Source organism: Streptosporangium sp. G11 (assembly GCF_051192615.1).
GTDB lineage: Bacteria > Actinomycetota > Actinomycetes > Streptosporangiales > Streptosporangiaceae > Streptosporangium.
On record NZ_JBPJUQ010000001.1, the window covers coordinates 167,394 to 279,987 of the forward strand.

At 70.6% G+C, this 112,594-nt stretch carries 102 protein-coding genes, 1 tRNA gene, 1 pseudogene and 1 riboswitch (2 of these 105 only partly in view); of the genes and pseudogenes, 54 read left to right on the forward strand and 50 right to left on the reverse strand.

Annotation, left to right across the window (positions count from 1 at the left end; all coding sequences use genetic code 11):
* Window positions 1-202 carry the end of a hypothetical protein gene (locus ACSDR0_RS00850; protein WP_435286734.1) on the forward strand. 1,061 nt of this gene lie to the left of the window's left edge, so 202 of the gene's 1,263 nt are visible here — the last part of the coding sequence; its start codon lies off the left edge, out of view; it ends in the stop codon at window positions 200-202.
* Window positions 203-712: 510 nt separating this feature from the next.
* Here ACSDR0_RS00850 and ACSDR0_RS00855 read toward each other — a convergent pair.
* Complete coding sequence (locus ACSDR0_RS00855) at window positions 713-2,053, reverse strand: APC family permease (RefSeq protein ID WP_435286735.1); 1,341 nt, start codon at window positions 2,051-2,053, stop codon at window positions 713-715.
* Between the two features lie 132 nt (window positions 2,054-2,185).
* Here ACSDR0_RS00855 and ACSDR0_RS00860 point away from each other — a divergent pair, with 132 nt between their 5' ends.
* Window positions 2,186-2,578, forward strand: coding sequence for a hypothetical protein (locus ACSDR0_RS00860; RefSeq protein WP_435286736.1), 393 nt, complete (start codon window positions 2,186-2,188; stop codon window positions 2,576-2,578).
* Window positions 2,579-2,754: 176 nt separating this feature from the next.
* Here the strand turns inward: ACSDR0_RS00860 and ACSDR0_RS00865 are convergent, their stop codons facing one another.
* Window positions 2,755-3,936, reverse strand: a complete 1,182-nt coding sequence (locus ACSDR0_RS00865; RefSeq protein WP_435286737.1) for a glycosyltransferase family 4 protein — start codon at window positions 3,934-3,936, stop codon at window positions 2,755-2,757.
* A 73-nt stretch (window positions 3,937-4,009) separates the two neighbouring features.
* On the opposite strand from ACSDR0_RS00865, the gene ACSDR0_RS00870 reads away from it, so the two are divergent.
* The 3 genes from ACSDR0_RS00870 to ACSDR0_RS00880 are packed head-to-tail and all read left to right on the forward strand — an operon-like array spanning window position 4,010 to window position 9,372.
* Window positions 4,010-4,831 carry a PIG-L deacetylase family protein gene (locus ACSDR0_RS00870; protein ID WP_435286738.1) on the forward strand — a complete coding sequence of 274 codons (822 nt, stop codon included), beginning with the start codon at window positions 4,010-4,012 and terminating at the stop codon, window positions 4,829-4,831.
* 54 nt (window positions 4,832-4,885) lie between these two features.
* Window positions 4,886-5,947: a lysylphosphatidylglycerol synthase transmembrane domain-containing protein gene (locus tag ACSDR0_RS00875; protein ID WP_435286739.1), complete on the forward strand. Its 1,062-nt coding sequence runs from the start codon at window positions 4,886-4,888 to the stop codon at window positions 5,945-5,947.
* Window positions 5,948-6,000: 53 nt separating this feature from the next.
* Complete coding sequence (locus ACSDR0_RS00880) at window positions 6,001-9,372, forward strand: BTAD domain-containing putative transcriptional regulator (protein ID WP_435286740.1); 3,372 nt, start codon at window positions 6,001-6,003, stop codon at window positions 9,370-9,372.
* Between the two features lie 209 nt (window positions 9,373-9,581).
* On the opposite strand, the gene ACSDR0_RS00885 is transcribed toward ACSDR0_RS00880, so the two are convergent.
* Window positions 9,582-10,163: a hypothetical protein gene (locus ACSDR0_RS00885; protein ID WP_435286741.1), complete on the reverse strand. Its 582-nt coding sequence runs from the start codon at window positions 10,161-10,163 to the stop codon at window positions 9,582-9,584.
* A gap of 162 nt (window positions 10,164-10,325) precedes the next feature.
* Here ACSDR0_RS00885 and ACSDR0_RS00890 point away from each other — a divergent pair, with 162 nt between their 5' ends.
* From ACSDR0_RS00890 to ACSDR0_RS00920, 7 genes are all read left to right on the forward strand, one after another.
* The gene (locus ACSDR0_RS00890; protein WP_435286742.1) at window positions 10,326-10,880 is read left to right on the forward strand and encodes a DedA family protein; all 555 of its coding nucleotides are present in this window, start codon (window positions 10,326-10,328) and stop codon (window positions 10,878-10,880) included.
* Between the two features lie 52 nt (window positions 10,881-10,932).
* Complete coding sequence (locus ACSDR0_RS00895) at window positions 10,933-11,949, forward strand: serine hydrolase (RefSeq protein ID WP_435286743.1); 1,017 nt, start codon at window positions 10,933-10,935, stop codon at window positions 11,947-11,949.
* A 128-nt stretch (window positions 11,950-12,077) separates the two neighbouring features.
* Complete coding sequence (locus ACSDR0_RS00900) at window positions 12,078-12,725, forward strand: GntR family transcriptional regulator (RefSeq protein ID WP_435286744.1); 648 nt, start codon at window positions 12,078-12,080, stop codon at window positions 12,723-12,725.
* A 132-nt stretch (window positions 12,726-12,857) separates the two neighbouring features.
* The gene (locus ACSDR0_RS00905; protein ID WP_435286745.1) at window positions 12,858-13,538 is read left to right on the forward strand and encodes a cysteine hydrolase family protein; all 681 of its coding nucleotides are present in this window, start codon (window positions 12,858-12,860) and stop codon (window positions 13,536-13,538) included.
* Between the two features lie 3 nt (window positions 13,539-13,541).
* Entirely contained in the window at window positions 13,542-15,149 is a 1,608-nt protein-coding gene (locus ACSDR0_RS00910) for a hypothetical protein (RefSeq protein ID WP_435286746.1), read from the forward strand.
* A gap of 165 nt (window positions 15,150-15,314) precedes the next feature.
* Complete coding sequence (atzF, locus tag ACSDR0_RS00915; protein ID WP_435286747.1) at window positions 15,315-17,180, forward strand: allophanate hydrolase; 1,866 nt, start codon at window positions 15,315-15,317, stop codon at window positions 17,178-17,180.
* 120 nt (window positions 17,181-17,300) lie between these two features.
* Window positions 17,301-17,693: a RidA family protein gene (locus ACSDR0_RS00920; RefSeq protein WP_435286748.1), complete on the forward strand. Its 393-nt coding sequence runs from the start codon at window positions 17,301-17,303 to the stop codon at window positions 17,691-17,693.
* A gap of 89 nt (window positions 17,694-17,782) precedes the next feature.
* Here ACSDR0_RS00920 and ACSDR0_RS00925 read toward each other — a convergent pair whose 3' ends face one another.
* Window positions 17,783-18,628: a TrmH family RNA methyltransferase gene (locus ACSDR0_RS00925; RefSeq protein WP_435286749.1), complete on the reverse strand. Its 846-nt coding sequence runs from the start codon at window positions 18,626-18,628 to the stop codon at window positions 17,783-17,785.
* Window positions 18,621-19,394, reverse strand: coding sequence for a DUF4184 family protein (locus ACSDR0_RS00930; protein ID WP_435286750.1), 774 nt, complete (start codon window positions 19,392-19,394; stop codon window positions 18,621-18,623). The genes ACSDR0_RS00925 and ACSDR0_RS00930 overlap by 8 nt, the downstream gene beginning before the upstream one ends.
* Window positions 19,395-19,768: 374 nt before the next feature.
* Here ACSDR0_RS00930 and ACSDR0_RS00935 point away from each other — a divergent pair, with 374 nt between their 5' ends.
* The 9 genes from ACSDR0_RS00935 to ACSDR0_RS00975 all read left to right on the forward strand — a co-directional run bounded on the left by ACSDR0_RS00935 (window position 19,769) and on the right by ACSDR0_RS00975 (window position 34,738).
* Window positions 19,769-20,398 (forward strand): hypothetical protein, encoded by a 630-nt coding sequence (locus ACSDR0_RS00935; RefSeq protein WP_435286751.1) that lies wholly within the window; start codon window positions 19,769-19,771, stop codon window positions 20,396-20,398.
* Between the two features lie 349 nt (window positions 20,399-20,747).
* Entirely contained in the window at window positions 20,748-22,532 is a 1,785-nt protein-coding gene (locus tag ACSDR0_RS00940; protein ID WP_435286752.1) for a substrate-binding and VWA domain-containing protein, read from the forward strand.
* Window positions 22,533-22,733: 201 nt separating this feature from the next.
* Window positions 22,734-25,613, forward strand: a complete 2,880-nt coding sequence (locus ACSDR0_RS00945) for a sigma factor-like helix-turn-helix DNA-binding protein (protein ID WP_435286753.1) — start codon at window positions 22,734-22,736, stop codon at window positions 25,611-25,613.
* A 521-nt stretch (window positions 25,614-26,134) separates the two neighbouring features.
* On the forward strand, window positions 26,135-27,262 hold the full coding sequence (locus tag ACSDR0_RS00950; protein ID WP_435286754.1) for a GNAT family N-acetyltransferase: 1,128 nt from the start codon (window positions 26,135-26,137) through the stop codon (window positions 27,260-27,262).
* A 155-nt stretch (window positions 27,263-27,417) separates the two neighbouring features.
* Window positions 27,418-28,248 carry a glycosyltransferase family 2 protein gene (locus ACSDR0_RS00955; protein WP_435286755.1) on the forward strand — a complete coding sequence of 277 codons (831 nt, stop codon included), beginning with the start codon at window positions 27,418-27,420 and terminating at the stop codon, window positions 28,246-28,248.
* Between the two features lie 2 nt (window positions 28,249-28,250).
* Entirely contained in the window at window positions 28,251-29,201 is a 951-nt protein-coding gene (locus tag ACSDR0_RS00960; RefSeq protein ID WP_435286756.1) for a glycosyltransferase family 2 protein, read from the forward strand.
* Window positions 29,198-30,001, forward strand: a complete 804-nt coding sequence (locus ACSDR0_RS00965; RefSeq protein WP_435286757.1) for a polysaccharide deacetylase family protein — start codon at window positions 29,198-29,200, stop codon at window positions 29,999-30,001. The genes ACSDR0_RS00960 and ACSDR0_RS00965 overlap by 4 nt, the downstream gene beginning before the upstream one ends.
* 278 nt (window positions 30,002-30,279) lie before the next feature.
* On the forward strand, window positions 30,280-33,420 hold the full coding sequence (locus ACSDR0_RS00970) for a hypothetical protein (RefSeq protein WP_435286758.1): 3,141 nt from the start codon (window positions 30,280-30,282) through the stop codon (window positions 33,418-33,420).
* A 94-nt stretch (window positions 33,421-33,514) separates the two neighbouring features.
* Window positions 33,515-34,738 (forward strand): DUF418 domain-containing protein, encoded by a 1,224-nt coding sequence (locus tag ACSDR0_RS00975; RefSeq protein ID WP_435286759.1) that lies wholly within the window; start codon window positions 33,515-33,517, stop codon window positions 34,736-34,738.
* Here the strand turns inward: ACSDR0_RS00975 and ACSDR0_RS00980 are convergent.
* Window positions 34,735-35,979 carry a GH39 family glycosyl hydrolase gene (locus ACSDR0_RS00980; RefSeq protein WP_435286760.1) on the reverse strand — a complete coding sequence of 415 codons (1,245 nt, stop codon included), beginning with the start codon at window positions 35,977-35,979 and terminating at the stop codon, window positions 34,735-34,737. The genes ACSDR0_RS00975 and ACSDR0_RS00980 overlap by 4 nt on opposite strands.
* 377 nt (window positions 35,980-36,356) lie before the next feature.
* Window positions 36,357-37,382, reverse strand: a complete 1,026-nt coding sequence (locus tag ACSDR0_RS00985; protein WP_435286761.1) for a phosphotransferase family protein — start codon at window positions 37,380-37,382, stop codon at window positions 36,357-36,359.
* 197 nt (window positions 37,383-37,579) lie between these two features.
* Between ACSDR0_RS00985 and ACSDR0_RS00990 the strand changes: the two genes are divergently transcribed.
* Window positions 37,580-38,662, forward strand: a complete 1,083-nt coding sequence (locus tag ACSDR0_RS00990) for a GNAT family N-acetyltransferase (RefSeq protein ID WP_435286762.1) — start codon at window positions 37,580-37,582, stop codon at window positions 38,660-38,662.
* Window positions 38,663-38,872: 210 nt separating this feature from the next.
* Here ACSDR0_RS00990 and ACSDR0_RS00995 read toward each other — a convergent pair whose 3' ends face one another.
* On the reverse strand, window positions 38,873-40,300 hold the full coding sequence (locus tag ACSDR0_RS00995) for a PLP-dependent aminotransferase family protein (RefSeq protein ID WP_435286763.1): 1,428 nt from the start codon (window positions 40,298-40,300) through the stop codon (window positions 38,873-38,875).
* 67 nt (window positions 40,301-40,367) lie between these two features.
* Here ACSDR0_RS00995 and ACSDR0_RS01000 point away from each other — a divergent pair, with 67 nt between their 5' ends.
* From ACSDR0_RS01000 to ACSDR0_RS01035, 8 genes are all read left to right on the forward strand, one after another.
* On the forward strand, window positions 40,368-41,012 hold the full coding sequence (locus tag ACSDR0_RS01000) for a pyridoxamine 5'-phosphate oxidase family protein (RefSeq protein ID WP_435286764.1): 645 nt from the start codon (window positions 40,368-40,370) through the stop codon (window positions 41,010-41,012).
* An 83-nt stretch (window positions 41,013-41,095) separates the two neighbouring features.
* A complete protein-coding gene (locus tag ACSDR0_RS01005; protein WP_435286765.1) occupies window positions 41,096-43,039 on the forward strand; it encodes a protein kinase domain-containing protein in 1,944 nt (647 codons plus the stop codon).
* Between the two features lie 126 nt (window positions 43,040-43,165).
* On the forward strand, window positions 43,166-44,860 hold the full coding sequence (locus ACSDR0_RS01010) for a protein kinase domain-containing protein (RefSeq protein WP_435286766.1): 1,695 nt from the start codon (window positions 43,166-43,168) through the stop codon (window positions 44,858-44,860).
* Between the two features lie 30 nt (window positions 44,861-44,890).
* Complete coding sequence (locus tag ACSDR0_RS01015) at window positions 44,891-46,336, forward strand: hypothetical protein (protein ID WP_435286767.1); 1,446 nt, start codon at window positions 44,891-44,893, stop codon at window positions 46,334-46,336.
* A gap of 55 nt (window positions 46,337-46,391) precedes the next feature.
* Window positions 46,392-47,570 carry a DUF2510 domain-containing protein gene (locus ACSDR0_RS01020; protein WP_435286768.1) on the forward strand — a complete coding sequence of 393 codons (1,179 nt, stop codon included), beginning with the start codon at window positions 46,392-46,394 and terminating at the stop codon, window positions 47,568-47,570.
* A 22-nt stretch (window positions 47,571-47,592) separates the two neighbouring features.
* Window positions 47,593-48,195 (forward strand): oligoribonuclease, encoded by a 603-nt coding sequence (gene orn, locus ACSDR0_RS01025; RefSeq protein ID WP_435286769.1) that lies wholly within the window; start codon window positions 47,593-47,595, stop codon window positions 48,193-48,195.
* Between the two features lie 76 nt (window positions 48,196-48,271).
* Window positions 48,272-48,347: transfer RNA gene (locus ACSDR0_RS01030), tRNA-His, on the forward strand.
* 153 nt (window positions 48,348-48,500) lie between these two features.
* On the forward strand, window positions 48,501-48,755 hold the full coding sequence (locus ACSDR0_RS01035) for a helix-turn-helix domain-containing protein (protein ID WP_435286770.1): 255 nt from the start codon (window positions 48,501-48,503) through the stop codon (window positions 48,753-48,755).
* 206 nt (window positions 48,756-48,961) lie between these two features.
* On the opposite strand, the gene lat is transcribed toward ACSDR0_RS01035, so the two are convergent.
* Window positions 48,962-50,263: an L-lysine 6-transaminase gene (lat, locus tag ACSDR0_RS01040; RefSeq protein ID WP_435286771.1), complete on the reverse strand. Its 1,302-nt coding sequence runs from the start codon at window positions 50,261-50,263 to the stop codon at window positions 48,962-48,964.
* 262 nt (window positions 50,264-50,525) lie between these two features.
* On the opposite strand from lat, the gene ACSDR0_RS01045 reads away from it, so the two are divergent.
* Window positions 50,526-51,725: a M20 metallopeptidase family protein gene (locus tag ACSDR0_RS01045; protein WP_435286772.1), complete on the forward strand. Its 1,200-nt coding sequence runs from the start codon at window positions 50,526-50,528 to the stop codon at window positions 51,723-51,725.
* A gap of 153 nt (window positions 51,726-51,878) precedes the next feature.
* Here ACSDR0_RS01045 and trhA read toward each other — a convergent pair whose 3' ends face one another.
* Window positions 51,879-52,547, reverse strand: a complete 669-nt coding sequence (gene trhA, locus ACSDR0_RS01050; protein WP_435286773.1) for a PAQR family membrane homeostasis protein TrhA — start codon at window positions 52,545-52,547, stop codon at window positions 51,879-51,881.
* 124 nt (window positions 52,548-52,671) lie between these two features.
* Between trhA and ACSDR0_RS01055 the strand changes: the two genes are divergently transcribed.
* Window positions 52,672-53,520, forward strand: a complete 849-nt coding sequence (locus tag ACSDR0_RS01055; protein ID WP_435286774.1) for a spermidine synthase — start codon at window positions 52,672-52,674, stop codon at window positions 53,518-53,520.
* 117 nt (window positions 53,521-53,637) lie between these two features.
* Here the strand turns inward: ACSDR0_RS01055 and ACSDR0_RS01060 are convergent, their stop codons facing one another.
* Window positions 53,638-55,467, reverse strand: coding sequence for a sensor histidine kinase (locus tag ACSDR0_RS01060; protein WP_435286775.1), 1,830 nt, complete (start codon window positions 55,465-55,467; stop codon window positions 53,638-53,640).
* Between the two features lie 184 nt (window positions 55,468-55,651).
* On the opposite strand from ACSDR0_RS01060, the gene ACSDR0_RS01065 reads away from it, so the two are divergent.
* Window positions 55,652-57,118, forward strand: coding sequence for a serine hydrolase (locus ACSDR0_RS01065; RefSeq protein ID WP_435286776.1), 1,467 nt, complete (start codon window positions 55,652-55,654; stop codon window positions 57,116-57,118).
* Window positions 57,119-57,248: 130 nt separating this feature from the next.
* Window positions 57,249-58,235, forward strand: a complete 987-nt coding sequence (locus ACSDR0_RS01070) for a pirin family protein (RefSeq protein WP_435286777.1) — start codon at window positions 57,249-57,251, stop codon at window positions 58,233-58,235.
* A 167-nt stretch (window positions 58,236-58,402) separates the two neighbouring features.
* Here ACSDR0_RS01070 and ACSDR0_RS01075 read toward each other — a convergent pair whose 3' ends face one another.
* The 7 genes from ACSDR0_RS01075 to ngcE all read right to left on the reverse strand — a co-directional run bounded on the left by ACSDR0_RS01075 (window position 58,403) and on the right by ngcE (window position 64,671).
* Window positions 58,403-58,987: a superoxide dismutase family protein gene (locus tag ACSDR0_RS01075; RefSeq protein ID WP_435286778.1), complete on the reverse strand. Its 585-nt coding sequence runs from the start codon at window positions 58,985-58,987 to the stop codon at window positions 58,403-58,405.
* Window positions 58,988-59,347: 360 nt separating this feature from the next.
* Complete coding sequence (locus ACSDR0_RS01080) at window positions 59,348-60,385, reverse strand: 1-aminocyclopropane-1-carboxylate deaminase/D-cysteine desulfhydrase (protein ID WP_435286779.1); 1,038 nt, start codon at window positions 60,383-60,385, stop codon at window positions 59,348-59,350.
* A gap of 18 nt (window positions 60,386-60,403) precedes the next feature.
* Window positions 60,404-60,694 (reverse strand): 4a-hydroxytetrahydrobiopterin dehydratase, encoded by a 291-nt coding sequence (locus ACSDR0_RS01085; protein WP_435286780.1) that lies wholly within the window; start codon window positions 60,692-60,694, stop codon window positions 60,404-60,406.
* Entirely contained in the window at window positions 60,681-61,283 is a 603-nt protein-coding gene (locus tag ACSDR0_RS01090) for a hypothetical protein (RefSeq protein WP_435286781.1), read from the reverse strand. Before ACSDR0_RS01090 ends, ACSDR0_RS01085 begins: the two co-directional genes overlap by 14 nt.
* A 107-nt stretch (window positions 61,284-61,390) precedes the next feature.
* Window positions 61,391-62,296 carry a carbohydrate ABC transporter permease gene (locus ACSDR0_RS01095; RefSeq protein ID WP_435286782.1) on the reverse strand — a complete coding sequence of 302 codons (906 nt, stop codon included), beginning with the start codon at window positions 62,294-62,296 and terminating at the stop codon, window positions 61,391-61,393.
* Window positions 62,296-63,207, reverse strand: a complete 912-nt coding sequence (locus ACSDR0_RS01100; protein WP_435286783.1) for a carbohydrate ABC transporter permease — start codon at window positions 63,205-63,207, stop codon at window positions 62,296-62,298. The genes ACSDR0_RS01095 and ACSDR0_RS01100 overlap by 1 nt, the downstream gene beginning before the upstream one ends.
* 6 nt (window positions 63,208-63,213) lie before the next feature.
* Window positions 63,214-64,671: an N-acetylglucosamine/diacetylchitobiose ABC transporter substrate-binding protein gene (gene ngcE, locus ACSDR0_RS01105; protein ID WP_435286784.1), complete on the reverse strand. Its 1,458-nt coding sequence runs from the start codon at window positions 64,669-64,671 to the stop codon at window positions 63,214-63,216.
* Between the two features lie 331 nt (window positions 64,672-65,002).
* Between ngcE and ACSDR0_RS01110 the strand changes: the two genes are divergently transcribed.
* The 6 genes from ACSDR0_RS01110 to ACSDR0_RS01135 all read left to right on the forward strand — a co-directional run bounded on the left by ACSDR0_RS01110 (window position 65,003) and on the right by ACSDR0_RS01135 (window position 69,221).
* Window positions 65,003-65,650 carry a class II aldolase/adducin family protein gene (locus ACSDR0_RS01110; protein WP_435286785.1) on the forward strand — a complete coding sequence of 216 codons (648 nt, stop codon included), beginning with the start codon at window positions 65,003-65,005 and terminating at the stop codon, window positions 65,648-65,650.
* A 131-nt stretch (window positions 65,651-65,781) separates the two neighbouring features.
* Window positions 65,782-67,002 carry a DUF4032 domain-containing protein gene (locus ACSDR0_RS01115; RefSeq protein WP_435286786.1) on the forward strand — a complete coding sequence of 407 codons (1,221 nt, stop codon included), beginning with the start codon at window positions 65,782-65,784 and terminating at the stop codon, window positions 67,000-67,002.
* A gap of 144 nt (window positions 67,003-67,146) precedes the next feature.
* Entirely contained in the window at window positions 67,147-67,527 is a 381-nt protein-coding gene (locus ACSDR0_RS01120) for a roadblock/LC7 domain-containing protein (RefSeq protein ID WP_435286787.1), read from the forward strand.
* A gap of 4 nt (window positions 67,528-67,531) precedes the next feature.
* Entirely contained in the window at window positions 67,532-68,398 is an 867-nt protein-coding gene (locus ACSDR0_RS01125; protein WP_435286788.1) for a hypothetical protein, read from the forward strand.
* Window positions 68,399-68,450: 52 nt separating this feature from the next.
* Entirely contained in the window at window positions 68,451-68,837 is a 387-nt protein-coding gene (locus ACSDR0_RS01130; RefSeq protein ID WP_435286789.1) for a roadblock/LC7 domain-containing protein, read from the forward strand.
* Between the two features lie 12 nt (window positions 68,838-68,849).
* On the forward strand, window positions 68,850-69,221 hold the full coding sequence (locus ACSDR0_RS01135) for a hypothetical protein (RefSeq protein ID WP_435286790.1): 372 nt from the start codon (window positions 68,850-68,852) through the stop codon (window positions 69,219-69,221).
* A 199-nt stretch (window positions 69,222-69,420) separates the two neighbouring features.
* Here the strand turns inward: ACSDR0_RS01135 and ACSDR0_RS01140 are convergent, their stop codons facing one another.
* The 6 genes from ACSDR0_RS01140 to ACSDR0_RS01165 form a co-directional block, all read right to left on the reverse strand.
* On the reverse strand, window positions 69,421-70,281 hold the full coding sequence (locus ACSDR0_RS01140) for an alpha/beta fold hydrolase (RefSeq protein WP_435286791.1): 861 nt from the start codon (window positions 70,279-70,281) through the stop codon (window positions 69,421-69,423).
* Between the two features lie 264 nt (window positions 70,282-70,545).
* Complete coding sequence (locus tag ACSDR0_RS01145; protein ID WP_435286792.1) at window positions 70,546-71,382, reverse strand: hypothetical protein; 837 nt, start codon at window positions 71,380-71,382, stop codon at window positions 70,546-70,548.
* 258 nt (window positions 71,383-71,640) lie between these two features.
* Window positions 71,641-71,790, reverse strand: a riboswitch (cyclic di-AMP (ydaO/yuaA leader).
* A gap of 318 nt (window positions 71,791-72,108) precedes the next feature.
* Window positions 72,109-72,996, reverse strand: coding sequence for a DUF4253 domain-containing protein (locus ACSDR0_RS01150; protein ID WP_435286793.1), 888 nt, complete (start codon window positions 72,994-72,996; stop codon window positions 72,109-72,111).
* Window positions 72,997-73,091: 95 nt separating this feature from the next.
* On the reverse strand, window positions 73,092-73,931 hold the full coding sequence (locus ACSDR0_RS01155; RefSeq protein WP_435286794.1) for a carbohydrate ABC transporter permease: 840 nt from the start codon (window positions 73,929-73,931) through the stop codon (window positions 73,092-73,094).
* Entirely contained in the window at window positions 73,928-74,866 is a 939-nt protein-coding gene (locus ACSDR0_RS01160; RefSeq protein WP_435286795.1) for a carbohydrate ABC transporter permease, read from the reverse strand. The genes ACSDR0_RS01155 and ACSDR0_RS01160 overlap by 4 nt, the downstream gene beginning before the upstream one ends.
* Window positions 74,867-74,944: 78 nt before the next feature.
* The gene (locus ACSDR0_RS01165; protein WP_435286796.1) at window positions 74,945-76,207 is read right to left on the reverse strand and encodes an extracellular solute-binding protein; all 1,263 of its coding nucleotides are present in this window, start codon (window positions 76,205-76,207) and stop codon (window positions 74,945-74,947) included.
* A gap of 170 nt (window positions 76,208-76,377) precedes the next feature.
* Between ACSDR0_RS01165 and ACSDR0_RS01170 the strand changes: the two genes are divergently transcribed.
* Window positions 76,378-77,163: an IclR family transcriptional regulator gene (locus ACSDR0_RS01170; RefSeq protein WP_435286797.1), complete on the forward strand. Its 786-nt coding sequence runs from the start codon at window positions 76,378-76,380 to the stop codon at window positions 77,161-77,163.
* Between the two features lie 100 nt (window positions 77,164-77,263).
* The gene (locus ACSDR0_RS01175; RefSeq protein WP_435286798.1) at window positions 77,264-78,226 is read left to right on the forward strand and encodes a sugar kinase; all 963 of its coding nucleotides are present in this window, start codon (window positions 77,264-77,266) and stop codon (window positions 78,224-78,226) included.
* 66 nt (window positions 78,227-78,292) lie between these two features.
* On the opposite strand, the gene ACSDR0_RS01180 is transcribed toward ACSDR0_RS01175, so the two are convergent.
* Window positions 78,293-78,940, reverse strand: a complete 648-nt coding sequence (locus ACSDR0_RS01180; protein ID WP_435286799.1) for a hypothetical protein — start codon at window positions 78,938-78,940, stop codon at window positions 78,293-78,295.
* Between the two features lie 110 nt (window positions 78,941-79,050).
* On the opposite strand from ACSDR0_RS01180, the gene ACSDR0_RS01185 reads away from it, so the two are divergent.
* Window positions 79,051-79,767: a DUF998 domain-containing protein gene (locus ACSDR0_RS01185; RefSeq protein ID WP_435286800.1), complete on the forward strand. Its 717-nt coding sequence runs from the start codon at window positions 79,051-79,053 to the stop codon at window positions 79,765-79,767.
* A gap of 80 nt (window positions 79,768-79,847) precedes the next feature.
* Entirely contained in the window at window positions 79,848-80,231 is a 384-nt protein-coding gene (locus tag ACSDR0_RS01190; protein ID WP_435286801.1) for a DUF427 domain-containing protein, read from the forward strand.
* A gap of 231 nt (window positions 80,232-80,462) precedes the next feature.
* Here ACSDR0_RS01190 and ACSDR0_RS01195 read toward each other — a convergent pair whose 3' ends face one another.
* The 6 genes from ACSDR0_RS01195 to ACSDR0_RS01220 all read right to left on the reverse strand — a co-directional run bounded on the left by ACSDR0_RS01195 (window position 80,463) and on the right by ACSDR0_RS01220 (window position 84,258).
* A complete protein-coding gene (locus tag ACSDR0_RS01195) occupies window positions 80,463-81,146 on the reverse strand; it encodes a hypothetical protein (protein ID WP_435286802.1) in 684 nt (227 codons plus the stop codon).
* 585 nt (window positions 81,147-81,731) lie between these two features.
* Entirely contained in the window at window positions 81,732-82,184 is a 453-nt protein-coding gene (locus ACSDR0_RS01200; protein WP_435286803.1) for an NUDIX domain-containing protein, read from the reverse strand.
* Window positions 82,185-82,260: 76 nt separating this feature from the next.
* Window positions 82,261-83,025 carry a class I SAM-dependent methyltransferase gene (locus ACSDR0_RS01205; RefSeq protein WP_435286804.1) on the reverse strand — a complete coding sequence of 255 codons (765 nt, stop codon included), beginning with the start codon at window positions 83,023-83,025 and terminating at the stop codon, window positions 82,261-82,263.
* Window positions 83,025-83,231 (reverse strand): DUF397 domain-containing protein, encoded by a 207-nt coding sequence (locus tag ACSDR0_RS01210; protein WP_435286805.1) that lies wholly within the window; start codon window positions 83,229-83,231, stop codon window positions 83,025-83,027. Before ACSDR0_RS01210 ends, ACSDR0_RS01205 begins: the two co-directional genes overlap by 1 nt.
* Window positions 83,232-83,242: 11 nt before the next feature.
* On the reverse strand, window positions 83,243-83,440 hold the full coding sequence (locus ACSDR0_RS01215; RefSeq protein ID WP_435286806.1) for a DUF397 domain-containing protein: 198 nt from the start codon (window positions 83,438-83,440) through the stop codon (window positions 83,243-83,245).
* Entirely contained in the window at window positions 83,431-84,258 is an 828-nt protein-coding gene (locus tag ACSDR0_RS01220; protein WP_435286807.1) for a helix-turn-helix domain-containing protein, read from the reverse strand. Before ACSDR0_RS01220 ends, ACSDR0_RS01215 begins: the two co-directional genes overlap by 10 nt.
* A gap of 290 nt (window positions 84,259-84,548) precedes the next feature.
* Between ACSDR0_RS01220 and ACSDR0_RS01225 the strand changes: the two genes are divergently transcribed.
* Both ACSDR0_RS01225 and ACSDR0_RS01230 read left to right on the forward strand, forming a co-directional pair.
* A complete protein-coding gene (locus ACSDR0_RS01225; protein WP_435286808.1) occupies window positions 84,549-84,839 on the forward strand; it encodes a hypothetical protein in 291 nt (96 codons plus the stop codon).
* 68 nt (window positions 84,840-84,907) lie between these two features.
* Window positions 84,908-85,321 carry an ATP-binding protein gene (locus ACSDR0_RS01230; RefSeq protein WP_435286809.1) on the forward strand — a complete coding sequence of 138 codons (414 nt, stop codon included), beginning with the start codon at window positions 84,908-84,910 and terminating at the stop codon, window positions 85,319-85,321.
* A 64-nt stretch (window positions 85,322-85,385) separates the two neighbouring features.
* Here the strand turns inward: ACSDR0_RS01230 and ACSDR0_RS01235 are convergent, their stop codons facing one another.
* The gene (locus ACSDR0_RS01235) at window positions 85,386-85,967 is read right to left on the reverse strand and encodes a hypothetical protein (RefSeq protein ID WP_435286810.1); all 582 of its coding nucleotides are present in this window, start codon (window positions 85,965-85,967) and stop codon (window positions 85,386-85,388) included.
* A gap of 206 nt (window positions 85,968-86,173) precedes the next feature.
* On the opposite strand from ACSDR0_RS01235, the gene ACSDR0_RS01240 reads away from it, so the two are divergent.
* Window positions 86,174-87,460, forward strand: a complete 1,287-nt coding sequence (locus ACSDR0_RS01240) for a hydroxyacid-oxoacid transhydrogenase (protein WP_435286811.1) — start codon at window positions 86,174-86,176, stop codon at window positions 87,458-87,460.
* Between the two features lie 50 nt (window positions 87,461-87,510).
* Here ACSDR0_RS01240 and ACSDR0_RS01245 read toward each other — a convergent pair whose 3' ends face one another.
* The 4 genes from ACSDR0_RS01245 to ACSDR0_RS01260 form a co-directional block, all read right to left on the reverse strand.
* Window positions 87,511-88,314 (reverse strand): ABC transporter permease, encoded by an 804-nt coding sequence (locus tag ACSDR0_RS01245; RefSeq protein WP_435286812.1) that lies wholly within the window; start codon window positions 88,312-88,314, stop codon window positions 87,511-87,513.
* A 9-nt stretch (window positions 88,315-88,323) separates the two neighbouring features.
* Window positions 88,324-89,085, reverse strand: coding sequence for an ABC transporter permease (locus ACSDR0_RS01250; protein WP_435286813.1), 762 nt, complete (start codon window positions 89,083-89,085; stop codon window positions 88,324-88,326).
* Between the two features lie 9 nt (window positions 89,086-89,094).
* A complete protein-coding gene (locus ACSDR0_RS01255) occupies window positions 89,095-90,072 on the reverse strand; it encodes an ABC transporter ATP-binding protein (protein ID WP_435286814.1) in 978 nt (325 codons plus the stop codon).
* Window positions 90,073-90,253: 181 nt separating this feature from the next.
* Window positions 90,254-90,559: a hypothetical protein gene (locus ACSDR0_RS01260; RefSeq protein ID WP_435286815.1), complete on the reverse strand. Its 306-nt coding sequence runs from the start codon at window positions 90,557-90,559 to the stop codon at window positions 90,254-90,256.
* Between ACSDR0_RS01260 and ACSDR0_RS01265 the strand changes: the two are divergent.
* The 5 genes and pseudogenes from ACSDR0_RS01265 to chrA form a co-directional block, all read left to right on the forward strand.
* A pseudogene (locus tag ACSDR0_RS01265) lies at window positions 90,495-90,677 on the forward strand (low molecular weight phosphatase family protein); the annotation flags it as partial. The gene ACSDR0_RS01260 and the pseudogene ACSDR0_RS01265 sit on opposite strands and share 65 nt — an antisense overlap.
* A gap of 226 nt (window positions 90,678-90,903) precedes the next feature.
* A complete protein-coding gene (locus ACSDR0_RS01270; RefSeq protein WP_435286816.1) occupies window positions 90,904-91,374 on the forward strand; it encodes a hypothetical protein in 471 nt (156 codons plus the stop codon).
* 255 nt (window positions 91,375-91,629) lie between these two features.
* Window positions 91,630-92,124, forward strand: coding sequence for a Chromate resistance protein ChrB (locus ACSDR0_RS01275; protein ID WP_435286817.1), 495 nt, complete (start codon window positions 91,630-91,632; stop codon window positions 92,122-92,124).
* Complete coding sequence (locus ACSDR0_RS01280) at window positions 92,121-92,552, forward strand: chromate resistance protein ChrB domain-containing protein (protein WP_435286818.1); 432 nt, start codon at window positions 92,121-92,123, stop codon at window positions 92,550-92,552. The genes ACSDR0_RS01275 and ACSDR0_RS01280 overlap by 4 nt, the downstream gene beginning before the upstream one ends.
* Window positions 92,506-94,149 (forward strand): chromate efflux transporter, encoded by a 1,644-nt coding sequence (gene chrA / locus ACSDR0_RS01285; protein WP_435286819.1) that lies wholly within the window; start codon window positions 92,506-92,508, stop codon window positions 94,147-94,149. Before ACSDR0_RS01280 ends, chrA begins: the two co-directional genes overlap by 47 nt.
* On the opposite strand, the gene ACSDR0_RS01290 is transcribed toward chrA, so the two are convergent.
* Together ACSDR0_RS01290 and ACSDR0_RS01295 are read right to left on the reverse strand one after the other, a co-directional pair.
* Entirely contained in the window at window positions 94,046-95,023 is a 978-nt protein-coding gene (locus tag ACSDR0_RS01290; RefSeq protein WP_435286820.1) for an NACHT domain-containing protein, read from the reverse strand. The genes chrA and ACSDR0_RS01290 overlap by 104 nt on opposite strands.
* A 44-nt stretch (window positions 95,024-95,067) precedes the next feature.
* Window positions 95,068-95,628, reverse strand: a complete 561-nt coding sequence (locus ACSDR0_RS01295) for a hypothetical protein (RefSeq protein ID WP_435286821.1) — start codon at window positions 95,626-95,628, stop codon at window positions 95,068-95,070.
* A gap of 958 nt (window positions 95,629-96,586) precedes the next feature.
* Here ACSDR0_RS01295 and ACSDR0_RS01300 point away from each other — a divergent pair.
* Entirely contained in the window at window positions 96,587-98,026 is a 1,440-nt protein-coding gene (locus ACSDR0_RS01300; RefSeq protein WP_435286822.1) for a condensation domain-containing protein, read from the forward strand.
* A gap of 200 nt (window positions 98,027-98,226) precedes the next feature.
* On the opposite strand, the gene ACSDR0_RS01305 is transcribed toward ACSDR0_RS01300, so the two are convergent.
* Together ACSDR0_RS01305 and ACSDR0_RS01310 are read right to left on the reverse strand one after the other, a co-directional pair.
* Window positions 98,227-99,117 (reverse strand): NAD(P)-dependent oxidoreductase, encoded by an 891-nt coding sequence (locus ACSDR0_RS01305; RefSeq protein ID WP_435286823.1) that lies wholly within the window; start codon window positions 99,115-99,117, stop codon window positions 98,227-98,229.
* Between the two features lie 3 nt (window positions 99,118-99,120).
* The gene (locus tag ACSDR0_RS01310; RefSeq protein ID WP_435286824.1) at window positions 99,121-100,161 is read right to left on the reverse strand and encodes an NAD(P)-binding domain-containing protein; all 1,041 of its coding nucleotides are present in this window, start codon (window positions 100,159-100,161) and stop codon (window positions 99,121-99,123) included.
* 184 nt (window positions 100,162-100,345) lie between these two features.
* On the opposite strand from ACSDR0_RS01310, the gene ACSDR0_RS01315 reads away from it, so the two are divergent.
* Window positions 100,346-100,681, forward strand: coding sequence for a winged helix-turn-helix transcriptional regulator (locus ACSDR0_RS01315; protein WP_435286825.1), 336 nt, complete (start codon window positions 100,346-100,348; stop codon window positions 100,679-100,681).
* A 183-nt stretch (window positions 100,682-100,864) separates the two neighbouring features.
* Here the strand turns inward: ACSDR0_RS01315 and ACSDR0_RS01320 are convergent, their stop codons facing one another.
* The 10 genes from ACSDR0_RS01320 to ACSDR0_RS01365 form a co-directional block, all read right to left on the reverse strand.
* Complete coding sequence (locus ACSDR0_RS01320; protein ID WP_435286826.1) at window positions 100,865-102,913, reverse strand: anthranilate synthase family protein; 2,049 nt, start codon at window positions 102,911-102,913, stop codon at window positions 100,865-100,867.
* Window positions 102,910-103,602 carry an isochorismatase family protein gene (locus ACSDR0_RS01325; RefSeq protein WP_435286827.1) on the reverse strand — a complete coding sequence of 231 codons (693 nt, stop codon included), beginning with the start codon at window positions 103,600-103,602 and terminating at the stop codon, window positions 102,910-102,912. Before ACSDR0_RS01325 ends, ACSDR0_RS01320 begins: the two co-directional genes overlap by 4 nt.
* Before the next feature lie 55 nt (window positions 103,603-103,657).
* Window positions 103,658-104,428 carry a 2,3-dihydro-2,3-dihydroxybenzoate dehydrogenase gene (locus tag ACSDR0_RS01330; RefSeq protein WP_435286828.1) on the reverse strand — a complete coding sequence of 257 codons (771 nt, stop codon included), beginning with the start codon at window positions 104,426-104,428 and terminating at the stop codon, window positions 103,658-103,660.
* Window positions 104,429-104,441: 13 nt separating this feature from the next.
* On the reverse strand, window positions 104,442-105,917 hold the full coding sequence (locus ACSDR0_RS01335; protein WP_435286829.1) for an amidohydrolase family protein: 1,476 nt from the start codon (window positions 105,915-105,917) through the stop codon (window positions 104,442-104,444).
* On the reverse strand, window positions 105,914-106,195 hold the full coding sequence (locus ACSDR0_RS01340) for a phosphopantetheine-binding protein (protein ID WP_435286830.1): 282 nt from the start codon (window positions 106,193-106,195) through the stop codon (window positions 105,914-105,916). The genes ACSDR0_RS01335 and ACSDR0_RS01340 overlap by 4 nt, the downstream gene beginning before the upstream one ends.
* Before the next feature lie 7 nt (window positions 106,196-106,202).
* A complete protein-coding gene (locus ACSDR0_RS01345) occupies window positions 106,203-107,948 on the reverse strand; it encodes a (2,3-dihydroxybenzoyl)adenylate synthase (RefSeq protein ID WP_435286831.1) in 1,746 nt (581 codons plus the stop codon).
* On the reverse strand, window positions 107,949-109,172 hold the full coding sequence (locus ACSDR0_RS01350) for a ketoacyl-ACP synthase III family protein (RefSeq protein ID WP_435286832.1): 1,224 nt from the start codon (window positions 109,170-109,172) through the stop codon (window positions 107,949-107,951). It abuts the gene before it with no gap.
* Window positions 109,169-110,515, reverse strand: coding sequence for a salicylate synthase (locus ACSDR0_RS01355; RefSeq protein ID WP_435286833.1), 1,347 nt, complete (start codon window positions 110,513-110,515; stop codon window positions 109,169-109,171). Before ACSDR0_RS01355 ends, ACSDR0_RS01350 begins: the two co-directional genes overlap by 4 nt.
* Window positions 110,516-111,127: 612 nt before the next feature.
* Window positions 111,128-111,733, reverse strand: coding sequence for a response regulator transcription factor (locus ACSDR0_RS01360; protein WP_435286834.1), 606 nt, complete (start codon window positions 111,731-111,733; stop codon window positions 111,128-111,130).
* Between the two features lie 296 nt (window positions 111,734-112,029).
* On the reverse strand, window positions 112,030-112,594 hold the 3' end of the coding sequence (locus ACSDR0_RS01365) for a sensor histidine kinase (RefSeq protein ID WP_435286835.1). The gene runs 2,075 nt beyond the window's last position; only the last 565 of its 2,640 coding nucleotides appear in the window; its start codon lies off the right edge, out of view; its stop codon occupies window positions 112,030-112,032.

A 112,594-nucleotide genomic window follows, 5' to 3' on the forward strand; every position in this document is an offset into this window, starting at 1 on the left:
GCTCATCCTCCACTTCGACGGCACCACCTGGTCACGCGAGTACGGTCCGCTGTTTCGCGCCTACACCACCACCCAGCAGTACGACGAGACCGACGACGTCGGCGGCACCGTCCTGACCCGGGTGCCGGGCAGCGGCACACTGTGGGCGGTGGGCTCGGTCGGTGTGGGCGACGACGAGAAGGCCTTCGTGCTCCGCCGCTGAGGCCGCCGGAACCGCTGAGACCGCTAAAACCCCTGAAGCCGCTGGGACCGCCGGGATCACCGACTCCACCGGGGTCACAGAGGTCGCCGATCATCGCCGGCTTCCCGTCCGAGATCGCGGCCGATGCCCTTCCGTACGGCGCCGAGGTCGCGGACTTGGAACAAACGATGTCCCTGCCGGAAACATAGGCCTTTTACTCTGCGGACATGGCGGACTATTGCCCCCAAACGCCACGACAGAGCCCTCGATGCCACAGCCGGGACACCGGAGGCCAGACCTCCGCTCCGGGCACCGCCCGCATCCTCGCGATCACATGGCCCCGGCACGCCCGCACACCGCCCGGCCAGCACGGATCGGCACACGCTTGGTAAAAAATCAGTGAAAAAGTCGGTCAGTTGACGTAGTCTCTCTCAAACTCCAACAAAGAGGGAGTATCACATGAAAAAGGTTCTTATCCTCCAAAAGCCCCGACCGCCACGGAAACCCATCGCTCTGGACCTCCGCACCCCCTCAGGACGGGCTCTGCCCTTCTGACAGGAACAGCCGGTTGACGAACCAGAGGACCACCCCGATCGCGAGCAGGACCCCCGCGCGAAGATAGACGTCTCCGCTTCTTCCGGTGACCGGAAGCGCCAGGACGAAACAGACCACCGCTCCCAGGACCGGCATCCAGCTCGGCGCCCGGAAGTGCTCGTGGTCCACGCGGTCCTTGCGAAGGACCAGCACGGCCACGTTGACCATCGTGAAGACGCACAACAGCAGCAGCACCGTGGTGTCGGCGAGATCGCCCACGTCGCCGGTGGCGACCAGCACCGCCGCGACGCCCACGGTGAAGACGATGGCCACCCACGGGGTGGACCTCGTCGGATGGACCGCCGCGAAGGCCCGCGGCACGATCCCCTCACGCGCCATGCCGTAGACCAGGCGCGAGGCCATGAGCATGTTGATCAGCGCGGTGTTGCCCACCGCGAGCAGCGCGATCAGGGCGAACAGCTTGGGCGGGAACGTCAGCCCGGCGACCTTGACGACCTCCAGCAACGGGCCGGACGAGCTCGTCAGCGTCTTGGTGTCGACCAGCATGGTCGCCGTGAACGCGACCCCCATGTAGATGATCGCCGCGACGGTCAGGCCGCCGAAGAGCGCGCGGGGGAAGTCGCGCTGCGGGTCCTTGGCCTCCTCCGCAAGGTTGACCGAGTCCTCGAAGCCGAGCAGCGCGTAGAAGGCGAGAGCCGTACCTCCCAGAATGCCGAGGAAGGCGCCGTTGGCCGGGTGGAACTCCAGGGCCCGCCCCGGATCGCCGTCACCGGACGCCAGGGCGAAGATCCCGATCGCGATGATGACCAGCAGGCCGAACGCCTCGATGATCGTCAGCACCACGTTGACCTTGATGGACTCGGAGATGCCGGCGAAGTTCACCAGCGTGATCAGGCCGAGGAAGATGAACGCGCCGACGACGACCGGCAGTGTGACGAACTCCGCGAGATAGTCGCCGCCGAAGGCCCGCGCGGCGGCGCTCGCCGAGGTGATCCCGCTCATCAGCACCGCGAACGCCACAATAAACGTGACAAAGGGGATATTGAACGCTTTATTGGCATAAAGCGCGGCACCGGCAGCTTTGGGATATTTGCCGACAAGTTCGGCGTAAGCGGTCGCCGTCAGCGCCGCCAGCACGAAGGCCACGAGGAAGGGCGCCCACAGCGCCCCGCCGACGTGTCCGGCGACCTTCCCGACCAGGGCGTAGATCCCCGCCCCGAGGATGTCGCCCACCACGAACACGAGCAGGACCTTGCGCCCGATGACCCGCTTGAGCGAGTGCTGACCGGAGCCAGGATCGACGATCGCCTCAGCCATACCCCGCTCTTACCCACCGCAGGGGCGGAATCACATCGGGTCACACAGGCCCCTGCTGTAAGCATTATGAAAGCGGCCCGCAAGGGAACTGCCTAGAGTTCTAACTGTCACGAAATGCAATGAAAGGCAAAAATGTTCCGCGCTCTCTCCTCCCGCCGCCTCGCCGTCACCGCAGCGGGATTCGCTCTCATATCGATGACCGCCGCCTGTGGCGCGTCCGCCAACAGCGCGGTCTGCACCGAGGCCGCCTGGTCGAAGCCGTTCGCGGACTTCACCACCGCCGCCACGGCGAGCGCCGGTGATCTCACCAAGTACAACGACGCCACCGCCAAGCTCGCCGCCGACCTCAAGGCGCTGGCGGGCACGGCCGACGGCGAGGTGGCCACCGCCCTCAACGACCTCGCCACGTCGTTCGAGTCGGTCAAGATCGACGCCAACGACCCGGCCGCGGCCGCCACGGCCGTGAGCTCGCTGGCGACGAAGGCCCAGGAGGCGAGCACCAAGCTCGCCGCGGCCTGCTCCTAGACGAATCCGGACCCGTGCCTCCTGGTGACAGCAGGCACCCCGGGTACGGCCGCCGCTCCGCCTGCGGGGGGCAGTGCGGCGCGGCGGCCGTACCGACGATCTCCACCGAGGCCCCTGCCACCGCGCGGCAGGGGCCTCACCCGTTGGCCCCCACCCGGCCTCGCGCGTCAGGTCCGTCAGGTCCGGGGGGCGCGGGCCTGCTCGTAGCAGCGTTCGAAGCCTTCGAGCACCGCGGGCCAGGAACTGCGGACGGGCTCGGTCTCCCGGTTGTTCGCCGCGATCGACTCGCGCAGCTCGCGGTCGCGGACCAGCCTGGCCACCGACGCGACCAGGTCGTCGAAACTCCTCCCGAGCAGCCCCTCCTTGCCGGGACGCACGAAGTCGGCCACCCCGCTCTGCGCACGCGCCACCACCGGCACCCCCGCCGCCCTGGCCTCCAGCGCCGCCAGCCCGAAGGACTCGCGGGGCGCGGGGGCGACGAACACGTCCGTCGAGGCGAGCAGCTCGCGGATCTGGTCGCGGCTGTATCGGCCGGGGAGCGAGACCCAGCCGGTCATGCCGTTGGCCCTCAGATACCGCTCCATCTGCGACCGGGCCGGACCGTCCCCGACGACGGTCGCCCGCATCGGCGTCTCCCCGGGCACCTGGGCGCGGGCCTCCCGCAGGAGCTTCAGCAACCGGACCGGCTGCTTGCGGGGCGCGAGCCGCCCCACCGCGACGACGTGCACCGGCTCGGGCCGTACGGGACCTTCCCGCGCGGACCGGACGGGATCATCGCCCGGCTCGGGCCGTACGGGATCGGAGGGGGGCGAAGAAGGAGCCGGAGGGAGGGGCGCGGAGCGCCAGCCGGAGATGTCCAGGCCGTTGGAGACCACGTGCACCGGCACGCCGGGCCCGGCCACCGCGCGGATCGGCAGGGCCGCGGCCTCGCTCACCGCGGTGCCCACCAGCCCCCAGCGGTGCCACCCGAACAGCAGCCGCAACCCCCGGTAGACCGCCCTCGTGACCGGGTCCCACATGCTGTGCACGGTGACGACCACGGGCAGGCCGACGCGGGTCGCCGCCCGCACGCCCATCCAGGCGAACGGCGAGACCGCGCCCGTGTGCACGTGCACCACGTCGGGGCGCCGCGCCCTCATCAGGCGGAGCAGGTGTCCCGTCCCGAACGGGTGGACCGGCAGGTCGAAGGGCAATCTCGCGACGATCCTGTGCACCCCGGGAAGGCTCTCCCCCGGGGTGGCGGTCGCCACCTCGACGTGGTGGCCCGCCTCTCGCTGTGTCCGGATCAGATCGGCGACCTGCACCTCGATCCCGCCGAGGCGCGGCAGGTAACAGTCACTGATGTGGAGGATCCTCACCGTGCCAGCGTAGACCCGCGTGAGATCATGCCTGTGCGTGCCCGCGAGGGCGCGTCCGAGTCGCGCGAACGGAGTGAGCCTGATCAGCAGCGTCAAGACAGCAGTGTTCTTTCATGCCCATCCCGACGACGAGGCCCTGCTGACCGCGGGCACCATGGCGATGCTCGCCGCCGAGGGCCATCGGGTGGTGCTCGTCGTGGCGACCTCGGGAGAGCGTGGCCAGGCCGACCTGGAGCCCGGTGAGGCGCTGGGCGCCGCCCGGATGGCCGAGCTGTACAAATCGGCCGCGGCACTCGGCTGCGCCCGCGTGGTGAACCTCGGCTACGGCGACTCCGGGCTCGCGCCCGGCGGCGGGGTCGCCGACGACAGGCCCGACGACGCCTTCATCGACGCCGACGCCGAGGAGGCCGCCCGGCGGCTGGCCGCCATCCTCACCGAGGAGAAGGCCGACCTGCTGACGACCTACGATCCGGCGGGCGGCTACGGTCACCCCGACCACGTCCAGGTGCACCGGGTCGGCGGCCGGGCGGCCGAGATCGCGAAGACCCCGATCGTGCTGGAGGCCACCGTCAACCGCGACCCCCTGCTGCGGGGGCTGCGGCTCGCCAGGAGGTTCTACCCGCAGCTCGACATCCGGGCCTTCGAGCGGGCGTACTCCCCCGGCGAGGTGATCACCCACCGGATCGCCGTACGGCGCTTCGCCCGCCAGAAACGGGCGAGCATGGCCGCCCACGCCTCCCAGGCCACCGGCGCCGACACCCGCACGCTCGGGGTCATGCTCAAGATCCCCCAGCCTCTCTACCGCCTCGTCTTCGGCACCGAGTGGTACGTCCGCAGGGACGCCCCTCTAGGCTCCCGGCTGAGGCACCCCTTCGAAGTTCCTCCCAAAGGATGAGGAGGGGACCGGCAGACTTGGTCGGGGGTGCCGGATGAAGAGCGGGCGTGTCGCATGAAGAGCAGGTGGCTCCAGGTCGGGCTGTCGGTCGTGTCGCTGGCACTGGCCGCCACGCTCGTGTTCTTCATGCCCCAGGTCGTGGCGGCTCTGACGGGCAAGCACGTCTCCTGGGAACAGATCGGGGCGCAGTTCGCCGCGCTGGGTCCCCGCGAGGTCGCGCTGATGGCCACCGTCTGGCTGCTCAGCCTCCTCGCCTACACGTTCGTGCTGACCGCCTCCCTCCCCGGGCTGACCCACCTGCAGGCCCTGATGCTGAACGCGAGCGGCAGCGCGGTGAGCAACCTGCTGCCCTTCGGAGGCGCGGCCGGGGTCGCGGTGACGTTCGCGATGACCAGGGGCTGGGGTTTCCCCGCGCGGGGTGTCGTGGTCTCCATGCTGACCACCGGCGTCTGGAACACCCTGTTCCGCTTCCTGCTGCCCGCGGCGGGCATCGTGGCCCTGCTGTTCAGCGGGCAGCCGCTCAGCCCCTCGGTGACCAGGGCGGGCTGGGTGGGGGTGCTGTCCATCCTGGTGCTGGTCGCCCTGGTGACCGTCGCCCTCTACTGGGACCGCGCCGCGAACGTCCTGGGCCGCGGCCTCGACGCCCTGACCCGGCTGCTCCCCCGCCGGATCCGTCCCGGCGAGCGCGCCGCCTCCGAGGCGCTGGTCAAGCTGCGGACCGACACCTCCGAGATCGTGCGAAGCCGCTGGGCCGGGCTGACGCTGGGCATGGTCTTCTTCCTCGGCTTCCAGTGGCTGATCCTCGTCGTCTGCCTGCACGCCACCGGCGCCTACCCCGGCCTGGCGCAGTCGATCGCCGCCTTCGCCCTGTCCAGGGTCCTGACCACGGCTTTGGTGACCCCCAGCGGTACGGGGATAATGGAGGCCGGAACCATCGGCGCACTGGTCTTCTTCGGCGCGCCCCTGGACTCCGCCACCGCCGCCGCCCTGCTTTTCGGGTTCTGGACCTACACTGTCGAAATCCCCTTCGGCGGGCTGGCGCTGGGCGCGTGGACGTTCATGCGCAGGCGCGAGAACGCCGCACCGGCCCCTGAAAAGGAGCCGATCAGCCGCTAGATTGGGAAATACCTTGTATGCGATTGGAAGGCCCGCATAGCGTGGCGGCTGACATGGTGGCTTTCCGAGTTCTCGGCCCGGTCGAGGCGCATTCCGGTGAAAACGAGCTCGACCTGGGCGGGCTTCGTCAACGTGCGGTTCTGGCACGCCTGCTCGTCGCGCGCGGGCAGGTCGTTCCCGTCGACTCCCTGCTGTACGACCTGTGGGCCGACGACGCGGCCAAGGGTGCCCAGTCGGGCCTTCAGGTCTACATCTCCCGGCTGCGCAGGGTGCTGGAGCCGGGGCGCCCACGCGGGGGCCCCAACCGGCTGCTGGTGACCGTGGCCTCCGGCTACGCGCTGCGCGCCGCCCCCGACCAGGTCGACGCGCTCCGCTTCGAGACACTGGTCCGCACCGCGGGAGAGCACCTGGAGGGCGACGACCCCGCCTCCGCGCGGGCCCGCCTGGAGAAGGCCCTGGGCCTGTGGCGCGGCACCCCGTACTCCGACTTCGCCGACCAGCCGTGGGCGGAGGCCGAGGTCAACCGGCTGACCGAGCTGCGCCTGGTGGCCCGCGAGCGGCACGCCGACAGCGGCCTGCGGATGGGCCTGCCCGCCGAGTCCGTGCCCGACCTGGAGGCGCTGACCACCGAGCACCCGCTCCGCGAGGAGGGCTGGCGGCTGCTCGCCCTGGGCCTGTACCGCTGCGGGCGGCAGGGCGACGCGCTGGCGGCGCTGCGCCGGGCGCGCACGATCCTCTCCGACGAGCTGGGCATCGACCCGGGCCCCGCGCTGCGCAAGCTGGAGTCCGACATCCTGTCCCAGGATCCCGGCCTGCAGCTCGCCGCCCCACCGCCGTCCAGGCAGCGCCAGCAGGTGGCCACGGAGACCTGGCCGCCCAGGCCCACGGTGGCCCAGGTGGAGCTTCCCCCGCTTGAGCCCGAGCCGTTCGTCGGCCGCGACGCCGAGCTGGGCAGGCTGACCACCGCCGCGGCCAGGACCGGCCGCTTCACCGTCGCGATCATCAGCGGCGACGCGGGCGCGGGCAAGACCACCCTGGTCCGCCAGCTCATCAAACGGCTGTCCGACGACGGGTGGGGCATCTCCTCCGGCGCCTGCCCCGACAGCAGCGCCACGCCTCCCGGCTGGGCCTGGGTGGAGATCCTGCGCACCCTGGTGAACGCGGCCGGGCCCGGCGAGTACGCCTCGCTGCTGGCACCACTCCTCGACGACGCGGCCCCCGAGCCCGACGACGACCAGGCCTCCGGCGGGTTCCGGCTGCACCGGGCGGTGGGCGGCTATCTCGCCGCCGTCGCCAAGGAGACGCCGATCCTGCTGACCCTGGAGGACCTGCACTGGGCCGACGACCAGACGCTGGCGCTGCTTCGCGCGCTGCCGAGCCTGCTGGCCACCAGCCGGGTGCTGCTGGTGGTGACCTGCCGCGACAGCGAGCTGAGCGACCAGCAGGCCGACGTGCTGGCCGCGCTGGCCAGGCTCGGTCCCGTCCGGGTCGGCCTCACGGGACTCGACACCAAGGCGGTGGCCGAGCTGGTCAGGGCGACCTGCGTGCGCGAGGTCGACGAGGACGCGGTCAACAGCATCGTCGAGCGCACCGGCGGCAACCCCTTCTTCGTCCGCGAGACGGTGCGCCTGCTCGACGCCGAGGCGGTGAGCGACCGCGCGACGGCCGCCGAGGTGATCTCCGGCGTGCCCTCCGGCGTCCGCGACGTGCTGCGCAGGCGGATCTCCCGGCTGCCCACCACCGCCCAGCAGATCCTGCTGCAGGCCGCGGTGATCGGCCGAGACGTCGACGTGGACGTGCTGGTCGACGTCTCGGGCGACGAGGAGGCCGTGGTCGACGCGGTGGAGGCGGCGCTGCTCGCCGGCCTGGTCACCGAGCCTGGCCCCGGCATGCTCCGCTTCGACCACGACCTGGTCCGCGACACCCTGTACTCCGACGCCTCCCGCCTGCGCCGCTCCCGGCTGCACGCCGCGGTGGCCTCGGTGATCGAGCGCAGGAACCCCGGCGACGTGGCCGCGCTGGCCCACCACTACGACTCGGCGGGCACCAGCGAGACCGCCACCAAGACGGTGCACTACGCCGGGCTCGCCGCCGAGCAGGCCGAGCGTCGCTTCGCCCACCGCGAGGCGGCCACCCTGTGGGAGCAGTCCATCGCCGCCTTCGACAGGTCGGGCATCACCCACACGCCCGACAGCACCAGGGAGCGGCTGCTGCTGACCCTGCGGCTGATCAAGGCGCTGGCGCTCTGCGGCGACATGGCCGCGGCCCGCAGGCGGCGGCGCGAGGCGATGGACGCGGCACTGCCGCTGGGCAACCTGGAGCTCACCGCCCGGGTGGCCGCCTCGCTGGCGGTGCCGCACAAGGGCATGGCCCGCGACTTCACGCGCACCGCCTGGGAGATCGTCGACGTCGCCGAGCAGGCGCTGGTCGAGCTGCCCGCCGGTGAGCAGTCACTGCGGGCGAGCCTGCTGGCCACGCTCGCCCTGGAGCTGGAGGGTTCGGCCACCCCCCGGGGCGAGCAGGCCTCGCTGGAGGCCGAGGAGCTGGCCCGGCGCTCCGGCGACCCCGCCCTGCTGGCGACCGCGCTGAGCGGGCGGCTGCGCCAGTCGTACGGCATCACCCCGGTGGGTGAGCGCGAGGTCATCGGCAGGGAGCTGCTGGAGGTCGGCAAGGCGACCGGGCAGATCTCGGTGCAGGCCCTGGCCCACCTGGTGCTGATGGAGTGCGCGGCCGCCTCGGGCGCGTTCGCCGAGGCCGACGCGCACGTGGCCACCGCCGAGCGGCTGGCCAGGCAGTACGGCCTGTCCGCGCCGGCCGCCGTGGTCGCCTGGTACGCCGGGCAGCGCCTGATGATCGCCGGTGACTTCACCGGGGCGGAACGCGCCTACCGCGACGCCGCCCGGCTGACCGCCAAGGCCGGAATGCTGGAGGGCCGCCAGGACCTGCCGCTGATCACCACGTTCTGCCTGCACCTGGTGAACGGGCAGGCCGCCGAGATGGTCGAGCCGCTGGCCGAGGCGCACCAGCGCGGGGCCAAGTGGACCCTCGACGCCTACGCGGTGGCCCTCGCCTCGGCGGGCCACCACCGTGACGCCAGGGCCGTGATCGCGGTGAAGACGCCCGTGCGTCCCGACTTCCTCTACGAGCTGGCGATGATCTGGCGGGCCCTCGCGGGCATGCTGCTGGACGACCGGGAGCGGATGATCGAGGCGTACGACACGCTGAAGCCGTTCGCCGACCGGATCGCGGGTGCCGGAACCGGGGTGGTGGCGCTCTGGCCGGTCGCCCTGACCCTGGGTGACCTGGCGCTGCGACTGGGCTTCACCGACGCGGTGAAGCCGCACTACGAGAACGCCCTCGCGGTGGCCGAGCGGGTCGGCGTGGTCCGGTGGGTGGAGGCGGCACAGCGCTCCCTCGGCGGCTGATCCTTTCCGGGAACCCGCCTTCCGGGAGGCCGGACCTTCCCGGGCCGGCCTCCTTCCGGAGTCGTCCCTTCCCGGAGTCGTCCCTGCCCGGGGTCCGGCTCTTCCGGGGTCCGTCCCTTCCCGAAGGCCCGCTCCTCCCAGGTCCGGCCCTTCCGGGGGGCCGGCCCTTCCGGGGGGCCGGCACCGGGGAGGGCCGGAGAACGGGCGGATCAGCAGCTGACGAGGAACTTCTCGCTGCGCAGCGGGGTGTCGCCGGAGACCGACAGCACGACGCGATACCAGCCGGGGTTGTTGACGACCCTGGGCTGCCACTCGACGGTCTGGCTCTCGCCGGTGAAGCCGGACCAGGTGCCCAGGTAGGTCTGCCAGCGGCGGAGGCCGGGGCTCCAGCGCTCCAGGTGCCAGCCGTAGGAGACGGTGTCCCGGGGGTCGTCGTTGCCGACGACGCTCTGGGCCTGGTAGGGCCTGTCGCAGGGGCCGAGCGCGTCGACCGCGCTGACGGTGACCGTCCCGGCCGTGACCTTGCCCGCGGCGGGAACGCCCGTCGCGGGAACCCTGCCCGTGGCGAGGACCTGATCCGCGGGGGCCGGGACCTGCGCCGTGGACGGCATCGATCGCGACGACAGCTCCACCGTCCGCACCGACGCACCGGCCGGGACCTGGGCCTGGATGCCGTAGGTGGCGTCCACCCCCAGGTAGGCTCCGGCAAAGGCGAGGGTGGCGATGAGCAGCTTGACGGCACTCGCGGTCCCGCTCGCCACCACCGGCGCCACACTGCTACGCGGACTCATGGCAGACACCTTCCTTCGTTACTCCCAAGGTGTACGCCACGGTTCTTGCTCTGGAGTTGACGTCCGCTTGCAGCCGGGGCGCCCCGAAGGGGCTCCGCCATGCCGATTCAGGTAAGCCTGCCCTAATATCAAGTCAAGGCAGGTGGAACAACCGTGGCGGTGATGTTCAGAGTGCGATCCGTTCAGGCGGGCATCCCCGACCCGACCTCCGCGTCCTTCCTCGGCATGCCCCTGTGGCTCTGGGTGATCGTCGGCGGGGTGGCCCTGTTCGGCGCGTTCCAGGCCTACTACTGGATCGGCCACGTCCTGGGCTCCAGGCTCTACACCTCGCGCCTGGGCGCCAAGATCGGCCAGGAGAACATCACCCGGGTCGAGAACGTCGTCAGGAAGTGGGGCGCGCTCGCCGTCTACGCCTGCTTCTGGGTGCCGGGGCTGCGCCACACGCTGCCCTGGGTGGCCGGGGTGCTGCGGATCTCCTACCCCTGGTACGTCGTGGCCAGCGCGCTCGGCTGCCTGACCTGGGTGCCGGTGACCTCCTTCGGCCTGTACTCGGTGATCTGGGGCTGGCTGGGGCTGGCCGCGCGGTCGCCGCTCCTGGCGGGCCTGGCCGCGCTGGTGGCGGTCGCGGTGGTCGTCGGGTTCGTCCGCCGGCGCCGCCGCCGAGCCGCCCGCCGTGAGGCGGAGAAACACTCGGCGCAGATGTCGACTTTTCAATAGCCAAACCGACAACTTCCGTATATCCACGGCGGCCTCTGCCAGCATGGCTCGCATGCATCACGGGGGAACACGCCTCATAGCCCGCGCCGCGCTGGTCACCGTGACCACCCTGGCCACCGCCTCTCCGGTACCCGCCCTGGCCGCGGGCACCTGGGCACCCGCACCGCCCGGCAGGTCTCCGGCGCACATCCTGGCCGCCGGACCCACGGCGTCCGGTCCGCTCACCGCGCCCCGCGCGCCCGCCCTCGCACCCGGCACGCTCACCCTCACCGCCGCGCCCGCCGGGGAGCGGCGGCGCGCCGCCGTGCCCTCGGTGCCGGGACGGGCCGCGTACCTGTACGACCCGGGCACGGGGACGGTCCATCTGAGCAAGCAGGCGGGGAAGCGGATGCCCGTGGCCAGCCTGACCAAGGTCATGACGGCGTACGTCGTCCTCAGGGAGGCGAAGCTGGACGACACCGTCACGGTCCGGGCCGAGGACGTACGGCACGCGGCGGCGAACGGCGCGACCCACGCCTCCCTGCGCGCCGGGGAGCGGCTGACCGTCAGGGACCTGCTCTACGCGGTCATGCTCCCCTCGGGGGCGGACGCCTCCCACGCCCTGGCCCGCGTCTACGGTCCGGGCACCACGAGGTTCGTGGCGAAGATGAACGCCACGGCCCGCTCGATGGGACTGGCGGACACCCGTTACGCCAGTGCCGACGGCCTGCCGAAGCCGGGCCCCGGCTACTCCACCGCCCTGGACCAGGCGAGGATGGCCGACCTCGCGCTGCGCGACCCGGTGTTGCGGATCATCGCGTCCACCAGGCGCCACGTCGTGGCGAAGTCCAAGGTGCACCGGGCGCACACCTGGACCAACTCCAACAAGCTGCTCGGCAAGTCGCCCGGGGTCGTGGGCCTGAAGACCGGCTACACCAGCGCCGCCGGATACTGCCTGGCCTTCGCCGCCGACCGCGACGGTCACCGGCTCGTCGGCGTCATCCTCGGCGAGTCCAACGCCGAACGGCGCTTCCAGACCGCGACGCGGCTCCTCGACTGGGCGGGCGAGCAGACCCTGCCCGAGCTGTGAGGGCGCCGCGAGCGGCCCGCTCCCGGCGGGCTCGCGACCGGGACACCCGGTCGCGCCGCCATCCCGCGCGTGGGAAACCGGCCGATCTCTGAGAGAGTTTGTTCCACACGTCGAGAGGAGTTGGACGGGTGGAACCCGAGGGGGAGCTGAAACACCCCAGCCTGGTCGAGCTTTCGATGCGGCGGCTCCGCCACGAGATCCTCTCCGGTGCCCTCGCACCGGGTGAGCGGCTGATCGAGGAGCAGCTCACCCAGCGGTTCGGCATCAGCCGGGCGCCGCTGCGCGAGGCACTGCGGTCGCTCGGGCAGCAGGGGCTGGTGGAGCACCTGCCCCGGCGGGGAGCCCGCGTCACCGAGCTGACCGGGGACGACGTGGACGAGCTGTTCGGGCTGCGCGACGTGCTCGAACGCTACGCGGTCGAGACCGCGCTGCCGCTCTCCGGCGCGCACGGCATGACCGCGCTGGCCGAGGCGCTCGAGGGCATGGCGTCGGCGGTACGGCTGGACGACCCGCTCGGCGAGAACGAGGCACATCGGCGCTTCCACGTCGCGCTGGTCGCGCTGGCGGGCCACCGCCAGCTGCTGATGGCGTACGAGCCCGTCATCCTGAAGCTGCAGCTCTACATGGCCGCGAACCTGCGCAGGGAGGCCGAGCAGCGGGCCCCGTCCGAGGGGGTGGAGCGGCACAGGCGGCTCTTCGAGGCCATCGCCTCCGGCGATCCGGTCATCGCGCTCGACGCCCTGTCCCGGCACGGGGCGCGCACCTACATCGGCTGAACCGCCGGACCCGCGGGAAGGCGTGATCACGCTCCGGTCCGGGTCGCTAACAGAAGCGTAACCGGGCGGGAAACCCGCCGACATAATTCTGTCGACAATCGACAAAAGGAGGATCCGAGGAACGGAGTCAACGTGTCCGATCCGCTTCTCGTCGAGGCCGAGCCGTACGTATACGGATTCGATCCGCGACACACAGCGCTGCTGCTCATCGACATGCAACGGGACTTCGTCGAGCCCGGGGGTTTCGGGGAGACCCTGGGCAACGACGTGTCCATGCTGCGGCGGGTCATCCCGCCGCTCCAGGAGGTGCTGGCCGCCACCCGCGCGGCGGGGATGACCGTCATCCACACCCGCGAGGGGCACCTGCCCGACCTGTCCGACTGCCCGCCCGCCAAGCTCAACCGCGGCGCGCCGTCGCTGCGCATCGGGGATCCCGGCCCCAGGGGACGGATCCTGATCCGCGGCGAGTACGGCCACGACATCATCGACGAGCTGGCCCCCGTCGAGGGCGAACTCGTCGTCGACAAGCCCGGCAAGGGCTCCTTCCACGCCACCGGCCTGGACCGGATCCTGCGGGCCGCGGGCATCCGCAGCCTGATCGTCACCGGCGTCACGACCGAGGTGTGCGTGCACACCACCGTCCGCGAGGCGAACGACCGGGGTTACGAGTGCCTGGTCCTGTCCGACTGCGTGGGCTCGTACTTCGCCGAGTTCCAGCGGTACGGGCTCGAAACGATCGCCGCCCAGGGCGGCATCTTCGGCTGGGTCGCCCCCTCCGGCGGCTACCTCAAGGCATTCGAAACCCGGAGCTGACCGATGACCACGACAACCGGCCCCGTCAAGCTCAAACTCCCCTGGTGGGTCAGCGGGGACACCAACGCCTTCTTCGGCCTCGGCTTCAACGTGATGGTCAACGTGCTGGTGCTGAGCGGCCTCTGCCTCGGGGTCGTCCACCTGCCGGGCTCCGACGTCTTCGGCGTCATCCTCCCGGCGATGGGCATCCAGCTCCTGATCGGCAACGTGTACTACACCTACCTCGCCCGGCGGCTGGCCCGCCAAGAGAACCGCACCGACGTGTGCGCGATGCCGTACGGTCCCAGCGTCCCGCACATGTTCATCGTCGTGTTCGTGATCATGCTGCCGACCTACCTGGCCACCAAAAACCCCCTCCAGGCCTGGGTGGCGGGGCTGGCCTGGTGCTTCATCATCGGCGTCATCGTGCTGATCGGCGCCTTCGTAGGCCCGTACATCCGCCGTTTCACCCCCAGGGCGGCGATGCTCGGCACCCTGGCGGGCATCTCGATCGCCTTCATCTCGATGCGGCCCGCCGCGCAGATGTGGGAGGCGGCCTGGATCGCGCTGCCGGTGCTGGTGATCATCATGGTCGGCTTCTTCACCGACCTGAAGCTGCCGGGCAACATCCCCGTCGGGCTCGCCGCGCTCCTGGCCGGTACCGCGATCGCCTGGATCGGCGGCTACATGAACCCCGCCGACGTGGGCGCCGCCGCGGAGAACATCGCGGTGAGCCTGCCGTCGCTGAACATCGACCGCCTCCTCGAAGGGCTCGGCCAGGTCTCGCCGCTGCTGGCCACCGCCATCCCCCTGGGCATCTACAACTTCACCGAGGGCATGAGCAACGTGGAGAGCGCCGCCGCCGCGGGCGACTCGTACAACCTGCGCTCGGTGCTCCTGGCCGACGGCGCGGGCGCGGTGGTCGGCTCGATGCTGGGCTCGCCGTTCCCGCCCGCCGTCTACATCGGCCACCCGGGGTGGAAGTCCGCGGGCGGCCGTACGAGCTACTCGATGGCCAGCGGCGTCGTGATCGCGCTGTTCTGCTTCCTCGGCATGTTCGCGCTGCTCGGCGCGGTGCTTCCGACGCCCGCGATCGTGCCGATCCTGCTCTACATCGGCCTGCTCATCGGCGCCCAGGCCTTCCAGTCGGTGCCGAAGGCGCACGCCGTGGCCGTGGTGATCGCGATCATCCCCAACATCGCCTCCTGGGCGCAGGGCTACATGGACAACGCGCTCGCCGCCGCGGGCACCAGCGCGCGGGAGGTCGGGTACGACACGATCGCGCGGAGCGGGACGGTCTACGAGGGAACGGCCCTGCTCGGCGGCGGCGCCGTGCTCGCCGGTCTGGTGCTCGGCTCGATCACGGCCTTCGTCATCGACCGGTCGTTCGTGTGGGCCGCCGGGTACGCCTTCGTCGGCGCGGCACTGGCCTTCATCGGCCTGATCCACGGCGAGCGGGTCGAGTGGAACGCCAACGCCCAGGTCTCCCTGGGCTACCTGTTCGCGGGGCTGATCCTGCTCGCCTTCATGTTCCTCAAGCCCAAGCCGTCGGACGAGACGCCGGACACCTCCGGCGAACCCGAGCGGACCTCCACGAGACCCGTCTCCACGGAGACTTCCGTCACCTCGTGAACGGCGCCCCGCGAACCGGCCGGCACCGGGTCGCGGGCGCGCCGTACACCGGTTCCCCCGCGGACCGGCTCGCACCGCGTGTCCCCGCGCCCCGGACCTCCGCGTCGAGCGCCTGGCACCTGGCAGCACGTGACACCGGGAACCACGCACACACAGGAAGGGCACATGCGCACTCCGCCTGATCCGGACAGCACGCTCCACCTGAACCTGGACCTGGACCTGGAGAGCCTCTCCGGCCTCTACCGCTCCGGGGCGGCCCGCCCCGCCGACGTCGCCGGGGAGGTGCTCGCGCGGATCGCGGCGCGGGGTGACGACCACGTGTGGATCACCCTGCGCCCGGCGACGGACCTGCTCGGCGACGCGGCCGAGCTGGCCCGCCGCTGGCCGGCCCCGGACGCCCGCCCGCCGCTCTACGGCGTCCCGTTCGCGGTCAAGGACAACGTGGACGTGGCCGGGCTGCCCACCACCGCGGCCTGCCCGGCCTACTCCTACGTCCCGGAACGCGGCGCGCCGCTGGTGGAACGGCTGCTCGCGGCGGGCGCCCTCCTCGTCGGCAAGACCAACCTGGACCAGTTCGCCACCGGCCTGTCGGGCACCCGCAGCCCGTACGGCGCGTGCGAGTCACCGCTGGTACCGGGCCTGATCTCCGGCGGGTCCAGCTCCGGCTCCGCGGTGGCGGTGGCCGCGGACCTGGTCTCGTTCGCCATCGGCACCGACACGGCCGGATCGGGCCGGGTGCCCGCCGCGCTCACCGGCACCGTCGGGGTCAAGCCGAGCCGTGGCCTGGTCAGCACGCTCGGCGTGGTGCCCGCGTGCGCGTCACTGGACTGCCCGAGCGTCTTCGCCCGCTCGGCCGCCGACGGCCTGGCCGTCCTGTCCGCCATCGCCGCCTTCGAACCCGCCGACCCCTGGTCGCGCGCCCTCCCCGTCCCCGGATCGGCACCGCCCCTCCCGTACCCTCTGCGGATCGGGGTGGCGCGCGAACCGGAGTTCTTCGGCGACGCCGCCGCCGAGGCGGCCTTCGCGGAGGCGGCGGAACGGCTCACCGGCCTCGGCCACCGGCTCGTCCCCGTCGACCTCGAACCGTTCCTGGCCGCGGGGCGGCTGCTGTACGAGGGGCCGTGGCTCGCCGAACGGCTCGCCGCGGTCGGCGGCTTCGTCGCCCGCAACCCCGGCGAGGTCCACCCGGTCACCCTGAAGGTGCTGTCCGGCGGCGGCGCCCTCAGCGCCGTGGACGCCTTCGAGGGGCTGTACCGCCTGCGCGCGCTGGACGCGGAGACCCGGCGGGCGTGGGCCTCGATGGACGTCCTCGCGGTCCCGACCGTGCCCACGACCTTCACCGTCGCGGAGATGCTCGAAAGCCCGATCGAACGCAACGCGGTCCTCGGCCACTACACGACCTTCACCAACCTCCTCGACCTGGCGGGAATCTCCGTACCCGCGGGAACGACGACCACCGGCCGCCCGCACGGCGTCACCTTCCTTGGCCCCGCGGGCTCCGACGAACTCCTCGCCGGGCTCGGCGCCACCTTCCACGCCCTGACCGGCGGCCCCGCGGTCACCGTCCCGGACACGCGGCCGACGCCCGTCCACATCCCGGAGACCCGACCGGCGCCCCCGCCCCCCGCCCGCACCACAGAAGCGCGATCGGTGCTCGCCGTGGTCGGCGCGCACCGCTCCGGCCAGCCGCTGCACGGCCGGCTCACCGCCCTCGGGGCCACCGGCCTGGGAACCACCCTGACAGCCCCCCTCTACCGCCTCTACGCCCTGGACGACGGTGACATGCCACGCCCGGGACTGGTCCGCGTGACCTCAGGCGGCGTGCCGGTGGAGGTCGAGCTGTACGGTCTGACCTCCTCGGCACTCGGCGCCCTCCTGACACAGACCGCCCCGCCCCTCGGCCTCGGCACGGTCGAACTCGCCGACGGCCGCGCGGTGCACGGCTTCCTCTGCGAGCCGTACGCCACCGAGAAGGCCCCCGACATCAGCCACCACGGCAACTGGCCGGACTATCTCCTCTCCCTGCCGTAGTCCCGACGATCCGGCTGGGCGACTCGGCGACGGCCGCTCCCCGGCACATCCGAGCCCGCGACCACCGAGGCGTGGGCTCGGAACAGCCATGCGTCAATGTCGATTGCTACGGTTTCCGGCATGACTGAGCGGTTCGCGATCCTGAGCGGTTCGACCTTCGAAGAGCGGATCGGATACGCGCGGGCGGTGGTCGACGGCGACCGGGTCCACGTGTCCGGGACGACCGGCTACGACTACGCGACCATGACGATCTCCGACGACGTGGTCGAGCAGGCCGAGCAGTGCCTGCGCAACATCGGAGAGGCACTGGCCAGGGCGGGCTGCTCCTTCGCCGACGTCGTCCGGGTGCGATACATGCTGCCCGACCGCGAGGACTTCGAGCCGTGCTGGCCGGTCCTGCGCCGCCGCTTCGGCGAGGTTCGCCCGGCCGCGACGATGCTCGTGTGCGGGCTCGCCGACCCCCGCATGAGAATCGAGATCGAGGTGGACGCGCGACGCCCCGCGGCGCGGTAACCCGCCCTCGTCACCGAATGACCATCCGGCTGGTCGCCCCGGCGTTCACGCGAATCGTTCGGGCGAATCGTTCGGGACCCACGAGGAGCTCAGCCCGCGCGCATGAGGCCGTGGCAGGCGATGGCGGCGGCGGCGACCACGTTGAGGGAGTCGACGCCCATGCCCATCGCGATCGGGCTCATCGGGATGCAGACCGCCTCGTCGGCCTCGCGCAGCCAGCGGGAGGAGAGCCCGTCTCCCTCCGAGCCGAGGAGCAGGGCCACCCGGTCGGCCATGGTGACCTTGTCCATGGGGGTGGCGGACTGGTCCGGGGTCAGGGCCAGCGTCTGGAAACCCGCTCCGCGCAGTTCGGCCAGGCCCGCGTACCAGTCGGTCATCCGGGCGTACGGGATCGCGAAGACCGCGCCCATGGAGACCTTCACCGAGCGCCGGTAGAGGGGGTCGGCGCAGCGCGGCGAGAGGATCACCGCCTCCACGCCCAGGGCGGCGGCGCAGCGGAAGATGGCGCCGACGTTGCCGTGGTCGACGAGGTCTTCGAGGACGAGGACGCGCCGGGGCGTCACGTGTCCGGCGGGATCCCCGTGAGCCCCCGGCGCCGCGCGCCCCGACAGGATGTCCTCGACGGGAGGCAGTGGGAGGCGTTCCATGGCGGCGAGGGCGCCCCGGTGGACCTGGAAGCCGGTGACCTCCTCCATGACGGCGTCGTCCACGACGTGGACCCGGTCGCCGAGCGGGCCCAGCAGGTCGGCGAGGGGTTCGGCCCAGCGGGAGGTGAGGAGGACGGAACGCACGGGGTAGCCCGCCGCGACGGCGCGGCGGATGACCTTCTCCCCCTCGGCGATGAAGAGGCCGTGCTCGGCCTCCATGCTCTTGCGCAGCTCGACGTCGCGCAGGTTGGCGTAGTCGGCAAGGTGGGGGTCGATGGCTTCAGGCACCTTCGAATACTGCCATGACCCGCCTGAGCTGCCATATCAGCGCGTAGACGAGCAGCAGGGCGGAGCAGCCGACGACCACCCCCGCGCCCAGCCTCGTCACCAGCTCGGCCCTGCTGCCCGGAGGGAAGGCCACCGCCCAGGCGACCGCGCCCAGCGGGATCGACACGGCGGTGGCCAGGAGCACGGCCGCCCGCCCGGCCGCGGGCAGGCGCAGCCGCTCGGGCACCGGCCGCGGCTCCATCCGGGCCAGTCCGCGCCAGGCCCACCAGAGGACGACCGCCAGGCCGATCACCGTGGAGGTGTACTGCAGCAGGCGAAACAGGGGTATCACTCCCGCCACCTGTACGTCCAGCCAGCTCCAGCCCCACAGCGCCGAGCTGTACGAGTGGGTGAAGGAGTCCCAGAGCATGTGGGTGAGGGCGCCCACCACGCCTCCGGCGATCACGGCGGGCAGCCGCCGCAGCCCGTACATGCCCGGGGTCAGCGAGGCGGCGCGCCCGGCGAGGGTGGGGGGCAGGAGCGCGGTCAGCGGGTCGCGGAGCACCAGGTGGAAGACCGCGAGCAGCACCACGACGGCGAACGGGTCGATCGTGAGGACGCCCGCGAGGGAGTGCCAGATCATGTAGTCGGGCAGGAAGGGGAAGAAGATCGGCAGGTCGGGCACCATGGCGCCCAGGGCGAGGGCCCAGGGATCGAGGAACCGGCGCGTCCGCTCCGAGGAGATCAGTGGCAGCACGGCTGCGACGTGGCTGGGCGTGAACGGCACGGATTTCCCTCCGACGATCTGCTGGACAGGTCCATCTTCCGGCATGGCCGCCTCGCGAGAGCGGGACTCCACCGGCTCGCGAAGCCCGCACCGTCCCCCGCGGCGACCCGCCTCCTCCGGTTGCCTCCCTGTTCCTGTGGCGACCTGCCGCCTCCGTTCCCCTGGCGGTCCGCCTTCGATGCGGCCCGCCGCCGTCATCGCGAGGGACCTCGCGTCTCCCTCCGGCGATCTGCCGGACAGGTCGGCATTGCGCCGATACCGCCGCGCGAGAGCACGCCGCTGTCACCGCCAGGAGCTTTGCCGCTTCCCCGAGTTTCGACACGCTGTGACATATAGATTACCGAGCGCCGTCGAGCGGGTACCCGGAGGCCGTCGTGACCGATCAGATCGTGCTGGCGCCGCCGAGCGCCGAGTGGCTGCGTGACGCCCGCAGGGCCCGCACGCTCTCCCTGGCCACCCTGGTCTGGCTGGGCGCCGAGAGCGTGCTCGGCATCGCCGCGGGCCTGGGGGCACACTCGGTCGCCCTCATCGGCTGGGGCGCGTCCGCCCTGGTGGAGGCGGCGGCCAGCCTGATCGTGGTCTGGCGGTTCACCGGGGCGAGGACCGGTTCCGCGCACGCCGAGGAACGGGCCCGCAAGGCCGTGGCGATCAGCTTCTGGCTCCTGGCCCCCTACCTGGTGCTGCACGTGGCGCACGACCTGGACGCCGGCCACCGGGCCGTGCCGAGCGTGCTCGGGATCGTGGTGACGGCGGCCAGCGTGGTCGGCATGCCGTTCCTGGGGATGGCCAAGCGGCGGCTGGGAGTCCGGCTGCACTCGGCGGCGACCTCGGGCGAGGGGACGCAGAACCTCATGTGCGCCCTGCTCGCGGCGGGGGTGCTGGCCGGGCTCGCGCTGAATCCCCTCGGGTGGTGGTGGATCGATCCCACCATGGCGGTTCTGCTGGCGGCGGTGGCGGCACGCGAGGGCCTCAGGGCGTGGCGCGGGTACTCCTGCTGCCACTGATCGTCCCTTTTCGGGCGCCGCTCATCTTCTCCCCGGCCATTGATCGCCTGTTTCCCCGGCGCCGATCATCCGCTCTCTCCGGCCATTGATCACGCGTTCCCCTGTTTTCCCGTTTCCCTGTTTCCGATCTTCCGTTCCCTCCGCCACCTGACCAGGCGATCATGCCTCCGCCGATCATCGGCCGTCCTCACGGACCCAGGGTTCCATGATCAACACATACGGTAACAACCGTACCGAAATACGTTTTTTGCCCCAGTAACCATTCCCAGTACAGTTCCCTGAATATTGCGGACGACCTCCCGATAGGGTGACCCGCTAGCTCCATGACATCGACACCAAAGAGGACATCGTGGGCGGACGTCACCGGACGGATGAACTCGAGGACGGCTACACCCCGTACAAGGAACCGCAGCCCAGACGCAGGCGCGGGGGGCGTGGCAAGGTGCTGGTCCCGCTGGCCGGGTCCGTCGCCCTCGCCGTGCTGCTCGGCGTCGCCGCGTTCGTGGTCATCAACCGCGACCGCGACGGCGGGTGCGCGGGCGAGGCGATTCCACTGCGGATCACCGCCTCCCCGGACATCCAGCCCGCCCTGTCCCAGATCGCCGAGCGCTTCAACAAGGCGGCCCACGACGTCGAGGGCAGGTGCGCCACGGTCACGGTGACCAAGGGCGTCTCGGCGGCCGTGGCCTCCTCCTTCAGCGGTGGCAAGGCCGTCGCGATGGACATGTGGGTCCCCGACTCGAAGCTGTGGGTGACGAACCTGCGGGCGAAGAACCAGGAGGTGCCCGAGGCGGGCGCGTCCGTCGCCCACTCCCCCATCGTCATGGTGGCCTCGGGCTCCGTGGTGCCGAATCTGAAGAAGAGCTTCGGCGAGGCCAGCTGGGGCGGCATGATCAACGCTGCCAACGTGGCCAACGTGGACGGGCCCGGCCGCAAGGTGCGCGTGCTCGTGCTGGACCCCTCCCTCAACGCCGCCGGGCTCGGCGCGCTCCTGGCCGCCGCCGGGGTGGCCACGGCCTCGGGAGCGGGCGAGGAGCAGCTGGTCGGCGCGCTCAAGAGCCTGTCCGGATCGACGTCGACGGTCCGCGACCAGGACGCGCTGCTGTCCAGCCTCGGCGTCCAGGGCAGCAAGGCCCCGCTGGGCATCTCCTCGGAACAGGGGATCTGGGCGTTCAACAAGGCCAAGAAGCCCGAGGTTCCGGCCGTGCCGCTCTATCCGGCCGAGGGCACCATCAACCTCGACTACCCGGTGGTGGTCATCTCCAAGGACGCCACCGTCCGCAAGGCCGCCGAGGCGTTCCGGAAGGAACTCGGCAGCGAGGCGTCCAGGAAGACCCTGCAGGACCAGGGATTCCGCACCCCGGACGGCAAGGGCGGCAAGGCGATCTCCGCCTCCGCCGGCTTCCAGGCCAAGGCCCCGCAGGCGATCGAGCCGCCCGACGGCAAGACCGTCGCGAGGATGGCCCAGACCTGGTCCCGGATCAAGCTCGGTTCGAGGCTCCTCACCCTGCTGGACGTCTCGGGGACCATGGCCCTTCCCGTGCCGGGCACCGGCCTGACCCGGATGCAGGCGATCACCAGGATCGCCGTCGAGGGCATGAAGCTCTTCCCCGTCAAGAGCGAGCTGGGGCTGTGGGAGTTCTCCACCCATCTCAACGGCCGGGGGGTCGACTACCGCGAGACGGTTCCGGTGGGGCCGCTCACCCAGGACCTCAACGGCGCCCTGCGCAGGGACGTGCTCAACCAGAAGCTGATCACCACCCGCGCCAGGTCGACCGGTGACACCGGGCTCAACGACACCCTCGCCGCCGCCTACAAGCAGATGACCGACGAGTACCAGAGCGACAAGATCAACACGGTGCTGATCCTCACCGACGGGGCCGGCAACGACGACCCGGACGGCGGGATCACCAACCGGCAGATCCTGAAGCGGCTCAAGGACCAGTTCGACCCGGAGAAGCCGGTCAGCGTCCTGATCATCGCCTTCGGTCCCGACGCCCCCAAGGGCAAGCGCCAGATGGACGCGCTGGCCAAGGCGACCGCCGGTGACGCGTACATCGCCAAGGACATCCTGGAGGTCAGGAAGTTCTTCCTGGAGGGCATGAAGCGCCGGCTCTGCGCGCCCAACTGCTGACCCTCCCGCATCACTTTCATCCTGTACGGCTGGTGCCACATTGGTACCAGCCGTATCAGTTTTCCCAGGTCATACCAGGTCGGCATGATATCGACCCCTTTGGTCAACCAGTTGCGGGGAGGTGACGTCCTACGCGTGTGGGCTGGAACGGGTGAGTGGTGAAACCCGTGAACGAGCCCGTCTCGCGGGGGAGGAATATCCGTGCCCGGATGGCCGACCGTCGGCCGAACCGACGATCAACAACTCGTTGAGGCGCTGCGGCGTGCCGACACAACGGCGCCCGCGAGCCTCTACGACTCCTATGCCGAACGTCTCAACGACTACGCCCACTCGCTGCTGGGCGACCGTGAGGCCGCCGCGGGCGCCGTACACGACGCCCTGGTCACGGCCCAGGGCAGCGTGGACCGCCTGCGCGAGCCCGGCCGCCTGCGTGCGTGGCTGTACGCGCTCGTACGGATCAGGTGCGCGGACGGGGGACGCGGCGGCCCGCAGGGGCCGGCGGCGCCGCCCGACATCCACGACGATCCGGGCGAGCGGGAACTGGCGGCCCTGGTCCACGAGGCGATGGCGGAGCTGAGCGCGCAGGAGCGCGAGGTGCTCGAACTGTCGCTCCGCCACGACCTCGGCGGCGGCGAGGTCGGCGCGGTGCTGGGGCTGACCTCCCGCCAGGTCGCGGCGAGGCTCGGCCGGGCCCGCGACCACCTGGAGAACGCGGCCGCCGCCGTGGTGCTCGCCAAGGTCGGCCGGGCGCACTGTCCCGACCTGTCGGCGATGGTGGACTCGTGGGAGGGCCCCCTCACCACGATGCTGCGCAGGCGGCTGTCGGCCCACATCGGCCGCTGCGAGGTCTGCGTCGAGCGCAGGGACCGGCACGTCTCGGCCGGGCGGCTGCTGGACCTCATCCCCCTGTCCTACCCGCCGCTCTCCCTGCGCCGCCGGGTGATCGAGACCTGCGTGAACCCGGAGCTGCGCGAGGATCGCGCCGCCATCGCCGCCGAGAACGGCTTCGACAAGGCCGGTTTCCCCACGGCGCCCGAACGGCGTCCGGGGAGCCGCCGATGGGGCGGGAAGAAGAGCGCGGGCGGCAGGCGGGCCCGCGACGGTGGAACCTCCGGGGGCGGAGGGTCCACGCCTCCCGCGGGCACCCGCTCCCGGCACGCGGCGCCCCCCGCGGACGAGGGAACGCCGCCCGCCGACGCGAGGGCGTGGCCGGCCGAGACGGACGCGCGGTACGGGGAGGATCGAGCGGAGCGGGCGGGGTACGCGGAGACCGGGACAGGCTCCGCGGAGAGCGGGCGGCCCCGCGCGAAGGACGGTCCGCGCCACCCCGGGATCGGGACGGCGCCGCGCTACGTGATGGCGTCGCCCGCGGACGGCGGGCCCGGAGGCGCGACACCGTGGACGGACGCCGAGACCCGGCACGCGTCACGGCCCGCGGACGACGAGGCGCGGCACACGCCGCCGCCACCCGCGAACATCGAGGCATGGCCGGCACCGTCCGCGAGCGCCGAGGCATGGCCGGCGCCGACGGCGAACGCCGAGGCATGGCCGGCGCCCCCGGCGGACGGCGAGACGTGGCGCACGACACCACCCGCGAACACCGGGGTCTGGCCGGCACCGTCCACGGACGGCGAGACGTGGCGCACGACACCACCCGCGAACACCGGGGTCTGGCCGGCACCGTCCACGGACGGCGAGACGTGGCGCACGACACCACCCGCGAACACCGGGGTCTGGCCGGCACCGTCCACGGACGGCGAGACGTGGCGCACGACACCACCCTCGGACGACCAGGCATGGCGCGCGACACCACCCTCGGGCGGCGAGACGTGGCACGCGACACCACCCTCGGACGACCAGGCATGGCGCGCGACACCACCCTCGGACGGCGAGACGTGGCGCACGACACCACCCTCGGACGACCAGGCATGGCGCGCGACACCACCCTCGGACGGCGAGACGTGGCACGCGACACCACCCTCGGACGACCAGGCATGGCGCGCGACACCACCCTCGGGCGGCGAGACGTGGCACGCGGCACCGCCCGTGGACGACCAGGCGTGGCGCACGACACGGCCCGCGGACGACGAGGCGTGGCAGCCGGCATCACCGGCGGACGACCAAGCATGGCAGACGGCACGGCCCGCGGACGACCAGGCGTGGCACGCGTCGTGGCCGGCGGACGACGAGACCCGGCACACGCCGCCGACCGGTGACACCGAGGCATGGCACACGCCACCGGCGGGAAGCACCGGGGAACGGCGCGCATCGTCGGCGGGGTCGGCGGGGAACGGCCAGGCCCGGCGTACGCCGCCGCTCCCGGGCGAGGGGAAGCGGGGTACGGAGGCGCCGCCCGCGCAGCGGCGGAGGCAGCGCAAGCGGAGGGGGCCGGTGCTGCTGGCGGTGGTGTGCGTGCTGGCGGCCACCGGGGCGGTGGTCGTGGTGGGCGGGCAGGACCTGGCCGGAGGGGCGTTGAGGGACCCCCAGACCGCGCCGGGGACGGAACCCGCGCTGATCACGCTGGAGCCCGGCCCGGAGCCGGGGCCCGACCCCCTGACGGAGGACCCGGAGGCGGAAGCCGCGCCGACACCCACACCGAAGAGGGCCCAAAGGACCGAGACACCCGTTCCCGCCCCCACCGCCACCGCGGCGCGACCCGCACCGAGCCGCGCGCCCACGACGGGACGGCCCCGCCCCACCCGCTCCGCCACCACGCCGCCCGCGGCCGGGCGGCTGAGCGTCTCGTGTCCGGGCGACATCGGGGAGGGCGCCGGGCAGATCCGGCTCGCGGCCCGCAACGCCACGGTCTCGTGGTCGGCGACCACCTCCGGCGGGCTCGACGTCCACCCCGCGCAGGGGCAGCTGAGGGCGGGTGCGAAGAGCGTGATTTGGGTCACTGCCAAGGATCCGTCGGAGAGCGGCTCCGGACGGGTCGCCTTCAGGTCCGCCGGGGGCAACGCCGGATGCGCGATTTCGTGGGAAAGCCCTGAACCAGACGCTCCCGAGCCCCCCGACGACCCGGCTCCCGACCCGACTCCGACCCCCTCCTCCGGGGCGAGCTCCGAGGGGGCGACGGGCTGATTCCCGCATCTCGTTTTACCTAACACCGAGACTTCTCTCTGGGATCCGGTAAACCATGGACTGATGCCGAGCGTCGGCATTGACGTCCATGCTGAGTGATTGGTCACATGAAGAGCGCGATCAGTCACATCATTACCAACCAGGAGCTCGGAGATGTCGGTCAAACGCAGGGTGCTCAGATGGGCGCTCACCTTCGCTTGCGTCGCGGGGGCCGTGATCGCCTTAGCCGACATCGACACTCCGTTACGCTTGATCCTTACGCCCCTGTTCCTGTTGGTCGTTCCGGGTGCTGCGGTGGTAGGACTGTTGCGTGATCGTGACCCTCTTGCGGCACTATCAGTGGGTGCGGCGGCGAGCCTGGTCGTGAACGTTCTCCTGGCCGCTGCCATGCTTACTTTTGACGCATGGTCGCCCCGTGCCGGAGTTGCGACGATTGCGGTGCTCGGCGGCTTCATATACGTACTACGTGTGTTGTATCGGGGGAGCGGGAGCTTGCAGACCGAACAGGGGGCCAGGTCAAGGTGAACATCGTCATCGTTCGCCCAGGAGACCTCGGCGAGTCCGAGATCTCGCGATGGCGCGAGTTGCAGGTGGCGGATCCGTCACTGGACAATCCCTTCCTCTCCGTGGAGTTCACACTCGCCATGGGGCGGCTGCGTGACTACGTCCGTGTCGCGGTCATCCAGGACGGCGGCAAGATCGTGGGGTTCTTCCCCTACGAGCGCCACAGTTTCGGGATCGGCAAGCCTCTGGGAGGCTTCCTGACCACCTGCCACGGGCTGATCTCGGTCTCCGGCCTCAAGCTGGACGTCCGGACCCTGCTGCGCGCCTGCAGGCTCTCCGTCTTCGACTTCGACCACCTGGTCCCCGGCCAGCCGACGTTCGCGCCGTACGAGTCGGACGTGCGACCGGCCCCGGTGATGGACCTCAGCGTCGGGTTCGAGACCTACATCGAGCAGGTGAAGGCCAACTCGCCGAAGAACCTCAAGACGGTCCGCTACAAGGAGCGCAAGCTCGGCCGCGAGCAGGGTGAGATCCGCTTCGAGTGGGACTCGGCCGACGCGGGCACGCTCCGCACCCTCACCAACTGGAAGTCCGACCAATACCGCAGGACGGGACGGGTCGACCGTTTCGCCCAGCCATGGATCGTTCAACTGCTCGACGAGATGCACGCGGAGAAGTCCGCGAGTTTCGCGGGCGTCCTGACGATGGTCTACGCCGGAGACAGGCCCGTCGCCGGTCACTTCGGCCTCCGGACGGCGACGACCCTGGTGGGCTGGTTCCCGGCCTACGACACCGAGTTCGCGCGTTACTCCCCGGGCATCATGCACCACCTGCACATGGCCGAGCACGCCGCGAACTCCGGGCTGCAGCAGGTCGACATGGGCAAGGGCGGGCGCGAGTACAAGAGCTGGTTGAAAAGCGGTGATCTCTTCGTCGCGGAAGGTCGCGTGTCGCGTCCCTCCCCGGCCGCCGCCGTCCACTGGATCGGCCGCACCCCGGTCAACAAGGCACGAACGATCGTCACGGATCGCCCGAATTTGTACAGGCTTGCTGACCGTGTGCTGAAGGGTTTCGGCCGTATGCGCTCCCCCGCGCAGAACCAATCAGGCACGCCGGTCGTCAAGGAACCATGGGGAGTGGGCTAGCCCGCTTCCGTTCATCACCACATCACCCGCCAGGACCCTCGCATGCATCCCTCATCGCATTCGCCGTTTCCGCCGATCGTGCCGATCGGCGATGGCCCCGGGTCCGTCCGCCAGTCGCCCCTGACGACCGACCGCCCGGAAGGACATCCGTCACAATGAGTCCCGAGATCACCAAGCACTACAACAACAAGCCACCGCTGAGGGCGGTGCCACCCATCGAGCGGTTCACCCCCATCACGCCCAACATGGCGATCTCCCCCACCGTCAGCGTCGTCGTGCCGGCCATGAACGAGGCGGAGAACCTTCCGCACGTCTTCGCGACGCTGCCGCAGTGGATCGACGAGATCGTCCTGGTCGACGGTAACTCCAAGGACGACACCGTGGCCGTGGCCAGGAGGCTGCGCCCCAACGTCCGCGTGGTCCACCAGACGGGCAAGGGCAAGGGCAACGCGCTGACGGCCGGATTCGCCGCCTGCACCGGCGACATCATCGTGATGATCGACGCCGACGGGTCCACCGACGGCCGCGAGATCATCCAGTTCGTGGGCGCGCTGGTCACCGGGGCCGACTTCGTCAAGGGCTCGCGCTACGCGTCCGGCGGCGGCAGCGACGACCTGACGTTCATCCGCAAGTTCGGCAACAAGTCGCTGACCGCACTGGTCAACAGGATGTACGGCACCAGCTACAGCGACCTCTGCTACGGCTACAACGCCTTCTGGGCCCGCCATCTGGACGTCCTCAACCTCGACTGCGACGGCTTCGAGATCGAGACCCTGATGAACGTCCGCGCCGCCAAGGCCGGGCTCAAGGTTCACGAGGTTCCCAGCCACGAGCGCTGCCGCATCCACGGCGAGAGCAACCTGCACGCCGTCCGCGACGGCATCCGGGTGCTGAAGACCATCATCCGCGAGTGGCGGAGCAACCCGGCTCCCGTCGTTCACGAGCCGGCCGCCGCCACCCCGGCCGCCGACCAGGGTGCCGCGTAGCCATGAGAAGCAGTGTCGTCATCTGCGTTTACACCGAGGACCGCTGGGAGGACATCCGAGCGGCCGTCGAGTCGGTCCAGAACCAGACGCACGAGCCGCACGAGATCATCCTGGTCGTCGACTACAACCCGGATCTCCACCTGAGGCTCAAGAAGGAGTATCCCGGCGCGATCGTGGTGGAGAACGCTCAGGAGAAGGGGCTGTCCGGCGGCAAGAACACCGGCGCGGCGACCGCCTCCGGCGACATCGTGGCGTATCTCGACGACGACGCCGTCGCGGAGCCTGGCTGGCTGGAAGCACTGGAGGAGGGCTTCCAGGACCCGACCATCGTGGGGGTGGGCGGGCTGACCAGGCCGCTGTGGGGCATCGGGTACCGGCCCGGCTGGTATCCCCACGAGTTCGACTGGACCGTGGGGTGCAGCTATCTGGGCATGCCCACGCAACGGGCGCGGATCCGCAACGTCATGGGCGGCAACGCGGCCTTCCGCCGGGAGGTCATCGGCGGTGTCGGCGGGTTCCACACCGGCATCGGGCGCAGCGTGCAGGGGCGCAAGCCCCGCCCGCTGGGTTGTGAGGAGACCGAGTTCTGCATCCGGCTCTCGCAGCGGATGCCGGGGGCGGCAATGCTGTTCGAGCCGGCGGCGGTGATCGGCCACAAGGTGCCGCCCGTACGCTCGACGTTCGCCTACTTCCGCTCGCGCTGTTTCGCCGAGGGCCTGTCCAAGGCGCTGGTCGCCCAGAGCGTGGGAGCGGGCGACGGATTGTCGAGCGAGCGGGCTCACGCGCTGAAGGCGCTGCCGCTGGGCGCGCTGCGCGGGGTCGGCGAGGCGTTCAAGGGTGACCTCTCGGGCCTCGGCAGGGCCGGGGCGATCGTCGTCGGCCTCGCCTGGACGACCTGGGGTTACGTCGTCGGCTCCGTTCGACTGAAGCTGAAGCGGGTGCGTTCGTCATGATCCGCGTACCGATTCTGATGTACCACTCGGTCTCCGACCGTCCCAACGCGGAGACGAAGCCGCTGGCGGTACGGCCCTCGGCCTTCGCCGAGCAGCTGGCCTACCTGAAGGAGAACGGCTTCACGCCGCTGACGGTGGCCGACCTGGTCGCCTCGCTGCACAAGAACAACGGCCGCTCCATCCCGGAGCGGCCGGTCGTGGTGACCTTCGACGACGGGTACGCCGACTTCCACAGCGAGGCGCTGCCCCTGCTCGAACGCTACGACTTCCCCGCGACGGTCTTCCTGACCAGCGGGTGGGTCAGTGACGCGGGCAAGGACGCGGCGGGCAGGCCCCTCGACACGATGCTGTCGTGGAGCCAGGCCCGCGAGGCCGCCTCGTGCGGCATGGAGATCGGCGGGCACAGCCACAGCCACCCCCAGCTCGACCAGCTGCCCGACGACGAGCTCCGCCAGGAGCTGCGGCGCAACAAGGCCCTGCTCGAAGACAAGATCGGTTCCCTGGTCTCGACGATGGCCTACCCGTACGGCTACTCCAGCGTGCGCGTGCGGCGCGAGGTCAGGCGGGCCGGATACTGGGCCGCCTGCGCGGTGAACAACGCCCTCGCCGCCGACCGGCACGACGTGCTCGCGCTCCCGCGCCTGACCGTCGCCGAGGGCACGTCGATGAAGATGTTCAGCCGGGCGGTCGAGGGAAACCAGGTCCCGCTGATCTACATGAGGGAACGAATGCTGACGAAGGGATACGCCGTCGTCAGGCGCACGAGATACGGTCTGCGCCGGGTGCGCGGCCAGGCGTGAACGACCGGGTACGCCCTGGAAACAGCGCGATCCGCGAGACGGGTCGCGCACCGGTGGCCGGCCCGGTGAGATCGGCGGTTCCCGCTCCGTCCGGTGCCCCCTTCCTTCGGAGGCGGAGGCGCCGGGAGGGGGCCGCCTGGCCGGAACACGGCCGCGGTACCGCTTTTCAATGGTTTACGCGAAGCACCCGAACATGACGGATCTCCGTGATGGCCCGTCGCACCCTGGTCCGCGTAGCCGCCATGATGTTAGACGTGAGGCAACGGGCAGGTAATGACGTGACGACGACGGGGGCGGCGGAAACTGCCGAGGTCGGGGAGATCGATCCCACCCACCCCGCGCCTTCTGACGGAACCCGGACCGGGTCCGACGGCGAGCCCTCCGGCACGGCGCCCTTCGAAGCGCCTGACGACGAGGATCCCGGCGAGATCCCGGGCGGCGAGACTTCGGGCGGGAAAGCGTCCGGCGGCAGGAGTCCGTACGGCGAGACTCCCGTCGGCGAGGAGGCTCCGGAGGGCGACCCTCGTGACGGCGACCCTCGTGACAGCGACGCGCCGGACGGGGCGGCACATGACGACGTGGTGGACGACGGCACGGCGGACGCGGTGGCGGACGGCGAGACGTCGGCGGCCCCCGCGGACGACGCCGCCGACGCCGCTCCGGCCGACACAGACGACGCGGACGGCACAGACGACGCGGACGGCACGGACAACACAGGCGGTACGAACGACGCGGACGGCACGGACGACGCGCCGGACGAGAGCGTCTACGGCGACGACCCCGAGGTCACCGCCGTCATCCGGCTCCCCCTCCGCCCCGTGGCCCCGCCCCCGGCCGGCGCTCCCGAGGTCAAGACGGCAGAAACCCCGCCCGGGCGGTCCGAGGACCCCGAAGACGAGGCCACCGAGGCCCCCGAGGACGAGGACAGGGCCGACACCACGGCGGAGATGCGCCTGCCCGGCCGGGCCGCGCCGCCCCTCACGACACCCTCCGCCCCCCCGAAGCCCTCGGAGCCTTCTGAGTCCTCGGGGCTCGACGGGCTTCTGGGCGGGGAGCCGTGGGGAAGGCCCGCCGGGGCGCCCAGACGGCCCGTGGAAGTGTCGAAGCCCCTCCCCGAGGTCACAGGGGCCCCAGTGGCCCATCAGGCCCCACAGGGCTCCCAGAGGAGCTCGGGGACCGGTTCCGGGGCGGGGAAGACGGCGCCGACGACCAGCGCCATGCCTCCGGCCGCGGCGGCCACCGCCGGACCGCCGGTCGCGGCGCCCACCGTCAGGCCCTCGCGCCTGCGGACGGTGATGCAGTCGGCCATGGTGTGGCTGCCGCCGGTGCTCACCATCGAGGGCCTGATCATGTACGTGCTGGCCCTGCGCGTGGCGCCGGGCCCGCTGCGGGGCGTCGACCTGACCAAGATCGACGGTGTGGGCCTGATCTCGGCCATGCCGCTGACCGCGTTCGCCGCGATCCTGCTGATGCTCGTCGCGTTCTTCGTCACGATCGGGCAGAACACCGACCGCAAGTTCCTGCTGCTCTTCCAGATCGCGGCGATAACCTTCGCCCTGCACGGGGCGGCGGCCCTGATCGAGGACGAGGCCAGGTTCCACACCGCCTACGTCCACGCGGGCTTCGTGGAGTACATCAACCGCACCGGTGAGGCCTCCGCCATCCTCGACGCCCGCCTGGCGTGGCCGGGGTTCTTCGCGCTGGTGGCGTTCGTCACCAAGGCCGCCGGGGTCACCGACCTGACGATGATCATGCGGTGGACGCCGCTGCTGTCGAACCTGCTGTACCTCCTGCCGTTCGTGCTGATCCTGCGCCAGGTGGTCGCCACCACCAGGGCCCGCTGGTTCGCCGCGCTGCTGTTCGTCATCGTGCAGTGGATCGGCCAGGACTACTTCTCCTCCCAGGGCTTCACGTACGCCATCTACCTGGCCTTCGTGGCGATCGTGCTGCGCTGGTTCGGCAAGGTGGTGCCCCGCGACAAACCGATGCCCGTCAAGGGGCCCATCCGGCGGCTGCTGGCCCGCCTGGACGGGCTGACACCGGGTGAGCTGCCCCACTCCACCGGGGTGTACGACCGGGCCATCATGCTGATCGTGCTGATCGGCCTGTTCGCGACCGCGACCGCCTCGCACCAGATCACCCCGTTCATGATGCTCGGCGCGCTGACCGGCCTGATCCTGCTCCGGCGCTCCTCGCTCAGCTGGGGGCTGCCCTTCTTCCTGGGCCTGATGGTGCTGGCGTGGATCAGCTACCAGACGGTCACCTTCTGGAGCGGGCACATCGACCAGCTCTTCGGCGGCCTGGGCCGGATCCTGGAGAACCTCCAGAGCAACACCGGCGACCGGATCGACGGCAGCGATCCCAAGCACGCGCTCGTCCTGATGGCCCGCCTGGGCATCTGCGGCGTCATCCTGGTGCTGGCCGCGGCCGGTCTGTTTCGCCGCCTGCGGCGCGGCGTCGGCGATCGCGCGGCCCTGCTGCTGCTGTGCATCCCCGTGCTCGCCCTCGGCCTGCAGAACTACGGCGGCGAGATCGGCCTGCGCATTTACCTGTTCGCGCTGCCGGGCGCCTGCATCCTGGCCGCGTACGCCTTCTTCCCGAACCTCCCGGCGGGCACCGAGGACGCGCCGGAGGAGACGGTGCCGATCCGCAGGCGCAACATCCGGTTCAACCCGGAGCTGACGCGGCGGATCTCGTTGCTGCTGGCCGCCGGGTGCGCCATGGTGCTGGCGATGGTCTTCCTGGTCGCGCGCTACGGCAACGAGCAGTTCGAGCGGGTGTCCGCCAGCGAGGTCGCGGCGATGCACTACGTCTACGACCACGACAAGCCGAGCGCCCGCGTCCTCTACCTGGTCCCGCTGCTCGGCGAGGAGGTCACGCCGAGCATCCCGTGGGGCGAGCGCGACTTCGACAAGATCTCCTATCAGCAGGTGCTCGTGGACAAGAACCCGGCCCAGCTGTCCTCGGTGATCGACAAGCTCCGGGTGTCGCCGCCCAACACCTATCTGGTGGCCACCCGCGGGCAGGCCGGATACCTGCAGCTCAACCACGGCTTCCCGCAGGACTGGGCGCCGCGGTTCCGCGCCGCGCTCGACGCCAGCAAGGAGCTCAAACGGGTCTTCAACGGCGAGGACGCGGCCGTCTACACGCTGAGGTCCTACCCCGAGGGCGCCGAGATCCCCGAGCCGGGGGCGCCGGTCGGCGGCAGTGACCCGACCTCTCCGTGGACGCCGGTGGGCCTGGGCGCGCTGGGCGTGACGTGGATCGCGCTGTTCGGCTACGAGGTGTTCCGCCTGCGCGGCCGCGATCAGGCGACCAGGACGAGGAGGCGCATCCTGTTCGTCGCGGTGCCAGCGTTCGTGCTGGCCGTAGCGGTGATCGCGGAGCGGTTCATCGTCATCGGGTACCAGCTCCAATAAAGAACAAAGTCTCTCGGCGGGCGGCCGGGCCGCGCCATACTGGGCACCGTTCGCCGGGGGACGCACGCCCCGAAGCTGCTCGAAGGACGGTTAGATGCTCGCAGGGGAACCCCGTGGCCGGACGGGGGCCTCCACCGAGGTCACAGGGCGGCGGATCGCGGCGGTCGACGCGCTACGCGGTTTCGCGCTGTTCGGCATCGTGGTGGTCAACATCACCTATCTCGCCTCGGGATACCGGATGGCGGGGCTGGCGGCTCCGACGTTCTCCGCACCGCTCGACTGGGAGGTGCGCTGGTTCGTCTCGGTGCTCTTCGAGAACAAGTTCTACCTGCTGTTCGCCTTCCTGTTCGGCTACAGCTTCACCCTCCAGATCGACTCGGCCCACAGGTCGGCGGCGGCGTTCGCGCCCAGGTTCCTGCGCCGACTGGGAGGGCTGTTCCTGCTCGGCATGGCCCACGGGATCCTGCTGTTCCCCGGTGACATCCTGGCGACGTACGCGATCGTGGGGCTGGTCCTGCTGGCGGTGCGGCGGATCACCCCGCGCACCGCGATGATCGCGGCGCTCGCGCTGACGGTGGCACTGGCCGTGGGGGTGCTGCTGCTGGCCGGGCTGGCGGCGCTGGGCACCGACGCCTCGGAGGCCGTGTCGGAGAGCGCGGCGCAGGCCGCCATGTCGGACCGGGCCCTGCACGGCTCCGCATCCATGATCATCAATGAGCACCTGCACAAGCTCGCCAAGATCTTCGTGCTGCGGGTCTTCTTCCAGGGGCCCACGGTGCTCGCCGCCTGCCTGGTCGGGCTGGCCGTGGGCAAGCTGCGGCTGCTGACCGACCTGTCCGGGCACACGGCCACGCTGCGGCGGCTGCAGTGGGCGGGGTTCACCGCCGGGCTCGCCGGGGCGCTGGTCTACGCGCATTCGACCTGGTCGGGGGGCGGGCACGCGTATCACATGGTCGGCCAGGCGGTGAACCTGGTCACCGCGCCGCTGCTGGCCGCGGCCTACGCCGCCACCCTGCTGCGCCTGCTCCCGGCGGTGCCGCGTCTGGCCGGGGCGCTCGCGGCGCCCGGCAGGCTGGCGCTGACGAACTATCTGGGGCAGTCGCTGATCAGCTCACTGATCTTCACCGGCTACGGGCTGAGCCTGGTCGACCAGGTCAGCCCGTTCCACGTTGTGTCGATCGGCGTCGGCATCTTCGCGGCGCAGGCCGTCTGGAGCCGATGGTGGCTGCGCCGCCACCGCTACGGGCCCGTGGAGTGGCTGCTGCGCTGGTTCACCAACTGGCGCAGGCCCTCCCGCTCCCCGGGCGCCGTGGCCTAGGTTCCCGCCCGCTCGCTCCACCTGACCTCGTACGGCTTCAGCTGGAACTCCCTGCCGTCCACGACGGTGGTCGCGGCGGCGTTGGTGGTGTTGACCATCACGAGCTGGCGTTCCTGGGCCAGGACCCGCACCTGCGCGTTGGAGGACGTGACCGTCTCCAGCGTGACCCCGAGGGGGAACCACTTGGTGAAGCCGCTCAGGATGCCCGCCATGGGCATCTCGACGCCGGTGCTCGGGTGCCACAGGCAGCCGGGGCAGACCTGATCGTCGCTGGTGGACTTGCGCTGGGGGTTCCAGAAGAGCGAGGTGGTGACGCCGCTGGTGGCGAACTCCATCATCGCGGCCGTGTGGACGGCGATGCGGCGGTCCTCGGCCCAGTCGCTGTTGTTGGGTTCGACGTACCACTCGGCCCACCAGACCGGCAGGTCGCCGCTCTTGTCCCGGAGCCACTTGGTGAGGGCGCCGAACTTGGCCAGGGCGGTGAACTCGTCGGGGAAGGCCCCGGCCTCCTTGGTGACCGAGGCGCCGTCGACGACGATGAAGTCGGCGCCCTTCTTCTTCTCGATCCAGTACTCGACCGCCTCCAGGTCACGCTGGACGATACTCCCCCACGGCCCCTGGATCTCCGCCCCCTTCTCGGGGACTGTGGTGCTGCCGACCGACACGTAGGGGCCGCCGACCTTGATGTCCTTGTCGACGGCCTTCAGCGCGTCGTAGACCTTGTTGTAGAACTCGGTGTAGCCCTCGATGTCCCAGCGGTTCTGGGGCGTGTTCCAAAAGCCCTTCAGCTCGTTCCACACCATGAAGTGCTTGACGGTGGGATAGCGCCTGGCCACGGTCGCGGCGAGCTTGGCGTAGTCGTCGAAGTGCTCGCGCCGGGGCGCGGTCTCCAGCTGCGTCCAGTCGGTCCTGCCCGAGCTGCCGCCCTTCATCCAGTCGGGCGAGCAGCACAGCGTGATGATCGGGATGGACTGGGAGTTGGACATGAACTTGATCCGGCGGTCGAGGTCGCGGAAGTCGTTCTTGCCCGGCGCCGGCTCGGGATTGCCCGCGCCCCAGCCCATGATGTGCTGGTTCTGCAGCATCGGGACCCGGCTCAGAATGTGGGAGGCGGCCTCGGTGACCTCGCCGCCCTCGTTGTCGGCGCTGAACTCCGTGTGGGTGATGCCCCAGCGTGGCCACTCCTGGAGGGCGGGGGGCGCCTCCAGCGCGGGCGCCGCCTGCGTTGGGGGGATTGTCATGGTTTGTCCGCGGGGAACGTCCGGCTTGGCGGCATAGGCGATGATGCCGACCACGAGCGCCGCCGTCACAATCATCGCCCCCAGCGCGACCGGCCAGGCCGGGCGCCGTCGCTGGTGCCGTCCGTTAGTCGGTATCACCGGTTCCTCAATCCTCGCAGGTCAACGAATGTAGCGTTCCATAGCGGCATCGGACGTGACGGTGCCCGTACATGGTTCACAGGCAAGCGTTACCGGCCGCGTCGCCAGCGTATCCATGACGACTTGCATGGCACTTGAAACTTCTACGGTAGTTCCCGCCCGGCTTCCGGCGTCCGGCCACCGGGCCGCCCGCGCGCCCCTCGGCCCGGCGGCGCGAGCGGAGGGACCGCCGGGGGTTTTCAGTCTCCCAGGATCCTCAGGGCCCGGTCGACGAGCGTGGGGACGGCGGCGCCGATGTGCTCGAAGCCCTCGCCGACGGTCTTGCCCTGCTTGAACCTGGCGTGGATGCCCTCCACGATGACGGCGAGCTTGTAGTTGCCGAAGGCCACGTAGAAATCCAGGTCGGACAGGTCCGCGCCGGAGACCTTGGCGTAGTGGGCGGCGAACTCGCGGGCGGTGAGGAAACCCGGGGCCACGGTGACGCCCGCCGCGACCGGGACCGAGGCGCGCTCCTCGTCGCCGGGGTCCTGCCAGTAGGTGAGGGTGAGGCCGAGGTCGGCCAGGGGGTCGCCGAGCGTGGACATCTCCCAGTCGACGACGGCGAGGATGTCGGGGTCCGGGGAGAGCCGCACGAGCGTGTTGTCGAGCCGGTAGTCGCCGTGGACCAGCGTCGAGGCGGAGCGCACGGGCAGGCGCTCGCGCAGGCGGGCCACCAGGCGGTCGTACGCGGGCAGTTCGGCGGTCTTCGACCGCTCCCACTGCTGTCCCCAGCGCTCCAGCTGGCGGGCCATGTATCCCTCGGGACGCCCGAAGTCCTTCAGCCCCACCTTCTCGTAGTCGATCGCGTGGATCGCGGCGAGCACCTCGGCCAGCCGCTCCGACAGCCGCCGGGTCTGGCCGGGGGTGAGCCCCAGGGCGTCCTCCTGGGTCCGCACGGCCGCGCCGTCCACGTGCCCCATGAGATAGAAGGGCGCCCCGATCACGTCCGGGTCGTCGCAGAAGGCGACCGGCTCGGGCACGGGGACCGAGGTCGGCGCGAGCGCCGAGATCACCCGCCACTCGCGTCTCATGTCGTGGGCGGTCGGCAGTACGTGCCCCAGCGGCGGCCGGCGCAGCACCAGGCGGCGCCCGGGGGTCTCGACGACGTACGTCAGGTTGGATCTGCCGCCCGCGATCAGGGAGACCCCGGTAGGCTCACCGGTGCCGGGGACATTGGCCGCGATCCATCCGACAAGGTGCGGCCAGTCGATGCCAGGGGTGCTCATAGCCACCAATTAGAACGTCACTCGGGTCGGCGGCGCCAGTCGGGGTCGCCCAATGAGATCCCGAAACGTTGCGCCGGTCGCCACCCGCGCTCGCTTCCGTCCTTTATCGTTACATTACGTGCCTACCAGCATGCTTGGGCTTTACGGCATCCTTCACAGGATGCCGTAGGGGAACCCGCACATCCCAGTAGGAGCTCATGCGCGTCTCAATCGTTCAGCCCCGTGACCTCGGCCCGGCCGACATCGACCGATGGAGAAGCCTCCAGGGCGCCGACCCCGCCTTCGACACCCCGTTCCTGTCGCCGGAATTCACCGTCACCGTCGGCGCACTGCAGGAACGCGTCCGGGTGGCGGTGCTGCACGAGGGGGCGGACGTGGTGGGCTTCTTCCCCTTCGAACGCCACCCGATGGGCATCGGCATGCCCGTCGCCGCGGGGCTGACCGACGCGCAGGGGCTGGTGCACGCCAAGGACGTGGAGATCGACGCGCAACGGCTGATCAGGGCGTGCGGCCTGGCCGTCTACGAGTTCGACCACCTGATCGCCGGGCAGCCGCTGCTCCAGCCGGGGCACGGCAGGCACCCCTCGCCGATCATCGATCTGCGCGACGGCTTCGAGCCGTACATCGAGACGATCAAGGTGACCTCCGGCAAGACCTACCGCTCGACGGCGTACAAGAGCCGCAAGCTCCAGCGCGACGTCGGGCCGCTCCGGCACGACTACGCCACCACCGACCTGGCGCCGCTGCGCACGCTGCTCGGCTGGAAGACCGAGCAGTACCGCCGCACCGGCCGCACCGACCGGTTCGCCCGGCCGTGGATCGTGGAGCTGGTCGAGCGGTTCCTCGCCACCGACACCGAGCACTTCGGCGGGGTCCTCGACATGCTGTACGCGGACGGCCGACCGGTCGCCGGGCACTTCGGGCTGCGCACCGCCACCACCCTCGCGGGCTGGTTCCCCGCCTACGACACCTCCTTCGCGAAGTACTCCCCCGGCCTGATCCACCACCTGGCCATGGCCGAGAAGGCCGCCGACGCCGGGATCGAGGTCATCGACATGGGCCGCGGCGAGAAGGAGTACAAGGAGAAGCTCAAGAACGGCGAGTACGAGGTCGCGGAGGGCCGGGTCGCCCGCCTGAGCCCCGGTGCCGGGGTCCACTGGATGCTGCGGGTGCCGGCGCGCAAGGCGCGTGGCACGGTCCTGGCCAGCCCGCTCCTGCGCACCACCGCCGACCGCGCGCTCAAGACGTACGGCCGTCTGCGAACGTCCCTGCAACCGTGAGCCGTTCCGCCGCGGCGTGGGAACGGTCCTTCCACGCCCGGCGGGCCCGGTGACCGGGTGCCCCCGGGGGTTCACACGGCCGACGCCGCGATCCACCCCGGCCCGGTGACCGGGTGAACCCCGGGAATTCACACGGCCGACGCCGCGATCCGCCCGCCCCGCTGACCGTCCCGGTGATCCGCACCGCGGACCGGGCGGCCGGCGGGCCGGTCAGCCGATCAGTTCGGCGACCACCGACACGCCCCGCCTGACGTCGGCGCGCGACGCGGAGCCGTAGCCGATCACCAGGCCGTGCCGCAGCCGCGGCCCGTAGTAGTGGCGGGCCATCGAGTCGAGCAGCACGCCCCGGGCGTGGGCGGCCTCGACCAGAGGCGCGACCGCGTGCTCGGGCAGCTCCACCATGACGTGCAGGCCCGCGGTGTCGCCCGTGACCCTGGAGCCGAGGATGTCGACGACCACGGCGCGGCGGCGCGCGTACTCCAGGCGCATCCGGCGCAGGTGCCGGTCAAGGTCCCCCTTCTCCAGGAGCACCGCCACCGCCTGCTGGGCCGGACCGCTCGTGCGGTCGGCCAGGGCGTCCCTGGTCACGGCGAGGGCCTCGACGAAGCTCGGGCGGGCGACCAGCCAGCCGACGCCGACGTCGGGCGTCAGGGCCTTGCTCAGGCTGCCCAGCAGCACCACCTGATCGGGGCCGAGGCCGTGGAGGGCGGGCAGCGGGGCGACGTCGTAGCGGAACTCGGCGTCGTAGTCGTCCTCCACGACGATCGCGCCGGTGCGGCGGGCCCAGGCGAGGAGGCGTTCCCTGCGCGGGATGGGCAGGCGCCCGCCGAGGGGGTACTGGTGGGCGGGAGTGGTGTACAGGACGCGCAGGTCGTCGGGGAGGCCGTCGACGACGACGCCGTCCTCGTCGACCGGGCAGGGCACGATCTCGGCGCCCCGCCCGCCGAAGACGTTCCTGGCGACGCGGTAGCCGGGCTCCTCGACGCCCGCCCGGTCACCGGGCCGCAGGAGGGTGGCGGCGACCAGGTCGAGCCCGTTGCCGGTGCCCCGGGTGACCATGACGTTCTCCGGCCCCACGGGGATCGCCCTGGTCCTGCGGAGGTGCTCGGCCAGGGCTGCGCGCAGCCTGGGCAGGCCACGGGGGTCGGGGTCGCTCGCCGGCGGCAGGTCGGCCGCCCCCCGCCAGGCCCTGCGCCAGGCGGCCCTGTCGTAGTCGTGGACCCACGGCCGCCCCGGGCGCAGGTCGATCACCCCCGGCGCCCTCCCGTTCCCGTTCCCGCCGGCCGGCATGGGAACAACGGGCACGAACGGGGAGGCGGGGACGTGCCCGTTCACGGGCGCGGGGGCCCTCGGGTTCCCCCGCCCTCCTGCGGGAACCGGCATGTCGGCCACGTAGGTGCCCGAGCCGTGGCGTCCTTCGAGCCAGCCTTCCGCGTACAGCTGCTGGTAGGCCTCGGTGACGACGGTGCGGCTGACCGCGAGCTGGCGGGCGAGGGCGCGGGTGGAGGGCAGGCGCTCCCCCGAGGTGAGGGTGCCGCCGCGCATGGCGTCCCTGAGATGATCGCCGAGCTGGACGGCGAGCGCCGTACCGGCCTCGCGGTCCACCGATACGGGCAGGTCGACGGAGGGGCGCGGCAAAGTGGTCTCCTGTAAGGGCGCGAGAGTGGACGTGTTCCCGATATCCACTTCTCTTTAGGTTAGTGCCATGCTCTCTACGACTCCCCGCACCACCCTCAACCGCGCGAAGGACAGGGGCCGGACCTCCCGCGAGGATCTGTACGCGGTGCTGGACGCCGGGCTGGTCTGCCACCTGGGCGTCGTGGCCAACGGCTCCCCCATGGTCGTCCCCACCGGTTACGGCCGGATCGGCGACACCCTCTATCTGCACGGTTCCACCGGCGCGACCTCCCTGCGCAACGCGGACGAGGTCTGCGTCACGGTGACCCACGTGGACGGCGTCGTGCTGGCCCGCTCGTCCTTCCACCACTCGGTCAACTACCGCTCCGCCGTGGTCTACGGCCGTCCCCGCCGGGTGGAGGACGCCGAGGAGCGCCTGGCGGGGCTGCGGGCGATCACCGAGCAGCTCGCCCCCGGCCAGTGGGACGCCACCCGCAGGCCCACCGGCAAGGAGCTCGCCGCGACCATGGTGCTCGCCCTCTCCCTCTCCGAGGCGTCGGTGAAGGTGCGCCAGGGCCCGCCGGTCGACGACGAGGAGGACTACGGGCTGCCGATCTGGGCCGGGGTCCTGCCGCTCCACCAGGTCTGGGGAACCCCCGAGCCCGACCCCGCGATGACCGGGGATCTGGCCGTACCCGAGCACATCGCGTCGCGAACCATACCCGTTCGGTAAATCTTCCCGGCAAACCCGCCCCGCGCGCCACGCGTCTCCATGTCGAGGCCCCTATCCCCGGCCCCGCGACCATGGAGGCGGCCATGACGGCCATCGGCTGGACACCCCCCGGTTACACCGAGCTGCGCGAGCTCGGCGCGGGCGGCGGCGGGCGGGTGGTCCTCGCCCGCCACGACGAGTCGGGCACCCAGGTGGCGATCAAATACCTGGCCGAGTGGCTCAGGGACGACCCGGCCTTCCTCGCCCGCTTCCGCGAGGAGGCCAGGCTCCTGGTGGAGCTGGCGGACGAGAACGTGGCCCGGCTGTACGAGTACGTGGAGGCGCCGGGAGGCGCCGCCATCGTCATGGAGGCCGTCGACGGCGTCTCCCTGCGCGAGCTGCTGCGCGAGCACGGCTCGACGGGGCCCGAGGCGGCGCTGGCCGTGCTCAAGGGCTCGCTGGCGGGGCTGGCCACCGCTCACGGGACCGGGCTGGTGCACCGCGACTACAAGCCGGAGAACGTGCTCGTCCAGGCCACGGGCACCAGCAAGCTGGTCGACTTCGGCATCGCCGTGCGGGCCGGAGAGGGCGGCCGGGCCGCGGGCACCCCGCCCTATATGGCGCCCGAGCAGTGGACGGGCGCCCCCGCCACCCCCGCCTCCGACGTCTACGCCGCGACGGCGGTCTTCTTCGAGTGCCTGGCCGGGCATCGCCCGTACCGCTCCGGTGAGCGGGTGGTGCTGATGCACCAGCACATGACCGCGCCGATCCCGGTGGACGAGGTGCCCGAGCCGGTCAGGTCCCTGGTCGCCAGGGGCATGGCCAAGAGGCCCGGCGACCGGCCGGCGACCGCCGGGGAGTTCCTGGCGGAGCTGGAGAGCGCCGCGGTCTCGGGATACGGGCAGGAGTGGGAGGAGCGCGGGCGGGCCCGGCTGGCCGCCCTGGCGGCGCTGCTCCCCCTGCTGTTCCCGCTCGGCGCCCCCGCGCCCGTGGCCGGGACCACGCTGTTCAGGACGGTGCTGGGCACGCTGCGGTCGAGGTCCGCAGGTGTGGCGCTGGGTGCCGCGGGGGTGATGCTGATCGCGGGCGGCGCCGGCGTGTACGCCCTGACCTCGGGGCGGCCCGAGCGACCCCACAGGATCGACGTGGCCGCCGCGGCGCCGCCCGTGCCGCCCTCGCCCGGCGCGCGGAGCCCGGTGCCGCCGTCCCTGCCCGCGCCCTCCTCCGCGGCCTTCCCCCCTTCCTCGTCCGCGGGAACCGCCTCGCCTCCCGTTCCCTCCGCCGGGGAGACCTCCTCCCCCACGAGACCGGCCTCGTCGTCCGAGCCCACCGGCGAGAGCACCCCCTCGACCGGTCCCACCGCCGGGGAGACGGGTGCTCCCGCCCCCACCGGCACGTCCGGTGGCCCGACACCCCCGCCGTCCGCCTCCCCGCCGATGCCACCGCCGACGCCGACGCCGACGACCGGCCCCTCCACCGCGCCGCCGGAGGCGGGGGTGCGCCGGGTGGAGGTGGTGCGAGCCCGTGTCAACGCGCGGGGCGCGGCCCTGGTCGCGGTCTCGGTCGACACCGCGAACGCCAGGCAGGTGCGCCTGCGCGTGGTCTTCCGCGCCGGTCAGGCCGTACGAAGGACGGTCGTGCCGCTGTCGGGGGCGACGAGTTACTCGCGCACGGTCAGGTTCGGCTTCCCCCGGGTGAGATGCGGAGCCGCCTGGAACGTGGTGGTGACCGGCCTCCCCTCGGGCCGCACGAGCGGCGCGAGCGGTGAGACCTCCCCGTGCGCCGGGCCGACACGCACGCCGAGGCCGGACCCGACGGTGACCAGGACGGCCGCGCCCACGCCAAGACCCACATCGAAGCCCACACTGAGGCCCACATCGAAGCCCACGCCGAGACCGACGGTCACCCGCACCCCGCGCCCCGGGCCGGAGGCGACGGTCACCCGCACCGTGCGGGCCACCGCGAAACCTCCGGCCCCCCGCGGCCCAAGACCGAAGCCCGGGAGTTCGGTCACGCCTCCCCCGGCGACGGGGTCGGGCCGCTCGTAGCGGATAACCACTGATCAGGTCCCCCTACAAAGCCGATTCGTGATTAATGAGCGGAATGTGTTTATCTATCGCTAAGCTGCGGTCCGTCTGTTATGGGTGGGGGCCCAGACAACTGAGGAGACCGTTATGTACGGCACGCCATCGGCCTGGCGAGTCCCCGGATACACCGAGATCCGCGAGTTGGGCGCCGGTGCGGCCGGGCGTGTGGTGATGGCCCGGCACGACGCCGACGGCATCATGGTGGCGATCAAGTATCTGTCCGAGGAGCTCAGGAGCGACGTCGGATTCGTGGCGCGCTTCCGGCACGAGGCGCGGGTGCTCAACACCTTGAGCACCCCGCACTCCGTCCGGCTGTACGACTACGTCGAGACCGGCGACGGCGCGGCCATCGTCATGGAACTGGTCAACGGCGTCGCCCTGCGGGCGCTGCTGCGCTCGGAGGGGCCGACCGGTCCCGAGGCGGCGCTGCTCGTGCTCAAGGGCTCGCTCCTGGGGCTGGCCGCCGCGCACTCGGCGGGCGTGGTGCACCGCGACTTCAAGCCCGAGAACGTGATGGTGGAGGCCGACGGGAGGAGCAAGCTCGTCGACTTCGGCATCGCGGTCCGCTCCGGCGACGGCGACGTCCCCGCGGGCACGCCGCCCTACATGGCTCCCGAACAGTGGATGGGCGGGCCCGCCGGGCCCGCCACCGACGTCTACGCCGCCACGGTCGTGTTCTTCGAGTGCCTCACCGGCACCCGCCCCTTCCGGGCCACGAACATCGCCGCGCTGGCCCGCCAGCACCAGGCCATGCCGCCGCCGGTCGAGCAGGTGCCCCCCGCCCTGCAGGGGCTGGTCGAGCGCGGCCTGGCCAAGCACCCCGCCGACCGGCCGCCGACCGCCAGCGCGTTCCTCACCGAACTGGAGGCGGTGGCCGCCGACGCCTACGGCGCCGACTGGCAGGAGCGCGGCCGGCGCCGTCTGGCCGGGATCGCCGGGCTGCTGGCCGCGATGTTCCCGCTCGACGCGCCCGTCCCCGGAGCCGACACCTCGCTGGCCATGACCGAGCTCGACGGTGGCGACGACGACGGGGGGAGAACCTCCTCGATCAGCAGGCTGAGCGTCAAGATCCTCGTCGGCGTCAGCTGTATCGCGGTGATCGGCGGCCTGACCGCGGTGCTGGTCGGCTCCGGCGACTCCACGGAGATCCAGTCGCAGAGTTCCGTCACCTCGCAGAGCCCGACCCCCTCGGACCCGCTGGAGACGGTCATCCCCGAGGACGAGATCGACGAGCCGGCGGAGGAGTCGCCGTCCGCGGGCACGCCCACCCCGACACCGACACCGACCCCGAGCACCACCGCCACCTCGGGCCTTCTCCCGGTGGCGCCCACCGCGACGTCGGCGGCCGCGACGCCCACACCGTCGGCGAGACCCACCAGAAGGCCCACCACCCGGCCGACGAGGAAACCGACGCAGACGCCGTCTTCGACGCCCACGTCGGAGGAGAGCGCCACCCTCGACGGCCCCCGCAACACCGACCGCCCCACGACCAGGCCCCCGTCGGCCACCCCGACCCAGCCGACCGCCACCCCCACCCGCACTCAGCCGACGACGGGGCCGACCCGGACGCCGGAGCCGACCACGGAGCCCTCTCCCACCGACACGGGTTCCTCCTCACCGGGCACCGGTTCGCCGCCTCCCAGGCTCACCACCTCGCCCCTGCCGTCCGCCGAGGCGACCCCCACGGCGTTCCTCGCGCTGGGCCTGGTGACGAGCGGTGCCGTACCGTTCACACTGGCCGTCAAGCGCGGCATGGCGGGACGGCACCGGAAACGCCGGTAGACAGGGGAGCGATCGCGATCATGACAACTCATGAGCACTGATCGAGGGGGCGTCGCCGGGTTCCGGCTGACCGGTCGTACATGGGTCGACGACCTGGGAGTCTGGTCGTCGGCCGTCGCGGCCGACGGGCGGGCGGGGAGCGCGCTCAGGTTCGATCCGCGGCTGGTCGCCGATCCCGCGGCGCGTGAGCGGCTGATCGTGGCCGTGATCGCCGACCGCAGGCTCGCGCAGAGCGGCATGACCGGACTGGTCCCGGTCGCCGACCTCATCACGGCCCGGGACGAGGTCTGGCTGATCACCTCGGAACCGGTCGGCCCGACGGTGGGCGACCTGCTCTCGTCCGGCCCACCCGGGTCGTCCCGGCCCGACGCGGGCAGCGCCGCCACCATCCTGGTGGAGACCGCGCAGACCCTGCTGGCCGTGCACGCCTCCGGGCTCGCCCACGGGGAGCTCCACCCGGGCACCGTGGTGATCGCCCCGGACGGGTCGGCGCTGCTCGCGGAGCGGGGGCTGGCCGACGCCCTGCTGGGCCGCCCTCCCGCACCGGAACGCGACGTGGCGGCCTGGGCGTCGCTCGCCCGGGGACTGGCCGCGACCTGGGCCTCGGCCGACCGCGGGGCCGCCGGGCTGCTGGAGAGGGCGGCGGCGACGGCCTCCATCAGGGGACTCGCTCCCGCGCGCGACGTGCTGCTGGCCGGGCGCGACGTCCTGCCGTCCGGGTTCACCACCCGCGACAGGCTCGTGGAGACCCTGCACCGGTGGCCGGCGTACGAGGCGCCCACCCTGGGCGGGCATCCGGTGCCCGCGCGGTCCGCCCCCGACGAGGGGGAGATCGTCACCCTGCTGCACGTCCCGAGGGCCGGCGATCCGCGCGTTCCGGGGACCGGCGACCCGCGCGTCCCCGAGGGGGGCGAGCGCCGGCCCGAGGACGTGGTCATGCGGTTCGGCCCCGGGGTGCCGTCGGAGACCACGGCCGCCCAGCTCTGGCGGGCCGGCCGGGACCAGCAGCAGACCGAGCTGCCCTCCGGCAGGCTCGGCGCCGGCCCGGCCCCCCGCGCGCGGCGCGGGCGCGGCCGTACGGTCATCGCCTCGGCGATCCTCGCCCTGATGATCGTGGGCGCGCTGGCGCTCTGGCTGTTCCGGGGCTCGGCGGCTCCCCTTGAAGTGACGAAGGTGGACGTCAGCGCCCCGAGGAAGGCGCAGGGATGCGACACGACGGTCAAGATCACCGGCGTGCTGTCCACCAACGGCGCGGGCGGGGAGGTCCGCTACCAGTGGAAGCGGAGCGACCGCAAGGAGCCGATCGCGCAGACCGACCGGATCGCGTCGGGGACGGCCTCGCACGAGGTGAGCCTGGAGTGGACGGTCAAGGGCGAGGGAAGTTTCAAGGGGACCGCCACCCTGCAGCTGCTCTCTCCGGTCCCCGAGGGAAAGAAGCTCCAGGACAAAGCCACCTTCACCTACAAGTGTTCATGAGTGATCACCAAGGTCCACAATGCACCACAAAGCCGTTCTTACTACTCTGGCGGCCATGACCACGCAGACCCCATCCGGCTGGTACCCCGATCCCTACGGCTCGCCGCTGCTGCGGTGGTGGGACGGCACTCAGTGGACCGACGCCACCCATCAGACGGACGCCCCCGCCGGCCAGGGCGCGGCGCAGGGACCGCAGACCGGCCCCTCACACCAGCCACACCTCGCAGGACCCGGCCCCCAGCGGACAGGGCCGCATCCGGCCGGACCCGGCCCCCAGCAGATGGGGCCGCCTCCCGCGCCGGAGGGACCCCACGGGGTGGGGCCCACCGGCCAGTGGCCCCCTTCGTCCGCGCACCGGCAGCCCGCGCAGGGACCTGCGGGCGCGGGACAGCCGCAGTGGGCCGCCGGGCCGCCGAACGGCGACACGGCGCAGATGCCCCTCCCGCCGTACGGCGGCTACCCGTCCGGGCCGCCGCCGCGCAAGAGCAGCCCCCTCCCGTGGATCCTGGGCGGCGGCGGCGCGCTGGTCCTGATCGTCGTGATCGTGGTCGCCGCGATGTACCTGATCAACCCCGGTCGCGGGAACAAGGCCGCCGAGTCCACAGCGCCCCGGACACCGCCTCCCACGGCGAGCCTGGAGCCCAGCCCGGAGCCGACTCCCGAGGCGACACCCGCGCCCTCGGGGAGCGCGCCGCCCAAGGCGGTGGACGGGCGCGTCACGGACCCGGTGACCGGCCTGTCGTACGAGATGCCCGACGGCCCCTGGGAGGTGCCCCCCACCGTCGGCGGCGGGCTCGGGTTCGTCTGGAGCAGCGCGGCCGTCGCCGTCGCCCAGGAGAACTTCGACGGCAAGGGCAACGACTGGCTCGGCAACGTGCTGACCGGCGAGCTTCCCGATCAGTACGGTTACCAGGGCGTCGGCAGCCTGCGCTCGGTCGCCGCGACGTTGCTTCAGGTCGTGGAGCCCGCCTTCTACAGCCCCCCGCACACCCGGAAGATCATCGAGGACAAGGCCGTCAAGGTCAGCGGCAAGGACGCCTGGCTGTTCGTCTTCGACCTGGACTTCTCCGAGCAGGCCCAGGCCAACGGCTGGAAGTGGAAGCAGGAGCGGGCCGCGTTCTTGATCGTCGACCGTGGCGAGGGCAGCCGTCCGGCGCTGGCCTACGTCTCCGTACCGGACAATCTAGACATATCCGTAGCGGACAAGGTGATCAAGTCATTCAAGCTCCCATGAAGTGAGTACTACCCTGAGGGCTATGAGTGACCTGCTGGTCTGGATCGACTGTGAGATGACCGGGCTCGACCTTGGCCGTGACGCGCTTGTCGAGGTGGCCTGCGTGGTCACCGACGGCGAGCTGAATCAGCTTGACGAGGGTGTGGACGTGGTCATCAAGCCCCCGCCCGAGTCCCTTGAGCAGATGTCGGAGGTGGTGCGGGAGATGCACACCGCCTCCGGCCTGCTCGACGCGCTGGAGGGCGGTGTCACGCTGGCCGAGGCCGAGTCCATGGTGCTCGAATACATCAGGAGCCACATCCGGGAGCCGAAGAAGGCCCCGCTGTGCGGCAACTCCATCTCCACGGACCGGTCGTTCCTCTCCCGCGACATGCCCGCCGTGGACGGGTTCCTGCACTACCGGATGATCGACGTCTCCTCGGTGAAGGAGCTGGCCCGGCGCTGGTACCCCCGGGCCTACTTCGCCTCGCCCGAGAAGCAGGGCGGCCACCGGGCGCTGGCCGACATCGTCGAGAGCATCCGGGAGCTGCGCTACTACCGCGCGGCGGTCTTCGTGCCCCAGCCGGGTCCCGACTCCGCCACCGCCAGGGAGCTGGCCGAGGGCGTGTCCACGCACAGCTCTTGAGCGTTTCGCGAGAAACCCGGTACGAAACGACTCCCAAAGACCGCTACACTTTTCATGTGCTGCTGCGGCGGCGATGGTGGGTGTAGCTCAGTTGGCAGAGCGCTAGGTTGTGGTCCTAGATGCCGGGGGTTCAAGTCCCCTCACTCACCCCACGAGAACGGCCGGTCCCCAGGGACCGGCCGTTCTGCATTTCCGGCCCCACTACCCACCAAAAGTGGATATTGCAGGTTATGCTCGCTGCTATCGCTACGCCGTTAGGATCGGGGGTTTCGGCGACCTGACCGTGTTGCAGCCACGGAGGCCGGATGAGAGTCGACGATGCCCCGTTCGACGCAGAGCCCAGAGTCGTGACGGGTCTGAGCAGGCGTGAGACCGAGGTCATGGAACTGATCGCGACGGGTCGCTCCAATGGGCAGATCGCCCAGCACCTGTTCCTGAGCGAGAAGACCGTGAAGAACCATGTGAACCGGATATACGCCAAGCTCGGCGTCGACTCGCGGGTCACCGCGATCGACCTGTGGCTGGAACGGGCCGCACGCGAGGAACCGCAGCACTACTAGCGCCTCCACCGGCGCGAGGAACCCTGCGCCACCGTGCGAGAGAGCTCGCGGGACCGCCGTGCGAAAGAGCTCGCGGCACCGCCGTACGGGACCACCGTACGAGAGAGCTCGGCACCGGCGTGCGGAACCACCGCGTGAGAGCTCGCGGCACCGGCGTGCGGGATCACCGCGCGGTGAGTCGCGTCCCGGGGCGAAAGACGGCACCGCTAGGCGGAGAGCCGCAGGCAGCGGGAGGCCTCCAGCGCGCGGGCGATGGCGGACGTGCCCTCCTCCAGCTCCTCCGGAGTGATCGAGAGCGCCGGGCGCAACCGTACCGACCGCTCGCCGCAGGGCAGGACCAGCACGCCCTCCTCCTCCCTGAGCCGGGCCACCAGGAGATCGCGCTCCACGGCGTCCGGCAGGTCGAAGGCGCACATCAGGCCGCGCCCGCGCGCGTTCTCCGCCAGCTCGGGGAAACGCGACTGGATCTCCGTCAGCGCCGCGAGGAGTTCGGCGCCGAGCCTGCCCGCGCGCGGGATCAGGCCGTCGCGCTCCACGATCTCCAGTATCCGGCGGGAGCGGACCATGTCGACCAGCCCGCCGCCCCAGGTGGAGTTGATCCTGCCGCTGACCTGGAACACGTTGCCGGGCACCGTGTCGACCCTGCGGCCCGCCATGATCCCGCCCACCTGGACCTTCTTGGCGAAGGCCACGATGTCGGGACGCAGTCCCAGCTGCTGGTACGCCCACGGCGTTCCGGTGGTCCCCGCGCCGGTCTGCACCTCGTCCATGACGAGAAGGGCGTCGTGCTCGTGGCAGAGCCGTTCCATCGCGAGGAGAAACTCCGCCCGCATGTGGTTGTCGCCGCCCTCGCCCTGGATGGGCTCGGCGATGAAACAGGCGATGTCGTGGGGGTGGCGCTCGAAGGCGGCCCTCGCCGCGGCCAGGGATCGCTCCTCGGCCGCCTCGACGTCGCCGAGATGGATCGCGGGCACCTCGATCCTGGGCCAGTCGAACTTCGGGAAGCGGTCGGTCTTGATCGGGTCGGTGTTCGTCAGCGAGAGCGTGTAGCCGCTGCGCCCGTGGAAGGCACGGGTGAGGTGGAGAACCTTGGTGCCGAGCTCAGGGGAGCGCCCCCGCGAGGCGTTGAGGCCACTCTTCCAGTCGAAGGCGCACTTCAGCGCGTTCTCCACGGCGAGGGCGCCGCCCTCCACGAAGAACAGGTGCGGCAGCTCGGGATCACCGAGCACCCGAGCGAACGTCTCGGCGAAGTCGGCGAGGTGGACGGTGTAGAGATCGGAGTTGGCGGGCTTGTTCGCGGCGACCCTGCCGAGCAGCGCCAGGAACTCCGGATCGTCGTCGAACGGGTTCACCCCGAGCGGGGCCGAGGCGAAGAAGGTGTAGAAGTCCAGGTAACTCCGGCCGCTACGGGCGTCGACGAGCCGGGAACCCCGGCTCCGTTCGAGATCCAGCACGAGCCGGTAGCCGTCGACGAGCATATGACGGGCGAGACGGCCATGAACGTCCATGTCCCCTCCACGGTGGTCCGAGAAGATGATCCCCCGTCGTTTACGCATCTACACGGAGACATTACGCACAAAGGCCGATCCTTGTGAATATTTTCTTGCATGCGCGCGACCCGGGCATGGACAAACCAGGCACTGAGACCGCTTGATCCACTCTTCTCCCATATGACCGCCTTTCTTCCCGGAGATCACCTTTCCTGAGACCACAAGCTGGTCAAATCGGCCTATCGTTTGATAAGCCGTATGACTGCCAGGAGGATGCCCGATGTCCCTTCGCGAATCCGCAGCCGACATGCGGGACGAGCTGGTCCGCCTCCGGCACGCCCTGCACCGGGAGCCCGAGCTGGGCCTCGACCTGCCACGCACGCAGGAGAAGGTGCTGACGGCGCTGTCGGGCCTGCCACTGGAGGTGCGGCTCGGCACGGGGCTGAGCTCGATCACCGCCGTGCTGCGCGGTTCCCTGCCGGGCCCGACCGTGCTGCTCAGGGGCGACATGGACGCCCTGCCGGTCTCCGAGCGCGGCGACGCGGCGGTCGTCTCGCGGATGGCCGGGCGGATGCACGCCTGCGGCCACGACCTGCACACCACCATGCTGGCGGGCGCGGCGCACCTGCTGGCCGCCGGCCGCGACCGGCTCGCGGGGAACGTGGTCTTCATGTTCCAGCCCGGCGAGGAGGGTCCCGGCGGCGCGGAGATCATGATCGACGAGGGCGTGCTGGACGTGACGGGCGAGCGCCCGGTGGCGGCCTACGCCCTGCACGTGATCAGCTCGATGATCCCCCAGGGCGTCTTCGTGACCAGGAGCGGCCCGATCATGGCCGCCGCGGACCGGTTCACGGTGACCGTGCGCGGCGCCGGGGGCCACGGCGCCTCACCGCACCGCGCCAAAGACCCGATCCCCGCGGCGTGCGAGATGGTGACCGCGCTGCAGACCATGGTGACGCGCGGATTCGACGTGTTCGACCCCGTGGTCGTCACCGTCGGCAGCTTCCACGCGGGCAGCGTCGACAACGTGATCCCCGAGGAGGCCCGTTTCGAGGCCACGATCCGGTCGTTCTCATCCGCCGCGCACGAGCGCGTCCAGGAACGGGCGGTGACCCTGGTGAAGGGCATCGCGGCGGCACACGGGCTGGAGGTGGACGCCGACTACGTGGTGAGCTACCCGGTCACGGTCAACGACGGTGCCGAGGCCGGCTTCGTGGGCTCGGCCATCCGCGAGGTCTACGGCGAGCGGCGCTTCTTCGAGGCTCCCCAGCCCTTCACCGGCTCCGAGGACTTCTCGTTCGTCTGCGACCAGGTGCCGTCGGCCTTCGTGGGGCTCGGCGCCTGCCCCGCGGACCTCGATCCGGGCAGGGCCGCCTACAACCACGCCCCCGAGGCCAGGTTCGACGACGCGGTGCTGCCCGATGGGGCCGCGCTCTACGCCGAGCTCGCGACCCGGCGCCTCGCCCTCGCCGCGAGCTGAACGGGCAGAGCGAACCGGGCAGGCAGAGCAGGCCGAGCGGACTGCGCGGACTGCGCGGACTGCGCGGACCGAGCGGACCGGGCAGGCAGAGCGGGCCGGATGGGCTGGATGGCCTGGATGGCCGAAGCCGTACGGGAGACACCCGGCGGCGCCTCACGCGGCCGCGTAGACCACCAGCGAGACCGCCACGTACTGCGCCAGGTAGGCGGCGACGGTGAAGGCGTGGAAGACCTCGTGGAAGCCGAACCACCGGGGGGAGGGGTTGGGCCGGCGCAGGCCGTACACGACCCCTCCCGCCGTGTAGAGCACCCCGCCGAGGAAGAGCAGGGCCACCGCGACCACCCCCGCGCCCCCCACGAGCTGGGGCAGCACGAAGACGGCCGTCCAGCCGAGGCCGATGTAGAGCGCGGTCGAGAGCCACCGGGGAGCTCCGATCCACAGCACCCGGAAGAGGACCCCGGCGATCGCGCCGGTCCAGACCACGCCGAGCACCACCGCGCTGGCCACCCCGTCCAGGGCGAGCAGCGCGAACGGGGTGTAGGTGCCCGCGATGATCAGGTAGATGTTGGCGTGGTCGAGGCGCCGGAGCACCTGTTCCAGGCGTGGGGAGAGCGTCCCCCGGTGGTAGGTGGCCGAGATGCCGAAGAGCAGGCCGGAGGTGATCGCGTAGATCGCGGCGGCGAGCCTGGCCTCCAGGGTGGGGCCCAGCGCGACGAGGGCGAACCCCGCGACGAGCGCCACGGGCAGCGCTCCGGCGTGCAACCAGCCGCGAAGACGCGGCTTGACGGACTCTGCGAGCGTTTCGGCGGTGATCGTGGCCATAAACCTACGGTAGCGTAAGTTACTCGATCGTAGGTTGTGATCTGCCCTACACGCCGCCAACCGCTCGCGACTGCGCATATGGTTTCTCCCTCGGGTTCACATCAGGGAAAAGAGGATCAAACCGATGGGCAGGCGGGAAGTGCAGGGGCCGATGCCGGGACGGTATCCGGTGACCTTCGGCGAGGTCGATCTCCTGCAGGACCTCGACCGGCCCTCCGGCTGGGTGATCTCCAAGGACGGCGTGCCACAGTCGTACGTCGACCTCGACCACGCCACCTACCTCGACTTCGAGTACGTGCGGCTGATGGCCGACGTCATCGACCTCCTCGACGAGGGCCCGCTGGACGCCGTGCACGTGGGCGGTTGCGCCTGCACCCTGCCCCGCTACGTCGCGGCGACCCGCCCCGGGTCCCGGCAGATCGTCGCCGAGCCGGACGAGGGGCTCGTCCAGCTCGTCAGGGACCAGCTCCGGCTGAAGTCGGTGCCCCGGCTCAAGGTCAGGATCCTCGACGGCCGTACCGCCACCGCCGGACTCGGCGACGCCTCGGCCGACCTGCTCGTGCTGGACGCCTTCAGCGGTGCCACGATGCCGATCGAGCTGGCCACCTCCGAGTACATGGGGGACGTCGCCCGCGTCCTGCGCACGGGCGGCACCATGCTGATCAACGTCGCCGACGGCAAGGGGCTGGCCTTCACCCGCCGGGTGCTCGCCACCGTCCGCGGCACCTTCCCTCAGGTGGTGCTGCTCGCCGAACCCGGCGTCATGCGGGGGCGCCGTTTCGGCAACCTCATCGTCGCCGCCTCCCGGATGCCCCTGCCCGTCTCCGACCTGACCCGGAGGGCCGCGGGCGGCCTCACGCAGGCCCGCTGCGTGCACGGCGAGGACATCGTCAACTTCATCGCCGGAGCCCGCCCGCTGAACGACGGGGACGCCGTGGTCATCCCCGTACCCCCGCCCGCGGTCTTCGGCTGACCCGCCACCGGCCCGTCAGCCCGGCCCATCGGCCCGGCCCATCAGTCCGGCACGGAACCCGGCACGTCAGCCCAGCGCGGAAACCCGGCCCATCAGCCCGACACGGAACCCGGCACGTCAGCCCGACACGGGAACCCAGGCGCCGACCAGGGTGCCCCCGCCGGGCGCCGAGGAGACGTCGAGGCCGCCGCCCAGCGCGGCCATCCGGTCGGCCAGCGCGCCCAGGCCGCCGCGGCCGGGCTCGCCCCGCTCGAAGCCCCTGCCGTCGTCGGAGACCGCGGCCCGCAGGCGCCCGCCGGACCAGGACAGCCGCACCTCGATCCTGGAGGCCTCGGCATGCTTGAGCGCGTTGGTGACGGCCTCGCTGACCGTGAAGTACAGGGCCCCCTCGACCTCGTCGGAGAAGCGCCGCGAGCGCAGCGCCGGATCGACCGTCACGGTCGTGGCCACCGGCAGCCGCGAGCAGCGCTCTTCGACCGCCTCGGCCAGGCCGCCCTGACTGAGCACGGACGGGTGGATGCCCGCCGCCAGCTCCCGCAGGTCGGTGAGTGCCTGGCGGGCCTGCTCGCGCAGGAGCGCCAGGCTGCCGGAACCGCCGCCGGTGGCGCGGGCCAGCTCCAGCCCCGCGATCAGCGCGACGAGCTGCTGCTGTACCCCGTCGTGGATGTTGCGCTCGATCCGCCGCCGCTCGGCCTCCTGCGCGTTGACCAGGCGTGCCGCCAGCCCGGCGCTCTGGATCGCCAGCCCGATCGGCACCGCGAGCGAGCCGAGCAGCCTGCGGTCCTCGGCGTTGAAACGCCCCACGACCTTGGGACCGCAGGCGATGTGCCCCAGCCCCGCCGGGACGGTGAGCACCGCCCCGCCGTCCTCCCTGCCCGCCACCACCCGCGTGCCGTCCGCGAGCGTCACGGCGGCCCACCGCGTCTCCAGGCCCGCCCGCACGGCCCCCGCCAGCCTTCCCAGCTGCTCCACGGGCTCCGCCTCCTCCAGGCCCGGCCCGAGCTCTGTCAGGAGCTCGTCCACCGTCGGCCTGAGGTCGAAGATCAGGAAAAACCTGGAACCCCTGATCCCCACCCGGATGTCGAGCAGGTTGTGGCGGAACACGGCGGCGGCGATCACCGCGGGCAGCGCGGCCACCGCGGTCACGACGCCGACCCAGCTCACCGCATGGCCCCCCTGCCCGGCGATCAGTGTCATCACGGAGCCGCCCAGGGCGGCCACCAACCCGAGGATCATCCAGCGGAGGCGGCGGCGTTCGACGAGGGGCCCGCGCCGCCCGCGCAGCACGAGGGAGACCAGCACCGACAGCGCCACGAGGAAGACCGTCAGCTGTCCGAGCCCGCCCACCGACGCGGCGAGCAGCCCGGCCGCGCCTTCGAGCCCCAGCGGGTTGCCGTGCGGGATGGCCGAGGAGTAGACCTCGTCGGGGCTCAGCAGGATGCCCAGCCAGTGGAGGAGGATCGCCACCCCGGCGATCCAGGCGACCGGACGCCAGCGCGGCGAGGGCAACCTGCCATCGGGGAAGATCAGCGGGATGAACACCCAGCTCAGGCCGTAGAAGACGGGGAACAGCGAGGCCAGCGGCGCGGCGGCCACGGCAAGGGGGCCGTGGGTGTCCCCGTACGCCACCAGGGTGCCCACTCCGAGGCCGCCGAGGCCGAGGCAGTCGGCGGTGACCAGCAGCAGCCAGCCGTAGGGGTTGTCGGGGCGCCTGACCGCGATGAGCAGGCCGACCGAGGGCAGGATCGCGCAGGCCGCGATGAACAGCCACTGGCTGAACGGCACGGGCAGGCCGACCTCCAGCATGCCGCCCGCGACCATCCCGGCCACCGACACCGCGGCCATGGACGCGGCGAGGACGCGGACCGGGACGGCGGACGCCGGCGGGCCCGGTGGCGCCGCGGGTGCCGCGGGTGCCGGAACGGTTCGGGGGGCCGGGGACGTCATGGGACGTAGGGTGACCTGCCGCGGGCTCCGCCGTCCAGGGGGTTGTCCGCACATCCGGTGCGGTTCGCCACACCCGCGAGACGGAGGACCGCCGGGTGTCGCGAGCCGGGAGCACTTTCTAGTTTCGGATGAGGGCCATCGGGGAGGTGGCCGCAACGCCTGAGAACATCCGAAGGAGTATTTCATGCGGTTGCCGTACCGATCGAAGCGTCTGCTGGCCCTCGCCGTCGCCGTCACGGCCGTTCCGGCGATGGCCCTGCCGCTGGCCGTCCCGGCGTCGGCGGTCGCGGCGGGGACGCCCACGGCCGAGACAGTGACAACCGGCGCGGTCACGGCGGGAACGGCCACGGCCGAGGCGGTGACAACCGGAACGACCACGGCCGGGCTCGCGGCCGGGAGGTCCTTCGCCGAGCCGGAGATCCCGGACAGTCCCGCCGGCCGGCAGCTGCGCTGGTTCCTCGGCGCGCCGGACCGGGCGCCGCTGGCGGAGAGCGAGCTCGGGGAGCATTTCAACTCCGGCTACCTCTCGTCGCTGACGGTCAACGGCGTCAACGCCTTCCTCAAGGCCGCCAAGGGGTTCCGCCTGGAGAAGCTGACCAAGAAGACGCCGTCCGCGCTGGCCGGGACCGGGGCGATCGGCGAGCAGGCGTTCACCCTGCAGCTCGGTGTGGACGGTGACGGGAAGATCAACCTGCTCGGGCTGACGCCCCCCGAGCCGTCCATACCCGCCGCTCCCGGAAGCTGGAAGAAGCTCGACGCCCGGCTGCGCGAGGTCGCCCCCCGGGTCGGCTTCCTGGCCGCCGAGATCGACTCGCGGGGCAGGTGCGACGTCGCGCACGCCGTGGCGCCCGACACGGTCCGGCCGCTGGGCTCGATCTTCAAGCTGTACGTGCTGGGCGCCGTGGCCCAGAAGATCCGCGACGGCGGGCTGAGCTGGAACACCAAGCTCACGATCAGGCCCGAGTGGAAGAGCCTGGGCGAGGACGGGCTCACGGGCCGCCCTGACGGCAGCACCACCACGGTCAGGGAGGCCGCCAAGCTGATGATCTCGATCAGCGACAACACCGCCACCGACATCCTGATCCACACCGTCGGCCGCAAGGCCGTGGAGGCCAAGGTACGGCGGTGGTCGGGCAATCCCGAGCGGAATATCCCCTTCCTCACCACCCGCGAGATCTTCCTGCTCAAGGGCGTGAACCACCCCGCGCAGGCCCGCGCCTACCTGGCGCTCGACACCGCCGGCAAGCGCGCCTACCTGAAGGACACGGTCGCCAGGCAGCCGCTGTCGGACATCGTCCTCTGGCAGAAGCCCAGGGAGATCGACACGCTGGAGTGGTTCGGCTCGCCCCGCGACGTCTGCCGCGCCTACGCCGGGCTCCTCAAGCTGGAGAGCGGACAGGTGAGCGCGGTGATGTCGGCCAACGACCTCGGGCTCAAGCTCGGCGAGAGGAAGTGGCCGACGGTCTGGGCCAAGGGCGGTTCCGAGATGGGGGTCCTCGATCTGTCGTACCTGGCCCGCTCGGCCGGAGGGAGGACCTACGTCGTGACCGCGCTGACCAGCGACCCCGCCGCCGCGCTGGACGAGCGGGTCAGGGTCCCCGAGCTGATCTCGCTGAGCCGGGGCGGCTTCGCGCTGGCCGCCGGGAGGTAATCCCGCCCGCCGGGCAGGACGGGCTCGCCGTCGAGGCCGTGGCACTCCGTTGCCACGGCCTCACCTGTCATGGAATAGTTGAAACATCAACTGTGTTATCACCGGCGAACATCGCAGGAAGGAACCCAAGATGCCGGCCGTGACCGTAGAGAACCCGCTGACCCTGCCCCGCCTGCCGCAGCCGCTGAACGCGGCCCGCGAGCGCCAGGTGCTGGCCATCACCACCGCGCCGAGCGGATTCGAGGGAGAGGGCTTCCCGGTCCGCAAGGCACTCGCGACGATCAAGTCCCAGTATCTCGACCCGTTCATCATGATGGACCAGATGGGCGAGGTCGACTACGCGCCGGGCGAGCCCAAGGGCACCCCCTGGCACCCGCACCGGGGCTTCGAGACCGTCACCTACATGATCGACGGCGTGATGGACCACGCCGACTCGCACGGCGGCGGCGGCACGATCTCCGACGGTGACACCCAGTGGATGACGGCCGGTGGCGGCATCCTGCACAAGGAGGCTCCCCCGGAGTGGCTGGTCCAGAAGGGCGGCCTGTTCCACGGGATCCAGCTCTGGGTCAACCTGCCGGGCAGCGAGAAGATGGTCGCGCCGAAGTATCAGGACATCGGCAGGACCAACGTCGTCCTCCTCAGCAGCCACGACGGCGGGGCGCTGGTCCGCCTCATCGCGGGCGAGGTCGGCGAGTTCACCGGTCCCGGCTCCACCCGGACGCCGATCACCCTGCTGCACGCCTCCCTCAGCCCCGGTTCCCAGCTGACGCTCCCCTGGCGCAAGGATTTCAACGCGCTCGCGTACGTCCTGTCGGGACGCGGCACCGTCGGCGGCGACCGGCAGCCGATCGAGTCGGGGCAGCTGGCCGTCTTCGACGGCTTCGGCAGCCTTCCCGGGCTGGGCACCGACGGCGAGACCATCACGCTCTCGGCGGCCGGCACCCAGGAGAGCCGCAGCCCCAACCTGGAGGTCATCGTGCTCGGCGGCCGCCCCATCGGCGAGCCGGTCGCGCACTACGGGCCGTTCGTGATGAACACCCAGGCGGAGCTGGCCAAGGCGTTCGAGGACTACCAGGCGGGCCGCCTCGGCACCATCCCCGCGGGCCACTCCTGATCGCGGACCACACGGCCCGGCACCGGGATCCCGGCGCCGGGCCCGGAGGCCGGGGCCGCCGTGGCCCCGGCCACGCCTGATCGCGAGGTACGCGGCCCGGCGTCCAGAGCGGGCACGTCGCCGAGGGGCCACGGACCACGGCCCCGAGACGGGGCCCGCCGCCGGGTCTAACGTTCGGTGAGGGTGACACAGGCGACGCGGGGACCGGCGGCGCCCACCTCGGCACCGGCGGTGCGGGTGGGCTCGGCGTGGATCACGAGCGACCTGGGCAGCCGGCCGGGGACGAGGGCCCAGTCCTGGGTGATGGTGACGCCGGCGTCACCCCGGGCGTCGGTGGTGAAGTCGAGCCAGAACTCGTTCTTGGCGTTCGCGTGGGTGTGAAGGTGCTGGTAGTGCGGCCCGGCGTCATCCGGTTTGAAACCGCACGGGTTGACGTGCAGGTGTGCCCCGTACGTCCGCCCGGGGAGCATGCTCCTGACGGTGACCGTGGCGGTGGCGAGCACCGCTCCCGACTCCACGGTGACCCGCGCCGAGGCTCCGGCCGGCACCAGCCTGGCGTCGTAGACGATGGCGGAGGCGCGCGGCGCGGGGCTGACGAACGTGCCACCCCCGGCGAGGCGGATCCCCGGGGCGCTCGGGGTGGTGACCGGCCCGGCGCTCGGGCGGTGCCCGGCCGGATGGGGTGCGGCGACCTGCTCACCGCAGCCCGCGCAGAGCAGGGCGACGGCGGCGAGAACTCCCAGAATGCGCATCCACGATCTCCTTGACCGGGCCGGAGAAGAGCAGCGCCCACCATATCGAGTAATCATATGACCACGCTGGGTATTGACCACCCTCGGCCACGCCGCCCCGGAGATCCGCGGCAGGGCCGGCAGGCGTCCGCGCCGTACGCGGAGAGGTCAGGAGGCCGGCCGGAGGCGTCCGCACCGCGCGAAGAGGTCAGGGGCCTCCGCACCGCGCGGAGACATCACGGGGCGGGCCAAGCGCCGCGCCACCCGAAGGGGTCAGGGCGGCGTCCTCGCCGTGCGGAGGGACATCACAGGGCAAGGGGCACCGCGCCGCGCGAAGGGGTCAGGGCGGGCGCAAGGAGGCGTCCTCGCCGCGCGGAGGGGTCAGGGCGGGCGCAAGGAGGCGTCCTCGCCGCGCGGAGGGGTCAGGGGCACTGCGGGCCGGGAACGCCCATCGGCGCCGGCCCTCGCGGGACGGGAGCCGGAAAGCGCGGCGGAGGTCGCCGGAGGGGGCGGGTCCGCCCTCATCGAGCCCGTCACGACGGCGACGACCGTGGTGTTCCCGGGAAAGGCCCCGCGTTCCGCCAGGGTGAAGATGCCCCACATCATCTTCGCCACGTAGATCCGGTCGAGCGACATCCCGTGCCGTCGGGCGAAGTCGTCGGCGAACGCGTCCAGTTCGGGAGCGCGTCTGGCGTAGCCCCCGGCGTGGAAGTCGCAGTCGATCGCCCAGTTGCCCGACACCTCGCCGTAGGCGGCGGTCTGGAGCCTGGCGACGTCGGAGGCCAGGAACCGCCCTCCCCGCAGGACCGAGAAGCCCAGGGCCCGTCGGCCGGGGGCCAGCCCTGCGGCGATGCCCGCGAGCGTGCCCCCGGTGCCGACGGGGCAGCAGACGACGTCGAACGGCACGTCGATCTCCCCGGGGAGTTCGGCGCAGCCGCGCACGGCCTCCTCGTTGCTGCCCCCCTCGGGCAGCAGGTAGAACCGGCCGAACTCCCGGCGGAGCGCCTCGACGACGGGCGCGGTGTCCTTGGCGCGGTAGGTGGTGCGGTCCATGTAGACCAGCCGCATCCCCGAGTCCGCGGCGAAGGCCAGGACGTCGTTGAGCGGCAGGTGCTCCTCGCCCCGGATGACGCCGACGCTCCGGAACCCGAAGCGGGCCCCGGCCGCGGCGACGGCCCGCACGTGGTTGGAGTAGGCGCCGCCGAAGGTCAGCAGGGTCTCGTGGCCCAGCTCGGCGGCCCGCGCCAGGTTGTACTTGAGCTTGCGCCACTTGTTGCCCGGCAGGAGAGGGTGGACGAGGTCGTCGCGCTTCAGGATCACACGCACGCCCGCGCGGGCGAGCCTGAGGTCGTCGAGCTCCACGAGGGGCGAGGACGGCGTCCGGCCGAACTCCCGCCGTACCTGTCCCGGATCACCCATGATCGGCGGAGGGGCGGTTCAGGCGTTGGCCGAGGCTATCCGGTCGATGCGGGCGGCCAGGGTGAAGTCGAGCTCCGTCAGGCCACCCGCGCTGTGCGTGCTGAGCGCCAGGTGGAGCGTGCGCCAGCGGATGTCGATGTCGGGATGGTGGTCGAGCTTCTCGGCCTCCACCGCGATCTCGTCCACGATGCGGATCGCGGTCGGGAAGTCGGTGGCGGTGATCTCGCGGCGGATCTCGTCGCCCTCGCGCCGCCACTCGGGCAGGCCGGTCAGCCGGTCGTCGACCGCGGAGTCGTCAAGCAGGTTCATCCTCCCAGGAGATCATGTCTCCGGCGAAGACGCCAAGCCTGGGCAGGCTTCCGGCGCGCCGGGCCATGGCCATGATGCCCTGGGCCATGGAGGTGGCGTGGCTGGCCTGGTCGAGGAGGGGCTCCAGCTCGGACAGGAGACCGGGCAGCCGGGCGAGGCTCCATTCGTGCCAGCCCGACAGGCGGGTGCCGCCGCTGTCGGGGTCTTCCGCGCGGTAGGCGGCCAGGATCGGGCACTCCCGGTTGATGCGGAGCAGCCATCTCTCGATGTCGGCGTTGAGCGCGGTGATCCTGGAGGGGGCGGCGTACAGCCAGCCGTCGTCGCCGATGCGGTCGGACTCGCCGTCGGCGGCCGGGTAGGAGCGGACCACCGCGCCGTGCAGGAACAGGCCGCTGGCCACCATCAGCTGGCGCCCCTCGCACCAGTCGAGCGCCCCGCGCAGGGGCATCGGGACGCTGTCGACGATGGCCGCGCGCTGGGAGGTGCTGGGCTGCCGGGCGAAGCGTACGTGCACCTCGGCCCACATGTAGTAACTCGCCTCCCCCGCGCCGAAAAAGGGAAAGGGGAAATCCTGGTCGAGGTGGGCCATGTGTCGGGTTCTCCGCGGGGAGGGGACAGGAGTCGTTCCGAATATGAACGACTCCTGACGGCACTCCCGGGATTACTCGCCGGAACTCTTAATTTGACCGGATCCGGTCACTTGACGGCGCCGGAGGTCAGGCCCGACTGGATCTGGCGCTGGAAGATGATGTAAATGATCATGACGGGGATGATGGCCATGCTCAGCGCGGCGAACAGGCCCGGCCAGTCGGCCTCGTACCCGGCGCTGGTGGAGATGTTGGCGACACCCTGGGTGATCACCCATTTGTCCTCGACGTTGCCGGAGAGCAGCACGATCGGCAGGAGATACTGGTTCCACTGACCCAGGATGTTGAAGATCGTGATGCTGATCAGGCCCGGCTTGGCCATCGGCATCATGACCTGGAAGAACGTCCGGGTGTGCGAGCAGCCGTCCATCATCGCCGCCTCGGCCACCGAGGTGGGCAGCGTCTTGAAGAACGCCGACAGGAAGAAGACGGTGAACGGCAGCGAGTAGGCGATGTAGACCAGGATCAGGCCGAGATGGGTGTCGATCAGGCCGAGGTTCTTCACCACGAAGAACAGCGGGACCAGCGCGAGGAAGACCGGGAACGTCATGCCCGACACGAACAGGAAGTAGATCAGCCTGTTGCCGGGGAAGGTGTAGCGCGCCAGCACGTACGCGGCCATCGAGCCCAGGAGCATGGTGCCCGCCGTGCTGCACGCCACCACGAAGACGGTGTTCAGCATGTACTGGCCGATGTGGGCCTTCTCCCAGGCCCGGCCCCAGGCGTCCCAGCCGAAGGAGGCCGGAAGGGTGATGGCGTCCCCGAAGATCTCGGTGTTGGTCTTGAAGGAGGACAGGAACGTCCAGAGGATCGGGCCGATGATCAGGAGCGCCCAGACCAGCAGCGCGACGTGGGACAGCGCGCCGAAGGCTCCGAGCGGGTTCTTCGCGCGGCGCCTGACGTGCGCGGGGGCGGAGGGGCGGGAGGCGGGCTTGCGAGCCGTGTCCGTGGCCATCAGAACTCGATCCTCTCGCGCCGGGTCACGCGCAGGGTGAGGGCGGCGAACGTGATGGTCATGAAGAACAGCGCCACGCCCATCGCCGACGCGTAACCGAACTTGGAGAAGTTGAACGCCGTACGCCAGATCTCCATCGGCAGCACCGTCGTGGAGTTGTCGGGCCCGCCCCGGTCGACCGAGAGGACCTGGACCAGGGCGAAGGCGTCGAACGCGGCGATGCCGAGATAGACCCAGGCGACCTGCATGGTGTCCCACAGCAGCGGGATCGTGATCTTGAAGAACAGCGTGAACCGGCCCGCGCCGTCCAGCGCGGCGGCCTCGAACACGTCCTTGGGGATGGAGGACATGCCGGCCGAGAACAGGACCACGTAGAAGCCGACGGCCTGCCAGACCATCACGGCGATGATCGACAGCAGGGCGATGTCCGGATCGATGAGCCAGCCGACCGGCTCGACGCCGAACTTGCCGAGCAGGCCGTTGATCACGCCGGTGCCGTCGGGACGGTAGATCGCCTGGAAGAGCACGCCGACGATGGCCACGGCCAGGACCTGGGGCAGGAAGAAGATCACGCGGTAGACCTTCGAACCCCAGATCCCGGTCATCTGGCCGCCCCGCTGCCCGCCGCTCAGGTTGAGCAGGAAGGCGAAGAACAGGGCGATCACGATCGTGACCAGCGGCATGACAAGTAACAGAACACCGTGGTGTCGCACCGCGGCCCAGAAGACCTCGTCGTCGAAGAGCCTCGTGAAGTTCTCCAGGCCGATGAACTGGGGGTTCGCCGAAATGCCCTTCCAGTTGGTCATCGAGATGTAGAAAGCCTGGATGTACGGGCTGATCACGAAGACCACGTAGAGGAGGACCGGCGCGGCGAGAAAGCCGACGATGAACGGATACTTGCCCTGCCGCATCGGGAGCTACACCGTCCGGTTCTGCTTGGTGATGGACGAGTCGGCCTTGGTCTTGTCGGCCGCCTTCTGCATCTTCTCGCAGAACTCGTCAGCGGAGATGCGGCCGAACATGAGCGCGTTGGTCTGCTTGCGCAGCTCGGTCTCGAACTCCTTGTACCAGTTCTCGAAGCTGCTGAAGGTGACGACGTTCTGGCCGGCGGCGGTCTGCGCGGCGCTGAGGCTCGCGTTGCCGGGCGACAGCTCCAGGCCGTCGGCGGCACCGGTCACCACGGTGATGTTGCCCGACTTCTCGGTGAAGCCCTTCGCGCCCTCCTTGGAGAGCATGATGCGCAGGTACTCCAGGCCGCCCTTGGGGTTCTTGGACTTGGCGGGGACGATGTAGGCCTCGCCCGCGGCGGCGCGGATGGCCTCGAACGGCAGCTTGTCGGCGGCGGTGACGCTGGGGGTGGGCGTCAGCGCGTACTTGAAGGTCTCCGGGGTCTGGGCCTTCTGCTCGTTCTCCAGCCAGGAGCCGGAGGGGTACAGGGCGACCTTGCCCTGGTTCTGGCGGAGCTGCACCTCGGTGTGGATCAGGCCCTCGAAGGACTTGTCCATGTACTTGGCGATCTCGGCCCAGGCGGCGGCGGACTGCTTCATGGCGTCGCGCTGCCAGACACCGTCGACGAGGTTGTCGACGTCGACCAGGATCTGGTTGCCCTCGATCTTCGCGGCGGAGATGAGGATCATCCAGTACGCGTAGTAGGCGGCGTTCTTGCCCGCGTACGCGAAGGGGGTGATCCCGGCGGCCTTGGCCTTCTCGGCGAAGGCCTTGAACTCCTCGAAGGTCTTCGGCGGGGTCCAGCCGTTCTTCTCGAACAGCGCGGAATCGTACCAGAGGCCGTACGCGGAGAAGACGTAGTTCATCAGATACGGCTTGCCGGCGATGAGGCCGGACTCGACGGTGCCCGGCGCGACCATGTCGCGCACCTTCTTGCTCGGGTCGTCGATCGAGGGGGCGTCCCACAGCTCGGTGAGATCCAGGAGCTGGCCCTCCTGCTGCAGGGCGCCGTTGTCCATCAGGTCGGTGCCGGAGTTGGCGATCATGTCGGGGACGTCGCCGCCGGCGAACCGCGGCTGCAGGGTCTGCGCGATCTGCTGGGTGGCGACGTGCTTGATCTGCGCCTGCGGGAACGCCTTCTTGTACAGCGGCTCGTGGACCTCGGTCGCGTAGCTGTCGCCAAGGCCTCCCTTGAAGATGACGACCTCAAGCGGCGCGTCGGCGGCGACGCCGAACGGGTTCTTCACGGAGACCGCACCGCCCGCGGAGGGGGCCGCGGAGGCCGAGGACGCGGGCGCCGCGCCGCCGCCGGTGGCGCAGGCGGTGAGCAGCCCGGCGCCGGGGCCGGCGATCAGGGCGGTCATGCCGATCCGGCGGAGCAGCTGCCGCCTGGTGATATCTCCGGGCGTACGGGCCGAGTTGGACATGTAACCCTCCTGGGCGGGGGATCAATTAGGAAAGTTTCCTAAACGTTTGCCCGAAGGTACGTACCCCCGGAGTCCACCGTCAAGAGCTCGTATCCGGTCTAGACCGAGCCGTGATGTCCTCGCGACATATCCGGTAGAAACCAAACGCCAGGGAAGTGCAATCCAATGACAGAACGGCACATAGTAGCCGATATTTCCTCGCAGGCCATTGACCCGCGGCCCGCGGAGAGGTAAAGGAACCATGCCTGCCGGCCGCCAATGAGCAGCAACCGGTCTAGACCAGATAATGGGGGTTTGCCGCCCGGTACCGCAACCCCCTACTTTTGACGACATGTTGCTGCCCGATCAGCGCCGACTGCTGTGCGAGTACGGCCGCCGGGCCGCCGCGACCGGACTGGTCGTCGGGACCGCGGGAAATCTCAGCGTGCGCGCGGGCGATCTGGTCGCCGTGACACCCAGCGGCGTCGCCCTCGACCGGCTGGAACCCGAGGCCTGCCCGGTCGTCGACATCGACGGGCACCTCGTCGAGGGCGACCTGCCGCCGTCGTCGGAGACCCCCATGCACCTGGCGGTCTATACGACCACCGGCGCCGGGGCCGTCGTGCACACCCACTCCGTCTTCGGCACCGTGGTCGCCACGACCATGAGCGAGCTGCCGCCGATCCACTACAACGTCCTGCTGCTCGGCGGGACCGTCAGGGTCGCCGAGTACGCCACCTACGGCACCCCCGAGCTCGCCGCCTCCGTCAGGGCCGCCCTCAAGGACAGGCGTGCCGCGCTGATGGCCAACCACGGCGGGGTCACGATCGGCGACGACCTGGACGGGGCCTTCGAGGCGACCCGGCTGCTGGAGTGGCTCTGCGAGGTCTACGTCCGGGCCAGGAGCGTCGGCGAGCCCCGCGTGCTCACCGAGGAGCAGCTCGCCGCCGTGGTCCGGCGCGCCCTCGACCCGCCCACCTTCCCCCGCCGCGCGGACTGACCACGGCACGACCGGTACGGCCGTCGACTCCCCCACGTCCACCCCCGCCGCCTCGCCGTGAGAACCGCCCCCGGTACGACCACCCGCCCGACCGGCACACCGCCGGACTTCCCGTCGCGAGGACCGATTTCATGCCCCTCCAGCTCACCGGCGCCCCGAGCGATCCGGACCTCATCCGCCTGCCCTGGGACGTCCCGCTGGAGCGGTGGCCCGAGCACCGGCTGGTCTCCCTGCCCCGCGGCATCTCCCGGCACGTGGTGCGCTTCGCCCGCCTGTCGGGCAGGGTGTACGCGATCAAGGAGATCAGCGAGTACTACGCCAAGCGCGAATACCGCCTGCTGTGGGACCTGAGCCGGATGGACACCCCGTCCGTCGAGCCGGTGGCCGTGGTCACCGGGCGGACCGACGCCGACGGCGAGCCGCTCGACTCGGCGCTCGTCACCCAGCACCTGCAGTTCTCCCTGCCCTACCGCGCGGTCATGTCGGGGACGATCCGGCCGGAGACGCTGAACCGCCTGCTCGACGCCCTGGCCGTGCTGCTCGTACGGCTGCACATCAGCGGCTTCTACTGGGGCGACTGCTCGCTGTCGAACGTCCTGTTCCGCCGGGACGCGGGCTCCTTCGCCGCCTACCTGGTCGACGCGGAGACCGGCGAGCTGCACCCCATGATCAGCGAGGGCCAGCGGCTGTACGACATCGAGGTGGCGCACACCAACATCTTCGGCGAGATGCTCGACCTGGAGGCGGGCGAGCTGCTGCACCCCTCGATCGACCCCGAGCAGGTCGCCGACTCGGTCTGCCGTCGCTACCACCGCCTGTGGGGCGAGCTCACCTCCGACGACATCATCGACGAGGTCGACTGGCACATGATCGACCAGCGGATCCGCCGGCTGAACTCCCTGGGGTTCGACGTCGCGGAGATGATGGTCCGCCGCAAGGCGGGCACCGGGCGGTTGATCGTCCGGCCCAAGGTCGTGGACGCCGGGCACCACCAGCGCAGGCTGCTGCGGCTGACCGGTCTGGACGTGGAGGAGAACCAGGCCAGACGCCTCCTCAACGACCTCGACTCCTTCCGCGTGTCGCACGGCCTTCGTCACGAGGACGAGGCGATCGTGGCCCACCGCTGGCTGGCCGAGGTCTTCCAGCCCACGGTGCTGGCCGTGCCCCAGGAGCTACGGGGCAAGCTGGAGCCCGCCCAGTTCTTCCACGAGGTGCTCGACCACCGCTGGTACATGTCGGAGGAGGCCGGGAACGACGTCGGCCTGCCCGCCGCGGTGAATTCCTACGTGAAGAACATTCTCGTTTTCAAGCCGGACGAAAAGGCACTCATCACCGACGAACCAACGGGTTGATTTCCACCCGGGGTGTATAACTTCCCCCCCGGTTGGTGAATCGTATGTCTTCTCCTATCAAAGCCCTAGCCAGGAAGGCTGGTTTCCGAGGGTTTTCCCTACGCTGACCGGGCGACGCTTGAAGTCGCTGGCGAGGGAGAGCACGTGCTCGGAATCGAAGACTGCCTCACCGAGGTAATGGCCATCCCCGGCGCCCTGGACGCGATCCTCATCGATCAGACCAGCGGGACCGCCGTGGCCACCGGCGGAGCGAGCCGCCACGCCGACGTGGAGAGATCGGCCGCGGGGTTGAGCGAGACCCTGCGCGCGACGCTCGACGGGCTCGCCGTCGCCTCGCCCGGCGGCACGGTCCGGATCAACGACATGATCATAACCACGGACGGCGGCCACCATTTACTGAGGCCGCTGGAAACGCTTTTCGACGGCCCGCTGGTCATTTACGTCAGGCTCGATCTCGAACGCTCGAACCTGGCACTGGCCCGCCACCGGCTCCAGGCCCTTTCCGGCCGTCTGATATCGACGTGAAATCATGCCGAGCGTCGAGAACATCCTCAGCGGGCTCGCCGCCGACCACGCCACCGGCTCCCTGCGGCTCGGCAAGTCGGGCGTCATCTACCTCACCGACGGCCGCGTGACCTACGCCGAGAGCGTGTCCGCCCCCCGCCTGGAGGACCTGCTGGGCGCCTGCCGCGGGATATCCGCCCACGCCGTACGGCAGGCCAGGCAGGCCGCCACCCGCCCGCCGCCGGAGCCGGGTGCCCCCCGGCCGACGGGTGGCGAGCGGCTGGTCGCGCAGGGCCTGCTCACCAGGGGTGAGCTGGAGTTCTGCGTGCTGAGCACCGTGCTGGACGCCGCGTACTTCCTGCTGCAGGCCACCGGGCACCGGCCCAGATTCCGGCGGGGAGAGCGGCACTGGCTCGGACCGCAGTGGTACTTCGACGCGACCGGCCTGCTCCGGGAGTGCGAGCGGAGGAAGGCACAGTTGGAACAGACCTGGCCGTCCGCGGAGCTGGACACGCTCCCGGTCGTCCCGCTTGAGCGCATCAGCGCCCAGCGGGTGGTGCTGAGCCCGCTCCAGTGGGAGGTGCTGGTCGGCGCCGACTCCACGGCGACCCCGGCCGACCTGGCGCGCAAGCTGGGTCGCCCCGCGTACTCGGTGCTACTCGCCGTACGGCAGCTCGCCTCGTCCGGGCTGCTCCGCACCCCGGAGCCCGCTCCGCCCGAGGCCCCCGAGGCGCGGGAGCCGCTGCCCAGGCGGACGAGGGGTGCCACGGAGATCCCGGCCGCCGGGACGGGCTCTCCTGAGACGTCGGAGTGGCTCCCCAGGGCGAACGGGGACCCGGCCGACGTCAACCTGCTCATCCGGCTCAGGAACGCATTGGAGGCAATGACTTGAGCCCGGTCACATGCCGATAAGACTGCGGACGCTGAAGCTGATCGGAAGGAGGATGCCGGTGGAACTTCGCGAGGAGATACGCCGCGAGATGGCGATGCTGCGAGAACGTATACCGGACGTGGACGGGAGCATCGCGTGCAGCGTCGACGGTCTGACGATAGCGAGCGACCTGAGAAGCGACACCGAGCAGACCGGCGCGCTCTCCTCCGCGGTGCTGGCCCTCAGCCGCCGGATGACGAGCATGGCGGGCAAGGGCACCTTCGAGGAGACGCTGATCTCCGGCACCAACGGCTACGCGGCGTTCTACGCCGCCGGACCCAAGATCGTTCTCACAGTCCTGGCGCGCCCGGGGACCAACCTCGGGCTGCTCCGGCTGGAGGGCCGCAAGACGGCCGCCAGATTGGCCGCCATCAGCTCGCGCACATCGATACCCCAGTGATCGGAGACAGCAATGGGCAACATGGACATCTCACTCAAGGAGATGATGACGATCGACGGTGCCATCGGCGCGGTCGTCGTCGACTACAACAGCGGGATGGCGCTGGGCGCGCTCGGCGGGTCCAAGGATCTCGACCTCCAGGTGGCGGCCGCCGGTAACACCGAGGTCGTCAAGGCCAAGTTGCGGACCATGGAGTCGCTCGGCCTCAAGGACGGCATCGAGGACATCCTCATCACGCTCGGCACGCAGTACCACGTGATCCGCCCGATCTCGGGCCGGAGCGGCAAAGGCCTGTTCCTCTACCTGGCCCTCGACCGGAACCGGGCCAACCTCGCGCTCGCGCGGCACATCCTGCGCGGCATCGAGGAGAAGCTCGAAGTCTGACCCTCCGGTGCGGCCCGTGCCCCGGGAGGCGCGGACCGCACCGGGGCCCACCGTGCCGTGAGGACGACGGCGGGCGCGTCGGAAATCACCGTGCCGTGAGGACGGCGACGGGCATGCCTGAGGTCACCGCGCGGGAAGGACGGTGGCGGGCATGCCCGGAATCACCGCCAGGGAAGGGCGGTGGCGGGCGTGCCGGAGGTCACCGTCCTGGGTCCGCGGAGGTGGTGAGCTCGTCGATCGCGTCGACGAAGGAGGGCCAGAGCTCGCCGGGCAGGTCGTGACCCATGCCGGGGAAGGTCATCAGCCGGGCGCCCGGGATCGCGTCGGCCGTGGCGATCCCCGCGGGCAGGGGAACGAGCGGGTCGTCCTCCCCGTGCAGTACGAGAGCCGGGAGCGTGAGCTCCTTGAGCCTCGGCGCGCGGTCACCGGAGGCCATGATCGCGGTCACCTGCCTGGCCGTGCCCGCCGGGTCGTACGACCGGTCGTAGCCCAGCCCGGCGATCTCGGCGTTCCACTCCCGGTCGAACGGGTAGCCGGGCGAGCCGACGGCCGCGCAGTTGTCGAGGGCCCGCCGGATCGCGCTCTCGCGGTCGGGCGTGAAGGCCGGCATGAGCAGGTCCGGGTCGGTCAGCAGGGCGGCCTGCGGGCTCGGCGTGGACATGATCGAGGTGAGGCTGCGCACCCGGTGCGGGTGGCGGATCGCGAGTGACTGCGCGATCATCCCGCCCATCGAGAGGCCGACCACGTGGGCGGAGTCCCAGCCGAGCGCGTCGAGCAGCCCGGCGGCGTCGTCGGCCATGTCGTCCAGCAGGTAGGGGACCTCCCCGCTCCCGTCCAGGGCGGGCGTCCCCGCCTCGCTCAGGTGGGTGCTCTCGCCGCTGTCGCGGTTGTCGAAGCGCACCACGTGGCACCCCCGGTCCGCGAGCAGCGCGCAGAACCTCTCGTCCCACTGGATCATCTGGCAGCCGAGGCCCGTGATCAGCAGGAGGGGGCGGGCCCCCGGAGAGCCGAAGGTGTCGTAGGCGATCTCGATGCCGTTCGCCGGGGCTCGCAGGGTCATGGCGCTCCTACCGTCCGCTGCCGTCCGTGCTGGTGCTGCGGGACAGAATGCCATTCGGGAAAAAGCGCGACACCGGCGGGGTGGTCCGCGCCGGTGTCCCGGGACCGCCCCCACGCGAGCGGGTCGGTCCCTCGTCAGACCGGTCCGCGGCAAGCGGACCGGTCTTTCCACAGACCGGTCCTCGTGCGGAGAACCGGCCCTTCCTCAGGCCCTTCACGCGAGGGCCGTCCCTCGCGTGTCAGGCGAGCCTTTCGCGCCGGCGGGTCAGCTCTTCCCCGCGCCGAGCTTGGCGGCGCGGACACCGGCGGCGATCACGTCGTCGGGGACGCGCACGGAGGCGGGCTCGATCATGACCTTGGGCTTGCCGATCCACGGCCGTGCCGCGGCGCTCACCTGCTGGGTCTGCAGGCCGATCCCCAGCTGCCTCGCCATGGCGAAGATGGTCGCCGGCGGCTGGGCCGGCCTGGTGTCCCTGCGGCTCCAGGCGCCGGTGGAGAACGCCACGGGGAGGTTCTTCACTCCCGTGCCGTCGCCCCACTTGGTGATGACGTACTTGATGTCGATGTGACCCATGCCGCCGTTGCCGTCCACGCCGAGCGTGCCGGCGTTGAAGGTGCCGCCGGTCAGGTCGGCGAAGGTCTTGGCGTCGATGTCGACCATGACGCCCTGGTTCGAGGGGTTGCCCGGACCGCGGTCGCCGACGAAGAACTTGGCCTTCTGGCCCTTGTAGAGGATGTAGCCCTCGGTGAGCAGGGGCCAGCTCGGGCTGGCGATCATGCCCTTCTGCATCGGCTTGCCGCTGGCGGGCAGTCCGGTGTCACCGGCCCGGCCGGAGGAGTCGTCCCAGAAGTAGGAGGCTCTCGTCGAACCCTGGAGGAGAACGGCCTCGGCACCGGCCGGAGCGCCGACCACGGGGTCGGCGAGGCGGGTGGAGGCGGGAGCGGGAAGCGCGGAGGCGACGCCGCCGGAGGCGAGGACGCTCACACCGACGATGGTGGCGGTGACGAGACCGCGCTTGAGGGGGGCGTTCTTACACGGGAGGTGCTTGCTCACACTGGACTTCTGCAGGCTGTTCTTGTGCAGGCCAAAGAAAGGGTGCATGGAGAAGAAGCTCTTTCGCGAGGAAACGGGGCGGCCATGTGCGACACACCGAAGGGGTGCACTGGCGGGGACGCGCTCGTCGGAAAAGGTGCGTAGCCGGATCAGTCGATTGCTACGCGGAGCACAGTCTTGGAAGTACCGCGATCAGGCGCGGCGGCAAGGTCCGGGGGGACGGGGGGGACGGGGCGGTATGAAAGTTCAGGTGGTCGGCGCGGACAGGGGGTGCACCGACGTGGTGACGCGGTGATCCATGAGGGGATCTCCTCTCCATCTCGTCTACCGGGTTAGCTGACGGGTTCGGGCGGTGGAGTTGCCCTACCGCCGCGCGTTCGCGGCGGATTCACCCCGGAAAAGTGGTTCCCCGGCTCCGGGGCCCTGTGGGCCCTCGGGATTCGACGTCGGCCGGCCGCTCCCTCTTGTGAAGGGCAGGTCGCCTTCCGATAACAGTGGACACTACCTGCCAAATCGGACAAAGCAAAGCAAACGCCATGAAAACCCCAGAAGATCTACCTACAAGCTTCAAGAAAGCCTCATCGAGCACCCCGCCAGGCCAACATCCGCCCTACCAGCACGAATGTCCTCTCGACCTCGCGGTCCGGCTTCGCGAACCCCTCCCCGGGCACCACACCGGGAGATCCACACGAAGGAGTCGGCGAAAGAATCGACGGAGGGGTCAACGGGAAAATCCGCGGGGGAATCCACACCCCTCGGGTCGGCCCCGTCCGGTCAGTCCCACCAGAATGACCAGGCGTTCCTGCCCTTGATCTGCTCGGCGTAGTCGACGAGGTTCCCCGCCCCCTGGATGATGCTGTCGGGGCAGAACGTCCAGTGCTCGGCGGCGACGTGCAGGGCGTGCTCGGAGGTCGTCGGGGGCGCGGCGACGCTGAGGTCAAGGGTGTTGAAACCCATGCCGACCACCCGCACCCCGAACCTGTCCTCCCAGCTCCGCACGACGGCCGCGAGCGGGACCATCCACTCGTTGTGGTTCAGGGCGCCCTGCCAGCCCATGACGGCCAGGGCGTCGGCCCCGCGCTCGACCGCGACGAGCCCGAGCGGGGTCCTGCGCTCGGCCACCAGTCCGGCGTACCAGTCGGCGACCACGCCGGGATCGGCGGCGAGCCTTCCCGACGGGGCCGGTCCCGGGCACTCGGGACCGAAGGGTTCGAGCAGTTCGAGCTGTTCGATGTCGGCCTTGGCGATCCAGTCGGACCACACCTCGGCCATGAACGCGGCGGCGTGGTAGTTGTCGATCTCGACGGGGGTGTCCGGGGCGATCTGGCCTGCCGACCAGGGCTGGACGGAGTCCTCCAGCAGGATCGGCCACAGGCCCGACTGCTCGTGCTGGGCCCTCAACCGGGCCCAGTACTCGCCGGAGACGGCCACCTCACTGAGCCAGAACGCCGGACGGCGACGGATCGCGAGCTGAGCGTAACCGGGGTCGGGCCACACCACGTCCCCCGGCGGCAGCTCCACCGAGAGCCTCCGGCCTCCGCCACCGCCGGTCCCGTCGCTCCCCTCGGCTCCGTCGGCTCCGTCGGCGAACAGCTGGCCCAGAAGTGGCGGAAGTTGCCCACGCTCGCAATCGCTCATCTCTACCGATCCGATCCTGACCACGGACCAATTTTGGCCTGTCAACCATCCCGAGGGACAGTTCTGCCCTGGTCCAGGCAAAAATTATCGGTATACGGAAGAACGAGGCCGGGCGGGTGTCAGTCCTTCACCGCTCCGCCCAGGCCGGCGACCAGCCTGCGCTGCACGGCCACGAAGAAGATGAGCACGGGGATGGTCATCAGCGTCGAGGCCGCCATGATGCCGCCCCAGTCGTTCTCGTCGGGCTTGAAGAAGACCAGCAGGGCCGCGGGCAGCGTCTGGTTGTCCCTGGCCGAGATGATGAAGGTCCTGGCGAAGATGAAGTCGTTCCAGGCGGTGATGAACGAGAAGACGCTCGTGGCGACCAGTCCCGGCGCGACGAGGGGGAAGATGATCCGCCACAGGATCACCGGCCGGCTCGCACCGTCGATCATCGCGGCCTCCTCCAGCGTCTCGGGCACCGCGGCCACGAACCCCCTCATCATCCAGATGGCGAACGGCAGTGAGAACGCCAGGTGGACCAGGACGAGCGAGCCCAGGGTGTTGAGTCCCACGCCGGGCACCACCGCGCCGAGGTCGCGGACGAGGAAGAACAGCGGGATGGTGAGCGCCTCCACCGGCACCATCTGCGCCACCAGGAACATGATCAGCACGGTCGTACGGAACCGGAAGCGGAACCGGGTCACCGCGACCGCGGCGAGGAAGGCCACCAGGGCGGACAGGACGACGACCGTCAGGGCGACGCCCAGGCTGTTGAGGAAGTAGCGGCCGAAGTTCTCGCCGCCGAGCACCCGCCGGAAGTGGTCGAGGGTCGGCGCCAGGGTCCACGGGCGCACCTCGAGAGACTGGATCTCCCCGGTGGGCTTGAGCGCGGAGAGCACCATCCAGTAGATCGGGAAGAAGGTGACGAACGCGGTGACCAGCGCCACGACGTTGGCTGCCAGGCGGGACCTGCTCACAGCCTCTCCCCCGTACGGTAGAGGGCGCGGATGTAGAAGAGGGTGACCGCGAGCAGGATCAGGGTCATGACGACGCCGATCGCCGAGCCGAGCCCGTACTCCGAGGAGCCGAACGCCGTCTGGTACGCGTAGACGTTGAGCACCGAGTTCTGCCCCGCTATCCCGCCGCCGTTGGTCATCACGTAGATCTGCGTGAAGATCTTGAAGTCCCAGATGATCGACTGGATGACCACGATCGTGATCAGCGGCCGCAGCATCGGCACGATGATCCGCCAGAACGAGCTCCACGCGGAGGCGCCGTCCAGGGAGGCCGCCTCCAGGACGGAGACCGGGACGGCCTGGATCCCGGCGTAGAGGGTCACCATGACGAACGGGAAGGAGTGCCAGACCACCGTGGCGCCGACGATCCCGAAGGTCACCCACTTGTCGTAGAACCAGTTGTAGCCCTCGATACCGAGGACCTGGTTGACCAGGCCCAGGTCGGCGTCGAAGAGGAACATCCAGACCGTCGAGCCGGTCATGGCGGGCGCGGCCCAGGCGGCCATGGCCGCCAGCGACAGCAGCAGCCGGGGCACCCGGCCCGCCCTGGTGAGCACGACGGCCAGGGTCGCGCCGACGGCCAGGGTCGCGATCACCAGGGCCGCGGCGAACACCACGGTCTGCGCCAGCACCGACCAGAAGCGCTGGTCGCCCAGGAGCGTCGCGTAGTTCTCGAAGCCGATGAACCTCGTCGGCTCTCCCCCGCTGACCTGGGCCTGCCGGTAGTCGAACACCGACAGCAGGCCGAGCATGTAGATCGGGTAGCCGAAGAGCGGCAGCAGCACGGCCGCCGAGGGCAGCAGGTAGAGCCATGGCCTGAGCCCGCGCCCCGGACGCGGCGCCACCCGGCGGGCCCCGGCCTCGGGGCCCGCCGCCGTGGTGGCGGTAGTGGTCATGACCGCGTCTCCGGCCCCGGCGAGGTCATCGCATCGGTGATCATGTTTCCGGGTCCGCCGGGATCGTGACGGCGCTGGTCATGACCGGCCGAACGCCGTCTTCACCGCCGTGGCGGCCTCCTCGGTGGCCTGCTCGACGGTGGACTGCCCCGTGGCGATCTTCTGCAGCATGGTCGGGATGACCTTCTGGTTGTCGATCTTCACCCAGGCCGGGTCGATCGGCACGAAGCGGGTGCCCGCCGCGACGGTCTCCAGGAACGGCTTGAGGAAGGGGTCCGAGGCCGCGAGCTCGTCCCGCGCGGAGGTCAGCGTGGGCAGGTTTCCCATGGCCTCGTACATCTTGGCCTGGTACGCCTTGCCGCCCAGCAGCTGCAGGAACTTGAACGCCAGCGAGCGGTGCCCGCTGTTCTTCATGACGCCGAGGTTGTTGCCGCCGGAGAAGGCCGGGGCGATCGAGCCCTCCTCGGTGCCCGGCAGCGGCACGACGGCGTACTTGCCCGCGGCGGCCCCCGCGTCCACCGCGGACCTGCTGAAGTTGCCCAGGATGCCCATGGCGGCCTTGCCGCTGGCGAACAGCTCGACGGTCTTGCCGCCGGTGAGGCTCGCGCACGCCTGCGGCGGGCAGTTGTCGTCGGCGAGCAGGTCGGTGTACGCCTTCACACCCTTGCGGGAGGCCTCGCTGTCGAGGCTCTCGACGTCGCCTCCGGCGTCCCAGACGAAAGGAAGCGCGCCGAAGGTGTACTCGCCGCCGACGGCGACGCCGTACAGGTCGGGCTTCTCCTTGCGGATCCGGCGGGCGGTCTCGGTCAGGGCCTTGACCGTCGTGGGCGGCTTGAGGTCGAGTTCCTCGAAGACGTCGGTGCGGTAGTAGAGGGCCCGGATTCCGATGTACCACGGCAGGCCGTAGACCTTGCCGTCAACGGTCGCGGACCCGAGCAGGTCGGTGCCGATGTCTTTGGCGTCCGGCCAGCTCGCGAAGTCGGCGCTCAGGTCGGCGAAACCGCCCGCGGCGGCGTACTCGGCCAGGTCGGTGTTGCCGTACTCCGCGACGTCGGGAGCGCTGGCCGGGTCGTTGAAGGCGCCCTTGAACTTCTCGTGTCTCGCGGGTGTCGTCGGGATGTAGGTGACCTCGACCTTCACGCCCGCGTTGGCTGCCGTGAACTCCTTGATCGCCTCCCCCACGACCTTCTCCTTGGGGGCGCGGTTGGGCTCGTCGAAGAGCCAGACTCTCAGCGTTCCGGCCTTCTCGTCACCGCCGCTCGCGGAGGGGGCGGTGGACGGCGCGCACGCGGCGAGGGCCAGCAGGGCCACACCCGCCACGGCCACGTTCAGGATCTTCAAAAGCGTCTCCTCCCGTTGGCGGCAGACCTTAGGAAGCCTCGCCCGCCACGGGAAGTGGATCACCGGTTTGTTGTGCACCGCAGAACGTTGTGCTGCAAAGTGGCCGCAAGGCGGCGTACTCGCCTACCTTGACCGGGTATTCGATTGCCGGATCACAATGGGAAGCCGCGATGAGTGAGCCCGCTCCGGAACGCAACCAGTCGGCCTCGCTCCGGCGCGCCCTCGCCGTCCTCGCGCACGTACGCGACCACGCGGGCGCGGGCCACGGCCTGTCGCTCACCCGGCTCGCCGAGGCGCTCGGCCTGTCCAAGAGCACGGTGCTCCGGCTGGCCGTCCCGCTCGTCGAGGCCAGGCTCCTGGAGCGCGACCGCAGGAGCGGCGCCTACCGGCTGGGCAGCGGCGCCCTCCACCTCGGGCAGGCCTACCTGTCCACACTCGACCTGCGGACGGTGGCCGCCGAGGAGTCGCACCGGCTGATGACGGAGGCCAGGGAGACCGTCCACCTCGTGGTCTACGACCCGCCCGACGTGGTCTACATCGACAAGGTCGAGAACGAGACCAACGTGCGCATGGCCTCGCGCATCGGCAGCCGCACCCCCGTCTACCGCACCGCCGTGGGCAAGGCGATCCTCGCCTGGCAGCCGGAGGAGGCCGTCGAGGAGATCGTGGCCGCCGGGATGCCGAACGTCACCCGGTACACCATCACCGACGCCGCGCGCCTGCGCGCCGAGCTGGGCCGGATCCGGCAGCGCGGCTACTCGGTCGACGACCGGGAGAACGAGCCCGAGGTGCGCTGCGTGGCGGCACCGATCTTCAACCACAACGACGTCGCCACCTCCGCGATCTCCATCTCGGGCCTCACCTCCCGGATCACCGCCACACGGGTACGAGAACTGGGGCCACTGGTGGCCGAGACGGCCCTGCGCATCTCCAGGAAGCTCGGGTCGACCCGATGATCGGAGAGGCCGGGCACGGCCGGCGGCTCCGCGAACCCGTCACGACGCCCGGCGAAGCCGGGCAGGACCCGCCCTCCGACTCCCAAAGGAACCGTTCTCCATGACTGACCTGGTAACGCTCGGCGAGAGCATGGCGCTGTTCACCGCGCGGCGCACCGGCCCGCTCAGACACGCCCGCGACTTCGGGCTCGGCGTGGGCGGCGCGGAGTCGAACGTGGCCATCGGCGTCACCCGCCTCGGCGGGCGCGCGGCCTGGATCGGCAGGGTGGGCGCCGACGAGTTCGGGGAACTGCTGCGCTCGACGCTCAGCGGCGAGGGCGTCGACGTGCGGGGGATGCGGGTCGACCCCGAGGCGCCCACCGGCCTGATGATCAAAAGCAGGCGCACGGCCGAGATGGTCGACGTGCGCTACTACCGCTCGGCGAGCGCCGGGTCCCGGCTGCGCCCCTCCGACCTGGACGTCTCGCTGATCCGCTCGGCACGCGTGCTGCACGTCACGGGCATCACGCTCGCGCTGTCGGCGTCGGCCGCCGAGGCCGTGCGGGCCGCGATCGCCGAGGCCCGCGACGCGGGCGCGATCGTCTCGATGGACATCAACTACCGTCGCGCCCTGTGGACGCCCGCCGAGGCGTCCGCCTCGCTGCGGAAGACCGTCGCCGGCGTGGACGTCCTGTTCGCGACCGAGGCCGAGGCCCGGCTGGTCGTCGAGGGCGACGACCCGCTCACCCTGGCCGGAGCCCTGTCGTCCCTCGGCCCGCGCCACGTCCTCATCAAACGCGGCGCCCTCGGCGCGATCGAGCTGTCCGACGGCGCCGTACGGCACGCGGAACCGTACCGGGTCACCGAGCTCGACCCGGTGGGCGCCGGGGACGCCTTCGCCGCGGGCTGGATCGCCGAGACCCTCGCCGGAGCGGACCCCGAACGGCGCCTGGCCACGGCCTGCGCCGCGGGGGCCTTCGCCGTCACCGCCGACGGCGACTGGGAGAGCCTGCCCCGCCGGGCGGACCTCGCCCTCCTGCGCCCGGCCGACGCGGTCGGCACGGCCGACGCGGTCAGCCGCTGACCGGCCTGCGGCCGGCGAACGTCACGTCGACCTACGGCTCGAACGGTCGCTGTACACCGCGTCGGCCTACGGCTCGAAGAGCACCAGGGGGTGGCGCCGCGCCATCTCCAGGACCACCCCGCACACCTCCCCGGCGCGGGGAAAGACCACGCTCATCAAGACGAAGTGCTCACCCACGGTCAGCGGCTCGGACCACGGCGAGGACCCGTAGTTCTCGGCGGTCAGATCGGGGAAGAGCGACGTCAGCTCCTCGTAGAAGGCCGCCACCTCCGGGCACGGCCCACCGGGCACGGCATCGCTCTCCGGACGCGAACCGCCGGACTCGACGTCACCCTCAGACGGGAACCCGCCGGACTCCACGTCGCCCTCGGATCCAGGCTCACCGGACTCCACGCCGTCCTCAGGCCGGAACCCGCCGGACTCCACGCCGTCCTCGGATCCAGGCTCACCGGACTCCACGCCGTCCTCAGGCCGGAACCCGCCGGACTCCACGCCGTCCTCGGATCCAGGCTCACCGGACTCCACGCCGTCCTCAGGCCGGAACCCGCCGGACTCCACGCCGTCCTCGGATCCAGGCTCACCGGACTCCACGCCGTCCTCAGGCCGGAACTCACCAGGCGTGACGTCGCTCTCGTCCCGGGCGAGATACCGGCGAAGGGCCTCCTGCGCGGTGATCGGTTCGGCCCCGAGCCAGACTCCGAGTTCAAAGCTCACATCACGTCCTCGCACTAGCCCCGGTCGTCCGGCTGTCGGATACTACGTCCCCTATGGACGCGCGGCATCTCCGCCCGGACACCCCACGACTCCCCCGTCAAGGAGGATCGATGCGTACCCCGGCAAGGGACACACCGACGGCACCGCGAGTCGGTCTCCCCTACCTGTGCGGGGCTGTCGGCGGCCCCCTGTTCGTCATCGCCTTCCTGATCGAGGGGGCCACCCGCGCCGACTACGACCCGATGCGTCATCCGGTCAGCTCACTGGCCCTCGGCCCGTCCGGATGGACGCAGGTCGCCAACTTCGTCGTCACCGGCCTGCTGATGCTCGTCTTCGCCGTCGGCCTGCGCCGGGACCTCCTCGCGCCTGAACGGCGCTCGACCTGGGGGCCGCTGCTGATCGGGCTGTACGCGATCGGGCTGATCGGCGCGGGCGTCTTCCCGACCGATCCGGTCAGCGGTTATCCGCCCGGCTCGCCCGCGCTGGGCGAGTCCAGCTGGCAGGGCCGGCTCCACGACTTCCCGTTCTCGTTGCTCGTCTTCGCCGCACTGACCGCCGCGTGCTTCGTGTTCGCCCGGCGCTTCGCCGGCTGGGGCGAGCCCGGCTGGGCGGTCTACTCGGGGATCAGCGGCCTGGTGTTCATCGGCGCGTTCGTGCTGGCCGGCGTGGGATTCTCGCAGACCGAGGGATTCGTCGATCTCGGCGGCCTGTTCCAGCGGATCTCGATCACGGTCGGCTTCGTCTGGGTCAGCCTCCTCGCCGTCCATCTGATGCGGACGCCTCCGGGTTCCGTACCCGCGCGCCCATCTACCGCCACCGGCCTGTGACCGCCCTGCCGGTGGACGGGGTGGCGATACCGCGATCCGGAGGTCCGGCAGACTGGTCATGACAGAAAGGGGTTCCCGTCATGACCGACAAGCCCATCCTGCAGCCCGGACCCAGTCACCCGATCACGATCACGGCGAACCCGGCCCGGGTCGTCGTCTCGGTGGGGGGCAAGGTGGTCGCCGACTCGCAGCGCGTGCTGACGCTGCGGGAGGCGTCGTACCCGCCGGTGCAGTACGTCCCGATCGCCGACGTCGACCGTTCACTGCTGGAGCGGACCGACACCGCCACCTACTGCCCTTTCAAGGGCGACGCGAGTTACTACACCGTCACGGTGGACGGGAAGCAGTCGGTGGACGCGGTGTGGTTCTACGAGTCGCCGTACCCGGCCGTCGCCGAGATCAAGGACCACGTCGCCTTCTATCCCGACCGGGTCGACTCCATCGTCGAGCAGCCGGCCACCTGAACCCGGGGCCCGTACCCCGGCCCGGGTGACATTTCGGTCGGCGGCGGGTGGAGCGCCGGGCACCGAGCGGGAAGGCCCGTCTGTCCGGCTTCCTCGCGGCTTGCTGTTCGGCCGGCTGTTGCCGGCCTGCTGGGGCGGCCGGCTGTTCGGTGACCGCAGGCGCGACCGCCCGTGAGCGGGCCGAGCGGCGGCCCGTGCGGGCCGCCGCTCAGGTTGGTGAGACGCCGCCGGTCAGCTCCACCTGATCGATCGCGCGTCGTCGTTGAAGTTACGGCCGCCGATGATCGGCATGACCGCCCGGTCATTCAGGTAACCGGTCGACGGGGGAACGAAGCCCGAGAAGGCGTAGTGGTTGGTAAAGCAGTTGTTGTAGTTCCTGAAGGAGGAAATGCGGTCCCACCAGTGCCGCGGAAGATTGAGCGAGTAGTCGATGTCGGTGGTCGGGGTGGTGCAACGCCGGGAGCCGCGGAAGGTATATGAGGCACCGCCGTAGTTCGCGTGCTCGTACTCGATTCCGATCACGATCAAGGCTCCGGCGGGAGCGGTGGACTCTTGCGGGTCGTCGGACTTTTCGGTGCTACCGAGTAGTGCGTTGAGGGCTGGGTCGTCCACACCCTCGATGGCGGTCGGCGGGGCGTTCGTGATGGCGCCGTCGGTGGCGAATCGGATCGCCTCGGTGAATGTGGAGAAGCACCGCTCCGTGCTCGCCTTGGTCGCTCCCGCGACCACGTCGACGACGCAGTTGTCGGCGGGGGAAGGGGTGGTTTCCCTGAGTGCCGAAGTGGCCCCGACCGGCGCCGGGACGGAGACGATCAGGGGCAGGGCCGTGCTGATCCCCGCCGCGATGAGGCACAGCCGCCGTACGGTGCCGCACTTGGTGCCCTGATGCGATTCAATGCCGGTCGTCTGATACATTGCCATTCTCCCTGTTGCTCTATTTCTTGAATTCATGCCGCGATTATCGGAGTTTTCGACGAGGATTCTCGGCGCCCGAAAGATCTCGTACGCCCGCTTCCGCTCCACATTTCCCGAATTTCCGGATCACCGGTTCGCGCCGCCGTCCGGCTCGATGTGGGCTGTCCGCTGCACCTCTACCGCGTGCCGCGCGCTCACATTTTCTGGATTGCGCACGATTTGACGGCCCTTACACCCTTTTGGGCATGATTAACCCCACCACTGGGGTGTCTTACCCGAATGTAAGCAGCGCACGGTTTCCCGATGAGGCGACACGCGGCAACGTGAAAATGATTATTGGGGCTAGAATTTGCAATACCCCAATAAGGCCAGCGTGTGCGCTTATATCAACACAAAATGTCCACGGTTGCCCGCACCCCAAGGCCGTTAACCGGGATGATGATCACGCCATGCCGAGAGCCGGACAGCGGGTAAGGGCGCCCGGGAGATGGGTGTGCCGGATCGGGGCAGGTTTTCCGGATCGGGACGGGTGCTCCGGCGGCGCGCCCCGGACACGGCGGGGCGCCAGGTTTCCAGCGTGGGACGCTAGATATGCTCACGCCGGATGAGAAAACGGTGTGACTCCTGAAGCTCTCCCGGCAGATCGTCCGGCGCGAACCATCTCGCCTCCAGGATCTCGAAATCGTCGATCTTGAGCGTGCCGCCGATGAGCTCGGCTTCGTAGGCCACTTCCAGGCGCAGCCTGTAGCCGCTCCTCAGGCGGACCAGCTCTCCGACGTGAACCTTCAGCCCGGTCTCCTCCCCCACTTCGCGGCAGACCGTGTCCTCAAAGGTCTCCGACCTGTTCGCGTATCCGGTCGGGAGACCCCACTGCCTGCCTTCGGGCCAGAAACGGTGCTTCAGAAGAAGGACGTTGCCGTCCTTGTCGCGCACTATCCCGGTCACCCCGACCATGAACGTGGCGTGACGAAGCCAGACGACGCGCCACTGGAGCGAGCCGCCGATCAGCCTCCAGAGCCGGACGATCAGCTTCTTCACGGGAATCCCATTCGTGTGCCGGTGCTGCCTGAAGACCAGACGCTACCCGTTCGGGCCATGACGCCCGAGCCCGGTTTCACGAACCATGGGTGTAGTAGGAGTCGACCGCGGGCTGGCCGGTGTAGTTGGGTCCGGCGCGGTCGTCGGAACCGAGATAGCGGTAGGGCAGGTCGACGACGCGCCGCCCCCGGCAGGTAATCCGGCGACGCCGGGAGTCGTGGTCCAACCCGGCCTCCCGCAACGCCGAGGCCAACCGGCGCCCCACCGGCACGCCGTCCTCCCGCAGGATGCTCCGGAGATCGAGGTTGCCGACGAGCAGGCCGTCTTCGGCCAGCCAGCCGGCGGCCCGCGACAGGACACCGAGCTTGTCACCCACGTAGTGCAGGCCGTGAACACAGGTGATCAGGTCGAAAGGCTCCTCGGGCTCCCAGACGGTGATCGACGCGGCGACCAGCCGGAGTTTCGGCGGGCGTGACGGCCCGGCGAAGAAGTCGACCAGGTCGACACCGACGATCTCCGCCTCGTCCCCCAGGTGGCGGGAGGCTTCGAAGAGAGCACGGGCCGAACCGCAACACAGGTCGAGCCAGCGCACCCGCCGCCCGGCCCGCACCCGATCGCGCAGGACCTCCAGCACGTCGATGCCCAACTCCCGGCCGTACCCGTTGGAACCGGTCAGCCCGCGTTCCCGGTTCATCACGCGGTTCGCCACCACCGGCGAGCGCTCCAACGTCTCGTCATCGAGCAGTTTCTCCAAGGAGGCGTACTCTCTCTCGTCGATCGCCTCACCTGTCCTGTGGAAGCCGGACCGGTGCTTGACGGCGCCGCGTGTCGTGTTTCCCATCAGGCCAATCGGTCGAACTCACCGATCCTGACGCCATCGACGAAAGTTCGCCACTTGGCGAGGGCGAAGAGGAGCTTGGGGCCCTGGGGATCCTTGCTGTCGCGGACCGCCACCACACCCGGCAAGTTGACGGCCACCTCGACACACTGGCCCCCGTTGTCGGAGGAGCGCGATGACTTCCGCCACACAGCGGCACTCAGGTCCATTCCCGCCTCACTCAGTCGAACTCGCCGGACTTGATGCCCCCGACGAAGGCTCGCCACCCGGCGGAAGTGAAGAGCAGGTTGGCGCCATCAGGGTCCTTGCTGTCGCGGACCGCGATAGCACCGGGCAAGTTGACGGCGACCTCGACACACTGAGCACCGTTGTCTCCGGAGAGCGATGACTTCCGCCACACCGCGACACTCAGATCCATTCCTGCCTCGCTTCCTCGACCATTTTGAGGGACATGTGCTCAGGGTAAGCCCATCCACGTATTGCTTCATAGCGATTCCATATCGGGGTTACGACGCTGGGGTCGGCCGAAACCTGTCCTTCCGCTGAAGAGTCTGCATAAATCGCGTCCGGTTGCCCGTCCGGAAGTTCCGCGATCATGAAAGCGCCCATCACTCCGGAGAGGCAGAGCCGATCAACGAGTTGGATGGAGATGGAGGGGCGCTGGGCGACCTCCAGTAAGTAGCCAAGCTGTTCCCGCATTACTTCGGGGCCGCCGACGTTACGGCGCAGCACACTTTCGTCGATGAGGGCGAGAAAAAGTGGGGGGTTATCGCCTTCAAGGATTTTCTTACGAAACATCCGACCCTTAACCCGCTCCTCTATCTCCTCCGGGGTGATCCGAGGGGCATGCTTGAAGATCGCTCGAGCGTACGCCTCGGTCTGCAGGAGGCCGGGAATGAGCAGCGGATCCCACCAGCGCAGGACGAGGGCGAACGGCTCGACCTCCTGTGCCCAACTCATGAACCAGACCGGGCCGCCGTAGCGGGCGACGATGTGCTCGCGCAGGTCCGTGAAGTACGTGCTGCCGTTGGAGCCGAAGAGCAGGTCCAGTCGCTCGGCGTCGGACTTCGACGGGGTGCGGCTGCCACCCTCCAAGCGGCTCACCTGGGTCTGGGTGCAGCCGAGGCGTGAGGCCACGGCGGTCTGGGAGAGCTGCGCGGCCTCGCGCAGGCGGCGCATCTCGTTGGCGAAGCGCGCTCGGGGGGATCCCGGGTCCAGGGGCACCTCTTCGCTCATCACATTCCTCCCGAAATAGAGAAAAACGGATTTTTGCCTTATCGGCTATTCCAGGCACGGGTATAGGGAAACCCCTACCCGTCATTCCAGGTCATCCTCCGAGGTGCTAATCCGGCCATGAATTCACCTGCCACATGGGCAATCTAAGCACACGCCCTCTCGATTCGACAGGACGGAAAAGAAAGCATCCCATCGCCTTTAAACCGGAGACGAGACGAGTGATGAACGATCAGAACGGCGACCTTTCACGCCTCAATCGCGCTCGCTGGAAACACCCGGAGGACAGGAGTGTGACGGCGGTCGAGCGGCACGAGCGATTCGTCCATCTGACCCGGCTTGGCTGGGATCTGCATCGCCTCGGCGTGTGCACCTCGCTGGTCCTCCCGGTGGCGGGGCAGCCGATTCTGGAGATCCGGTCGGCGACGGGCGCGGCACTGGTCAGGATCACGGTCGTCCGGCGCTACGGCGGGTGGGCGTTCGTCTGGCGGCCCTGGTGGGCGCGGCTGTGGCAGCGCGGGGAATGGGTCTGGGCCGAGGCCGACAACGCGGCCGACATGATCAGGTCAGCGGTGTCCGCGTGAGATCCGAGAGGGATACGACGGGAAAAGAGGACGACCGCCCTGAACGCCCCGGTGGCGGAACTTCGACGATGCCCTGGGCGGGTGAGCCGTACAGCGCGTGGCGGAAGGCGTTTCCCGGCCGGGTCGAATCCGTGCCGGAGGCTCGGGCCTGGGTGCGCGATCTGCTCGCCGGGAGAGTCGGGGCCTCGGTGCTCGACGACGTCCTGCTCCTGCTGAGCGAGCTGGCCACGAACGCGGTGGCCCACTCCGACTCCGGGCGTACGGCGGATGGACGGGTGACCGTCTACGTGGCGCGTACCACCACGATGGTCCACGTGGAGGTCGCCGACGACGGGTCCGACGCGAGCGCGCCCGCCGTGCGCGTGCCGGAGACCGACGACGACGGCGGGCGGGGGCTGTGGCTGGTGGAGATGGTCGCGGCTCAATGGGGTTCGCACCGCGACGACGCGGGTGGATCGGTCTGGTTCAAGGTGACGGGATAACCAGAGATCTGGTTCCTGGTGATCGGATAAGCCAGAGCTCCGGTTCCGGAAAAGGGAACAGCGGTCAGTTGGCCCAGGCCGCGTTCTTCAGGATCGTGGCCAGGCCGGGGGTGGCCCACTGGTCGACGATGAGGATCTTCGACTGCGGCAGGTACCACTCGCGCTGGTTGAACGTCGACTTCTGCTCGCCGCCGGTGTACGACACGCACCGGCCGGGCCAGACCCGGTAGTGCGCCTTGTGCGCCACCCCGATGTTCCGGTAGCCGACCACGATCGCCTTGCCGATGACCTGGCCGTACTTGGGGTCGGTCGGGCAGCGCTGCACGTCGGAGGCAGGATAGAACGGGCTCTGGTCGGGGTTGTAGCGCCCGAAGCCCTCGTCGCCGGTCTTGATGGCCTTCGGCCCCATGACCCAGAAGCTGTCACACCTGGGCTGGAAGTAGCCGCCGTTGGGCCGCGCGCAGGCACCGGTCACCACCTGGACCCGGTCCGCGGTCCCGTACACCCGCCAGGAGCTCGGGATCTCCAGGGTCAAACCCGCGCGCAGCCGGAGCAGCGCGGTGGAGGAACTCGCGGACGCGGGGAACTGGGCCGCCAGCACGGCGGCTCCGGCGACGGCGGCCACCGTGATCGTTCTTTTCATCATGGCGGCGACGATATGGAGTCCGGCTTGTCGTTGGCTTGCAGGTTCCTTGCCCGCGAAAGGCTCCGGACCTCTCGCCCGTCGAAGGCTCCTGCCCCAAGGTCGGCGGGCGGGTGGTGGACGGGGACGACATACCGCTGGGTATGCTCACTGACGCGGATGGCCCCCGTCCGATGACACCGGCAGGAACCGTGAGAGAGGAGCCGGACGTGTTCAGTACGCCGGGCAATCCCGAGTCCGTTTTCACCTACGGCGCCCCCGCCCTGAAGTTCGGGACGGGCGCCTCCGCCGAGATCGGCTTCGATCTCGGGCAGTACGGGGTGCGCCGCGTGCTCGTCATCACCGACACGGGGGTGGCGGCGACCGGCGCGCCGCAGCGGATCGCCGACCAGCTCGCGGGTTTCGGCATGGAGGCGCGCGTCTACGACGGCGTGCGCGTCGAGCCGACGGACGAGAGCCTGCTGGCGGCCATCGAGCACGCCCGCGCCTCCGGCCCGTGGGACGCCTTCGTCGCCGTCGGGGGCGGTTCGAGCATCGACACCGCCAAGGCGGTCAACCTGCTCACCACCAACCCGGGCGAGCTGATGGACTACGTCAACGCGCCCGTGGGAGGCGGCCTGGCGCCGTCACGGCCACTGAAGCCGCTGGTCGCGGTGCCCACGACCACGGGTACCGGGTCGGAGAGCACCACGATCTGCGTGCTCGACGTGCTCGAACTGAAGGTCAAGACGGGGATCAGCCACGCCCGGCTCCGCCCGGTCCTGGCGGTCGTCGACCCGGACCTGACGATGTCCCAGCCCTCGGGGGTCACCGCCGCCTCCGGGATGGACATCCTCTGCCACGCCCTGGAGAGCTACACCGCCCGCCCGTACACCTCCTACGAGCGCAAGCGTCCCGAGGAGCGCGTCCCGTACTGCGGCTCGAACCCGGTGGCCGACATGTGGTCCGAGCGGGCGCTGCAGTTGCTCGCGCGGTCCTTCCGCGCGGCCGTACGCGACGGGGACGACGCCGAGGCGAGGGGTCGGATGGCGCTGGCGGCGACGTTCGCCGGGCTGGGGTTCGGCAACGCGGGCGTGCACATCCCGCACGCCAACGCCTACCCGATCGCCGGGCGCGTCAGGGACTTCCGTCCCGAGGGCTACCCGGGGGACGAGCCGATGGTGCCGCACGGCATGGCCGTCGCGCTGACCGCTCCCGAGGCCTTCAGGTTCACCTTCGAGGCGCAGCCGGAACGGCATCTGCGGGCGGCCGAGCTGCTCGACCCGTCCGCCGACAGGCCCGGCGACCTCGCGGAGTTCCTGCCCGGCGTGCTGGCGAAGCTGATGCGCGACGTCGGGATGCCCAACGGCATCGGCGGCGTCGGATACACCGAGGCGGACGTCCCTGCGCTCGCGGAGGGGACGATGAGGCAGCAGCGGCTGCTCGCCACCGCCCCGCGCCCGGTCGGCGAGGACGACGCCGCCGGGATCCTGAGCCGTTCCATCGCCCTCTGGTGAGGGCACCGTCCGTCGCCCTCCGGTGAATCGCCCTCTGGTGAAGGCAGCGTTCAGTGCAGCATGACGCGTGCCCACTGCCTCCGGGCCACCACGAGGCCCAGCGCCCCCATGACCAGGAGGTAGACCACACTCACGATCATGCCGGGCTCGATCTGGCCGAGGGCGCATCCCCGCAGCAGCTGGATGGCGTGGTAGAGCGGCAGCAGCTCCACGATGACCTGTACCACCCGGGGGTAGACGGTAACCGGGTAGAACGTCGTCGCGAAGAGGAACATCGGCAGCAGCACCAGCTGCACGTACTGGAAGTCGGACCACGACCGGATGCGCGTCGTCACGGCCAGGCCCGCGCTCCCGAAGGCGAAGGCGACGAGCAGCGTCCCGGCCGCCGCGACCAGGGCGTCCGGCCAGGAGACCAGCCCGAACACGGTGATCACCACGAGGAAACCTGTCGCGGTGATGAAGCCGCGCAGCACCGCCCACGCCACCTCGCCGGCGACGATCCCGGTGAGGGACACGGGGGTGAACAGGATCGCCTGGTAGAACCGCTCGTGGGTGAACTTGACGAAGGCTCCCTCCATCGTCTCGTACAGGGCGCTGTTCATCACCGCCGTGGCGAGCAGGCCGGGCGCGACGAACGCGGCGTAGGTGACGTTCACCCCGTCGACGTCCCCGACGAGCTGCCCGATGCCGACGCCGATGGCCAGCAGGTACAGGATGGGCTCGAAGATCGAGTACATCGCCATGGTCCACGGGTTGCCTCCCGTGTGCACCCGGAGGTTGCGGAGCACCAGGAAGTGCGCGCCACCCCAGCGGGGAACGGCGGGCGGCACCCTGTTCTCCAGGTTCTGCGGCATGTCGACCCCTCAGACGTGGATGTGGCGCCGGTACGTGATCAGGGCCACCGCGATGCCCCCGACCGTGAGCGCGGTCAGGTAGCCGACGTGGATCGCGGAGGTGAGGAGGGTGGCGGTGCCCAGGCTCAGGGTGCGGCACAGGTCGACGCCGTGCCACAGCGGCGTGACGTACGCCAGCGGGCGCAGCCAGCCGGGGAGCGTCTCGATGGCGAAGAAGGTCCCGGAGAACAGGTACATCGGCATCAACACGAACCGGAACACCGTGTTGAGGGTGTTGAACCTGTCGACGGTCACCGTCCACGCCGCCAGCGGGGCCGCGAAGGCCATGCCGGTCAGCAGGGCGGCGGGCACGGTGAGCACGGCCCACGGCGACCGGGTGGCGCCGAAGGCCGCCATCACCACGGCGAAGGCCAGCGCGCTCGTCCCGATCCTGAACGCCATGAACAGCATGTGCCCGGCCATGATGTCGCGGGGTTCCAGCGGCGTCGCGGCGGCCACCAGGTAGCCCCGGCCCTGCCGCAGGGAGCTGTGGACCACGAACACCCCCTCGACGTAGGCGTTCTGCATCGCCGCGGCGGCCAGCATCCCGGGGGCGAAGAACTCCAGGTACGTCAGGCCGCCCAGCGACGAGGGGTCCACCAGCCGTCCGAGCCCGGCGCCGATGGCCACCAGGAAGAGCAGCGGGTTCGCCACGCTGATGACGATGGTGCCCTTCCAGGAGCGGCGGTAGCGGAGCATCCACGAGGAGAACTCGCGCAGGAACATGGGCATGTGTCCGCCTCAGTCCGTCAGGGTCCGGCCGGACAGGCGCAGGAACACGTCCTCCAGCGTCGATCTCCGGACGAGGGCGGTGATCGGGGTCATCCGCGCGGCGGTGACCGTGGCCAGCGTCGCCTCGCCGTCCTGCGTGTAGACCAGCACCCGGTCGGGCAGGACCTCCACCCGCTCCCCCTCGTCGGCGCGGACCAGGTCGTGGAGCTTCTCCGCGGCCTGCTCGTGCTCGTCGATCCGGAATCTCAGCTCCAGGACCTCGCGCGTCGAGTGCCGGCGGATGAGCTCCCGGGGGGAGCCCTCGTCCGCGATGAGCCCCTTGTCCATCACCACCAGGCGGTCGCACAGCTGCTCTGCCTCGTCCATGTAGTGGGTGGTGAGCAACAGCGTCACCCCCTGCTGCTTCAGCCTGAACAGCCGGTCCCACAGCACGTGCCGCGCCTGCGGGTCGAGCCCGGTGGTCGGCTCGTCGAGCAGGAGGATCTCCGGCTCGTTGATCAGGGAGCGGGCGATCGTCAGCCGCCGGCGCATGCCGCCGGACAGCGCGCCCAGAGTCTCGCCCGCCTTCTCCTCCAGTTGCGCGAACTCCAGCAGGCGCTCCGCGCGCTCCTTGATCACGCGGCGGGGCAGCCCGAAGTAGAGGCCGTACATCGTCAGGTTCTCGCGCACGGTGAGATCGGGGTCGAGCACGTCGTCCTGCGGGACCACTCCCAGGCGCGCCCGGATCCTGCGGCCGTCGCGCGCGGGGTCCATGCCGAGGATCCGCAGGGTTCCGGCGGTGGCCGTGGAGACGCAGCCGAGCATGCGCATCGTCGAGGACTTTCCCGCCCCGTTGGGGCCGAGGAATCCGAAGGCCTCCCCCCGGTCGACGTGGAAGTCGATCCCGGCCACGGCCTGGAATCCCGCACCCCGCCCGTCTCTGGGCGGGTACGTCTTCCTGAGCCCCTCCGCCTGGATCAGCGGTGTCGCACTGTCATCGCCCGCCATGGATACCTCGACCCTCCGGCACGATCAGTCGTCTTACCTATAGATCACAGGATCTTCAAGACGTGATTCTGCAAGAGTTAGAGCAGGACACGCAATATATTTACCTGACGGCGGGACGTCGCGTATCGAGCCGGGTGCCCATGGGGCGACATGGAGGTTCGACAGGAACGGAACCGTGAGCCTAGGTTGGTGTCCCCGGGTTGGGGCAGGTCGGCCTTGCGGCGTGAACCCTGATGGTGTGGCCTTTCTGCGAGCTGATGTTGAACGGTTCTGCGCCGAGATTGATCAGCCTGCAGGACGCGGGCCTCATCACCCGCACCCGCTCCCACGCCGATCGCTGCCGCGCCCACCTGCAGCTGATCCCGGCGACCCCGGACGCCCTCAGCGCCACCACGACCGTCGCGGCGCCCCGGGTGGTGTTCGTGTGCACCCGCAACGGCGCTCGCTCACCGCTGGCCGCCGCACTGTGGGCGGCCCGCAGCCACATCCCGGTCACCTCCGCCGGAACCCACCCCGGCCCCCGTCTCAACCCACGAGCCGTCAGCACCGCCCGCCGCCACGGCCTGCACCTGGGCCGCTCTCATACCGCCCACATCCGCGACGTGCTCGACCCCGGCGACCTGATCGTCGCCGTCTGCGACAAGGCTTATGAGGAACTGGGCCCCGCCCCCCGGCGGGTGCACTGGTCGGTTCCCGACCCCGGGCCGATCGACACCGAACCACGGCCCCCACCGAGACGATCGGTCCACCGGGTCGGCCCCGAAGAGCCGTCCACGCGGCGCACCCGCCACACCCCACCGACCACACCGACCTCAACGACAAGGAATGGCCATGACCGACAGCCCCGACAGCCGCGCCTGCTCTTACTGTCACCTGGAGGAGGCCGGCCGGGACCCGATCGGCGGGTGGGTCCACCGCGACGAGCACTGGCTGGTCGGCCAGGGGCCCGCGGACACCACCATGCCCGGAGCCTTGAAGATCACCTCACGGCGGCACTTCGTCGAGATGACCCCGGCCGAGTCGGCCTCCTTCGGTCCCCTGCTCACCCGGCTCGACACCGCGCTGCGCGCGAACACCGACGCCGAACGCGTCCACCTGGTCTCCACCCGCGACCGCGTCCAGCACTTCCACGCCTGGCTGTATCCGCGCCCTGCCTCCCACGCCCTGCGCGGGACGGACTTCCTCAACGCGCCCCAGCGCAGCGACCCCGCCGACGCCGAACGCGCCGCCCGCGCCGCCCGCGACCACCTCGGCGCGCCTGCCCCCGAACACCGCCACGCCCATGAGCCGTCCACGCGCTGATCCACCACACCGGCGACGAACGCCGAAACCAGACCCCGGCTCGCGCAGCCCTACGACTGGCAAAGCACCCCGAGCACAAAGCGCGCCGGACCGTTCGCAGGAAAACTCACCGGCCGATGTGCCCCGTTCTTGCCTGACAGCGACAGTTATCAGGAACCCGCTTCGTGAGCACGCCCAGCACCACCCCTCCGGTTGTCAATGAGGTGCAACTGTGGTTACGGTAACCATGGTTGCGAGTAGGAGGTCGGGTGTGGCATGGGGACGACGGTGACGGGCACGGCGGGGCAGTGGGTGCTGCTGGCGTATCGCATCCCACGCCAGCCCTCGACCTTGCGGATCACGATCTGGCGCAAGCTGGACCGGCTCGGCGTCGCGCGGCTGGGCGACGGGCTGGTGGCCTTGCCCGCCGACGCCCGCACCCGGGAGCAGATCGACTGGATCGCCGAGGAGATCGATGAGATGGGCGGCAGCTCCACCGTGTGGCTGGCCGCCGCCGGCAGCGCGGCGCAGGAGAAGGCCATCGCCATCGAGATGCGCACCGCGCGGGCGGCCGAGTACCGGGCGGTGATCGAGCAGGCCGAGGCAGCGGTTCAGGCGCGGCCCGGTGAGCGCAGCCGCGCTCTGAAGCGGCTGCAGGCCGAGTTGCGCAGAATCGGCCGTCGCGACTACTTCCCGCCCGCCGAATGCGAGGCCGCCCAGCGCGCGGTGCGGGCGCTGGCCGAGGAGAGCTCCAGCGAGGTCGTGCGATGAGGTGGGCGACGCGGGCGGGTGTGCACATCGACCGGGCCGCGTGTGCCTGGCTGATCCGCCGTCACCTCGATCCCGAGCCGCAGTTCATGTTCGTCGACGACCCCGCAGCGGTGCCCGCGGACGCGACGCCGTTCGACATGCGCGGGGCCGAGTTGTCCCACCACGGCGGCGACTGCAGCTTCGAAACGATCCTGCGCCGCTACGAGCTCGACGACCCGGTGTTGTGGAAGATCGCCGAGATCGTGCACGAGGCCGACATCGACGACGAGCGCTTCGACGCCCCCGAGGCACGCGGCGTGGACGTGACCTTGCGGGGTCTGTCGATGATCTGCGACGACGAGCGGGTGCTGGAGATCACCGGGCCGATCTTCGACGGCCTGTATGAGTTCCACCGGCGCGCGCTGCTGCTGGGGCGGGAACCGGCATGAGCCCGGCCAGCCGTGTGGCTGGCGGCGTGGTCGGCCTGCTGCTGACCTGCTGCTGGTCTCCCAGGCGCTGCGCGGGCTCGGCTACGGCCGGACCCGCCCTGGCCGGGCTGATTTGGCTTTCGGCCTGGCGCTGGCGTTCGTCATCGCGGCCGCCGCCAAGAGCGCCGACGACCTGACCCTGTGGCGGATCTTCCGATCCGTCCGCCTGCCAGTACCGGCACTCCCCTTGAAGAGGCTTGTTTTGACCATCGAAGCACCCCGCGATGTGATCCCGTTCCGGCAGGCCGTGCGGGCCTGGTTCGGCATCTCGCTGCAGACATTCGGCGGCCCGGCCGGGCAGATCGCCGTCATGCAGCGCACCCTGGTGGAGGAGAAACGCTGGATCGGCCAGCAGCGCTTCAACCACGCCCTCAACTACTGCATGCTCCTGCCCGGCCCCGAGGCCCAGCAGTTGGCCATCTATGTCGGCTGGCTGCTGAACGGCACCCGCGGCGGGCTCGTCGCCGGCATCCTGTTCGTGCTGCCCGGCATGCTCGCGCTCCTGGCACTGTCGGCGGTGTACGTGCTGTGGCAGGACACCGGCGTCGTGACCGCCTTGTTCGCCGGGATCGCCCCGGCGGTGCTGGCCATCGTCGCCCAGGCCGTCATCCGAGTCGCCAAGCGCTCGCTGACTCACCCGTTGTTCGTCGCCGTGGCGGTGGCCGCCTTCGGCGCGCTGGCCCTGTTCGGGGTGCCGTTCCCCATCGTGATCGCCATCGCCGCGCTCGTCGGCTGGACGGTGCACAAGCTGGCCCCGCATGTCCTGGCCAACGGCAACGGACACGGCGGCGATGGCGGACCGGCGCCACTGATCTCCGATGACGCCCTGCACCACGCCCAGCCCAGCTGGCGCTCGGCGGGCAAGATTCTCGCCGTCGGACTGGTCGCCTGGTGGCTGCCGGTGGCCGCCGTCGCCCTGTTCCTCGGCACCGACAGCGTGTTCACCACCCAAGGGCTGTTCTTCTCCGGCACCGCTCTGGTCACCTTCGGCGGCGCCTACGCCGTGCTCGCCTTCGTCGCCCAGCGCGCCGTGGAGACCTACGCCTGGCTGAGCCCGGGCGAGATGGTGCGCGGCCTGGCCCTGGCCGAGAGCACCCCCGGCCCGCTCATCATGGTGGTGCAGTTCGTCGCCTTCCTCGGTGCCTACCGCGACCCCGGCGCACTGACCCCGTGGGCTGGCGCGCTGCTCGGCGCTTTACTGACCACCTGGGTCACCTTCGTGCCCTGCTTCCTGTTCATCTTCCTCGGCGCCCCCTACGTCGAGAAGTTGCGCCACAACACCGCTATCAGCGCGGCCCTGACCGGCATCACCGCCGCCGTCGTCGGCGTCATCGCCAACCTCGCCCTCTACTTCGCTGAGCACACCCTGTTCGGCCGCACCTTCACCTGGGCCCAGGGGCCGTTCAGTATCCAGCTTCCCGACCTGGGGACGCTCAGCCCCGTCGCGCTCGGAATCACAGTGGCCGCGCTCGTGATGACGTTCGTACTGAAGTGGCCGATGCTGCGCATCCTCGGCGTCTGCGCCCTGCTCGGTATCGGCACGATCCTGCTGCCATAAACCTGGTCCCCGCAGATGCGAACCGTCGCGGGGATCGGAGATGGCAGAAATCGTCCGCGCCCACCCACGGGCCGCAGGCAGGGCAGGGTTCCAGCCGTTCGTGGGTCTGACGCGCCGTCTCGCCGGGTGCGCCCGCCGTCCCGGAGGCCGCGCGGCCACTGCCGGGGACCAGCTGATCGGCCTGAGCGGGGTCACTCTCGATGGCGGTCGTGGCGAGCATCAGTCGCCAGGGGGTGGCCAAAAATGTCCGCACCCCCTTATAAGCGGCGCCATCCAGCCGGCCGAGGATGGCGCTCCAGGCTTTTGCCTGGTCGGGACGGCCGTGATGGCGGTCGGTGAGATAGCGGGCGAGTTGCCTGGTGGTCAGCGGCCGGATCTCGATGTAGCGGGCGTGGTCCAGCCGCGTGCCACGTTCGCACAACCGGGTGTGGCATCCGGGGCGCGTGACGACCACCACCGGGGCGAAGGTGGCGTCGGCGTAGTAGGTGTTGAGTGCTTCGATGAGCTCCGCCGCGCGGGAAGCCGCGGTGTCCTGATCCTTCGACGAGCGCACGGCGCCCGGACGCCCGGTCTCCGGAGGGCCCGAGAGATCATCGAAACCGGCGTCCATCTCATCCAGCCCGTCCAACACCGGCATGACGAGATTTCCCTTCACCAGAGAGTCGGCCTCCCTGCGGGAAATGGCATAGGTCTTCACGAGTTGTTCGGCCAACCATTCGGCGAAGGGCCGGCCGGTGGTCCACGTGGCGGCACCGAGCCTCACCGGAACCGCCCCGCCGTTGACGGTGGGATCGGCGATGATGGCCCTGGCCAGGCCAATCACCAGCTCGATCGCGAGTATTGTCTTGCCGGCCCCCTTTTCTCCGACGATCACCAGGCGCCTGTCCGGCAGCTTGGTGAAATAGCCGATGACATCGGCTAGACTGCCCGCCCCCTTTCTGCCGGCCCAAAGCGCCCATGGCCGCCGTCCTCGCCGCAGGGAGAAAGCAGGGAGAAAGAGGTTCCCTTCCATGACAGCAGGCGCATCACCGACAGCGAGAAGCGCCAGAGCGTGCCGTTGCGACCTCTCTTACCGTTTCCGCTGCCCAGGACGGGTTTATGGAGTCGACCCGGAGGAGAATCGGAACGGGGATCGAGATCGTCGAAAACGAGATCGGCCACGACGACCCCGCCCAGCAACGCGGTTCGTGCCTCACACTCTTGCCGGTGGACGCGGCCGGCCAGCATCTTCCGCAATGACACGTCGTCGTCCCCGGCAGCGGATGCTCGTACGGCGCCGAACAACGCCACCACGACGTTCAGTGCCGCCAGTTGGAGTCCCAGGAGCGCCAGTATCGCCGGCACCTGCACCCGATAGACGGAGTTCGATAAAGCGGCGTACAGCCATCCGAGCACGAAAACCCCGAGCACGGCCGAGACCCACCATGCCCAGTTGTCGCGCAGTGGCGACGCCAGGAAACGCTGCCAGATTTTATGCACAGTGGCCCGATGCCACCTTCCATATGCAATCGCCGTTAACGGTGCCCCTGAATTTTTTCTCCAGCTCTGGACCGGGTGGCAACGATGCCCACCCAATGCCTCTGACCTGCGCCATTGATCTGGTAAGAACATTTACCACCTTAACCTCGAGAGTACCCGGGTGCGATCACAAGAGGCCCGAGGCGACCCTCGACACATCCGCCCACCGAACGCGAAGGCCGAGGTCGGCAGGCGTGTTCATTCCGTTTCGCGGACCCAAGGGGCAAGAATCGCACCGACGGGACGACCCACGCGGATCAGGAAGCGACGGAGCTTCAACGAATTTTCTTCGTACCCATTAACAGATTTCACGCCGAGCCCATAATGAGCCTTCGAGGGGTGCGGAGTCGGCACTCAACGGCGAGCGAATGACTTTCAAGCACATACTGCATGATGGGGCCCCAGAAAGGACTTTCCCTCCATTTCCATCAGGTCATGACGAATACGGGAGAGCGGCACCCACGCGTGAGCCGCTTTCGACACCGGGAGACCGACGACGTTGACCGGTGGCCGTGACATGCCGGGCGGCCACCATGCCCGTCCGGCCCAGCCCGGTCCGGCGGGCACCCTCCGGACAGCGGTCGACGGCGACGCGCCTTCTCCGCTCCCGCCGGAGCGGACGCCACGGTGACGACGCCACGACACACCTAAAGAGCTTGCAGGCTTTTCTAAAGTTATTTCAGATTAAAGCGCATATTGTGCATCCAGGACAGGAGTCCTACGATCGCGGTCAGTGCGGAGAAAGGAGGCTCGGGACGCTCACGGGCAGGCTTTATGACATGAAACCCTGACCCTCTGACCAGCACGGTCTGTCATGAGTGGCCCGAACCCGTCACGCCCGCTTTCCAGCCGAAAGTTCTGTGCTGCCTTCACGGTTAATGGCTCGTTAATTACGTCTTACGTGCAAGAAGGACGGACAATGCGCACGTCTCACCCTGTCAAGGCGTCCCACCCCGTCAAGGCGTTTCACCGTGTCACGGTGCCCTTCCACGCGCCGTACGGGGATCGGGGGCCCCTGACGTGGGGACAGACGGCGATCTGGGAGGTCCTGCGATGGCTTCCGCCGGGAGACGCCTCGCTGAACCTGCTCACCGTGTGCGAGGTCGAGCCCGGCCACGACGTCGAGGACGTGCTCGCCGCCGTCCGCGCGCTCGTCGAACGCCATGACGCCCTGCACACGCTGTTCCCCCGGGACGACCGGGACGACCGGGACGAGGGGAAACCGGTCCAGGTGGTCGTGCGCTCGGGTGAGCTGGAGGTCGCCGTGCACGAGACGGGGACGAGGAACCCCGCAACCGTGGCGGCGTACGCCGGGGCGAGGCTGCGCGACATGCCGTTCGACATCGGCGGGGAGCTCCCGCTGCGGGTCGCGGTGGTGACCACGGCGGGCGTCCCGGTCCGGGTGGTCCTGGCCATGAGCCACATGGCGGTCGACGGGTGGAGCCTGCAGATCGTCCGCGACGACCTGAGGGCACTCCTGTCCGCCCCCGCCGCCCTCGGACCTCCGGCGGAGCAGCCCCTGGGGCGCGTCGGCTACGAGACCTCGGAACGTGCCAGGCTCCGGGAGCGGCGGGCCCTCGACTACTGGACCGGGGCCGTGCGCGAGCTGCCGCGCGTCTGGCTCGAAGACCTCAGGCAGGGCGGCGAGGCCAGGCAGGGCTGGTCCGAGATCCGCTCCCGTGCCCTCTCGCAGGCGATCCGCGCGCTGGCCGCGCGCGCGGCCGTCACTCCCGGCATGGTGCTCCAGGCGACCGTCGCGTTGCTCCTCGGCCTGTACAAGGGGGAGGACGACGTCGCCCTGCGGCTCATCGTGTCCACCCGCTTCAAGCCGGAGACACGGCGCTTCGTGGGAGCCTTCAACCAGAACGCGCTGCTGCGCCTCCGCCTCCGCCAGGCGTCGTTCTCCGGGTTCCTGTCCCACGCCGGAAGGGCCGCGCTCACGGCCTACAGCACCTGTGAGTACGACCCCGTCCGGCTTGAGGAACTCGTCGCCCGCGTCACCGCGGAACGCGGCATCGGCACGGACGGATACTGCTTCTACAACGACATCAGATTCGATCCCCCGGCCGTGCCCGCCGGGCGTCGTCTGTCCCCACCGGAGTACGACGCCCTGCTGGACGAGACCGAGCTGGTCGAACCGCCCCACGACACCGACCAGAAGGGCGCGACGTTCTTCCTGTACGTCCACGAGCTGTCCGAGCGCGCGGTGCTCACCCTGTGCGCCGACCGGCGGTTCCTGGCGCCGAGGGGGCCCGCCGACTTCCTCCTGGATCTGGAGTGGCTGGCCGTCGAGGCGCTCCACACGGACGCCGGGCCGCTCCGGCTCGCCGAGGCACTGGCGAAACGACGGCCGGGGTGACGGCATCCGGGGGTACGGCGCCCAGGGTCACGGCGCCCGGGATGACGGCGCCCGGGTGACGTGAGCGCGCCGAGGATCCGCGCCCGGTGATCCCCCGGCCGTCCCCGGCTCGGCCGGAAGGTCGCCGGTCACTGCCGGTACGGGTTTCGCGGGCACCTCCGCCAGGCGTGAGAGGTCGCCGTCCCGGCCCGCGTCGCCGGTCACGGTGCCGGTACGGGCCTTCCGAGCACCTCCGCCAGGCGCGAGAAGCTGTCGCCGCCCTGACCGGCGTCGATCGCCCGCCGGGCGACGGCCCGGGCGGCGCTCAGCACGCCGGTGTCGATGCCCCGGGCCTGGGCCGCGTGAATGATGTGCTCCATACCGGCGGCGGCCGACAGGATGGTGGACTCGTCGCCCGGGTGGTCGCGGTCGTCGAGGTGCCGTGCGAACTCGTCGATGATGTCGGGGAGCAGGGCGCTGATCCCCTTGGCGAGCGGGGCGAGGTCTTTGGCCGCGATGTTCTCGGCGGCGGCCAGGGCGAAGGCGTGCACGAGACCGCTCATGGACGTCCAGAAGAGGTCGAGCAGGGCCACGTCGTGCGCCGCCGCCCTCCCGGGGTCCGCGCCCAGGTACGCGGAGGTGCCCCCCAGGCTCGCCAGCGCCCGCCCATGTGCCCGGTGGACCTCCTCCGGCCCGCTGTACAGGACGACGGCCGCCGGTCCTCCGATGGTCGGCGTCGGGGTCATGATGGCCCCGTCGAGATAGCCGATGCCGCGCTCGGCGGCCCAGGCCGCCATCCGGCGGGCGCGTTCCGGCGTGTCGGCGGTGAGATTGACCAGGGTGCGGCCCTTCAGCGCGTCGGCGGCGGGGTCGACGATCGCCTGCGCGGCGTCGTAGTCGATCACACAGGCGATCGTCAGCGGGCTCGCCGCGACCGCGTCCGCGACGGTGTCCGCGCGGGCCGCTCCCCGGGCGACGAGGGCCTCGGCCCTGGCGGCCGTGCGGTTCCACACGGTCGTGGGATGGCCGTTGTCCAGGAAGGCCCCGGCCAGCGCCTGCCCCATCGGCCCCAGGCCGAGAACCGTCACCGGTGCGGGATGGTCGTGGGTCATCTTCTACTCCGATCCGAAGTCGTTCGATCCGGCGTCCGGGACTCCGGCGGGATCCGTACGAAGCAGGTCGATCAGGGCCGAAAGGTCGCCGCCGCCCCGGTTCGTGGCGACACCCCGGCTGAGCAGCGTCCCCATGGGCTCCACCAGCTCGGTGCTGAGACCCTGCTCCCTGCTGGCGTCCAGCAGGTTGACGAAACTCGTCGCCTGCATCTCCAGGTTCGAGGCGGTGGCGGAGTGGTCGTTCGCGTCGTACGCCTTCGCCATCGCGGGAAAGCTTGTGATCATGGCGTTGAGCCACGAGACCACCAGCGGCGTGAACTCCGTCGCGGGGACCTTCTCGGAACCGGCCATGGCGAGGGCGTGGAAGAAGCCGCCGAACATCCCGTACATCGCGCTGAGCAGCGCGATGTCGTACAGCGACGCCCGGCCCGCGTCCTCGCCCAGGTAGCTGACGACGCCCGTCGCCGACAGGGTCCGCTCGTGAGCGGTGAACGCCTCGGACGATCCGCTGCAGAGGACGAGCGATCCGGGGCTCCCGATCATCGGGGGCACCGCCATGATGCCGCCGTCCAGGTAGTCCGCGCCCCGCGCGGACACCCATCGGGCCAGCTCGCGCGCCTGGCGGGGCGTGCCGTTGGTGAGATTCACCAGGGTCCGGCCCGCCAGGACGCCGGCCACGGCGCCGGAGGTGCCAGGGGTGCCGGGGATGCCGGAGATGTCTGGGGTGTCGAGAACGTCCGCGACGCTCGCGGAGCCCGTGACATCGGACACGCCTGAGGCTTCCGAGGGGTTCACGACGTCCGCGACGTCCGCGACGTCGGGTGCGCCGAGGACATCGCGCACCGCGTCGTAGTCCAGCACACAGATCACGACGATCGGGCTCGCGGCGATCGCCTCGGCGGCGGTGGCTACCTCGGTCGCGCCCCGCTCCGCGAGCTCCCCGCCTTTCCCGGCGGTACGGTTCCACACGGTCGTGGGATGGCCGTTGTCCAGGAAGGCCCCGGCCAGTGCCCTGCCCATCGCCCCCAGACCGATGACTGTCACCGGCGGACGGTCGTCGGTATTCATTTATCCCCCTATTTCATGCGGTATAGGCATACGAAGGTCCCAGTCCCGGATCCTTTGGTGACCCCGGCTGGGACGTTTCGATGCTGTCGTGCCACTGAAATTTCCTCAAGTACCTACTATTTTGTCAGGTACTAACCTTTTCGTAAGTGTGGAGCGTGGGATGAAGAAGCAGACCTACTCGTGCGGGCTCGACGCCGCCGTCGACGTCGTGGGCGGCAAGTGGAAGGCGCTGATCCTGTGGGCCCTCCACTACAAGGCCCTCCGGTTCGGAGAGCTGAGCCGGAGCGTGTCGGGCATCAGCGAGAAGATGCTGATCCAGCAGCTCAGGGAGATGGAGGCGTACGGCCTGGTGCACCGCGAGGTCTATCACCAGGTTCCGCCGAAGGTGGAATACTCGCTCACCGAGTTCGGCCACTCGCTCAACACCGCGCTCCTCCCGCTCGGCGAGTGGGGCGAGATCCATATGGAGACCATCGAGGCCCTCCCCCGCCCCTGAGCGCATGCCGAACGAGGTCCGAGAGTTCGGGGAGCCCAGGAGTCTGGGGAGCCCGGCGCTCCAAGTGGCCCGGGAAGTCCGGGACCCTGTCGGCGCCTCGGGCCGCCCGACGGGCGCGGGCTCGCGACGAGCGCGAACCCGTCTCACCGTCTCGCCTTGCCGTCTCCGCCTCACCGGGAGACCTCACCGGGAGAACCCGGCCCCGGACAGGGCGGGATGTTCGGCGCGCATCAGCAAATCGTTGAGGACCTCGCCGAGGATCTCCACGCCGTTGCGGGTCAGCACCGACGCGGGGTGGAACTGCACCGAGACGAAGCCGGGTCCGCGCAGCGCGTGGACCTCGTCGCTCGACGTCTCCCTGAACACCTCGACCGTGCCCTCGCGCCCCCGGCAGGGGAACCGGTCGGCGGAACTGCGGGCGGCGAAGGTGTTGTAGAAGCCCACCAGCTCCGTCCGCCCCAAGAAATCGATCTTCCGCTGCACCCCCTGGTTGGGGAACGCGTTACGGCTGATCTCCAGCCCGAGCAACGTGCTGAGAACCTGGTGGCCGAGGCAGACCGACAGGAAGGGGATGCCCAGCTCCAGCAGGCGCCGCGTCACGTCCCTGAGATGGGCGATCTTGGGATCGGCGTGGTCCCTCGGGTCCCCCGGCCCCGGGCCGACGATGACCAGATCGTGCTCCTCCAGCCGGTAGTCCTCGTCGAACCGGCGCACGTCGACCTCGCATCCCAGCGCGGCGAGCTGGTGCCTGGCCATCGCGGTGAAGGTGTCCTCTGCGTCGATCACCAGCACCCTGCGGCCGACCAGCCTGGGCACGAGGTGTCTCCGGTTGTCCGGGCCCTCGAACCAGAACCCGGCCAGCGGCGCGTTCCGCTCGATCAGCGCCCGCCGTACCCGCGGGTCGGTGCCCATGTCCGCCACCGGGACGGGAGCGTCGGCGTCGCCCCCCGGCGCGTGGCGCAGCGCCTCCAGCAGCCCGGCCGCCTTCGTCCGGGTCTCCTCCGCCTCGGAGGCCGGGTCGGAGTCGCGGACCAGCGTGGCGCCGACGGCGATCCGCATCCGGCCCGACGCGTCGATGTCGGCGGTACGGATGACGATCGCGGAGTCCAGCGCCCGCCCGCCCGTCTCGTCCCGGCCGATCAGCGCGGCCATGCCCGCGTAGTAGTCCCGGCCCTCCGGCTCGTAGCGGCTGATCACCCGGCAGGCGCTCTCCAGCGGGCCGCCGGTGACCGTGGGCGCGAACATGGTCTCCCGCAGGATGTCCCGGACGTCCAGCGAGCTGCTCCCCTCGATCAGATACTCGGTGTGCGCCAGGCGCGCCATCTGCTTGAGGTACGGACCCACAGTGCGGCCACCGAGGTCGCACACCCGGCCCATCATCTTCAGTTCCTCGTCGAGCACCATGTAGAGCTCGTTCGCCTCCTTGCTGTCGGACAGGAAGCCGAGCACCCCGCACACCTCGGGGCCGTCCGCCGGATACCGGTACGTGCCGCTGATCGGATTCATCACCACGGTGCCCGCGTCGAGGCTGATGTGCCGCTCGGGCGAGGCGCCGACGAAGGTACGCCCGCCGGTGTGGATCACGAAGGTCCAGTGGCAACCGGGGTCCCTGCCGAGCAGCCGCCGGAAGAACGCGAGCGCCGTACGGGTCGACCAGTTGGTGATCTCAGCGGAGAACGACCGCTTGATGACGAAGTTCGCGCCCGTTCCCCGGCCGATCTCCTCGGAGAGCACCCGGCGCACGGTGGCCGCGTACTCCTCGTCGTCGGAGTCGAAGGCCCCCTCCCCCAGCTCGATCGGCCCGTCGGGGAGCCGGTCGAGGACCTCACTCATCGGCAGCACGGCCTGGTCGACGACGGTCATCGCGAGCAGCGGGGCCTCGTCGTCGGGGAACGCGTACCCGCGCTCGCCGATCTGGCGGTACGGCAGCAGCGCGAGCACCTCGTGCCGGGCGCCCGCGCCCCGGGGGTCGTCGTCGGGCGGCAGCGGGATGTCCGCGATGCGGCTCACCTCACCGGTCTCCCCGATCAGCAGGTCGAGCCGGTCCGCCCCGGTCGAACCGGGACGGTGCAGCAGGGCGAACGGGGGCGCGTCCGCGTCGAGGATCCGGTCGAGCAGGGCCGTCCCGGTCGTCGCCCCTGTCATCGCCCCTGTCGTCGTCCCGCTCGTCATTTCGCTCGTCCCGCTCGTCCCGCTAGCCGTCCCGACCGTCCCGGTCGTCATTCCGGTCATCGTCCCGCTCCTTCCAGCGCCGCCTCGTCCCGGACCACCCCGTCCGCGGCCGCCCCGTCCAGCATCGCCAGCGCGGCCCGGGTGGACAGCGTCACCGAGCATCTCGACGCCGCGTAGTCCAGCGCCTGCCGGTGGTACTCCCGCGAGAAGTCGGCCACCGCGTCCGCCACCACGAAGGTCTGGATGTCCTGGGAGAAGCCCTCGTGGGCGGTCATCAGGATTCCGACGTGGGCGTACACCCCGCAGATCACCAGCTGGTCGCGGCCCCGCTCGCGCAACAGGTCGAGCAGGCCGGTACGGCAGAACGCGCTGGGCCGCCACTTGGTGAACACGACGTCGGGACCGGCGGGGGCCACCCGCTCCAGGATCGTCCGGTGCTCCGGGTCGGCGCTCATCCCCGGGCCCCAGAAGTCCTTGAGCAGGCCGCGCTGCTCGTCGGTCATCCCGCCGGGCTGGGCGGTGTAGACGACCGGCGCGCCGAGCGCGGCGAAGCGTGCCCGCAGGGTCGCGACGTTGTCCACCAGGTCGGTCGTGGGAGCCTGCCCGCGCGGGAACGGGCTCAGGAAGTAGTTCTGCATGTCATGGACGAGCAGCACCGCGCGATCGGGATCGATCGTCCAGCGCGCGATGTTCTCTGGCAGCTCGTCCTCGGTCGGCATGGGATAGGAGTCGATCGCCGGGATCGCCATGGTGTGCCTCCGTTCTTCGTGAGGTGCCGGGCTCTCGGCCGGGCCGGGTTCGGTCTCAGTTGCCGAGGGCCGCGCCGCCGTCGACCGTGAGGTCCTGCAGGGTGATGTGCGCGGCGCGGTCGGAGAGCAGGAACATCACCGCGTCGGCGACGTCGGCGGGCCGTGCCAGCCGCCCCATCGGGATGCCGACCCGGAAGGTCTCCGGTGAGCCCTCGACGGAGACCCGCAGTGCGTCGTCTCCGGCCCACAGCGAGGTCAGCATCGGCGTGTCGGTGGAGCCGGGGGCGACCACGTTGCACCGGATCCCGTGCTCGGCGAGCTCCAGCCCCAGGCATTTGGTGAAGCTGCTCGCCGCGGCCTTGGAGGCCGCGTAGGCCGCCATGTTCCAGCGCGGGGTCCTGGCCGCGTTGGAGGCCAGCGTGACGATCGCCCCGGCCCTCCGGGGGATCATCCGGTTGGCCACCGCCCTGCTGACGTGGAACACGCCGGTCGCGTTGACCGCGAACGTGGTGTCCCAGTCGTCGTCGGTGAGCGAGACTCCCGCGCCGACGCGCAGCACCCCGGCGGCGTTGACCAGGTAGCCGATCGGTCCCAGCTCGCGTTCCGCCCGCTCCACCACGGTGTCCACCTCGGCGCTGGAGGCCACGTCCGCGACGAAGCCCCGGACGCGGTGCCCCGCCTCGGAGAGTTCCTTGACGAGCGGGTTCAGTGCCCCGGCGTTCGCGTCCACCGCCGCGACGGCGACGCCCTCGGCGGCCAGCGCCCGCACCACCGCCTCGCCGATACCGCCTGCCGCCCCGGTGACCAGGGCCGTTTCATCGCGCATCGGTCATACCTCCTCATCGGCGTGCCGCACGGGTCAGCGTGGCGACCAGATCGGGATCGATACCGAGGCAGCGGACCGAGAAGGTCCCGAGTGCCTCGATGTAGTCGGCTTCGAGTTCGTCCTCGTCGAAGCCGGTGGCCCTGCCGCCCTCCACCAGCGTCCGGCCCGCGACGATCACGGTGTCCACGTCCGTCGAGCCGCCGAGCGCGAGAAAGCTCTCCAGCGGGCGCGGGTTGAGCAGGTAGCGCCAGTCGTCGGCGGGGACCAGCAGCAGGTCCGCCTGCCTGCCCGCCTCTATGCTGCCGATCTCTCCGGCCCAGCCCAGCCCTCGGGCCGGGAGCCGGGTGGCCATCGCCAGCGCGTCGGTCGGCAGTACCTCGGTCGGGTCGGCGTACATCTCGTTGTAGAGCTGCCAGGTGACCCGCATGGCCTCGGCCATGCCGCCGATCGGCAGCGCGGCGCCGTCGGTGGACAGCGAGACGTCCAGCCCCGCGCGCCGGAACTCCGGCATCGCCCGGGTCTCGGTCAGCGAGGACTCCCCGGCCGGGCCGTACTTCGCCGGCGAGTGGCTGATGTGCGCGTTCGCCGCGACGAGCATCTTGCGCTCCTCGTCGTCGGCGAACGCGCAGTGCACCGCCATGAACCGGTCGGAGAGCAGGCCGAGCTCGGCGAACCGGCGTACCGGGGTCGTGCCGTAGTAGCTCCGCGTCACCTCCGCCTCGTTGCGCAGCGCGCCGACGTGTGTCGCGAACGGCACGTCGTACCGGGCGACGAGTTCGGCGAAACCGGCGCCGAGCTCGTCGGTCATGTTGACCCCGTAGACCGAGGTCGGCCTCGCCCGTACCAGCCCGCTCGTGTCTCCCGCGCAGTCGCGCAGCAGGTCCTCGATCCGCCGCAGCACCACGTCGGCGTCGCGGGTCCTGCGGAACCACGACTCGCCGGGGGCGCAGACCGCGTCGCTCGCCCAGGTGCTGACCACGCACCGCATGCCGAGGTGGCGGGCGGCCGAGGCCAGCGCCTCGGGCCGGTTGAACGAGCCCACGTCCCCGAGGGTGGTCGCGCCGGAGCGCAGCTGGGTCCACATCGAGTAGCGGGCGATGGCCTCGGCCTCGTCCGGGGTGAGCCGGTCGATCTGGTCGTGGAAGGAGTCGAAGACCACCGAGATCTGCTGGATGTCGCCGCCCAGCGCCATGAACGCGGGCTTGTCGTCGCGGTCGGAGGCGGGCCGCAGCGCCCCCTTGAAGGGGAGGCGCACGGCGAACAGGTCGTGCCAGTGCGCGTTGACGAAGCCGGGCAGGATCATCTTGCCCCGGGCGTCGATCGTGCGCAGGTTCTCGCGCCGCCGGGGCTCCAGGGCGGCCTCGACCTCCGCGGTGGTCCCGGCGGCGACGATCCGCCCGTCCTCGACGAGCACGGAGCCGTCGGGGACGACTCGCGCCCCGGCGTCGGCCGGGTAGAGGCAGCCGCCCCGGATCAGCAGCGCGCTCATCCGACGGCCTCCCCCGATTTCGCCTTCCGTGTCTCCCAGGCCGCGTGCAGATGCCGCTGCCAGGCGTCGACGGTCGGCTCGGCGGCGAGCTCGCCGAACTCCACGGCGACGCCCTGCCGGCGCCACCGGGTGACGAGCCGCATCATCTCCAGGGATCCCAGCCCGAGGAAGACGAGGTTGGTGTCGCCGGCGATCTCGCCGGGCTCGGTTCCGACGATCGTCGCGATGGTCCGCCGCAGGTCGTCGGCCGCGGGCGGTCGTGAGATGTCGCGTTCCATGTCTGGTTCACCTTTCCTGGCGTTCGGGGGTGGATTCCGCGGGTGCCCAGTGGCGGGACAGGGCCGGGTCCTTCGCCGCGGCGGCGAGCACCTTCTTGTCGATCTTGCCGAGCGGGGTCAGCGGGAAGTCGTCGACGAACTCCACGCGGTCGGGCAGCTTGAACTCGGCCAGCCCGCGCTCGTGCAGCGCCCGCTTCAGCTCGGCCGGCGCCGGTTCCTCGCCCCGGTGGACGATGAACGCGTAGGTCCGCTCGCCGAGGAACTCGTCGGGGACCGGCACGACCGCCGCCCTGGCGACCGACGGGTGGGTGAGCAGGTGGCCCTCCACCTCTCCGGCCGCGATCTTGTCTCCGCCGCGGATCACCACGTCCTTCAGCCGTCCCTCGATGACCAGGTTCCCCTCGGCGGTCAGCCGGGCCAGGTCACCGGTGCGGTAGAAGCCGTCCTCGGTGAAGGCCCGCCGGTTGTGCTCCTCGGCGCGGTAGTAGCCGCGCAGGGTGTACGGGCCACGGGTGAGCAGCTCGCCGGTGACGCCCGCGGGCACCTCGGCGTCCCGCTCGTCGACGATCCGCACCTCGTCGGCCGGTGAGACCGGCCGTCCCTGGGTGGCCACGACGGACTCGGGATCGTCGCCCTTCCTGGACATGGAGAGCAGTCCCTCGGCCATGCCGAACACCTGCTGGAGGCGGCAGCCCAGCTCGGGCTCGATCCGCGCGGCCAACTCCGGCTGGAGCCTGGCCCCGCCGATCTGCAGCACGCGCAGGCTGGACAGGTCCGCCTCGCCCCACTCCGCCTCCTCCAGCCAGAGCTGCGCCACGGTGGGGACGACCGAGGTGATGGTGACCCGCTCCCGCTCGATCGCGCGAAAGCAGTCCTCCGCGACCGGGTTCTCGGCGAGCACGACCGTGCCGCCGGAGCCGAGCGTGCCGACGACCCCGGGGCAGCCCCAGGTGAAGTTGAACTCCACCGGCAGCGCCGCCAGGTAGACGTCGTCCGCGCCGAGCTCGCAGAGCTCCGCCACCGCCCCGGTCTGGTACGCGTAGTCGTCGTGCGTGCGCGGGATCAGCTTGGGCAGCGCGGTGGTCCCGCCGGAGAGCAGGAAGAACGCCACGTCCGACGGGTCGCTCCCGGGCAGCGGGACCGGGTCCGCGGCCAGGTCCGGGCTCGCGTCCGGGTCCGCGGCCAGGTCCGAGCTCGCGTCCGGGTCCGGGCTCGCGGCCGGATTCGCTTCCACCCGCGCGAGCGGGATCACCGTCTCGTCGGCCGTGCCGCTCACGTCACCCAGTACGAAGATCCGGCGCAGGCTCGGCACCTCGTCGCGCATCCGCAGGGCGAGCGCGGTGTGGTCGAACCCGCGATAGACACCGGGGACGACATATCCGGACGCACCGGACAGCTCGCACAGGTGCCTGATCTCGTTGGCCCGGTGCGACGCCAGGGAGAACACCGGCTTGGCGCCCACCCTGAAGAGCGCGAAGGCCACGATGACGAACTCGGGGACGTTGGGCAGCTGCAGGACGATCCGGTCGCCGGGCTCGACCCCGAGCCGGTGGAAGCCCGCCGCCATCCGGTCGACCCGGTTCTCCAGGTCCCGGTAGGACAGCCGCAGCTCCCCGCTGACCAGTGCCGTACCGTCTCCGAACGCGTGAGCCCAGCTCCGCGGGAGGTCGCCGAGGCGCTCCCCGCGCCAGAGTCCCTCGCGCCGGTAACGGGCGGCGAACTCCTCGGGCCACGGTGTGCATCCGTCAAGCATCTACCGGCCTCCGTTCTCCGGCTCGCGGTTCCCGGGCTCGTGCTTCTCGTTCTGGGGGGCGTGACTCCGAGGCCCGTGGTCGTCGGTCCGGGAGTCGTGGTTCCCGGGCTCGTGGTTCTCGGGCTCGTGATTCTCAGACTCGTGGTTCTCGGGCTCGTGGTTCCCGGGCTCGTCGTTCTCGGGCTCGTGGTTCCCGGGCTCGTACGGGGCGACGATCTCCACGACCGTGCATCCGGCCTCCATACCGGGGGCACTGCCGATGAGCAGCACGTGGTCGCCGGTGACGACCTGCCCGCTCGTCCACAGGTGTTCCAGGCCGATGAACGGGTCGGCGGCGCCGGCGTGCCCGATCCTCCGGACGAAGTCCCACAGGCCCCGGTCCTCGTCGATCTCCAGAGGGTCGAGGAACATCGCCTCCAGGGAACCCCGCGCGAAGCCGGTGTGGCAGACGCGGGTGACCTTCTCCATGGAGATTCCGGCCTCCTCAAGCGTCTTCTCGGCCGCCTCGGCGACGCACTCGCCGAAGTGCCCCATCGGGGGCGCGACGCCCTCCGCCCACTGCCGTCGCCAGTAGTCGCTGCGCTCCTCGAAGTTCAGCGAGCGGCCGATCGTGATGCCGGGCGGGAAGAGCACCTCCCCGCCGCGGTGCAGCTCCTCCATCCCGGGGTTGGAGACCGTCCCGAAGGCCAGCACCCGGGCGAAGCCTCCGCGCCGCGACACGACCGCGGCGGCGCCGCCGTCCGCGAGCAGGAACATCCTGGAGGCCCGCCACCGGTCCACCAGCGGGGTGGAGAAGTTGTCCCCGGCGGTCAGCAGCACGGCGTCCCTGCCGCGGTCGGCGATCAGCCGGTGCGCGGCCATCTCAAGGCTCGCGATCATGCCGAGGCAGCCCTGCCGGACCTCCAGGGCGGTGATCGGCCGGTTCAGCGTCCTGCGCAGCACGTAGTGCGGCGCCGACCAGCCGTCCGGTCCCTGGTGATAGCTGTCGCTGTGCAGCAGCGCGCCGAAGTCGTCCGGCCCGTGGCCCGAGCGGCGCAGCGCCACCTCGGCCGCGCGGGCCGCCATCTCCGGTGCCGGCGTCTCCCCGGCCACCATCACGGACTCCATCCCGGAGGCCTCGCGGTCGGCCCGGTCGTACCAGGACTCCTGGACCGCGTGCTCGGTGGTCACCACGGGCGGCAGGTACGTGCCCACCCCCGCGAGGTAGATGTCGTCGACCCTCATCGCGCGCTCCCCCCGTCGGCGGGAACCAGGTAGCGCGCCACGCTGTCGAGCTTCTCGCAGGTCTCCTCGAACTCCCGCTCGGGAGTGGACTGCCCGACGATGCCCGCGCCGGCGCGCAGCCAGGTGCGGCCGTCCTGGCGGTAGGCGCTGCGCAGCACGAGCGCCGCGTCCATCTCGCCGGTGTGGTCGACGGTCAGCACGGCCCCGCTGTACAGGCCCCGCGACTCGGGCTCGTGCCTGCGGATCGTGGTGTACGCGGCCTCCTTCGGCACGCCGGACGCGGTCACCGCGGGGAAGACCGCGCCGAAGGCGTCCCACGCCCTGAAACCGGGGGCGAGCCTGCCGGACACCTGGGAGGCGAGGTGCTGGACGCTGCCGCGCTCGCGGATCGCCATGAACTCCGGCACCTCGACCGAGCCGGGCACGCACACGTCGACGAGCTCGTCGGTGCCGACCTTCACCGAGATCGCGTGCTCGTAGACCTCCTTGGCGGAGGCCAGGAGGTCGGCGCGCAGGCTCTCGTTCTCGACCAGGTCCGAGGTCAGCGCCCTGGTCCCGGCCAGCGGCTGGCTGACCACGCGGCCGTCCGCGGAGACCTTGACCACGATCTCCGGGCTGAACCCGGCCGTCTCCACGCCACCGAGGTTGAGCAGGAACGACCGAGCGGGGTTGTTGCCCCGGCGCCCGGCCAGGTAGGTGGCGATCAGGTCGATGTCCTCGTCGACGTCGACGACCCGCGACAGGATGACCTTGTGCAGGTCGCCCTGGTTGATCTCCTCGACCGCGAGCTTCACCGCAAGCCGGTAGGCCTCCCCGCCGAGTTCGCGCACGTCCAGCGGCTTCGGCGCTCCCTCGGAGGTCTCCGCCGGGCTGGAGATCGTCTCCAGCAGCGCGGTCAGCGTCTCCTGGTCGGCCGCGCGGAGGTGGGCGTTGCCGTCCTCGACGCGGACCTCGGCCTTCGGCACCACGAGGTGCAGCAGCCGGCCGTCGCCGACGTGGTCCAGCTTCCCGTCCTTGGCGTAGGAGAGCTCGAAGGCCGCCCAGCCGTAGGCGCGCCAGGCGGGGACCTTCACGGTGTCGAGCAGCCTGGCCACCTGGTGCAGGGGCCGGTCGCTCCAGGGCAGGACGACGTCGGGCTCGTTCTCCTGGCTCAGCCGGGCGCCGTCGCGGTCCAGCGTGACCTCGGCCCGCGCGCCGCCCGCGTAGGACCACTTGCCTCCGCTCTCATATACGACGTACGCCGCGTGCAGACCGGAGCCGGCGAGCCTGGCCGCGATCCGCGACGGCTCCTCGGAGAGCGGGACCTGCGTTTCGAAGTAGTGCAGCCACCTGTTGGAACTCATCTGCGGGCATCCTCTCCTGGCGGTTGGAACTGCGTGACGAACGACGGCTGACTCGCCTGTGGCGCGGGCGCGGCGGAAGCGGCGGGTGGTGTGACCAGCCGGTGGCCGGGCCGGGAGTCGCCGGCGCCACCTCTGCCGCCGCCGTGCGCGGGACAGGCCGTGGTCGTCACGTCGTTTCCTTTCGCGGTCCCGATTTACGGCCGATGCTTCCGGTTACCAGCAATTACGCTATGCCGGTAACAAAAGTGGGACAACGGGCCCGCGATAAGACATTCTTCTCGGGATGCGAAGCCGCAACGGCGGAGACGAAACGGAAGAGGCGCGAAGAAGAACACGAAAACCAGCCCGATACCGGGCCGGGGCGAAGAACGGCCGCAGGTCAGAGGAGCGGGAAAGGCGCCAGGTCGCCGCCGGCCTGATCCGTCCACCCATGACCGCGACCGCGATCGCCGGGGGCAAGACCCGGTCGGGCCCGGAGCCGGGTCCAAGGTCGCGGCCGGAGCCGGGGAGGGAGCCAGAGTCGGGGGCGGGGCCAGAGTCGGGGACGGGGGCGGGGCAGGGTCGGAGTCGGAGTCGGAGTCGGAGTCGGGAAACCGGGGAGATCTCGGCCGGTCAGATCCAGCCGGCCTCGGTGGCGATGCGGATGGCGTCCACCCGGTTCCTGGCGTTCAGCTTGGTGACTATCTTCGTGAGGTAGTTGCGCACGGTCCCGACGGACACGTGCATGACGGCCGCGATCTCCGGCGGCTCGGCGCCACCCGCGGCCAGCCTCAGGACCTGGACCTCACGCCCGGACAGCGGGTTCTCCCCGACGTCCCACGCGGTCAGCGCGAGCTGCGGGTCGACGATGCGACGCCCCGCGGCCACCTCCCGGACCGCCTGGGCGAGGCGTTCCGAGGGCGTGTCCTTGAGGAGGAAGCCCGAGACCGACACCGACAGGGCCCGGCGGAGCGTGCCGGGGCGTCCCAAACCGGTCAGGATCAGCGTCCGGCACGTGGGCAGCTTCGCGTGGAGCTCCTCCGCCGCGGAAAGACCGTCGAGTACGGGCAGGTCGACGTCGATGATCGCGACATCGGGGCGCGTCTCGAGCGCGGTGGGCACGATCTTGTCCCCGCTGCCCACCTGGGCCACCACCGTCAGGTCGGGCTCGATGTCGAGCAGAGCGGCCAGCGCCCCGCGCACCATCGGCACATCCTCGGCAATGAGGATCTTCAGCACAGCGGCGCTCCTGTCAGGACGTCGGCTCCAGGGCGCGAAACGACGACCGGGCGCGACAGGGTCTCTCGATCTCGCAGGCCGCTTCGTGATCGACCTCGCGGGCGGCTCAGCGATCGACCTTGCGAGCGGCTCCGCGAGGCGATTCCCCTCCGCATACGTCTCGCCACCGTTCGATCAAGCCGACTGGACCAACCGATCTTGACCCGAATAGTACCCAGTCAATTGCGTTTGGCAATGCCATGGAATTCTGACATTCGCTTACTCGGATTTGTCAGCCGGAAAACGATCCAGCCGAATCATACGCTATGGCCGTCCGTTCTCTCCGCGCCCCCGGATATACCTCCCGGCACGCCTTCCCGAGCGCCTCTCGACATGTTCCCCGGCGCGTTCCGTGATGTGTTCTCCGGCGCGTCCGCACGGGGAACGAGGGCCGTCCCCGGAGCGGTGACGACCAACCGGAACGCCTCGTCGACGACCCCGGCCGTCAGCCGCCCGCCGATGGCGCGCAGCCGTGCCGCCAGGTCGCCCAGCCCGGAGTCGTCACGGACGGCCGGAAGCGGGCCCGGCGGCACCCCGTCGTTGGCCATGCACAGCCGCAACCCGCCCTCGGTCAGGGCCACCTCGATCAGGCACCACCGCGCTTCGCTGTGCCGCAGCACATTCGTGGTCGCCTCCCGCAACACGATCGCGAGCACCGCGTCCAGTTCCCCGGGAACCACGTCCGCGGGAATCTCCACCCCGACGTCGATTCCCGCGGCGGCGAGCGTGGAGACCGACGAGTCCACCTCCGCGCTGAACGACATGTGCCGGTACCCGCCGGCCACCGCCCGGACGTTCGCGACCGCCCGCCGCGCGATCTCC

What these genes read in the sequence shown, in the direction of transcription:
- ACSDR0_RS00855 (WP_435286735.1), bottom strand. Translation starts at nt 2,053, where the DNA reads ATGGCTGAGGCGATCGTCGATCCTGGCTCCGGTCAGCACTCGCTCAAG.
- ACSDR0_RS00860 (WP_435286736.1), top strand. Translation starts at nt 2,186, where the DNA reads ATGTTCCGCGCTCTCTCCTCCCGCCGCCTCGCCGTCACCGCAGCGGGA.
- ACSDR0_RS00875 (WP_435286739.1), top strand. Translation starts at nt 4,886, where the DNA reads ATGAAGAGCAGGTGGCTCCAGGTCGGGCTGTCGGTCGTGTCGCTGGCA.
- ACSDR0_RS00880 (WP_435286740.1), top strand. Translation starts at nt 6,001, where the DNA reads ATGGTGGCTTTCCGAGTTCTCGGCCCGGTCGAGGCGCATTCCGGTGAA.
- ACSDR0_RS00885 (WP_435286741.1), bottom strand. Translation starts at nt 10,163, where the DNA reads ATGAGTCCGCGTAGCAGTGTGGCGCCGGTGGTGGCGAGCGGGACCGCG.
- ACSDR0_RS00890 (WP_435286742.1), top strand. Translation starts at nt 10,326, where the DNA reads ATGTTCAGAGTGCGATCCGTTCAGGCGGGCATCCCCGACCCGACCTCC.
- ACSDR0_RS00895 (WP_435286743.1), top strand. Translation starts at nt 10,933, where the DNA reads ATGCATCACGGGGGAACACGCCTCATAGCCCGCGCCGCGCTGGTCACC.
- ACSDR0_RS00910 (WP_435286746.1), top strand. Translation starts at nt 13,542, where the DNA reads ATGACCACGACAACCGGCCCCGTCAAGCTCAAACTCCCCTGGTGGGTC.
- atzF (WP_435286747.1), top strand. Translation starts at nt 15,315, where the DNA reads ATGCGCACTCCGCCTGATCCGGACAGCACGCTCCACCTGAACCTGGAC.
- ACSDR0_RS00920 (WP_435286748.1), top strand. Translation starts at nt 17,301, where the DNA reads ATGACTGAGCGGTTCGCGATCCTGAGCGGTTCGACCTTCGAAGAGCGG.
- ACSDR0_RS00955 (WP_435286755.1), top strand. Translation starts at nt 27,418, where the DNA reads ATGAGTCCCGAGATCACCAAGCACTACAACAACAAGCCACCGCTGAGG.
- ACSDR0_RS00960 (WP_435286756.1), top strand. Translation starts at nt 28,251, where the DNA reads ATGAGAAGCAGTGTCGTCATCTGCGTTTACACCGAGGACCGCTGGGAG.
- ACSDR0_RS00965 (WP_435286757.1), top strand. Translation starts at nt 29,198, where the DNA reads ATGATCCGCGTACCGATTCTGATGTACCACTCGGTCTCCGACCGTCCC.
- ACSDR0_RS00975 (WP_435286759.1), top strand. Translation starts at nt 33,515, where the DNA reads ATGCTCGCAGGGGAACCCCGTGGCCGGACGGGGGCCTCCACCGAGGTC.
- ACSDR0_RS00980 (WP_435286760.1), bottom strand. Translation starts at nt 35,979, where the DNA reads ATGACAATCCCCCCAACGCAGGCGGCGCCCGCGCTGGAGGCGCCCCCC.
- ACSDR0_RS00985 (WP_435286761.1), bottom strand. Translation starts at nt 37,382, where the DNA reads ATGAGCACCCCTGGCATCGACTGGCCGCACCTTGTCGGATGGATCGCG.
- ACSDR0_RS00990 (WP_435286762.1), top strand. Translation starts at nt 37,580, where the DNA reads ATGCGCGTCTCAATCGTTCAGCCCCGTGACCTCGGCCCGGCCGACATC.
- ACSDR0_RS01000 (WP_435286764.1), top strand. Translation starts at nt 40,368, where the DNA reads ATGCTCTCTACGACTCCCCGCACCACCCTCAACCGCGCGAAGGACAGG.
- ACSDR0_RS01005 (WP_435286765.1), top strand. Translation starts at nt 41,096, where the DNA reads ATGACGGCCATCGGCTGGACACCCCCCGGTTACACCGAGCTGCGCGAG.
- ACSDR0_RS01010 (WP_435286766.1), top strand. Translation starts at nt 43,166, where the DNA reads ATGTACGGCACGCCATCGGCCTGGCGAGTCCCCGGATACACCGAGATC.
- ACSDR0_RS01015 (WP_435286767.1), top strand. Translation starts at nt 44,891, where the DNA reads ATGAGCACTGATCGAGGGGGCGTCGCCGGGTTCCGGCTGACCGGTCGT.
- ACSDR0_RS01020 (WP_435286768.1), top strand. Translation starts at nt 46,392, where the DNA reads ATGACCACGCAGACCCCATCCGGCTGGTACCCCGATCCCTACGGCTCG.
- orn (WP_435286769.1), top strand. Translation starts at nt 47,593, where the DNA reads ATGAGTGACCTGCTGGTCTGGATCGACTGTGAGATGACCGGGCTCGAC.
- ACSDR0_RS01035 (WP_435286770.1), top strand. Translation starts at nt 48,501, where the DNA reads ATGAGAGTCGACGATGCCCCGTTCGACGCAGAGCCCAGAGTCGTGACG.
- lat (WP_435286771.1), bottom strand. Translation starts at nt 50,263, where the DNA reads ATGGACGTTCATGGCCGTCTCGCCCGTCATATGCTCGTCGACGGCTAC.
- ACSDR0_RS01045 (WP_435286772.1), top strand. Translation starts at nt 50,526, where the DNA reads ATGTCCCTTCGCGAATCCGCAGCCGACATGCGGGACGAGCTGGTCCGC.
- trhA (WP_435286773.1), bottom strand. Translation starts at nt 52,547, where the DNA reads ATGGCCACGATCACCGCCGAAACGCTCGCAGAGTCCGTCAAGCCGCGT.
- ACSDR0_RS01055 (WP_435286774.1), top strand. Translation starts at nt 52,672, where the DNA reads ATGGGCAGGCGGGAAGTGCAGGGGCCGATGCCGGGACGGTATCCGGTG.
- ACSDR0_RS01060 (WP_435286775.1), bottom strand. Translation starts at nt 55,467, where the DNA reads ATGACGTCCCCGGCCCCCCGAACCGTTCCGGCACCCGCGGCACCCGCG.
- ACSDR0_RS01065 (WP_435286776.1), top strand. Translation starts at nt 55,652, where the DNA reads ATGCGGTTGCCGTACCGATCGAAGCGTCTGCTGGCCCTCGCCGTCGCC.
- ACSDR0_RS01070 (WP_435286777.1), top strand. Translation starts at nt 57,249, where the DNA reads ATGCCGGCCGTGACCGTAGAGAACCCGCTGACCCTGCCCCGCCTGCCG.
- ACSDR0_RS01075 (WP_435286778.1), bottom strand. Translation starts at nt 58,987, where the DNA reads ATGCGCATTCTGGGAGTTCTCGCCGCCGTCGCCCTGCTCTGCGCGGGC.
- ACSDR0_RS01080 (WP_435286779.1), bottom strand. Translation starts at nt 60,385, where the DNA reads ATGGGTGATCCGGGACAGGTACGGCGGGAGTTCGGCCGGACGCCGTCC.
- ACSDR0_RS01085 (WP_435286780.1), bottom strand. Translation starts at nt 60,694, where the DNA reads ATGAACCTGCTTGACGACTCCGCGGTCGACGACCGGCTGACCGGCCTG.
- ACSDR0_RS01090 (WP_435286781.1), bottom strand. Translation starts at nt 61,283, where the DNA reads ATGGCCCACCTCGACCAGGATTTCCCCTTTCCCTTTTTCGGCGCGGGG.
- ACSDR0_RS01095 (WP_435286782.1), bottom strand. Translation starts at nt 62,296, where the DNA reads ATGGCCACGGACACGGCTCGCAAGCCCGCCTCCCGCCCCTCCGCCCCC.
- ACSDR0_RS01100 (WP_435286783.1), bottom strand. Translation starts at nt 63,207, where the DNA reads ATGCGGCAGGGCAAGTATCCGTTCATCGTCGGCTTTCTCGCCGCGCCG.
- ngcE (WP_435286784.1), bottom strand. Translation starts at nt 64,671, where the DNA reads ATGTCCAACTCGGCCCGTACGCCCGGAGATATCACCAGGCGGCAGCTG.
- ACSDR0_RS01110 (WP_435286785.1), top strand. Translation starts at nt 65,003, where the DNA reads ATGTTGCTGCCCGATCAGCGCCGACTGCTGTGCGAGTACGGCCGCCGG.
- ACSDR0_RS01115 (WP_435286786.1), top strand. Translation starts at nt 65,782, where the DNA reads ATGCCCCTCCAGCTCACCGGCGCCCCGAGCGATCCGGACCTCATCCGC.
- ACSDR0_RS01125 (WP_435286788.1), top strand. Translation starts at nt 67,532, where the DNA reads ATGCCGAGCGTCGAGAACATCCTCAGCGGGCTCGCCGCCGACCACGCC.
- ACSDR0_RS01130 (WP_435286789.1), top strand. Translation starts at nt 68,451, where the DNA reads ATGCCGGTGGAACTTCGCGAGGAGATACGCCGCGAGATGGCGATGCTG.
- ACSDR0_RS01135 (WP_435286790.1), top strand. Translation starts at nt 68,850, where the DNA reads ATGGGCAACATGGACATCTCACTCAAGGAGATGATGACGATCGACGGT.
- ACSDR0_RS01140 (WP_435286791.1), bottom strand. Translation starts at nt 70,281, where the DNA reads ATGACCCTGCGAGCCCCGGCGAACGGCATCGAGATCGCCTACGACACC.
- ACSDR0_RS01145 (WP_435286792.1), bottom strand. Translation starts at nt 71,382, where the DNA reads ATGCACCCTTTCTTTGGCCTGCACAAGAACAGCCTGCAGAAGTCCAGT.
- ACSDR0_RS01160 (WP_435286795.1), bottom strand. Translation starts at nt 74,866, where the DNA reads ATGACCACTACCGCCACCACGGCGGCGGGCCCCGAGGCCGGGGCCCGC.
- ACSDR0_RS01170 (WP_435286797.1), top strand. Translation starts at nt 76,378, where the DNA reads ATGAGTGAGCCCGCTCCGGAACGCAACCAGTCGGCCTCGCTCCGGCGC.
- ACSDR0_RS01175 (WP_435286798.1), top strand. Translation starts at nt 77,264, where the DNA reads ATGACTGACCTGGTAACGCTCGGCGAGAGCATGGCGCTGTTCACCGCG.
- ACSDR0_RS01185 (WP_435286800.1), top strand. Translation starts at nt 79,051, where the DNA reads ATGCGTACCCCGGCAAGGGACACACCGACGGCACCGCGAGTCGGTCTC.
- ACSDR0_RS01190 (WP_435286801.1), top strand. Translation starts at nt 79,848, where the DNA reads ATGACCGACAAGCCCATCCTGCAGCCCGGACCCAGTCACCCGATCACG.
- ACSDR0_RS01195 (WP_435286802.1), bottom strand. Translation starts at nt 81,146, where the DNA reads ATGTATCAGACGACCGGCATTGAATCGCATCAGGGCACCAAGTGCGGC.
- ACSDR0_RS01205 (WP_435286804.1), bottom strand. Translation starts at nt 83,025, where the DNA reads ATGGGAAACACGACACGCGGCGCCGTCAAGCACCGGTCCGGCTTCCAC.
- ACSDR0_RS01210 (WP_435286805.1), bottom strand. Translation starts at nt 83,231, where the DNA reads ATGGACCTGAGTGCCGCTGTGTGGCGGAAGTCATCGCGCTCCTCCGAC.
- ACSDR0_RS01215 (WP_435286806.1), bottom strand. Translation starts at nt 83,440, where the DNA reads ATGGATCTGAGTGTCGCGGTGTGGCGGAAGTCATCGCTCTCCGGAGAC.
- ACSDR0_RS01220 (WP_435286807.1), bottom strand. Translation starts at nt 84,258, where the DNA reads ATGAGCGAAGAGGTGCCCCTGGACCCGGGATCCCCCCGAGCGCGCTTC.
- ACSDR0_RS01230 (WP_435286809.1), top strand. Translation starts at nt 84,908, where the DNA reads ATGCCCTGGGCGGGTGAGCCGTACAGCGCGTGGCGGAAGGCGTTTCCC.
- ACSDR0_RS01235 (WP_435286810.1), bottom strand. Translation starts at nt 85,967, where the DNA reads ATGATGAAAAGAACGATCACGGTGGCCGCCGTCGCCGGAGCCGCCGTG.
- ACSDR0_RS01245 (WP_435286812.1), bottom strand. Translation starts at nt 88,314, where the DNA reads ATGCCGCAGAACCTGGAGAACAGGGTGCCGCCCGCCGTTCCCCGCTGG.
- ACSDR0_RS01250 (WP_435286813.1), bottom strand. Translation starts at nt 89,085, where the DNA reads ATGCCCATGTTCCTGCGCGAGTTCTCCTCGTGGATGCTCCGCTACCGC.
- ACSDR0_RS01255 (WP_435286814.1), bottom strand. Translation starts at nt 90,072, where the DNA reads ATGGCGGGCGATGACAGTGCGACACCGCTGATCCAGGCGGAGGGGCTC.
- ACSDR0_RS01260 (WP_435286815.1), bottom strand. Translation starts at nt 90,559, where the DNA reads ATGTGGCTGCGGGCCGCCCACAGTGCGGCGGCCAGCGGTGAGCGAGCG.
- ACSDR0_RS01270 (WP_435286816.1), top strand. Translation starts at nt 90,904, where the DNA reads ATGACCGACAGCCCCGACAGCCGCGCCTGCTCTTACTGTCACCTGGAG.
- ACSDR0_RS01275 (WP_435286817.1), top strand. Translation starts at nt 91,630, where the DNA reads ATGGGGACGACGGTGACGGGCACGGCGGGGCAGTGGGTGCTGCTGGCG.
- ACSDR0_RS01280 (WP_435286818.1), top strand. Translation starts at nt 92,121, where the DNA reads ATGAGGTGGGCGACGCGGGCGGGTGTGCACATCGACCGGGCCGCGTGT.
- chrA (WP_435286819.1), top strand. Translation starts at nt 92,506, where the DNA reads ATGAGTTCCACCGGCGCGCGCTGCTGCTGGGGCGGGAACCGGCATGAG.
- ACSDR0_RS01300 (WP_435286822.1), top strand. Translation starts at nt 96,587, where the DNA reads ATGCGCACGTCTCACCCTGTCAAGGCGTCCCACCCCGTCAAGGCGTTT.
- ACSDR0_RS01305 (WP_435286823.1), bottom strand. Translation starts at nt 99,117, where the DNA reads ATGACCCACGACCATCCCGCACCGGTGACGGTTCTCGGCCTGGGGCCG.
- ACSDR0_RS01315 (WP_435286825.1), top strand. Translation starts at nt 100,346, where the DNA reads ATGAAGAAGCAGACCTACTCGTGCGGGCTCGACGCCGCCGTCGACGTC.
- ACSDR0_RS01320 (WP_435286826.1), bottom strand. Translation starts at nt 102,913, where the DNA reads ATGACCGGAATGACGACCGGGACGGTCGGGACGGCTAGCGGGACGAGC.
- ACSDR0_RS01325 (WP_435286827.1), bottom strand. Translation starts at nt 103,602, where the DNA reads ATGGCGATCCCGGCGATCGACTCCTATCCCATGCCGACCGAGGACGAG.
- ACSDR0_RS01330 (WP_435286828.1), bottom strand. Translation starts at nt 104,428, where the DNA reads ATGCGCGATGAAACGGCCCTGGTCACCGGGGCGGCAGGCGGTATCGGC.
- ACSDR0_RS01335 (WP_435286829.1), bottom strand. Translation starts at nt 105,917, where the DNA reads ATGAGCGCGCTGCTGATCCGGGGCGGCTGCCTCTACCCGGCCGACGCC.
- ACSDR0_RS01340 (WP_435286830.1), bottom strand. Translation starts at nt 106,195, where the DNA reads ATGGAACGCGACATCTCACGACCGCCCGCGGCCGACGACCTGCGGCGG.
- ACSDR0_RS01345 (WP_435286831.1), bottom strand. Translation starts at nt 107,948, where the DNA reads ATGCTTGACGGATGCACACCGTGGCCCGAGGAGTTCGCCGCCCGTTAC.
- ACSDR0_RS01350 (WP_435286832.1), bottom strand. Translation starts at nt 109,172, where the DNA reads ATGAGGGTCGACGACATCTACCTCGCGGGGGTGGGCACGTACCTGCCG.
- ACSDR0_RS01355 (WP_435286833.1), bottom strand. Translation starts at nt 110,515, where the DNA reads ATGAGTTCCAACAGGTGGCTGCACTACTTCGAAACGCAGGTCCCGCTC.